The organism is Salegentibacter sp. 24 (genome assembly GCF_004362395.1).
GTDB lineage: Bacteria > Bacteroidota > Bacteroidia > Flavobacteriales > Flavobacteriaceae > Salegentibacter.
Map to the genome: position 1 here is coordinate 1 of NZ_SNWE01000010.1, position 115,343 is coordinate 115,343.

The 115,343-nt window shown below is 36.5% G+C and carries 99 protein-coding genes, 2 tRNA genes and 2 pseudogenes (1 of these 103 running past the window's edge); 52 read left to right on the top strand and 51 right to left on the bottom strand.

Annotated features, from left to right (window positions below):
• Nucleotides 1–85 precede the first annotated feature (85 nt).
• The 4 genes from DET49_RS08635 to DET49_RS08650 form a co-directional block, all read right to left on the bottom strand.
• A complete protein-coding gene (locus DET49_RS08635; protein WP_133547700.1) occupies nt 86–1,549 on the bottom strand; it encodes a polysaccharide biosynthesis C-terminal domain-containing protein in 1,464 nt (487 codons plus the stop codon).
• Nucleotides 1,550–1,558: 9 nt separating this feature from the next.
• Complete coding sequence (locus tag DET49_RS08640) at nt 1,559–2,848, bottom strand: glycosyltransferase family 4 protein (protein WP_133547701.1); 1,290 nt, start codon at nt 2,846–2,848, stop codon at nt 1,559–1,561.
• Nucleotides 2,849–2,855: 7 nt separating this feature from the next.
• On the bottom strand, nt 2,856–5,273 hold the full coding sequence (locus tag DET49_RS08645) for a YfhO family protein (protein ID WP_133547702.1): 2,418 nt from the start codon (nt 5,271–5,273) through the stop codon (nt 2,856–2,858).
• Between the two features lie 78 nt (nt 5,274–5,351).
• The gene (locus DET49_RS08650; RefSeq protein WP_133547703.1) at nt 5,352–5,627 is read right to left on the bottom strand and encodes a DUF4834 domain-containing protein; all 276 of its coding nucleotides are present in this window, start codon (nt 5,625–5,627) and stop codon (nt 5,352–5,354) included.
• A 106-nt stretch (nt 5,628–5,733) separates the two neighbouring features.
• Between DET49_RS08650 and DET49_RS08655 the strand changes: the two genes are divergently transcribed.
• The 3 genes from DET49_RS08655 to ltrA (DET49_RS08665) all read left to right on the top strand — a co-directional run bounded on the left by DET49_RS08655 (nt 5,734) and on the right by ltrA (DET49_RS08665) (nt 10,518).
• Nucleotides 5,734–6,699 (top strand): transporter, encoded by a 966-nt coding sequence (locus DET49_RS08655; protein WP_133547704.1) that lies wholly within the window; start codon nt 5,734–5,736, stop codon nt 6,697–6,699.
• A 508-nt stretch (nt 6,700–7,207) separates the two neighbouring features.
• The gene (gene ltrA / locus DET49_RS08660) at nt 7,208–8,599 is read left to right on the top strand and encodes a group II intron reverse transcriptase/maturase (RefSeq protein ID WP_133547705.1); all 1,392 of its coding nucleotides are present in this window, start codon (nt 7,208–7,210) and stop codon (nt 8,597–8,599) included.
• A gap of 521 nt (nt 8,600–9,120) precedes the next feature.
• A complete protein-coding gene (gene ltrA, locus DET49_RS08665) occupies nt 9,121–10,518 on the top strand; it encodes a group II intron reverse transcriptase/maturase (RefSeq protein ID WP_133547706.1) in 1,398 nt (465 codons plus the stop codon).
• A gap of 118 nt (nt 10,519–10,636) precedes the next feature.
• Here ltrA (DET49_RS08665) and DET49_RS08670 read toward each other — a convergent pair whose 3' ends face one another.
• The 3 genes from DET49_RS08670 to DET49_RS08680 all read right to left on the bottom strand — a co-directional run bounded on the left by DET49_RS08670 (nt 10,637) and on the right by DET49_RS08680 (nt 15,327).
• Entirely contained in the window at nt 10,637–11,902 is a 1,266-nt protein-coding gene (locus tag DET49_RS08670) for an aminotransferase class I/II-fold pyridoxal phosphate-dependent enzyme (RefSeq protein ID WP_133547707.1), read from the bottom strand.
• 145 nt (nt 11,903–12,047) lie between these two features.
• Complete coding sequence (locus tag DET49_RS08675) at nt 12,048–13,088, bottom strand: PLP-dependent cysteine synthase family protein (protein ID WP_133547708.1); 1,041 nt, start codon at nt 13,086–13,088, stop codon at nt 12,048–12,050.
• A 178-nt stretch (nt 13,089–13,266) separates the two neighbouring features.
• Nucleotides 13,267–15,327, bottom strand: coding sequence for a S9 family peptidase (locus tag DET49_RS08680; RefSeq protein WP_133547709.1), 2,061 nt, complete (start codon nt 15,325–15,327; stop codon nt 13,267–13,269).
• Between the two features lie 130 nt (nt 15,328–15,457).
• Here DET49_RS08680 and DET49_RS08685 point away from each other — a divergent pair, with 130 nt between their 5' ends.
• Nucleotides 15,458–15,781 (top strand): YbaB/EbfC family nucleoid-associated protein, encoded by a 324-nt coding sequence (locus tag DET49_RS08685; protein ID WP_133547710.1) that lies wholly within the window; start codon nt 15,458–15,460, stop codon nt 15,779–15,781.
• Nucleotides 15,782–16,105: 324 nt separating this feature from the next.
• On the opposite strand, the gene DET49_RS08690 is transcribed toward DET49_RS08685, so the two are convergent.
• Entirely contained in the window at nt 16,106–17,134 is a 1,029-nt protein-coding gene (locus DET49_RS08690; RefSeq protein WP_133547711.1) for a threonine aldolase family protein, read from the bottom strand.
• A 302-nt stretch (nt 17,135–17,436) separates the two neighbouring features.
• Between DET49_RS08690 and prfB the strand changes: the two genes are divergently transcribed.
• The 4 genes from prfB to DET49_RS08710 all read left to right on the top strand — a co-directional run bounded on the left by prfB (nt 17,437) and on the right by DET49_RS08710 (nt 22,033).
• Nucleotides 17,437–18,535, top strand: a protein-coding gene (gene prfB, locus DET49_RS08695; RefSeq protein WP_133547712.1) for a peptide chain release factor 2 whose coding sequence is annotated in 2 segments (ribosomal slippage) — nt 17,437–17,499 and nt 17,501–18,535 — 1,098 coding nt in all. Because the reading frame shifts where the segments join, the coding sequence is not laid out codon by codon here.
• A gap of 70 nt (nt 18,536–18,605) precedes the next feature.
• Entirely contained in the window at nt 18,606–18,950 is a 345-nt protein-coding gene (arsC, locus tag DET49_RS08700; RefSeq protein WP_133547713.1) for an arsenate reductase (glutaredoxin), read from the top strand.
• A gap of 28 nt (nt 18,951–18,978) precedes the next feature.
• On the top strand, nt 18,979–19,350 hold the full coding sequence (locus DET49_RS08705) for a hypothetical protein (RefSeq protein ID WP_133547714.1): 372 nt from the start codon (nt 18,979–18,981) through the stop codon (nt 19,348–19,350).
• A 118-nt stretch (nt 19,351–19,468) separates the two neighbouring features.
• Nucleotides 19,469–22,033, top strand: a complete 2,565-nt coding sequence (locus DET49_RS08710) for an outer membrane beta-barrel family protein (RefSeq protein WP_133547715.1) — start codon at nt 19,469–19,471, stop codon at nt 22,031–22,033.
• A 92-nt stretch (nt 22,034–22,125) separates the two neighbouring features.
• Here the strand turns inward: DET49_RS08710 and DET49_RS18460 are convergent, their stop codons facing one another.
• On the bottom strand, nt 22,126–22,302 hold the full coding sequence (locus DET49_RS18460; protein ID WP_166636561.1) for a hypothetical protein: 177 nt from the start codon (nt 22,300–22,302) through the stop codon (nt 22,126–22,128).
• Nucleotides 22,303–22,483: 181 nt separating this feature from the next.
• On the opposite strand from DET49_RS18460, the gene fumC reads away from it, so the two are divergent.
• Entirely contained in the window at nt 22,484–23,881 is a 1,398-nt protein-coding gene (fumC, locus tag DET49_RS08715) for a class II fumarate hydratase (RefSeq protein ID WP_133547716.1), read from the top strand.
• Between the two features lie 163 nt (nt 23,882–24,044).
• Here fumC and ccsA read toward each other — a convergent pair whose 3' ends face one another.
• Nucleotides 24,045–27,233: a cytochrome c biogenesis protein CcsA gene (gene ccsA, locus DET49_RS08720; protein WP_133547717.1), complete on the bottom strand. Its 3,189-nt coding sequence runs from the start codon at nt 27,231–27,233 to the stop codon at nt 24,045–24,047.
• 123 nt (nt 27,234–27,356) lie between these two features.
• On the opposite strand from ccsA, the gene DET49_RS08725 reads away from it, so the two are divergent.
• From DET49_RS08725 to DET49_RS08765, 9 genes are all read left to right on the top strand, one after another.
• Nucleotides 27,357–28,118: a Rossmann-like and DUF2520 domain-containing protein gene (locus DET49_RS08725; protein WP_133547718.1), complete on the top strand. Its 762-nt coding sequence runs from the start codon at nt 27,357–27,359 to the stop codon at nt 28,116–28,118.
• Nucleotides 28,102–28,614 (top strand): KdsC family phosphatase, encoded by a 513-nt coding sequence (locus tag DET49_RS08730; RefSeq protein WP_133547719.1) that lies wholly within the window; start codon nt 28,102–28,104, stop codon nt 28,612–28,614. Before DET49_RS08725 ends, DET49_RS08730 begins: the two co-directional genes overlap by 17 nt.
• Entirely contained in the window at nt 28,615–28,941 is a 327-nt protein-coding gene (locus DET49_RS08735) for a DMT family transporter (RefSeq protein ID WP_133547720.1), read from the top strand.
• Between the two features lie 8 nt (nt 28,942–28,949).
• A complete protein-coding gene (locus DET49_RS08740; RefSeq protein WP_133547721.1) occupies nt 28,950–29,867 on the top strand; it encodes a geranylgeranylglycerol-phosphate geranylgeranyltransferase in 918 nt (305 codons plus the stop codon).
• A gap of 53 nt (nt 29,868–29,920) precedes the next feature.
• On the top strand, nt 29,921–30,511 hold the full coding sequence (locus DET49_RS08745; protein WP_133547722.1) for a Maf-like protein: 591 nt from the start codon (nt 29,921–29,923) through the stop codon (nt 30,509–30,511).
• Nucleotides 30,512–30,663: 152 nt separating this feature from the next.
• Nucleotides 30,664–31,203, top strand: coding sequence for a mechanosensitive ion channel domain-containing protein (locus DET49_RS08750; RefSeq protein ID WP_133547723.1), 540 nt, complete (start codon nt 30,664–30,666; stop codon nt 31,201–31,203).
• 79 nt (nt 31,204–31,282) lie between these two features.
• A complete protein-coding gene (locus DET49_RS08755; protein ID WP_133547724.1) occupies nt 31,283–33,769 on the top strand; it encodes a PIG-L family deacetylase in 2,487 nt (828 codons plus the stop codon).
• 108 nt (nt 33,770–33,877) lie between these two features.
• On the top strand, nt 33,878–35,584 hold the full coding sequence (locus tag DET49_RS08760) for a sodium:solute symporter (protein WP_133547725.1): 1,707 nt from the start codon (nt 33,878–33,880) through the stop codon (nt 35,582–35,584).
• 175 nt (nt 35,585–35,759) lie between these two features.
• Nucleotides 35,760–36,728 carry a Gfo/Idh/MocA family protein gene (locus DET49_RS08765; RefSeq protein WP_133547726.1) on the top strand — a complete coding sequence of 323 codons (969 nt, stop codon included), beginning with the start codon at nt 35,760–35,762 and terminating at the stop codon, nt 36,726–36,728.
• A gap of 213 nt (nt 36,729–36,941) precedes the next feature.
• Here the strand turns inward: DET49_RS08765 and trxB are convergent, their stop codons facing one another.
• Nucleotides 36,942–37,934 (bottom strand): thioredoxin-disulfide reductase, encoded by a 993-nt coding sequence (gene trxB, locus DET49_RS08770; protein ID WP_133547727.1) that lies wholly within the window; start codon nt 37,932–37,934, stop codon nt 36,942–36,944.
• A 161-nt stretch (nt 37,935–38,095) separates the two neighbouring features.
• Between trxB and DET49_RS08775 the strand changes: the two genes are divergently transcribed.
• A complete protein-coding gene (locus DET49_RS08775; RefSeq protein WP_133547728.1) occupies nt 38,096–38,725 on the top strand; it encodes a trimeric intracellular cation channel family protein in 630 nt (209 codons plus the stop codon).
• 48 nt (nt 38,726–38,773) lie between these two features.
• On the opposite strand, the gene DET49_RS08780 is transcribed toward DET49_RS08775, so the two are convergent.
• The 7 genes from DET49_RS08780 to DET49_RS08805 all read right to left on the bottom strand — a co-directional run bounded on the left by DET49_RS08780 (nt 38,774) and on the right by DET49_RS08805 (nt 44,523).
• Nucleotides 38,774–39,187, bottom strand: a complete 414-nt coding sequence (locus DET49_RS08780; protein ID WP_133547729.1) for a DUF6691 family protein — start codon at nt 39,185–39,187, stop codon at nt 38,774–38,776.
• Between the two features lie 10 nt (nt 39,188–39,197).
• Nucleotides 39,198–39,755 (bottom strand): YeeE/YedE family protein, encoded by a 558-nt coding sequence (locus DET49_RS08785; protein ID WP_133547730.1) that lies wholly within the window; start codon nt 39,753–39,755, stop codon nt 39,198–39,200.
• 135 nt (nt 39,756–39,890) lie between these two features.
• Entirely contained in the window at nt 39,891–40,763 is an 873-nt protein-coding gene (locus DET49_RS08790) for an NAD(P)-dependent oxidoreductase (protein WP_243729586.1), read from the bottom strand.
• A 20-nt stretch (nt 40,764–40,783) separates the two neighbouring features.
• Nucleotides 40,784–40,924, bottom strand: a complete 141-nt coding sequence (locus DET49_RS18465; protein ID WP_166636562.1) for a hypothetical protein — start codon at nt 40,922–40,924, stop codon at nt 40,784–40,786.
• Between the two features lie 49 nt (nt 40,925–40,973).
• Nucleotides 40,974–42,515, bottom strand: a complete 1,542-nt coding sequence (locus tag DET49_RS08795) for an acyl-CoA carboxylase subunit beta (protein WP_133547732.1) — start codon at nt 42,513–42,515, stop codon at nt 40,974–40,976.
• 29 nt (nt 42,516–42,544) lie between these two features.
• Complete coding sequence (gene accC / locus DET49_RS08800) at nt 42,545–43,987, bottom strand: acetyl-CoA carboxylase biotin carboxylase subunit (RefSeq protein ID WP_133547733.1); 1,443 nt, start codon at nt 43,985–43,987, stop codon at nt 42,545–42,547.
• A 50-nt stretch (nt 43,988–44,037) separates the two neighbouring features.
• Nucleotides 44,038–44,523, bottom strand: coding sequence for an acetyl-CoA carboxylase biotin carboxyl carrier protein subunit (locus DET49_RS08805; protein WP_133547734.1), 486 nt, complete (start codon nt 44,521–44,523; stop codon nt 44,038–44,040).
• Nucleotides 44,524–44,689: 166 nt separating this feature from the next.
• On the opposite strand from DET49_RS08805, the gene DET49_RS08810 reads away from it, so the two are divergent.
• Nucleotides 44,690–45,103 (top strand): PepSY-like domain-containing protein, encoded by a 414-nt coding sequence (locus tag DET49_RS08810; RefSeq protein WP_133547735.1) that lies wholly within the window; start codon nt 44,690–44,692, stop codon nt 45,101–45,103.
• Nucleotides 45,104–45,183: 80 nt separating this feature from the next.
• Here the strand turns inward: DET49_RS08810 and DET49_RS08815 are convergent, their stop codons facing one another.
• Together DET49_RS08815 and DET49_RS08820 are read right to left on the bottom strand one after the other, a co-directional pair.
• A complete protein-coding gene (locus DET49_RS08815) occupies nt 45,184–46,530 on the bottom strand; it encodes an MBL fold metallo-hydrolase (RefSeq protein ID WP_133547736.1) in 1,347 nt (448 codons plus the stop codon).
• Nucleotides 46,511–47,440 carry a sterol desaturase family protein gene (locus DET49_RS08820; RefSeq protein WP_133547737.1) on the bottom strand — a complete coding sequence of 310 codons (930 nt, stop codon included), beginning with the start codon at nt 47,438–47,440 and terminating at the stop codon, nt 46,511–46,513. Before DET49_RS08820 ends, DET49_RS08815 begins: the two co-directional genes overlap by 20 nt.
• A 218-nt stretch (nt 47,441–47,658) precedes the next feature.
• Between DET49_RS08820 and DET49_RS08825 the strand changes: the two genes are divergently transcribed.
• Nucleotides 47,659–48,651, top strand: a complete 993-nt coding sequence (locus DET49_RS08825; protein ID WP_133547738.1) for an aldo/keto reductase — start codon at nt 47,659–47,661, stop codon at nt 48,649–48,651.
• Nucleotides 48,652–49,130: 479 nt separating this feature from the next.
• Here the strand turns inward: DET49_RS08825 and DET49_RS08830 are convergent, their stop codons facing one another.
• The 7 genes from DET49_RS08830 to trhA all read right to left on the bottom strand — a co-directional run bounded on the left by DET49_RS08830 (nt 49,131) and on the right by trhA (nt 56,007).
• Nucleotides 49,131–49,745, bottom strand: a complete 615-nt coding sequence (locus tag DET49_RS08830) for a class I SAM-dependent methyltransferase (RefSeq protein ID WP_133547739.1) — start codon at nt 49,743–49,745, stop codon at nt 49,131–49,133.
• Between the two features lie 2 nt (nt 49,746–49,747).
• Nucleotides 49,748–50,791, bottom strand: a complete 1,044-nt coding sequence (locus tag DET49_RS08835) for an MBL fold metallo-hydrolase (protein ID WP_166636563.1) — start codon at nt 50,789–50,791, stop codon at nt 49,748–49,750.
• Nucleotides 50,792–50,836: 45 nt separating this feature from the next.
• Nucleotides 50,837–51,874 (bottom strand): cytochrome d ubiquinol oxidase subunit II, encoded by a 1,038-nt coding sequence (locus tag DET49_RS08840; protein ID WP_133547740.1) that lies wholly within the window; start codon nt 51,872–51,874, stop codon nt 50,837–50,839.
• 61 nt (nt 51,875–51,935) lie between these two features.
• Nucleotides 51,936–53,249 carry a cytochrome ubiquinol oxidase subunit I gene (locus DET49_RS08845; RefSeq protein ID WP_133547819.1) on the bottom strand — a complete coding sequence of 438 codons (1,314 nt, stop codon included), beginning with the start codon at nt 53,247–53,249 and terminating at the stop codon, nt 51,936–51,938.
• Between the two features lie 506 nt (nt 53,250–53,755).
• Nucleotides 53,756–54,553, bottom strand: coding sequence for a sulfite exporter TauE/SafE family protein (locus DET49_RS08850; RefSeq protein ID WP_133547741.1), 798 nt, complete (start codon nt 54,551–54,553; stop codon nt 53,756–53,758).
• A gap of 70 nt (nt 54,554–54,623) precedes the next feature.
• Nucleotides 54,624–55,256, bottom strand: a complete 633-nt coding sequence (locus tag DET49_RS08855) for a Crp/Fnr family transcriptional regulator (protein ID WP_133547742.1) — start codon at nt 55,254–55,256, stop codon at nt 54,624–54,626.
• Nucleotides 55,257–55,356: 100 nt separating this feature from the next.
• Nucleotides 55,357–56,007, bottom strand: a complete 651-nt coding sequence (trhA, locus tag DET49_RS08860) for a PAQR family membrane homeostasis protein TrhA (protein WP_133547743.1) — start codon at nt 56,005–56,007, stop codon at nt 55,357–55,359.
• Nucleotides 56,008–56,130: 123 nt separating this feature from the next.
• Between trhA and DET49_RS08865 the strand changes: the two genes are divergently transcribed.
• From DET49_RS08865 to DET49_RS08880, 4 genes are all read left to right on the top strand, one after another.
• A complete protein-coding gene (locus DET49_RS08865; protein WP_133547744.1) occupies nt 56,131–57,354 on the top strand; it encodes an exonuclease SbcCD subunit D C-terminal domain-containing protein in 1,224 nt (407 codons plus the stop codon).
• The gene (locus DET49_RS08870; protein WP_133547745.1) at nt 57,351–60,374 is read left to right on the top strand and encodes an SbcC/MukB-like Walker B domain-containing protein; all 3,024 of its coding nucleotides are present in this window, start codon (nt 57,351–57,353) and stop codon (nt 60,372–60,374) included. Before DET49_RS08865 ends, DET49_RS08870 begins: the two co-directional genes overlap by 4 nt.
• 305 nt (nt 60,375–60,679) lie before the next feature.
• A complete protein-coding gene (locus DET49_RS08875; protein WP_133547746.1) occupies nt 60,680–60,973 on the top strand; it encodes a hypothetical protein in 294 nt (97 codons plus the stop codon).
• Nucleotides 60,974–61,113: 140 nt separating this feature from the next.
• Nucleotides 61,114–62,307 (top strand): GAF domain-containing sensor histidine kinase, encoded by a 1,194-nt coding sequence (locus DET49_RS08880; protein WP_133547747.1) that lies wholly within the window; start codon nt 61,114–61,116, stop codon nt 62,305–62,307.
• Between the two features lie 193 nt (nt 62,308–62,500).
• On the opposite strand, the gene DET49_RS08885 is transcribed toward DET49_RS08880, so the two are convergent.
• From DET49_RS08885 to DET49_RS08920, 8 genes and pseudogenes are all read right to left on the bottom strand, one after another.
• A complete protein-coding gene (locus tag DET49_RS08885) occupies nt 62,501–64,312 on the bottom strand; it encodes a hypothetical protein (RefSeq protein ID WP_133547748.1) in 1,812 nt (603 codons plus the stop codon).
• 820 nt (nt 64,313–65,132) lie between these two features.
• On the bottom strand, nt 65,133–65,828 hold the full coding sequence (locus DET49_RS08890; RefSeq protein WP_133547749.1) for a potassium channel family protein: 696 nt from the start codon (nt 65,826–65,828) through the stop codon (nt 65,133–65,135).
• An 11-nt stretch (nt 65,829–65,839) separates the two neighbouring features.
• Nucleotides 65,840–67,627 (bottom strand): TrkH family potassium uptake protein, encoded by a 1,788-nt coding sequence (locus DET49_RS08895; protein WP_133547750.1) that lies wholly within the window; start codon nt 67,625–67,627, stop codon nt 65,840–65,842.
• Nucleotides 67,628–67,867: 240 nt separating this feature from the next.
• Nucleotides 67,868–68,545, bottom strand: a complete 678-nt coding sequence (locus DET49_RS08900; RefSeq protein WP_133547751.1) for a response regulator — start codon at nt 68,543–68,545, stop codon at nt 67,868–67,870.
• A complete protein-coding gene (locus tag DET49_RS08905; RefSeq protein ID WP_243729588.1) occupies nt 68,538–69,620 on the bottom strand; it encodes an ATP-binding protein in 1,083 nt (360 codons plus the stop codon). Before DET49_RS08905 ends, DET49_RS08900 begins: the two co-directional genes overlap by 8 nt.
• Nucleotides 69,621–69,953: 333 nt before the next feature.
• Nucleotides 69,954–70,302 (bottom strand): annotated as a pseudogene (tnpA, locus tag DET49_RS08910) (IS200/IS605 family transposase); the annotation flags it as partial.
• A gap of 171 nt (nt 70,303–70,473) precedes the next feature.
• Nucleotides 70,474–70,550 (bottom strand) — tRNA-Pro (locus DET49_RS08915).
• A 316-nt stretch (nt 70,551–70,866) separates the two neighbouring features.
• Nucleotides 70,867–72,129, bottom strand: a complete 1,263-nt coding sequence (locus DET49_RS08920; RefSeq protein ID WP_133547752.1) for a carboxypeptidase-like regulatory domain-containing protein — start codon at nt 72,127–72,129, stop codon at nt 70,867–70,869.
• 167 nt (nt 72,130–72,296) lie between these two features.
• Between DET49_RS08920 and DET49_RS08925 the strand changes: the two genes are divergently transcribed.
• Together DET49_RS08925 and DET49_RS08930 are read left to right on the top strand one after the other, a co-directional pair.
• Nucleotides 72,297–73,172 carry a cation diffusion facilitator family transporter gene (locus DET49_RS08925; RefSeq protein WP_133547753.1) on the top strand — a complete coding sequence of 292 codons (876 nt, stop codon included), beginning with the start codon at nt 72,297–72,299 and terminating at the stop codon, nt 73,170–73,172.
• 284 nt (nt 73,173–73,456) lie between these two features.
• Entirely contained in the window at nt 73,457–73,930 is a 474-nt protein-coding gene (locus DET49_RS08930; RefSeq protein WP_133547754.1) for a UpxY family transcription antiterminator, read from the top strand.
• Nucleotides 73,931–74,260: 330 nt separating this feature from the next.
• Here the strand turns inward: DET49_RS08930 and DET49_RS08935 are convergent, their stop codons facing one another.
• Both DET49_RS08935 and gyrA read right to left on the bottom strand, forming a co-directional pair.
• Complete coding sequence (locus tag DET49_RS08935) at nt 74,261–75,499, bottom strand: tetratricopeptide repeat protein (protein ID WP_133547755.1); 1,239 nt, start codon at nt 75,497–75,499, stop codon at nt 74,261–74,263.
• 23 nt (nt 75,500–75,522) lie between these two features.
• Complete coding sequence (gene gyrA / locus DET49_RS08940; RefSeq protein ID WP_133547756.1) at nt 75,523–78,054, bottom strand: DNA gyrase subunit A; 2,532 nt, start codon at nt 78,052–78,054, stop codon at nt 75,523–75,525.
• 248 nt (nt 78,055–78,302) lie between these two features.
• On the opposite strand from gyrA, the gene DET49_RS08945 reads away from it, so the two are divergent.
• Both DET49_RS08945 and DET49_RS08950 read left to right on the top strand, forming a co-directional pair.
• Complete coding sequence (locus DET49_RS08945; protein WP_133547757.1) at nt 78,303–80,864, top strand: ATP-dependent Clp protease ATP-binding subunit; 2,562 nt, start codon at nt 78,303–78,305, stop codon at nt 80,862–80,864.
• A gap of 116 nt (nt 80,865–80,980) precedes the next feature.
• Nucleotides 80,981–81,355, top strand: coding sequence for a hypothetical protein (locus DET49_RS08950; RefSeq protein ID WP_133547758.1), 375 nt, complete (start codon nt 80,981–80,983; stop codon nt 81,353–81,355).
• Here DET49_RS08950 and hutH read toward each other — a convergent pair.
• The gene (hutH, locus tag DET49_RS08955; RefSeq protein ID WP_133547759.1) at nt 81,352–82,860 is read right to left on the bottom strand and encodes a histidine ammonia-lyase; all 1,509 of its coding nucleotides are present in this window, start codon (nt 82,858–82,860) and stop codon (nt 81,352–81,354) included. The genes DET49_RS08950 and hutH overlap by 4 nt on opposite strands.
• 252 nt (nt 82,861–83,112) lie before the next feature.
• On the bottom strand, nt 83,113–84,630 hold the full coding sequence (locus DET49_RS08960; protein WP_133547760.1) for an NAD(P)H-hydrate dehydratase: 1,518 nt from the start codon (nt 84,628–84,630) through the stop codon (nt 83,113–83,115).
• A 239-nt stretch (nt 84,631–84,869) separates the two neighbouring features.
• On the opposite strand from DET49_RS08960, the gene gcvT reads away from it, so the two are divergent.
• From gcvT to DET49_RS08980, 4 genes are all read left to right on the top strand, one after another.
• Nucleotides 84,870–85,952 (top strand): glycine cleavage system aminomethyltransferase GcvT, encoded by a 1,083-nt coding sequence (gene gcvT / locus DET49_RS08965; protein ID WP_133547761.1) that lies wholly within the window; start codon nt 84,870–84,872, stop codon nt 85,950–85,952.
• 3 nt (nt 85,953–85,955) lie between these two features.
• On the top strand, nt 85,956–86,771 hold the full coding sequence (locus DET49_RS08970) for a sugar nucleotide-binding protein (protein ID WP_133547762.1): 816 nt from the start codon (nt 85,956–85,958) through the stop codon (nt 86,769–86,771).
• An 89-nt stretch (nt 86,772–86,860) separates the two neighbouring features.
• The gene (locus tag DET49_RS08975) at nt 86,861–87,151 is read left to right on the top strand and encodes a 4a-hydroxytetrahydrobiopterin dehydratase (protein ID WP_133547763.1); all 291 of its coding nucleotides are present in this window, start codon (nt 86,861–86,863) and stop codon (nt 87,149–87,151) included.
• A gap of 95 nt (nt 87,152–87,246) precedes the next feature.
• Entirely contained in the window at nt 87,247–87,966 is a 720-nt protein-coding gene (locus DET49_RS08980; RefSeq protein WP_133547764.1) for a YebC/PmpR family DNA-binding transcriptional regulator, read from the top strand.
• Between the two features lie 107 nt (nt 87,967–88,073).
• Here the strand turns inward: DET49_RS08980 and DET49_RS08985 are convergent, their stop codons facing one another.
• Nucleotides 88,074–89,276: a proline dehydrogenase family protein gene (locus tag DET49_RS08985; RefSeq protein WP_133547765.1), complete on the bottom strand. Its 1,203-nt coding sequence runs from the start codon at nt 89,274–89,276 to the stop codon at nt 88,074–88,076.
• 109 nt (nt 89,277–89,385) lie between these two features.
• On the opposite strand from DET49_RS08985, the gene aroB reads away from it, so the two are divergent.
• Entirely contained in the window at nt 89,386–90,453 is a 1,068-nt protein-coding gene (aroB, locus tag DET49_RS08990; RefSeq protein ID WP_133547766.1) for a 3-dehydroquinate synthase, read from the top strand.
• A gap of 61 nt (nt 90,454–90,514) precedes the next feature.
• Nucleotides 90,515–90,811: a hypothetical protein gene (locus DET49_RS08995; protein WP_133547767.1), complete on the top strand. Its 297-nt coding sequence runs from the start codon at nt 90,515–90,517 to the stop codon at nt 90,809–90,811.
• A 369-nt stretch (nt 90,812–91,180) separates the two neighbouring features.
• Here the strand turns inward: DET49_RS08995 and DET49_RS09000 are convergent, their stop codons facing one another.
• Nucleotides 91,181–91,681: an NADPH-dependent F420 reductase gene (locus DET49_RS09000; protein ID WP_208109629.1), complete on the bottom strand. Its 501-nt coding sequence runs from the start codon at nt 91,679–91,681 to the stop codon at nt 91,181–91,183.
• A 432-nt stretch (nt 91,682–92,113) separates the two neighbouring features.
• Here DET49_RS09000 and DET49_RS18935 point away from each other — a divergent pair, with 432 nt between their 5' ends.
• On the top strand, nt 92,114–92,479 hold the full coding sequence (locus tag DET49_RS18935; RefSeq protein ID WP_166636564.1) for a DoxX family membrane protein: 366 nt from the start codon (nt 92,114–92,116) through the stop codon (nt 92,477–92,479).
• Nucleotides 92,480–92,505: 26 nt separating this feature from the next.
• On the opposite strand, the gene DET49_RS09010 is transcribed toward DET49_RS18935, so the two are convergent.
• From DET49_RS09010 to DET49_RS09020, 3 genes and pseudogenes are all read right to left on the bottom strand, one after another.
• Nucleotides 92,506–93,072: a TMEM175 family protein gene (locus DET49_RS09010; RefSeq protein ID WP_133547769.1), complete on the bottom strand. Its 567-nt coding sequence runs from the start codon at nt 93,070–93,072 to the stop codon at nt 92,506–92,508.
• Between the two features lie 6 nt (nt 93,073–93,078).
• Nucleotides 93,079–93,666, bottom strand: a pseudogene (locus DET49_RS09015) (pirin family protein); the annotation flags it as partial.
• A gap of 286 nt (nt 93,667–93,952) precedes the next feature.
• Nucleotides 93,953–94,027 (bottom strand) — tRNA-Pro (locus DET49_RS09020).
• Between the two features lie 181 nt (nt 94,028–94,208).
• On the opposite strand from DET49_RS09020, the gene DET49_RS09025 reads away from it, so the two are divergent.
• The 12 genes from DET49_RS09025 to DET49_RS09080 all read left to right on the top strand — a co-directional run bounded on the left by DET49_RS09025 (nt 94,209) and on the right by DET49_RS09080 (nt 106,790).
• Nucleotides 94,209–95,408 (top strand): PQQ-dependent sugar dehydrogenase, encoded by a 1,200-nt coding sequence (locus DET49_RS09025; protein WP_133547770.1) that lies wholly within the window; start codon nt 94,209–94,211, stop codon nt 95,406–95,408.
• 98 nt (nt 95,409–95,506) lie between these two features.
• Nucleotides 95,507–96,115, top strand: coding sequence for a uridine kinase (gene udk, locus DET49_RS09030; protein ID WP_133547771.1), 609 nt, complete (start codon nt 95,507–95,509; stop codon nt 96,113–96,115).
• A gap of 90 nt (nt 96,116–96,205) precedes the next feature.
• A complete protein-coding gene (locus tag DET49_RS09035; protein ID WP_133547772.1) occupies nt 96,206–96,523 on the top strand; it encodes an FtsB family cell division protein in 318 nt (105 codons plus the stop codon).
• Between the two features lie 19 nt (nt 96,524–96,542).
• Nucleotides 96,543–97,925: a methylmalonyl-CoA mutase subunit beta gene (locus DET49_RS09040; protein WP_133547773.1), complete on the top strand. Its 1,383-nt coding sequence runs from the start codon at nt 96,543–96,545 to the stop codon at nt 97,923–97,925.
• 15 nt (nt 97,926–97,940) lie between these two features.
• Complete coding sequence (gene scpA / locus DET49_RS09045) at nt 97,941–100,073, top strand: methylmalonyl-CoA mutase (protein WP_133547774.1); 2,133 nt, start codon at nt 97,941–97,943, stop codon at nt 100,071–100,073.
• An 82-nt stretch (nt 100,074–100,155) separates the two neighbouring features.
• Nucleotides 100,156–101,037, top strand: a complete 882-nt coding sequence (locus tag DET49_RS09050) for an SDR family oxidoreductase (RefSeq protein WP_133547775.1) — start codon at nt 100,156–100,158, stop codon at nt 101,035–101,037.
• 423 nt (nt 101,038–101,460) lie between these two features.
• Complete coding sequence (locus DET49_RS09055) at nt 101,461–102,225, top strand: ParA family protein (RefSeq protein ID WP_133547776.1); 765 nt, start codon at nt 101,461–101,463, stop codon at nt 102,223–102,225.
• A 3-nt stretch (nt 102,226–102,228) separates the two neighbouring features.
• Complete coding sequence (locus tag DET49_RS09060) at nt 102,229–103,134, top strand: ParB/RepB/Spo0J family partition protein (protein WP_133547777.1); 906 nt, start codon at nt 102,229–102,231, stop codon at nt 103,132–103,134.
• Nucleotides 103,124–103,720, top strand: a complete 597-nt coding sequence (locus DET49_RS09065; RefSeq protein WP_133547778.1) for a DUF5683 domain-containing protein — start codon at nt 103,124–103,126, stop codon at nt 103,718–103,720. Before DET49_RS09060 ends, DET49_RS09065 begins: the two co-directional genes overlap by 11 nt.
• Nucleotides 103,721–103,795: 75 nt before the next feature.
• Nucleotides 103,796–104,509, top strand: coding sequence for a 4-hydroxy-tetrahydrodipicolinate reductase (gene dapB, locus DET49_RS09070; RefSeq protein ID WP_133547779.1), 714 nt, complete (start codon nt 103,796–103,798; stop codon nt 104,507–104,509).
• Between the two features lie 55 nt (nt 104,510–104,564).
• Nucleotides 104,565–106,139 carry a signal peptidase I gene (gene lepB / locus DET49_RS09075; RefSeq protein ID WP_133547780.1) on the top strand — a complete coding sequence of 525 codons (1,575 nt, stop codon included), beginning with the start codon at nt 104,565–104,567 and terminating at the stop codon, nt 106,137–106,139.
• Nucleotides 106,140–106,790, top strand: coding sequence for a WbqC family protein (locus DET49_RS09080; protein WP_133547781.1), 651 nt, complete (start codon nt 106,140–106,142; stop codon nt 106,788–106,790).
• Here the strand turns inward: DET49_RS09080 and DET49_RS09085 are convergent.
• The 7 genes from DET49_RS09085 to DET49_RS09115 form a co-directional block, all read right to left on the bottom strand.
• A complete protein-coding gene (locus DET49_RS09085) occupies nt 106,780–107,805 on the bottom strand; it encodes an endonuclease/exonuclease/phosphatase family protein (protein WP_133547782.1) in 1,026 nt (341 codons plus the stop codon). The two genes, DET49_RS09080 and DET49_RS09085, sit on opposite strands and share 11 nt — an antisense overlap.
• Nucleotides 107,806–108,726 carry a rhomboid family intramembrane serine protease gene (locus DET49_RS09090; RefSeq protein ID WP_133547783.1) on the bottom strand — a complete coding sequence of 307 codons (921 nt, stop codon included), beginning with the start codon at nt 108,724–108,726 and terminating at the stop codon, nt 107,806–107,808.
• Complete coding sequence (locus DET49_RS09095; RefSeq protein WP_133547784.1) at nt 108,726–109,469, bottom strand: rhomboid family intramembrane serine protease; 744 nt, start codon at nt 109,467–109,469, stop codon at nt 108,726–108,728. Before DET49_RS09095 ends, DET49_RS09090 begins: the two co-directional genes overlap by 1 nt.
• The gene (gene mutL / locus DET49_RS09100) at nt 109,470–111,338 is read right to left on the bottom strand and encodes a DNA mismatch repair endonuclease MutL (RefSeq protein WP_133547785.1); all 1,869 of its coding nucleotides are present in this window, start codon (nt 111,336–111,338) and stop codon (nt 109,470–109,472) included.
• The gene (locus tag DET49_RS09105) at nt 111,339–111,632 is read right to left on the bottom strand and encodes a hypothetical protein (RefSeq protein WP_133547786.1); all 294 of its coding nucleotides are present in this window, start codon (nt 111,630–111,632) and stop codon (nt 111,339–111,341) included.
• A 107-nt stretch (nt 111,633–111,739) separates the two neighbouring features.
• Nucleotides 111,740–112,237, bottom strand: a complete 498-nt coding sequence (gene ribH / locus DET49_RS09110; RefSeq protein WP_133547787.1) for a 6,7-dimethyl-8-ribityllumazine synthase — start codon at nt 112,235–112,237, stop codon at nt 111,740–111,742.
• A gap of 2 nt (nt 112,238–112,239) precedes the next feature.
• Nucleotides 112,240–113,013 (bottom strand): tetratricopeptide repeat protein, encoded by a 774-nt coding sequence (locus tag DET49_RS09115; protein ID WP_133547788.1) that lies wholly within the window; start codon nt 113,011–113,013, stop codon nt 112,240–112,242.
• Between the two features lie 146 nt (nt 113,014–113,159).
• Here DET49_RS09115 and recF point away from each other — a divergent pair, with 146 nt between their 5' ends.
• The 4 genes in view from recF to DET49_RS09135 are tightly spaced (at most 10 nt apart) and all read left to right on the top strand, a layout consistent with a single transcriptional unit that may run on beyond the window.
• The gene (gene recF, locus DET49_RS09120; protein WP_133547789.1) at nt 113,160–114,239 is read left to right on the top strand and encodes a DNA replication/repair protein RecF; all 1,080 of its coding nucleotides are present in this window, start codon (nt 113,160–113,162) and stop codon (nt 114,237–114,239) included.
• Nucleotides 114,236–114,655 carry a lipocalin family protein gene (locus tag DET49_RS09125; RefSeq protein ID WP_133547790.1) on the top strand — a complete coding sequence of 140 codons (420 nt, stop codon included), beginning with the start codon at nt 114,236–114,238 and terminating at the stop codon, nt 114,653–114,655. The genes recF and DET49_RS09125 overlap by 4 nt, the downstream gene beginning before the upstream one ends.
• Before the next feature lies 1 nt (nt 114,656).
• Nucleotides 114,657–114,953 carry a DUF721 domain-containing protein gene (locus tag DET49_RS09130; protein ID WP_133547791.1) on the top strand — a complete coding sequence of 99 codons (297 nt, stop codon included), beginning with the start codon at nt 114,657–114,659 and terminating at the stop codon, nt 114,951–114,953.
• Between the two features lie 10 nt (nt 114,954–114,963).
• Nucleotides 114,964–115,343, top strand: partial view of a pseudouridine synthase gene (locus DET49_RS09135; protein WP_243729590.1) — the 5' portion only. Its footprint extends 196 nt past the window's final position; the window shows 380 of its 576 coding nt (coding positions 1–380); the start codon lies at nt 114,964–114,966; the stop codon falls past the right edge of the window.

Consider the following 115,343-nt stretch of genomic DNA (forward strand, 5'->3'; position numbering starts at 1 on the left):
TAATAAAGAATTCATAATTTAATTTTTTGGTTGGTTAGTTGGAAACCCCTAGAGACACAAAATGTGTTTCGGGGGTTTCCCGTTTTTAGAAAGGTTTTATCTTTATAAGCTTACGAATTATACGAGTTAATTCTTCAGAAAAATTTAAAAAATAAGTCAAACCAATATAAGCTACACCAATTAGAATGGACTTCAGCGAAATATTCAAAATGGGATGAAAATTAAAATCCCAGAAATAAAAACCAAGAGAAAAGATTATACCTGTAAAAAGCACCAACCATGTTTTGGAGGTAAATGGTAAAAAATTAAACTTCCTATAGACTAGCCAAATTTTTGCTGAATTATAGAGAAAAAAGGCTATAAAACTGGCGATGGCTGCTCCTTCTATTCCCAAAATAGGAATAAATATCAGGTTTAATACAAAAGCGACTACCACCAGTAAAACGCCAGTAAATAAAACAAGTCTGTAATAATCGGAATTAAAAAGAATACTGTTGTTATTCCCTAAAAGATTATCATATAATTTCACTAACGAAATCAGTAATACTACCACGATACTTAATTCATATTCATCCGGTATCAGAGCGTATAGTTGTTTAACATTGGTAATTATTAAAATAAAAATTAGTAGACTAATGATCAATAAATTAAGAGAGCTCCTTTTATACAAGTCTTCCAGACTTTTTATGTTTTTGGTATTCAGGAATTCAGCGGTTAATGGGTTGGTAATTTGGTGCATTGCTTTTTGCGGTACCGAGATTACTGTAGCAATATATATTGCAATGCCATAAACGGCTACATTTTCTATCGGCATAAAATATTCGATCATCACTTTATCTAAATCCAATAAAGCGGTCGCTACGGAACCTGCGATAAGAATTAGCGAGGTATATTTTAAGACCGATCCAAAATTATCTGGTAATTTAAAGTCTAAACGAGGTAAATAAAGTGAAAATGCATATATCTTCATGGCTATTAGCCGCAGTATAAAAACACCGGCAATACAATAAATAAATTGATGAACCGTAATCCAGTTAAAATAAACCGCCAGTAATAATATACTTATACAAAATCTATGAAAAACCTCTTTCATAAAATTTCCAAAAACACTCCTATAAAAAAGTTTAGACCAGGCAAAAAATATCTCGAAATAAGAAGTCGCAAAAGCGATTAAAAAAATTAACCATATATAGGGTCTTACTAGCCCGTTTCCTTCTGTAAAGTAGTTTATAAGTAGGGAGTAACTAAAAGCTACAATTACTCCCAGGACAATTGAAACCACTATCGGCAAAAACAGTACTAAGTTTAAAAGCCTGTCCTTTTGCTGTTTTGTTTTGTAAAAAGAAAAAAATTTTATAAGCGTGTTATGGACTCCAAAAGCCATAAATGGCCAAAGCAAGTTTGCTGCTGAAAGCAGGAAGGTAATCAACCCGTAATACTCTTGTTTTAGAAAATAGGTAAAAAGAAATAAAGTGTTGATCGCACCAATCCCAAAACCCAAATAGGTAGTAACCAGGTTTCTTAAAGATTGTTTGATAATCACTCCCATATATCTAATTTAGATCCCCTTTAACAAATTGGCTAATTTTTTAGTTAAGTTTTTGCGGTGATAAGGTTCAATAGCCCCAGTGGTGAAATTGTCTGCTTCATTTTTAAATTTTCTATAGTAAGCTAAAATTGTACTCTTAAGTCGTTCTTTTTCTGAATATAGAAAGCACTCTCCGGCACCGGTTTGATTTAAAATTTTCTGGACATCCCATTTTCCTGGGCCGATTGCCAAAATGGGTCTTCTTACCATTAAATACTCAAATAATTTTCCCGGAATAATCCCTTGGGTCTCTTCTCTGTCTATTTCAATCAATAATAATAACCTGCTTTTTCGTTGCAAAGTGATTGCCTGCTCGTGACTGACATATCCCTGTAAATGAAGCTTCCCTCCTAGTCCTACAGACTTTATTGAAGCGATAACCTCTTCACTTATCGTTCCAGTTAAATTTAGCACCAGATCCTGAGCGAAAGCTGAATTTTCTTTCATGAGTTCTGCTATAGCAGACCATAGATTCTCTGGATTTCGTTCAGAAAGTAAGGAGCCAATATGGGAGATACTAAACATTTTATCTAATTCAATATTTTCCGCCGTATTTTCATCATTATCAAATCCGTTGGTTATGACCATAATAGGGTTTTTAGTTTTTTCAGAAAACTCCGTCTTAGTTGTAAAACTTGTCGTGATAATTTGATCAGCTGAATTTAATACTTCCCGTTCCAGGTTAAGGTGCTTTTGCTCGCTGATTTTAGTTAGTTTTAATTTTTTATGATACCCGATTCGCGTCCAGGGATCCCTGAAATCCGCTATCCATTTTAAATCTAATTCTTGCTTAAGTTTTAAACCGATAAGATGCAAACTATGCGGTGGCCCGGTTGTGATAATTTTTTTAATTCCTTCCTCTTCGAGGTAGTTTTTAAGGAATTTGACAGATGGTTTAACCCAATATTTCCTGGCATCTGGAATAAATAAATTCCCGCGAATAAAAAGAAGACTTTTTTGTAGGAAAGATTGGTTTTCTTCAGCAGCAATAATTCCTTTACTAATCGTATTTGTTTGCCTATGAGAAAATATCCTTGCTAATTGATAGGGCTCGAAAATAGGCTTCTTTAAAATCGTGATTCCCGATGGGATTTCATTCTCAAAAGATGGATCCAACATCGGGTAGCTGGGATTTTCTGGGATATAAATTACAGGTTCAATCTCAAAGTCCTGTAAATACTTCACAAACTTTAACCAACGCTGTACCCCTGGGCCTCCGGCCGGAGGCCAATAATAAGTAATAATGAGTACCTTTTCCATTTAAAACTTATTCCCTTTTTCGGAATTTATAGTAGAATCCACCTAAGATAATCAAGACCAGAATTATAGAACTGGCCAGGGCAATACTACTTCCGGTATTAACGACTTCAGGTTCAAATCTAAAAGTTACCGTATGTTCACCCTCTGGAATATTCATAGCTCTTAGTACATAATTTGCACGCACATGATCTACTTTTTCCCCATCTAAATAAGCCTGCCATCCAGGTTGATAATACATTTCAGAAAATACTGCAAACTGCCGGGCTGAAGCATTAGTTTTATATACGAGTTCATTAGGTTGATAGCTATGCAAACGAATTTCAGCACTCTCCAGTGCCTTAAAATTCTCAGATACCTGGTTTTTAAATTTTGAGTTTACAATTGCTGTTTGTTGAAGATCTACTTCATTTAAATTTAAGATAGCTTCATTGGCAGAATTCACCCATTTAATATTATCAACAAACCATGCGTTTCCGAAAGCATTTGGATTTTGCTGTGCTTGTGGTTGACCATTTTCAGAAGGTACAATAAAGTATTTGGTATTAAGCATATTGAGTACTTCCATATTGTTTCTGGAAATATAGAAATCATATAAATCCTGTATTCTTCCTGGCTTTGCAGCATGATAACCGCCAATAGCATTATGGAAATAAGAAGTTCTACCAGTGTTGAAAGGGCTCCCAGAAACATCAAAAACCCGATAATGACTTTTATCTTTAAGGATTTTTTGATCTGCCATTGTTGGTTGAAAGGGTTGGTCCATTTTGCTTGCATTCACAAAATCCTCGTTATTCACATAGCGTTTATCAACCGGAATAAGATCTGCTAAAATTAAAAGTGCCAAAACAGGTATGAGCCAGTTTTGTTTTATTTTATTTTCTATAAATAACCAAAGAGCGGTGGCTGTTAACGCTGAAAAAATAAGTGAGCGAATAAGGTCTTCGGTATAAAGGGCTTTCCTATCTTGCTTTAAAGCCCTTACAAACTCAGCTCCCATTTGCTGAATTAAAGCTGAATCTCCAGCGCCGCTGAAATCAAACAATACCGAACGAAAAAGCAGTAAGGCAACACCTATTCCTCCAACAATAATTCCGGACCATTTTAAGGCGTGAATTTTTATTTCTTTGGGAATCGTAGTATCAAATAATTTATAAAGTCCGAAAACAGCCAAAATGGGAACACATAATTCTATAAGAACCTGAATAGATGAAACAGCTCTAAACTTATTATAAAGAGGAACATAGTCGATGAAAAATTCCGTAAAAAAACCGAAATTCTTGCCCCAGGACAATAAAAGGGCTAGAATACTTCCTCCCACTATCCACCATTTTAAACGTCCCCGTACTAGGTAAAGTGCAAAAATGAACAAGAAAAGGACTGTAGCTCCAACATATGCAGGGGCTCCCACATAAGGCTGATCCCCCCAATATGTAGGGGCATTTTCAACAAAATTCGCTGCCTGAACCGGAGAAGCACCTATTTGGAGTAGAACTTTATACATTTCTGAATCTTTCCCGATATTTTCAGCATTTGACCCCCCCATAAACCTGGGTATAAAGAGATTTAGAGATTCCAATATTCCATAGCTATATTCCGTAATATAATCGAAAGTTAGACCGGAAGCCGGTTTAGTAGAACCATCGGGTGCTATGGTTAAACCGGTATCGCCACGTGTGCTGTGCGCGGCGTATTCCTGGGTAGCGAGTAAATTAGTAGCGTTAGCACCGATGGCCAGCACAACCGCTACGACCATTACTCCCAGGGCTTTAAAAAATTTTGGCAGAATATTTTTGCGGTAGGCATCAATTAAATAAGAAATCCCCAGTACAATAACCAGCAGTAGTAAATAATAAGTCATCTGGAAGTGGTTTGCACCAATTTGCAGCGCCATTGCCAGAGATAATAACAAAAATCCCCAAAGATATTTTTGCCTAAAAGTAAGAATTATTCCCCCTAAAACCATTGGCATATAAGCAATGGCGTGCGCCTTCGCATTATGACCAACTCCAAGAATGATAATGAGATAAGTGGAAAAACCAAAAGCTAAAGCTCCCAAAAAAGCTAAGCGAAAATCAAGTTTTAAACATAGAAGTAAGATGTAAAAACCGATAAAATATAGAAAAAGGTAGTCTGCAGGCCGTGGTAAAAATCGAAGAACTGAATCTAGTTTCTTGACATAATTATGGGGATAATAGGCACCCAGTTGAAATGTTGGCATTCCGCCAAAAGCAGCGTCGGTCCAGTATGGTTCTTGGCCAGTGCGGTCACGAAAATCGTTTTGTTCTTTGGCCATCCCGATATACTGTACAATATCGCTTTGGAAAATCTTTTTCCCCTGTAAAACAGGACTAAAATAAAATAAGGAAACAATTATGAAGCCTACCAGAACAAGAAGATGCGGTAGAAACTTTTTAAGATTGGCCATCTGAAATTTTTTAGATCACTTCTGTTAAATTGAATGGGCAGCTTCTTCCCGGTTCAATATAAAAAATTGATCCCGAAATTAATCAATTTCCTCGTAATCTATATATTCCCCAACGTTTTTATTAGATGTTCTGCCGCCATTTGGCTTTTTATCAATACTTACTTTACCCTCCTTCTTAGGAGATCCAGAATTTTGTTGTTGGCGAAATTGCTGTTCAAAACGTTTACCTAATTTGCGCAGAAAATATTTCAGAATAAGAGGTCCAAACCATTTAATAAGTAATTTGAAGGCAAAGTATACTAATAAAATGATTAGAATCGTTTGTAATATATCGGAAAAAGAAGCTTCTAGCATTTTCAGGACTTTTTGCAAAAATAAAAATAAGCCTTGAGAATAGCAGCCTTTGGCTCCTAAAAAAATAATAAATCTACTATCTTTGAAAGTAATAAATCAATCCAGTATGCAGCATCTAAAAGTAAGTATAGTCTTTATTTTCTTCGCAATTATTAGCGCAAACGGACAATACACTGAAACCATTAACTCCAATCGCCCCGGAGAATCTCAAGGGGCTTATGCGGTTGGTAAAAATGTATTGCAATTGGAAGCAGGGGCATATATGGGTCACGAAAATCATATTTTATACAATAGTGACACCGATATTCTAGGTGCCAGCTATGGTTTACGATACGGTTTTCTAACAGAGATTCTCGAACTTAATTTCTTTGGTTCTTTTCAGGATCAGGTTACTTCTATCCCTGTAGGTAATAGTACCGATGAGTTTAAAACCAGTAATTTCACTACCAACATTATTGGTGCTAAATTTTTGCTGTTTGATCCTAATGTGAGTATTCAAGAGCGAGAGGTTAATCTTTACAGCTGGGAAGCTAACCAACGTATGGATTTTCGTAGTTTAATTCCCGCGGTTTCGATCTATGCTGGTGCTAATTTTATGTGGTGGGAAAATCCTTATATGTTTGAAGGCGAATCGGAAATAAGCCCAAAGGCTGCTGTAATTACTCAACAAAACTGGGGACGTTGGGTTTTGGTAATGAATTTTATTGCCGATAAATTCACCGAGGAGTTTCCCTCCTATGGTGGAGTTTTCACGCTAACCCATGCTATAACTCCAGAATTCGCGATATTTGGGGAGTTTCAAACCTATATAAGTGATCTCTATGCCGATGAGCTTGTGCGCGGTGGAGCTGCTTATTTGTTATCAAAGGATTTTCAACTAGATATTTCTGGATTGGTTAATTTTAAGGACACACCTTCTCGTTGGCAGGTAGCCGCTGGAGTTTCATTTCGCTTGGATTTTCACGAAGATGATGAATATATTGAAGATACTTACGAAGGGGAAAGAAATAAAAATGGCGAAAAGTTAGAAGAAACCGGTTTTTATAAAGAAGATGAAGAAAGAAAAAAATAAAAGGTTTTAAGAAGACCTGACTCCTGTTAAAAAAAGCCGTTTAAAAATTAAACTTTAAACGGCTTTTTTTGTGGTGCGCCGTGCATGACGTATTACTAGGCGGTGAAAGTCCGCTATGAGGGTTGATAGCTACCTATCATTAGCCAAGGGCAAGGGTGTCCACCGCGAGGTGGAATCTGAAGGAAGCCGGCGGCAAAGTTCCGGTCCGAGGAACACGAACATCATATAAGGCATACCTGATCTGGATGAGTTTGCCACATAAAACGAAGTCCTAAAGCTATACGGATATCAGGGTGTAGATGATGCGGATATATGGAATGAAAGTGATATGTCTTACCGCGGGAGGTCTCACAGACACAGACTGAAACAGCGTATGAAGCTGTGGTTGAAATAAGATTTACTGTGAGAAGTCAGCCGAGCCCATAGTACCGGAGAAAATCGACTACGCCGGGAAGGGGTGAACCTTAAGAAGTAAGTAGTCAATGACTGTTACCTTATGAAGGGAAGAATGCAGAAAATATCGAAAGATACCTGGCTGCAAAAGGATAGGGCGGAACCCGAAAGCTATGCAGGAGGGCAGACCTACATGTGGATAACTGAAAACAACCTTACTGATGTTACTACTTTAAAAGATGGATTATTAGAACAGATCCTGTCTCCTTTCAACCTTAACCGGGCCTTTAAGAGGGTTCGGAGCAATAAAGGAAAAGGAGGAGTGGACAAGATGGAAGTCGATGCCTTAAAGGCCTATCTTGTTGAAAACAGGGATGATCTATTAGCATCCATCCGGGACGGGAAGTACCGTCCCAATCCAGTCAGACGGGTAGAGATACCTAAAGAGAATGGCAAGAAACGACTATTAGGCATACCCACTGTGGTAGACCGGGTAGTCCAACAAGCCATCTCTCAAGTACTCTCTCCTATTTACGAACAGCAGTTCTCACCACACAGTTACGGCTTCAGACCAGGAAGGAACACTCACCAAGCACTAAGTAAATGTAGAGCCTATATCACAGACGGATATATCTATGCCGTCGATATGGATCTGCAACAGTTCTTCGATACTGTTAACCACAGTAAACTTGTGGAAGTACTATCCAGAACTATTAAGGATGGACGATTTATCTCGCTTATCCATAAATATCTTCGTGCCGGAGTGGTCACCGGAAATAAGTTTGAACAAACCAAGCTAGGGGTGCCCCAAGGAGGACCACTAAGTCCGCTTCTGGGCAACATCATGCTCCACGAGTTGGACAAGGAACTACAGAGAAGGGGGCACCGGTTCGTCCGCTACGCGGACGATTGTATTATCCTTTGCAAAAGCAAGCGGAGCGCAGAGAGAACACTACGGAATATCATTCCTTATATCGAGGAAAAGTTATTTCTAAAAGTAAACAAGGAGAAAACCAACGTGTCGTATATCAGAAAGACCAAGTTCCTCGGATACAGCTTTTACCAATATAAGGGAAAAGGCAGACTCCGAGTTCATCCATCAAGTATCCAACAGATGAAACAGCGATTAAAAGAGCTGACATCAAGGAGCAATGGATGGGGAAATGCCAGAAGAAAAGAATTGCTCAATCAGTATGTTAGAGGTTGGGTGAACTATTTCAAAATGGCAGACATGAGAAGTCTTTTGAAGGACATAGATAAGTGGTGCCGTCGACGTTTGCGGATGTGTATCTGGAAACAGTGGAAACGCACCCGAACGAAAGGGAGAATGTTAATTAAACTCGGCCTTAACAGGGAACAAGCGTGGCAATATGCTAACACGAGGAAGAAGTACTGGCGAATAGCTAATACCGATATACTTCGATGGACTATTACCAATCAGCGATTATCCAAGGCCGGATATCCCTCGCTACTGGAGTACTATACTAAAGTAAAACACATACATTAAGGAACCGCCCAGTACGGAACCGTATGCTGGGTGGTGTGGAAGGTCGGAACGGGAAGTAAACCCGTTCCTCCTATCCGATGTGCGCCGTGCATGGTGTATCACTTGACGGTGAAAGTCCGTTATGAGGGTTTATAGCTACCTATCATTAGCCAATTGCAAGGGTGTCCACCGCGAGGTGGAATCTGAAGGAAGCCGGCGGCAAAGTTCTGGTCCGAGGGACACGAACATCATATAAGGCATATCTGGTCTGGATGAACTTACATTGCAAAGCAAAGTCCTAAAGCTATACGGAAGGCCAGAAGGTGTAAATGATGCGGATATATGGAACGAAGGTGATATGTCTTACCGCGGGAGATCTCACAGACATAGCGGAATAATATGCTATGGTTGAAATAAGATTTACTGTGAGAAGTCAGCTGACGTCGTAGTACCCAGAGCTAACGAGGTGCATAAACTGCACAGGTCTCACAACTGGGGAAGGACTGAATCTTAAGAAGTAAGAAGTAAATGACTGTTACCTTATGAAGGGAAGAATGCAGAAAATATCGACAGATACCTGGCTGCAAAAGGATAGGGCGGAACCCGAAAGCTATGCAGCAGGGCAGACCTACATGAGGATAACTGAAAACAACCTTACTGATGTTACTACTTTAGAAGATGGACTATTAGAAAAAATCCTGTCTCCCTCCAATCTGAACCGGGCCTTTAAGAAGGTCCTGAGCAACAAAGGGAAAGGAGGAGTGGACAAGATGGAAATCGATGACTTAAAGAACCATCTTGTGGAAAACAGGGATGAACTATTACGATCTATCAGGGACGGTAGATATCGTCCCAAGCCAGTACGACGGGTAGAAATACCCAAAGAGAATGGTAAGAAACGATTACTTGGTTTGCCCACAGTGGTAGACAAGGTAATCCAACAAGCTATTACTCAGGTACTCTCTCCTATTTACGAGAAGCAATTCTCTGCCTACAGTTACGGCTTTAGACCCGGTAGAAATGCTCATCAGGCACTTAAGAAATGCAGGGATTATATCAGCGACAGTTATATCTATGCTGTTGATATGGACCTGCAGGAATTCTTCGACAAAGTGAGCCACAGTAAACTTGTGGAGATCTTATCAAGAACGATAAAGGATGGACGGGTAATCTCGCTCATTCACAAGTATCTTGGGGCTGGAGTGATGATCGGGAACAAATTTGAAGAAACCGAACTGGGGGTTCCTCAAGGAGGCCCTCTAAGTCCACTGATGAGCAACGTAATGCTGAATGAGTTGGACAAGGAACTCCAAAGAAGGGGGCACCGCTTCGTCCGCTACGCGGACGATCTGATGATCGTCTGCAAAAGTAAGCGAAGCGCGGAGCGGACGCTAAGGAATATTATTCCTTTTATCGAGGATAAGTTATTCCTGAAAGTGAATAAGGGGAAAACCAATGTGTCTAGTATCTTTAAGACTAAATTCCTCGGATACACCTTCTACCGATATAAAGGAAAAGGCAGACTTCGAGCCCACCCTAGCAGTATCCAAAAGATGAAACAGCGGTTAAAACAGCTTACATCAAGGAGCAACGGGTGGGGTGAGGCCAGACGAAAGGAGGCGCTCAACCAATTTATCAGAGGTTGGGTGAACTACTTTAAACTGGCTGATATGAAAAGTTTAATGCAGAAAGTAGACCTATGGTATCGCAGACGGTTACGAATGTGTATCTGGAAAAGATGGAAACTCATACGAACCCGACTAAGGAATCTCCGAAAATTAGGGATATCCAACTCTAAAGCGCTAAAACTTGCTTCAACAAGAAAAGGATACTGGAAAATATCAGGAACTCCTACGCTTAATGTTGCAATAACCAAAGAGCGCCTAAGAGAAGCGGGGTACACTTTCTTACTGGATTCTTTTCTAAAGTGGAATACATAAATTAAGAAACCGCTCAGTACGGACCCGTACGCTGAGTGGTGTGAGAGGACAGATAGGGAACAATAATCTTAATAAGATAATCCCTATCTTCCTACTCGATTCTTATAAAATACTACTTCTACTCTTTACTGGCCATAGCCGCAGAAACTGAAGCAGACAATCTCTTATAAGTTCCATTTTCTAAGCGTTCTCTAATGGCTGAAAAAGCAACCAGAGTTTCCTCAATATCCTCAAGAGTATGTGATGCCGTAGGAATCATTCTAAGTAAAATGAGTCCTTTAGGTATTACCGGGTAAACCACTATGGAACAGAAAACTCCGTGATTTTCTCTTAGATCTTTCACCAAAGCCATCGCTTCAGGTATACTTCCCTTTAAGTAAACAGGAGTCACACAACTTTGGGTGGTGCCTATATCAAATCCGTTTTCCTTTAGTCCATTTTGAAGTGCGTTTACATTTTCCCATAGCTTTTCTTTAAGCTCTGGCATTGTTCTTAGCATTTCTAAACGTTTTAATGCGCCAACTACTAGTTGCATTTGCAATGATTTAGCGAACATTTGTGAACGTAAATTATATTTCAGATAATCTATAATTTCCTTATCTGCTGCGATGAATGCACCCGTGCTAGCCAAAGATTTTGCGAAAGTCGCAAAGTAAACATCAATATCATCCTGAATTCCTTGCTCCTCGCCTGCCCCGGCTCCCGTTTTACCGAGCGTTCCAAAGCCATGGGCGTCATCTACAAAAAGTCTAAAATTATATTTTTTCTTAAGTTCAACAATTTCTTTTAACCTCCCCTGTTCTCCGCGCATTCCAAAAACACCTTCCGAGATCAATAAAATTCCTCCCCCGGTTTGCTCTGCAATTTTAGTAGCCCGTTGCAGGTTTTTCTCTATACTCTCCAGGTCGTTATGTTTGTAGGTAAAACGTTGACCTAAATGTAATCTTACTCCATCAATAATACAGGCATGTGCATCAACATCATATACAATAACATCAGCTTTTGAAACCAAGGCATCAATGGTAGAAACCATTCCTTGATAACCAAAATTAAGCAGGTATGCTGATTGCTTATGAACAAAAGAAGCTAATTCATCCTGTAATTTTTCATGAAGCTGAGTGTGGCCACTCATCATTCGAGCACCCATGGGGTATGCTGAACCATACTCTGCAGCTGCTTCAGCATCTACTTTTCTTACTTCTGGATGATTGGCAAGTCCCAGGTAGTCATTAATACTCCAGGTAATTACTTCTTTTCCTCTAAATTTCATTCGGTTGGAAATTGGTCCTTCTAGCTTAGGAAATACGAAATACCCTTCTGCCTGTTCTGCCCATTTTCCTAATGGTCCTTTATCCTTATATATTTTATCAAATAAATCCCTCATCGATCATTTTTTAGTCGAGCCGCAAAAATACTTAAAATTGGCTCAATTGCACAAAGTTATTTTTCTTCCATAAATTCAAATAAAAGAAAAGCATCCTGAAAAGGATGCTTTATGGATTTATTTTTGAAGAAATTTCAAACTGTTTCTATTTTATAAATTCTATAGGCTGAGCCTCTACTTCATTTTTAGTATCAAAAAAGCCTTGCTCTTCCATCCACTCATCACTAAATACTTTTCCCATATACCTTGAACCGTGGTCTGGGAAAATCACCACAACTTTACTGTTTTGATCAAACTCTCCTTCTTCAGCGAGTTGCTTTAAGCCCTGAGTAGCAGCACCACTGGTGTAACCTACAAACAAGCCTTCTGTTTTAGCCAGTTCTCTTGCTGTATGAGCACTGTCTTCATCACTAACCTTTATAAAACGATCTATAATTTCAAAGTCCGTTGCAGATGGAATTAGGTTTTTACCTAATCCCTCTATTCTATAAGGATAAATTTCACCTGAATCGAATTCTTTGGTTTCGTGATATTTTTTTAAAACAGACCCGTAAGCATCAATTCCTATGACTTTCATTTTTGGGTTCTGTTGTTTTAAATATCTTGCAGTTCCCGATATTGTTCCTCCAGTTCCACTACAAGCGACAAGGTGAGTTATTTCTCCTTCGGTTTGTTTCCAAATTTCCGGACCGGTTGAATTAAAATGAGCGTCGATATTCAAATCATTAAAATACTGATTGATATACACCGAACCTTTAGTTTCTGAATGTAACCTTTTAGCAACCTGGTAATATGATCTTGGATCGTCTGCTGAGACATGTGCCGGACAGACATATACCTTGGCGCCCATGGTTTTTAGCATATCAATCTTATCGCTCGATGCCTTAGAACTAACGGCAAGGATACACTCGTAGCCTTTTATAACACTTACCATAGCTATACTAAAGCCCGTATTTCCTGAAGTGGTTTCTATTATTGTACTTCCTGGTTTAAGAATGCCTTTTCTCTCAGCTTCTTCAATAATATAGAGGGCAATGCGATCTTTAGCGGAGTGCCCTGGATTAAAGGCTTCTACTTTAGCGAAGAATTCACCTTTAAATCCTTGAGTTATTTTGTTGAGTTGAATCAATGGCGTATTGCCAATAAGTTGCAATACGTTATCATATACTTGCAAATCTTCTTTCATAAATCGAAGTTCTTTACAAAATTTGGGTTAAAAGATTTTGCTCATTTAATGGAGCTTAAAATATTTCGGAAACCCGAAACATTCTTTTTATATATCTCGGGCACCTGTCCCGGTCAATTTTCACCTACCAAAAAAAACAAGACTGTAAAAACATTCAAATTTAAGGCAAATTTTTTAATTAGTGGTCAATTCCTTCTAAATCCAGTAAAAATGCATATTCTTCGGCTACTTCTTTTAAAGCTTCAAAACGACCAGAAGCCCCGCCATGCCCTGCATCCATATTGGTATGAAACAACAATAAATTGTTATCAGTTTTTAGTTCCCTTAATTTAGCTACCCATTTTGCCGGTTCCCAATATTGAACCTGAGAATCATGCAAACCCGTTGTTACCAGTATATTGGGGTAATCTTGAGCTGCTACATTATCATAAGGAGAATACTGCAACATATATTCATAGAATTCCCTATTATTGGGGTTTCCCCATTCATCATATTCGCCCGTGGTTAATGGGATGCTATCATCTAGCATCGTAGTTACCACATCTACAAAAGGAACTGCGGCAATAACACCATTATAAAGCTGTGGAGCCATATTGATCACTGCCCCCATAAGCAAACCGCCAGCCGAACCGCCCATAGCGTAAAGATGTTCTGCAGCAGTATATTTTTCCTGAATTAAATACTCTGAAACATCTATATAATCAGTAAAGGTATTCATTTTATTAAAAAGCTTACCGTCTTCATACCAATTACGACCCAGATATTCACCACCTCGAATATGAGCAATAGCATAAATAAACCCGCGATCCAATAAACTGAGCCTTACCGTTGAAAAATAAGGATCAATGGTCGAGCCATAGGAGCCATAAGCATATTGCAACAGCGGACTATTACCATCCAACTTAGTTTCTTTTTTATAGACCAAACTGATCGGAATTCTAGTGCCGTCTTTTGCTCTTGCCCATATTCTTTCTGAACGGTAATTGTTTTTGTCAAATTTTTTGTCTAAAACTTCCTGTTCTTTTAATACCGTTTTTTCCCGGGTTTCCATATTAAAATCAACCACTGATGTCGGGGTAGTCATTGAATTATAAGTAAATCTTAAGATATCGGTATTAAATGAAGGGTTTATAGAAGTATATGCAGTATAGGTTTCATTATCAAATGGAATATAATATTCTTGGGAATCATCCCAATGCATCACTTTTATCTTATTAAGTCCATTATGCCGCTCACTTATAACCAGGTATTTTTTAAAGATATCCACATCTTCCAATAAATAATCTTGGCGGTGTGGAATCACGTCAACCCAGTTCTCCTTGGTTGTTTTGTCAACAGGAGTTTTCATCAGTTTAAAGTTGGTCGCTCCATCTTTATTGGTCATCACATAAAAGTCGCCTTCATAATGTGCTATACTGTATTCTAAACCGCGTTCTCTAGGTTGAAAAACTTTAAAATCCCCGGATGGATCATCCGCCTTTAGAATTCGATATTCTGTTGTTAAAGTACTATGACTACCGATGATAATATATTCCTTGGACTTCGATTTATAAACGTAGGTATTAAAAGTTTCATCTTTTTCTTCAAATACCAATTCATCATCAGTGGAATCAGTTCCCAGAATATGCTTGTAAATTCTATAGGAACGCAGTGTTATTTCGTCTTTTTTAGTGTAGAATAATGTTTTATTATCCGCTGCCCAGGTAGAACCTCCGGTAGCATTTTCAATTTTATCAGAGTAAATTTCTCCGGTCAGCAAATCCTTGACCTGAATAGTATACTTTCTTCTGCTTAAAGTATCTACTGCAAAAGCTATCATGTTATTGTTAGGACTCACATTTAATCCGCCAAGGCTGTAATATTCAAAACCTTCGGCCATGTCATTGACATTAAAAAGTAATTCTTCAGGAGCCTCTAGTTCTCCCTTTTTCCTGGAATAAATAGGGTAATCCTTTCCAGTTTCAAATCGAGTCAAATACCAGTATCCATTAAGTTTATAGGGAACAGATTCATCATCTTCCTTAATTCGACCTTTCATTTCTTTGAATAACCGCTTTTGAAAATTCTTAGTGTGGGCAGTTATTCTATGATAGTAATCATTTTCCTGGTTCAGATAATCAATAACTTCTGGATTATCACGATTATTCATCCAGTAATAATTATCTATTCTCACATCTTGGTGAAATTCCAGGGTTTTTGGTATCTTCTTAGCTTTTGGCGGTATAATATTTTTTTTCAAATCTGCATTAGTTTTAAGCGCTTGCAAAGGTAATGCTTCCCATTTAAATACATAATAGTCTTTCCATATTAACAGGATTAATACTGTAATTTAGTATTTTTGTATTTGTTTAATTTTTAAAAAAAGGACTATGTTTGGAGATATGATGGGTATGATGAATAAAATCAAAGAAACCCAACAAAAGGTTGAAGAAACTAAAGAACGATTAAAGACAGTAACTATAGAGGAAAAATCTAGCGACGGATTATTAAAAGTGACAATTAGCGCTACACGTGAAATTAAAAATATTAGTGTTGCTCAGGAACTTATGGATGACAAAGAACAGCTGGAGGATTACCTGGTATTAACCCTGAACAAAGCCATAAGCAGAGCATCAGAAATTAATGAAACCGAACTTGCTGCAGTTGCAAAAGATGGAATGCCTGATATCCCTGGATTGGACCAGTTTAAATAAAATATTTGTGTACAGGTAACTCAAAAAGGGCTGTTTGATTTCAATACGACAGCTCTTTTTACTGCGTCACCTTTACTACAGACTACCCACCACTTTTAAAAATATTCTTTTTCCTAAAATTGGCTTTTCTGCTGAAAACATTCCATATTTTTATTTAATTTCTGATCTTAACCCATATAAAATTGGCACCCTATCCCTTCTGGTGCCATCTTTTTAGAGCGTAAATTTTTCATAATTACGCTTTTATTTTTTTTTGTAAGTCAAAATATCCCACCAGCTTGTACCAAAGGTTTTATAGGGCATGATTAAATTTGCCTTATCGAATTACAGTTTGATTTGTTTTAGTACTTTCAAAAATTTTTGATGCATAGCTTCAGAATAATCTAAATGGGTGACAATTCTCAGTTTCCCCTGACCCATATTACTTATTCTGATATTTTCCTGCTGAAGATTGTTCATAAAAGCGACTTCATCAGAGGTATTTTTTAGATAAAAAATAATGATATTGGTTTCCACTGGCTCCACTTCACCAACATAACTTGCAGCATCCAGAGTTTCAGCAATATCGGCAGCTCTTTTATGATCTTCAGCCAAACGTTCCACATGGTTATCCAGTGCGTATATTCCGGCTGCGGCCATAAATCCAACCTGTCGCATGCCACCACCAAGAACTTTCCTTACCCGAATGGCATTTTTCATAATTTCCTTATCCCCAATAAGTACCGATCCCATGGGAATTCCAAGACCTTTAGAAAGGCATACCGAAATGGTATCAAACAACTTTCCATAATCCTTCGGGTCTTCATTTTTTGCAACCAATGCATTAAATAAACGTGCCCCGTCTAAATGCAAGCCAAGTTTATAAGTATTGCATACTTTTCTTACTTCTTTGATTTCCTTTAAATCATAACAGGCGCCACCGCCTTTATTAGTAGTGTTTTCCAAACAAACCAATGTGGTTAACGGACTATGGTAAAAGTCGGGAGGATTTATATTTTCTTCTACCTGTGCAGCAGTGATCATACCGCGCTCACCATCTATTAATTTACAGGAAACCCCGCTATTGAATGAAGCGCCACCGCCTTCATAATTAAAAACGTGGGCCCATTTATCACATATTAGTTGATCAGCAGGTTGGGTGTGCAATTTTATAGCAGCCTGATTGGCCATGCTTCCGGTAGGAAAGAACAAGGCTTCTTCTTTCCCGAACATTTTTGCAAGTTTATCTTCTAAAGCGTTTACCGTAGGATCTTCCTTATAAACATCGTCACCAACTTCAGCACTCATAATTGCTTTCAACATACCGCTGGTAGGCCGGGTTACTGTATCACTCCTTAAATCTATTTCTCTCATAAATAAATAATATCATTTTCCGTGAAGACGGAAATTTATCAATTTTAAATTCATTTTTTTTTAATATCACTATAGGATCTCCCCTCTTCTATTTTCTATTGATTCCCCGGTAATATTTACTTTTTTAAATTCTTTTTCTGAATTAAATAATTCTATTTAAAAACAGAGAAACTGAATGCCAGGAAAATAAGTTAGAATCACTTCATACCACAGGTTTTTAGGAAGTCTAAAACTATAAAAATATCGTTAAATACTTTCCTGTCGCAGTCTTAAATTCTATTTTTACCTTAAAATTTAGTTATATGATGACAACTGAGCAGATCAAAGATCTCAGAGAGCGCCTTGGTGCGTTAAGGAGGTATCTTTGACATTGATGCCAAAAAAATAGAAATTTCAAATCAGGAAGAAAAAACCTTCGCTCCGGATTTTTGGGACGATCCAAAAAAAGCCGAGCTTATCATGCGTGATCTCAATGCTGAAAAACAGTGGGTGATCGAATATGAAAAAATACTAACGTTGTTGGAAGATTTAGAAGTTTTATTTGAATTTTATAAAGAAGGAGAAGCCACACAGGAAGATGTAGCGGAAAAAAATAAGCAGGCTTTAGATCTAATTGAAGATTTAGAGTTTAAGAATATGCTTTCTGAGGAAGGTGATAAATTAAGCGCAGTTCTGCAAATTACGGCTGGTGCTGGTGGAACAGAAAGTTGCGATTGGGCAGAGATGTTAATGCGCATGTACCTGATGTGGGCAGAAAAAAGAAATTTCAGAATTAAGGAGTTAAACTACCAGGCTGGAGATGTTGCCGGGATTAAAACCGTTACCCTGGAAATTGAAGGTGAATTTGCTTTTGGTTGGTTAAAAGGTGAAAATGGTGTGCACAGGTTAGTACGAATTTCTCCATTTGACAGTAATGCAAAAAGACATACCTCTTTCGCTTCGGTCTATGTTTATCCCCTAGTGGATGATTCTATTGAGATAGACATAAATCCTTCTGAAATTTCGTGGGAAACTATGCGTTCATCTGGAGCTGGAGGGCAAAACGTAAACAAGGTTGAAACCGCTGTTAGGCTTCGTCACGCTCCAACGGGGATTGTTGTTGAAAATTCAGAAACAAGGTCCCAGTTGGAAAATAAAACAAAAGCGATGCAACTTTTAAAAAGCCAGTTGTATGAAATCGAACTTCAGAAACAACAAGCACAACGCCGGGAAATTGAGGACTCCAAGATGAAAATTGAGTGGGGTTCCCAAATTAGAAATTACGTGATGCATCCATATAAGTTAGTAAAGGATGTGCGAACTGCGGAAGAGACCGGAAATGTAGATGCCGTGATGAATGGGGATATTGATATTTTTTTGAAAGCTTTTTTAATGATGATGGGACAACGGCAGGAAGATTGATAAGTTTACACCCATATGTTTTTAATTTAGAATTTATTGTTTATTTTAAAGTAGCCAAAATCAAGGAATAATGATTACTGTTTACCACAATGCCAGATGCAAAAAATCAAGAGAAGGATTAGAATTGGTTAAAAATTCCGGTAAGGAATATCAAGTTAGAGAATATTTAAAAGAGCCTCTCTCTGAAAGAGAATTAAAGGAAATTCTGGAAAAGCTGGGTTTTTATCCCATGCAGCTTATCCGTACCAATGAAAAGATTTGGAAAGAGGAATACAAAAATAAAGATCTTAATGATAGGGAATTGATTACTGTAATGGTAAAAAACCCAAAATTAATTGAAAGGCCTATTGTCGAGGTTAAAGATACTGCAGTTGTAGGTCGCCCTAGCTCTAAAATTGAAGATTTATTACAGTAAATATTCTGGTAAACCAAACCAATAAAAAATGAAAACTCAACATAAAATAGCCATAATTGGTGCCGCTGGATTTTTGGTGGCGGGCTTTATATATTCCCATTTTTATTTGCATAAAAAAAGCAGGGAAGAGCTTATCGAAATTGCTCGTGAATTAGCCTACACCTGGAAAAAAGAATTAGAATTGGATTTTGCAGAAACCAGTAAACTGGAAGATCTAATTATAGAATATACACTTAAAAAGAATGAAATCTTAAACGCCACGGCATTATCTGAAGATGAAATTATTTTCAAGCTTAAAGACATACAAAAAGCTGAACATAAAAAACTACAAAAAATAATGACTGAGAAGCAATTTCAAAAATATCTTGATTTAAATAAGAAAATTAGTCGTAAGTCTTAACTACTGAGCTTCAGAGACTAAAATCATTTTAACAATTTAAATCTGCATTTAACGCCAATTTAACCGAATTCACATTAAACCATCCGTTAAAACTGGGGTCAAAGGATAAAAATTTTCTATGACCACCAAAATTTTCAATACGCTTAGTCTAGCGTTATTTCTCTTATTGACTTCCAACAGTTATTCACAATCCTCTGGCGGCCCATACGAAGTATCGGGTAAAGTAATGGACAATGAACTTAAAGTTCCCCTGGAGTATGCCACAATCTCTGTAGTAGATGCGAGTAATCCCCAAAATGTTACGGGCGGTGTTACCAATGCCAAGGGAGTTTTCAATATTGAAGTAGAACCTGGAACTTATAATATAATTGTTGAGTTTATTTCCTACGAATCAAAACGATTTACCAATAGGAAAGTTAATTCAGATTTAAACCTTGGAACCGTGGAACTCGGTATTAGTTCTGATAATTTGGATGAAGTTGTAGTCAGAGCAGAAACTACACAGGTTAGCGTCCAACTGGATAAAAAGATTTACAATATAGGAAAGGATCTAACCACTGCTGGAGGAACGGTAAGTGATGCTCTTAATAACGTACCTTCTGTATCTGTAGATTTGCAAGGCGGAATAAGCTTAAGAGGAAATGAGAATGTTAGAATTCTTATTAATGGCAAACCTTCTGCAATGGCCGGATTTGGAGACACAAATGTTTTAAGTAGCTTACCTGCTGAAGCTATTGAGCGTGTCGAAGTAATTACATCGCCCTCTGCTCGGTATGATGCCGAAGGGACGGCAGGTATTATAAATATTATCCTAAGACAAAAGGAAACCCTTGGTTTTAATGGTTCATTTAATTTAACCACCGGCTATCCGGTCAATGCTGGGCTTACTGCAAACCTAAATTACAGAACTGAGGATTATAACTTATTTACTACCACGGGTTATCGTTATTCAGAATCGCCGGGATACGCATATTTTGACACAAAATATTTTGAAAACCAGGAGGATACCTTCCTTGATAATATACCTTACAATAGAAATGTTGAAGATCGCGATATGGATAGGATAAATCGTGGTTTTAATACGAACGTGGGGATGGAATATTTTATAAACGATATGTCTTCTATAACCGGGGCAATTTTTTATAGGTTTGGAAATGATGATGATCTTACTACGAATATTAGCGAATATTATCTTAATAACAGTACTCAATTAGGGACCACCAGATATGAGAGAGAAACAGAAGATGAGGAAAGTTACCAGTTTTCATTGAACTATATCAACAAATTTGATAATGAAGGTCACGAACTAACTGCTGATTTTCAATTCGAAAATGACCAGGAAATGGGAGCCAGTTTTATTAGAGAACCAGTAATTTTCAATAATACTTCGCGCGACAACATTTTTATTCCCAGAGAACAAACAACTACCGAGGAAACGCAGAATGAATATTTAATTCAGGCCGATTATGTCAAACCTTTTGGGGAAGATTCACAGTTTGAAGCCGGTTATCGCGGAAATTTTGAAAATGAAGTGACGGATTATAAGCTTTACCAGGAAAATGGTAATCAGGAGCTTGTACTTAATGTAAATCAGACAAACATTTTTGATTATTCCGAAAACGTTCAGGCTCTTTACACACAATACGGTTCTAAGTTAGGGCAGTTTAGTTTTCTTTTAGGTTTGCGTCTTGAAAATACCCAATTAAAAGGAACCATTGATTCAGAATTAACTGAAGAAGAACTACAGGAAATATATTCCTTTGAAATTGATACTGAATTTGACAATAACTACCTTGGTCTCTTCCCTACTGTAAACCTTATTTATGAAATTGGAGAAGAAGAAAATATTACCCTTGGGTATAACAGAAGAATAAATAGACCTCGTGGCTGGTATATTAATCCTTTTCCCTCCAGAAGTAGTAGGAATAACGTTTTTCAGGGGAACCCTAATTTACAACCGGCATATTCCAATGCTTTTGATTTAGGCTATTTAAAAAGATGGGAGAAAATCACCCTTACATCCTCAGTTTATTACCAACGTGAAACCGACGCTTTTTCAAGGATTCAGGAGAATGTTAACATTACTGTAACCAATCCAGATTATGTGGAAGGTGAAGATCCAGCTTCTGAACAATATGTGCAACAGCGCGTAATAAGAAGTATTCCTTTTAACCTGGCCACTAATGATCGTATGGGAGCCGAGCTTGGTTTTCTTTATAATCCTGCCGATTGGTTGAGGCTAAATGGTAGTTTTAACTATTTCCGCTTTAAGTTGGATGGTGAATTCAACGGGACTGATTATAGTCAGGAAAACACCAGCTATTTTGGTAGGTTTAGCTCCAAGGTAACCTTACCATGGAATGTTGAATGGCAAACCAATGCTTTCTACCGGGGTCCTTCTGATGAAGTGCAGGGTACACAGGAAGGTATACTATCCATAGATCTTGCCTTGAGTAAGGAAATATTAGATGAAAGGGCTACCCTATCAATTAACGCAAGAGATTTACTTAATTCCAGAAAAAGAGAATCCTATACTCTTACAGACAATTACGAGCAAAACAGTGAATTTCAGTGGAGACAGCGACAAATAACACTTTCATTGATTTACCGATTCAACCAGCAGAAAAGAGAACAACGTCGTGCTGAAGAAGACGGTGATGATGAACCAGGCTTTGAGGGATAATTTAAAAATAGAAAAAACCGGCTAAACAAGCCGGTTTTTAACTTATACAATAAATTAAAGCATAAAAAAAGGGACTTAAAATGTCCCCTTTTTTATGCTTTTTCTTCTTTCGCCTTTTTTCGTGCTTCTTTCTTTTCTTTGAGCAATTCGGAAACCGAACCGCCTATCCAATAGGGTAAAATAGCCATTAAGAAAATCATAAGCCAGAATCCCATAGTTAAAATAACTAGGAAAGCTAGAAAACCGAGGTACTGATCGAAATCGAACATAATTTCCAAATTTTTTTGATCTGGTCAAAGATACTAAGCTTTGACGGCTTATCACAATTTAATTTTAAGAAATTGAAGATGCTCTGATTAAAATCAAAAAATTACAACCTAAATTCTTTGCGATTATACCTTTAAAAAAGCTGCTAACTTGTAAATTTGTGACACAACTAATATTATAATTATGGAATATAGAATAGAAAAAGATACCATAGGGGAAGTAAAAGTTCCGGCTAATAAACTCTGGGGAGCGCAAACAGAACGGTCCAGAAATAATTTTAAAATTGGACCTGCCGGAAGTATGCCCCTGGAGATTATTTACGGATTTGCGTATCTGAAGAAAGCTGCGGCTTATACCAACTGTGAGCTTGGGGTTTTGCCAGTAGATAAAAGAGACCATATCGCCAAGGTTTGCGACGAAATTCTTGAAGGAAAACACGATGATCAGTTTCCGCTGGTTATTTGGCAAACAGGGAGTGGAACCCAAAGCAATATGAATGTAAACGAAGTTATTGCCAACCGTGCTCACCAACTTGCTGGAAAAACCTTAGGCGATGGGGAGAAAACATTACAGGCAAACGATGATGTAAATAAGTCACAATCTTCCAATGATACCTTTCCAACTGGAATGCATATCGCGGCTTATAAGAAAATCACAAAAGTTACCCTTCCCGGGGTGAAGCAACTTCGCGATACTTTAAAGAAAAAGTCAGAAGAATTTAAAGAAGTAGTCAAAATTGGACGTACCCATTTTATGGATGCCACACCTCTAACCTTAGGTCAGGAATTTAGTGGTTATGTTGCTCAATTAGATCATGGAATTAAAGCACTGGAAAATACCCTGCCACATTTGTCGGAACTGGCATTAGGTGGAACTGCCGTGGGAACCGGATTGAATACCCCAAAGGGATACTCTAAAAGAGTATCGGAATTCATTGCAAAATTCACAGAACTGCCTTTTGTTTCTGCAGGAAATAAATTTGAGGCGCTTGCGGCACACGATGCTCTTGTGGAAACTCACGGAGCTTTAAAACAACTGGCAGTTTCCCTTAATAAAATAGGAAACGATATTAGAATGCTTTCTTCAGGTCCAAGAAGCGGTATTGGAGAAATCAATATTCCTGCAAACGAACCAGGATCTTCTATTATGCCAGGAAAAGTAAATCCAACGCAATGTGAAGCTTTAACTATGGTATGTGCCCAGGTAATGGGTAATGATGTTGCAATTAGTGTTGGCGGGATGCAGGGACAGTTTGAATTAAATGTATTTAAACCTGTTATGGCAGCAAATTTATTACAGAGTGCGGAACTTATTGGAGATGCTTGTGTTTCTTTCGATATTAACTGTGCCCGGGGAATTGAACCTAATACTCCAAGAATTCAGGAACATTTAAATAATTCTCTGATGCTGGTCACTGCATTGAATACGAAAATTGGTTATTACAAAGCTGCAGAAATTGCCAATAAAGCACACGAGGATGGGACTACACTAAAAGAAGCTGCCGTTAAATTAGGCCATCTTACCGAGGACCAGTTTGATGAGTGGGTTCAACCTAAAGATATGGTGGGAAATATCAAATAGTTTGTTATTTTCAAAAAATTAAAAAAGGGCTGTAGAAAAATTTTATCATGGTCATCCTGAATTTACTTTCAGGATTTAAGTTTTTGGTTCCCCTTGAATTCAAGGGAAACCAAATTCCCTGGCATTTAATAATTTTATTTTACATCCCTTTTTCTCTTAGGGTTTATTTTTCAATTTTCCCCTTGGATTTCTTTGCATAGAACTTCTGAAATCTCCAATAGGAGACAGCACCTAGCACCGCAACTGCAGCTACCGAATAATAGATAAAAGTTGGTGTTATTACTTTATCTCCACTTGCATAAGAATGTAAACCTGCAAGATAAAAATTCACACCAAAATAGGTCATCATAATACTCGCAAAAGCTACAATAGCCATTAGGTTAAAAAACCATCTACTCCTAAGGCCAGGAACCAAACGCATATGGATAACGAAAGCATAAACCATAATGCTAATTAATGCCCAGGTTTCTTTAGGATCCCAACCCCAATAACGTCCCCAACTTTCATTGGCCCATTGGCCACCAAGAAAGTTACCAATGGTTAACATTACCAGTCCAACCGTTAATGCCATTTCGGTAATAATGGTGATCTCCTTTATATTGAGACCCATCTTCTTTTTGTTCTTTTCTGTAGTAAAAATCATTAACAATAATGCTACCGCACCTAGAATCATTCCCAAAGTAAATGGACCGTAACTTCCAACAATAACAGAAACGTGAATCATCAACCAATATGAATCTAGAACTGGTTGTAAATTGGCAATAGATGGATCCATCCAGTTCCAGTGGGCGATCATCAAAATCATGGAAGTTACAAATGCCGTAGATGCAATAGTCAGGCTACTTTTTCTTCCAAAGGCAAGCCCAAAGAACATAGTAGCCCAGCCAACATAAATCATCGACTCGTAAGCATCGCTCCAAGGCGCATGGCCTGAGATATACCATCGGGCAATTAATCCAAGAGTATGTAGGACAAATAGAATTATAATTATACCACCACTAATTTTCACCAACCACTTGGTAATATTATTTTCCTTAAAAATCCTGGAAATAACAAAAACCAACATTAAAAGACCAGCGGTCATATACATCCAAAATAGGTTCCTGAAAATATCGTATTTGTTATAGGTGATCTCTGCGTTAATTCTCTCTTTGGAAGGCATTACTTCCTCCCCGAATTTTTTCTGAAATCCTTTTATACTTTCCAGAAATTGATTGGCTTTGGTATAATCTCCGGATTCCTTAGCTTCCACTAGAGAACTCATATATAAAGGTAAAATTTGTTTGGTATATACTGAATCCATTCCTTTAAATGCACCTGGTGTTTCTTCCAGTTCAGGGTAAGAAACCCATTTATTATTTTCGTGCCCAGGAATTGGGAAAATTCGAAGTATTTTTCCCTGAAGGGCCCGATATAACAAATTCACTTTTTTATCCGTATTGATAAAATCCTTTTGGAATTGATTTGGCACCGCCGCCTTGTATGCATCTTCTAATAATGGAGAAAGTTTATAATTTCCCATCTTATCAAAAAAGTTGCTCAAAGTAAGGTATTGTTTTCCCTCCTCTACCCCCAGAATTTTATGTAAACTATCATTATGCTTTTCAACATAAATTATAGGCACATTGTACCAAATCATGGGGTTCTGTGTTAGTGAGACCAAAACCTGATCTGAGCTTAAACCTTCATACTCATCTGACTTGCTTAATTTGCGGAGTAATTCTGAAGAATAAGTATTTGCAGGTTTCATTCGTCCACCAGCATCCTGAATTACAAGACGACCAAATTTAGCCGCGTGCTTTTCACTAATGGCATTGCTCTTTATAATGGAGTCTATTATCCTTTTGGAAGATTCACTATGTGTGTGATCTTCTTCCGGTGTTTGGGCGAACATAGCGCCTGCTGCCATAAAGAAAACCAGAACAGTAGATAGCTTTTTCTTTTTATCTTTTACTTTCTCCAGCATTTCCTTTAGATTACCAAAACGGGAACCTTTGTCAAATAAAATAAGCATAAGACCTAAATAGAGTAAGAAATATCCGATATAGGTAACCCAGGTTCCCCAAAAATCATGATTTACAGAGAGGATGGTTCCTTTTTCATCGGGCATAAAACTTGCCTGAAAGAACCTGAAACCTTTATAGTCTAATACGTGGTTCATATAAATTTCGTAAGGCACATTTTCTTTCCCCTCTTCCACAATTTCTACTTTACTTTTAAATGAAGAATAACTATTTTCAGTACCGGGATATTTATTAGCGATAAAATCGTTGAGTTTTAAAGCAAATGGCAATTCTATCTCTTTACTGCCATAATTCAGGTAGAATTCCAGACCGGCAAGCTCAACTTTTTGGGGATTACTTGAAATTCCCTGTCCTCCCATTAAGGTTACTATTTCTGATTCTCCCTTAGAAGAAATTTTTAAACGCAGGGCATCAACTTGTCCATCTGTTTTCTCAGGTGTTTTCACTATTTCATATTTCCCTTTCACCACAGGATCCGGAATTACAAATTGCATATTTCCAATATTGTATAAGGAGCGTAACATCAAGGTTTGAGTCGAATCCTTTAGCAACTCTCCCTTTGCCTGATCTGCCATGCGCATATAATCCCCTTTAAAAGGAGAATTTATGGTGTATTTACCAGTCTCTTCATTATACCTTATATTAATAGCACCCTGGGTAGGTTCATTCAAGGCAAATAAAACATTATGAATATTTTGAACTTCCCCTTGTTTTAAATAATGATCATGGCGTTCACCCCCACCGGCTTCAACTATTTTCAGGTGATTTACCCCATCCTGTGCAGGTACCAATTCCTCTTTAGCTCCATAGATAAAATTGGTAGCCTCAATGGTAACTGGCTGTCCGTTATAATCGGTTTTCAGCACATAATCATTTTCGGTTTCAGGAGCAAAAAGAACCGGTTCTTGTAATACCCTTCGACGGGGCTCCCCATTAATCTCTCCGTCGATAAAAGTAGTGAGATAGGTTTGTTGAGAAAGCATAACATTGGTAGTCTCGCCTTCACGAATTGGCATTACACCTTCATAACTGATATAACGGGTGATAAAAGCACCGACCAAAATCAAAACAAAGGATAAATGGATTAAAAGCGAAGACCATTTCTCGCGTTTATGAAGATTATAACGTTTGATATTGCCGGCAAAATTTATAACAAAGAATACCATTATGGCTTCAAACCACCAGGCGTTATAAATCAATACTCTTGCGGTCTCAATACTATACCAACTTTCAATAAAGGTCCCGAAGGCCATGGCCACTGAAAAGACCACAAATAAGACTGCCATTATACGTGTAGAAAATATGACAGAGGCTATTTTATTCTGCATGAAGTAACTCTTTTTACGGCTGCAAATTTAAGGATTTTTAACGGTTTGCGAAGCTTAATTTAATGACAATCTCTTACAGTAATGTTAATTTTATTGCCTCATTATTTTTAATAATTTAGCCCTATGAAAAAAGTGGTGATTTTAGGTGCTGGAAATGTAGCTTTCCATTTGTTAAAAGCCTTTTCTGAAGCGCAAAACACAAAGGTAATTCAGATGTACAATCACCGGAAAGAAAGCCTGAAATATTTTGAGCGTTTTACCCACACCACAAGTAATATCAACAAGTTAAAATCTGCAGACTTTTATATTCTTGCCTTAAAAGATGATGTTATTCCAGAGATTGCTAAAACATTTAGACCTGTAAAGGGTATAGTTTTGCATACCTCTGGGGCGGTTGGTTTAACTGCCTTGCATAATCTTACTGATTACGGAGTATTTTATCCATTGCAAACCTTTTCAAAAAATAAAGCAGTAGATTTTTCGCAGATTCCGGTTTGTATTGAAGCTAATTCCCCTGAAAATTTAGAAAAAATTAAAAATCTAGGCTTAAATATTACCACCGATGTTCGAGAAATTAATTCTGAGCAGCGTAAAGCGCTACATCTTGCGGCGGTTTTTGTGAATAACTTCAGTAATCACTTATTTGCTATTGGAGCGGAGATTTGTGAAGATCACCAGGTCGATTTTAGCATCTTAAAACCACTTATTAAAGAAACGGCTTCCAAGATCGAAAGTTTAAAACCAGAAAAAGCTCAAACCGGTCCAGCATTAAGAAATGACGAAAAAACAATTGCAGTGCATTTAGCGCTATTATCTAATAAACATCAGGATATTTACAGATTACTAACCCAATCTATTCAAGAATTACATGGAAAAAAATTATAAAGAATACTTAAATCAAATTAACACTTTTGTGTTTGATGTTGATGGCGTACTTACCGATGGGAGCATTCAGGTTAGTACTGCTGGAGATTTGCTTCGAACAATGAATATTAAAGATGGATATTCGCTTAAAGCAGCAAAAAATGCAGGTTATACGGTTTGTATAATTTCAGGAGGGAAAAATGAAGGGGTTAGAAAAAGGCTTAGAGATCTGGGAATTTCCGATATTTATCTGGGAGTTAACGATAAAGTAGAACAAATGGATGAATTCTTTGATATTTACCAAATTAAGGCTGAAAATGTTTTGTATATGGGAGACGATATCCCTGATTATTATCCAATGAAACTCGTTGGTTTGCCTTGCTGCCCGCAGGATGCCGTGGCCGAAGTAAAAGAGATCTCTAAATATGTCTCCCATAGAAAAGGCGGGAAAGGTTGTGTTCGAGATGTTATTGAGCAGGTAATGAAAGTCCAGGGAAAATGGATTGAAATAAATTAAATGAACTGGATATTACTTATTCTTGCCGGACTTTTTGAAGTCGGATTTGCTTTCTGTCTGGGAAAAACAAAGATGAGCACCGGGGGCAGTTCCAATCTTTGGTTTATTGGTTTTTTAGTTTCTTTGAGTATAAGTATGCTTTTGCTTTATAAAGCTACTCAAACCTTACCAATAGGTACCGCTTATTCCGTTTGGACAGGAATTGGTGCGGTAGGAACGGTATTGCTTGGAATTTTTATTTTTAAAGAACCTGCAACTTTTTGGCGCATCTTCTTTTTAAGTACGCTTATTATTTCAATTGTCGGTCTAAAATTTGTCTCTGAATAATTCGTAATATGATTGCATACCTGAAGCTTATAAGGTGGTCAAACCTCATTTTTATAGCGCTCACTTTAATCCTGATAAAATTCTCTTTTTTTGAAGTATTTGGTGCCACAGTGATGCTGAGTACATTTGGCTACATCCTACTAATTCTGGCCACACTTTGTATTGCTGCCTCCGGATATGTCATCAATGATATTTATGATGTTCAGGCAGATAAAATTAATAAACCGGAAAATCTGATTATCGGAAATAAAATTTCTGAAAAAAAGGCTAACAATCTATTCATCGTTCTGAATATAATCGGAGTTACTATAGGCTTCTATCTTGCCAATTTACTTAACAGACCGGGTTTTGTGGCCATTTTTATTTTTTCCTCCGCATTGCTTTATTTGTATGCCAGCTATTTGAAGCAAATTCCGGTTTTAGGGAATATCTTAATAAGTTTATTGGTTGCTTTTGTAGTCTTATTACCGGCCATTTTTGAACTATTTCCCGCTATTTCATCTCAGAATAAGCAAATCCAGTCTTTACTTTTTTCCATCTTGCTTGATTATGCAGTCTTTGCATTTTTGGTAAATTTATTACGGGAAATGGTAAAAGATCAGGAAGATATAAAAGGGGATTATAACGTAGGATTAAAAACATTGCCTATTCTATTAGGTCATAATCGCACTAACAAAATTATTTTTCTAATCGGGATTTTACCCATAGCTGCCATTGCTTATTATAGTTATAAATATCTCTTTGCCAATTCTTTTTTGATTATTTATACGCTTCTATTTATTGTTGCACCCCTGCTCTATTTTCAGGTGCGCATTTGGGAAGCTGGTAAGAAAAAACATTATTCCCACCTAAGCCTTATATTGAAATTCATTCTATTTTTTGGACTTATTTCCATCGGGCTTTATCAATTTTTATTCCGTGATTAGAACAAAACCGAACGGCAAAATAAGTTAATATCCAATAGTTTAATAAAATTTTTATGTTAAAGGAACTTCTGAAAAATAAAGAAATTATTCTTGCCTCCGGCTCACCAAGGCGCCAACAATTATTTAAAGATTTAGATATTCCCTTTAGGTCTGATGTTAGGCCGGTCAAGGAAGTCTGCCCTGCTTACCTTAAAAAACAGGAAATAACCGATTTTTTAGCGCAATTAAAAGCTGAAGCCTTTCAAAACGAATTACAATCGAATCAGATATTAATAACAAGTGACACTATTGTGTACAACGATAATTCTGCGATGGGAAAGCCAGAAACCCTGGCCCAGGCCAAAGACATGCTGGAGTCGCTATCAGGGAAAACCCATAGTGTTTTTACTTCGGTTTGTTTTTCTACACACCAAGGTCAATCGACGGTAAATTGCGAAACCAAAGTTACGTTTAAAGAACTTACCTCCGAAGAGATTAATTATTACGTAGAGAATTTCAAACCCTTTGATAAAGCCGGTGGCTATGCTATTCAGGAATGGATTGGACTTATTGGGATCACCAATATAGAAGGTAGTTATTTTAATGTTGTGGGATTGCCAACTCACCTGGTGTACAATGAACTAATTAATTTATGTAATTCATAAGTGTAACATACTGTTTTTATTTACATTGAATTAGTTTATATAAAGTATCACATTAATTATAAATTTCGGGTAAAAATATTGAATTCACTTTAATTTTATAGTTCAATATTACTTTTAAAAAGTACCTTTATACAAAAAAAAAGAGCATCAATATGTATGAAGTTTTTTTCCACTACAGAACTGAAATCACCTATACTATAGTAACGATTTTATTATTGTTAATAGTTCAGTTATTATTGAAGAAAGCAGCTCACAGGGTTGGAAAACGCAGTGAAATAAACTTTACCAGAACCAGACTGATGTTTCAATACATCAATATTCTCATTCTCATTATTGCGGTTTTTCTTTTAGCTATTGCCTGGGGAATGGGACTAACTGAGCTCTCCCTTATTTTTTCCTCTGTTTTTGCAGTAATTGGTGTAGCGCTTTTTGCGGTATGGTCTATTCTTAGTAATATTACATCCGGAGTAATTCTTTTCTTTTCCTTTCCATACAAAATTGGTGATAAAATAAAGATCCACGATAAGGATATGCCTATTGAAGCTATTATTGAAGATATTAAGGCTTTTCATTTACATCTGAGAACCTTAGATGGTGAACTCATCACATATCCTAATAACTTAATTCTACAAAAAGCAGTTTCTCTAGTGGCAAAAGATGTTTACCTGGATGAGGATAAAAGTAACCTTTAAGCGTTAAAGCAATTAAAATCCTATCTTCAGGCGGGGAAAGTTTTTATATTTGGTTTTCTCAATAATCGCCCTGAAATTTATGCGCAAACTAATTAGTTTCCTTTTTTGTTTTTTCCTGTTGAATATACAAGCACAGGAACCCGAAAAATTAAATGCTACTGAAATATTTCAGGAAATTAAAAAGCTTAATTTTTTAGGATCAGTTTTATACATTGGTGCACATCCCGATGACGAGAATACTCGGTTGATCTCTTTTTTTTCGAATAAAAAGAATGCCAGAACAGCTTATTTATCGTTAACCCGAGGGGATGGTGGTCAAAATCTAATTGGCCCAGAATTAAGAGAACAACTAGGAATTATTAGAACGCAGGAATTGTTGGCAGCCAGGCGTATTGATGGAGGAGAACAGTTCTTTACCCGCGCCAATGATTTTGGATACTCCAAAACACCTGAAGAAACTTTAGAAATTTGGGATAAGGAACAAGTGCTAAGTGATGTGGTATGGATAATAAGAAATTTTAAACCAGATGTAATCATAAACCGCTTTGATCATCGTACTCCTGGCTCTACCCACGGACACCATACCGCTTCTGCTCTCCTAAGCCTGGAAGCTTTCGAAGCAGCTGCAAATCCTAGTAAATTTTCGGAGCAATTAAAATTCACCCAACCTCATAAAACCAACAGACTCTTTTTTAATACTTCTCCCTGGTTTTATGACAGCCAAGAAGCATTTAAAGAGGCCAGCAAAGATCAATTTATAGGTTTTGATACTGGAGTTTATTTTCCGCTGCTCGGACTTTCAAACCCTGAAATTTCCGCATTAAGCCGAAGTCAGCATCAATCACAAGGTTTTGGCAGTAGCGGTTCGCGAGGTCGGCAAATGGAATATTTGGAACCTATAAAAGGCGATTCGACTCACACTGGTATTTTTGAAGGTATTAATACTTCCTGGGATAAATTAAATGGTGGTGGAGAAATTGGTAAAATCCTGACTGAAGTCCAAGAAAGTTATAATTTTAAAGACCCTGCCGCAAGTTTACCAAAACTGCTGGAAGCCTATAAGTTGATTCAGGGATTGCCAAATGAGCATTGGCGGGAATTAAAGACCAAAGAAATCAAAGACATTATTTATGCCAGCGCGGGTCTGTTTTTAGAGGCCGTGTCTTCACAGCCTTCAGCTACTCCAAAAGATAGCCTCAAGGTAAATCTGGAGGCAATAAATCGTTCCAGTTACCCTATTGAATTAACTGAGGTAAGCTTAAATCCGAACGATGTTGAAATTCAGCCCAATGTGAGCTTAATTGAAAATCAAGACTGGCATTTGGAAACAAATTTAAAACTTTCTGAAAATATCCCCTACACCACCCCTTACTGGCTGAAGCAAGATTCTGGTAATGGTATGTATAAAGTTGCAGATCAAAAATTAATTGGGTTACCTGAAACACCGAAACTTGCTAAGGCTATTTTCTCTCTGAAATTTGAAGATGATATTAGCATAAATTTTGAAAAACCCATTGTTTATAAATATAATGATCCTGTTCTAGGCGAAACCTATCAGCCTTTTGAGATTATTCCCAAAGTTTCGCTCGTCTTTGAGGATGATGTAATGATATTTGAAAACGAAGATTCAAAAACGATTAAGGTAAAAATCACCTCAGGAAAAGCTAATGTTCAAGGATTGCTTAGCCTTAGCGCAGGAAAGGGATGGAAAATCACTCCGGAAAATCATAAATTTCAGCTTCAGCAAAAAGGAAGTTCTACAACCGTTTTTTTTCATGTTAAGCCGCCGCAAGAACAGGATGAAACTTTTATAATACCCACCGCCACAGTTGATGGAAAGGAATTTTCAGAAAAATCCGTAACTATAGAATACGAACATATTCCAAAGCAAAACCTGGTAGTGCCATCAAAACTAAAAGCGGTCCGCCTGGAGATCGAAAAGAAAGGGAAATTGATCGGCTATATTGATGGCGCCGGTGATGTGGTTTCAGAAAGTCTCGAGCAAATTGGATACAAGGTTAACAAGCTCAATGTCTCTTCCATTTCACAGACTTCACTTGAAAAATATGATGCTGTAGTAATGGGAATTCGTGCTTTAAATACGGTGGAAGCCTTAAAATATAAGTACGAGTTGCTTTTTGATTATGTACATAATGGCGGCAATCTTATAGTGCAGTATAATACAAATCGAGGTTTAGTAACTGAAAATATCTCTCCCTTTACCCTGGAACTCTCGCGTGACCGAGTAACAGATGAAATGGCAGAAGTTGAGTTTTTGGCAGAAACCCACCCTGTTTTAAATTCACCCAATACAATCACTAACAATGATTTTAATAACTGGGTTCAGGAACGAGGACTTTATTTCCCGGAATCCTGGAGTGAAGAATTTACGGCTATCCTGTCGATGAACGATAAAAATGAAACGCCAAAAAATGGTAGTTTATTGGTAGCAAAATATGGGCAAGGCTATTTTATTTATACAGGCCTTAGTTTTTTTAGACAGTTCCCTGAAGGGGTTCCAGGTGCTTACAGGCTATTTGCCAATATGATTTCAATTGGAAAGTAATGAAGAAACTCGAAAAATTTTCCTGGAAAAAATCATATACTTTCGTCCTTTTAGCCAACGCTGCGTACGTAATCATTTTTTATTTTATAATGTCACAATTCACCTAATATGCAATTAATAGATTGGCTGGTTCTTCTTGGTACACTTGCTTTTATAGTTATTTATGGCATATATAAAACCAGAAAAAAACAAGGTGCCGAGGATTATATTCGTGGTGGTAATGATACGCGTTGGTGGACAATTGGTCTTTCTACTATGGCAACTCAAGCCAGTGCCATAACTTTTCTTTCAACCCCGGGCCAGGCCTTTCACGATGGAATGGGTTTTGTGCAATTTTATTTTGGACTGCCTTTGGCCATGGTAGTAGTTTGTATGTTTTTTATCCACATTTATAAAAGATTGAATGTCTATACTGCTTACCAATATTTGGAATCCCGCTTCGATAGAAAAACCAGGACTTTAACGGCTTTTTTATTTTTAGTTCAGCGAGGACTAGCCGCTGGATTAACCATTTTTGCACCTGCAATTATCCTATCGGCGGTTTTGGGCTGGAATCTTTCAGGACTAACGATTCTTATTGGTTCTTTAGTAATTATTTATACTGTTGCCGGTGGAACCAAAGCGGTAAATGTAACTCACAAGCAACAAATGGCCGTGATCCTAACTGGAATGTTTGCTGCGTTTTTTATTATTTTGAGCTATTTGCCTGAAAATATAAGCTTTAATAATGCACTTGAAATTGCGGGTGCCAGTGGTAAAATGGATATTCTGGATTTTTCATTAGATTTTGAAAACCGCTATACAGTCTGGAGCGGAATTATTGGCGGAGGCTTTTTGGCGCTTTCCTATTTCGGGACCGATCAAAGCCAGGTGCAGCGATATTTAGGTGGAAGATCTGTAAGAGAAAGTAGAAAGGGAATGATTATGAATGGTCTACTAAAAGTACCATTACAATTTTTTATTTTACTCGTTGGGGTAATGGTTTTTGTATTTTATCAATTCAACAATGCTCCTCTGAACTTCAATCCTGCTGCCACGCAGACTGTTCTGAATTCTGATTATCAAAATCAATATGAAGATCTGATGCTAAAACACGAAAGACTGCAGCAGAGAAAACAGAATTTGCATCTGGAATTTGCAGAAGCCAATAATTTTTCCTCTGAAAATAACTCAACATATCGCCAAAACCTCTCCTCCCTGAATGCTTCCGAGCAAATACTGAGAAAAAAAGCACGGACCTTAATAGATGCTTCAGATAAGGAAGCTGAAAGTAACGATAAAGATTATATTTTCATTCATTTTATACTGAACAACCTGCCTCGCGGCTTAATAGGTCTGCTACTTGCGGTCATTCTTTCCGCAGCCATGTCTTCTACCGCATCTGAATTAAATGCATTGTCCTCTACCACTACCATAGATTTATATAAAAGAAGTCGAAAAACCGAAAAACCTGATGAGCATTACGTAAAGGCATCAAAGTGGTTTACCTTACTATGGGGAGCTATAGCCATCGCATTTGCAAGTGTGGCTAATTTGTTTGACAACCTTATACAGCTCGTCAATATTATCGGTTCTATTTTTTATGGAAATGTTTTAGGAATATTTTTACTCGCATTTTTTATAAAATTCGTAAATAGTAATTCGGTATTTGTTGCAGCCATAATTACTCAGATTATAATTATAATTCTCTTTGAATTCGACATTATGCCTTATTTATGGCTAAATTTAGTGGGATGTTTGCTGGTTATCACCCTTGCTTTGTTTTTGGAACTATTTTTAAAAACACCCTCACATAAAATTAAAGAAAGTTCATAATTGACAGCTTAGTAAATTTCTATATAGGTCTTTATATTTTTTGCAACGATACAGGTGGAAATACTGGAATAAAAGTCTACTAAGCCATCAAAGGGCAACTTTAAATTAAACTATTTGTTCAGTATTTTTAGGATCATTTATAAATAAACAGCCTTTCGAGGCTAAATATTGAAATATGAAAAAAATAAAATGGGGAATTCTTGGCCTGGGAAAAATAGCAGGAAAATTCGCAACCGGATTAAAGGATGTTGAAGGAGCCGAACTTTATGCCGTAGCTAGCCGTTCTAAAGACAAAGCCGAAGCCTTTGCAAAAGAACATAAGGCTACCAAATTATTCTCTAGCTACCAGGCCATGTTGGAAGATAAGGAATTGGAAGTAGTTTATATCGCCACTCCGCACGTTTTTCATCATCAACAAAGCCTTCTTTGCTTGGACCATAAAAAGGCAGTTTTATGCGAAAAGCCTTTTGCTATGAATAAAAAACAAGTGGAAGAAATGATCGCTAAAGCCAAGAAGGAAAACATATTTCTAATGGAAGCCATGTGGACGCAATTTCTTCCGCATTTTCAGTTTGTATTAGATCAAATTAAATCGAAAAAATACGGTGAAATCAAAAATTTAAAAGCGGATTTCGGATTTCCTGCTCCTGTAGATTTAGATAAGAGACTTTACAATAAAAACCTTGGTGGTGGCAGTTTACTGGATATTGGTATTTATCCAATTTTTATGGCGATGAGTACCCTGGGAATTCCAGAGAAAATTCAGGCAACTGCTAAATTTCATCAGTCGGGCATCGATGAAGAAACCAATATGATTTTTGAATATAAAAATGGAGTGGAGGCTGAATTAAACAGTTCTATTGTAAGACAAACTCCCACTCAGGCGGTTATTCAGTTTGAAAAAGCAACAATTATCCTTAACACAAGATTTCACGAACCCACAAACATAAGGATACAAACTCCTGCAGGGGAAGAAATCAAAGAATTTGAAGTCCATTCCAACGGTTATAATTTTGAAGCACAACACGTACAAAAAATGCTTTTAGAGGGAAAAACTGAAAGTTCCGAAATGACTTTTGAAAAAAGCCTGCAATTAATTGACCTCCTGGATAAAGTTAGGTACAGAATTGGATTGAAATACTAGAATTTATGAACACAAAAATCAACCTCTTTATCCTGAAAATGTTTCAGGATCGAAGTTGATTCGAATCCTTAAAATGAATAAGGTAAGGGTTTTATATACGACCAATACACTATTTGTCCGTATAGATATATCATTGTCTGGAGGCTTCTTGCTTAGTCATTAACCCCACAGGTCAGGAAGATCCGTGGGGAATTGGAGATAAAATTTAAAGATTTAGGCTTCGACCTTCTTTGTGGTTTTCACCTCTTCTCCTTCTTCGCTCTCAATTTCGGCCAAATAACGTTCAGCATCCAAAGCAGCCATACAGCCGGTACCCGCTGCGGTTACCGCCTGGCGATAAATCTTGTCCTGAACATCACCTGAAGCAAAAACTCCCGGGATATTAGTTTTGGTAGATTTGCCCTCAGTAATCAAATAGCCTGTATCGTCCATTGTTAGCTTTCCCTTGAAAATATCTGTATTAGGTTTATGCCCAATTGCAATAAATAATCCGGTAATTTCGATTTGTTCTTTCTCACCGTTTTCCTTATTTAACATTCTAAGGCCTTCTACTACCTGATCGCCAATTACTTCATCAACTTCAGTATTATAACGAACATCTATATTTTTAGTACTATTTACACGGTGTTGCATCGCTTTAGAGGCGCGCATCTGGTCACCTCTTACTAGCATGGTCACTTTTTTACAAATATTGGCCAAATAGGTTGCTTCTTCAGCGGCGGTGTCTCCACCACCAACAATTGCAACATCCTGCCCTTTATAGAAAAATCCGTCGCATACAGCACAAGCTGATACTCCTCCACCGCGTAAACGCTGTTCACTAGGTAATCCCAGGTATTTTGCCGTAGCACCTGTAGAGATGATAATTGTTTCTGCTTCCACCCAGGTGGAATTATCCGCACAAGCTCTATGGATTCCTCCTGGTTTATCACTAAACTCCACTTCGGTGACCATTCCAATTCTTACTTCGGTTCCAAAACGTTCGGCTTGCTTTTGTAGGTCCATCATCATTTTTGGTCCATCAACTCCATCAGCATATCCGGGAAAATTATCCACTTCTGTAGTTGTCGTTAGCTGCCCTCCTGGTTCCATTCCTGTATACATAACCGGTTTAAGGTCGGCCCTGGCAGCATAAATTGCTGCCGTATATCCGGCCGGTCCAGATCCTATAATCAAGGTTTTTATTCTTTCGATTTTATCGCTCATTTTTTCTTGTTTTTCTGTTTTACAAAAGTACTAACTTTCGTTTTAAACTTCCATGAATCTTATTAAGTTTTACTATTTGGAAATAATCTGAAGGTATACATTTCATTGAAATTACAAAAATTGGTAGCTTACCACAATTTAACTATAACTTTGTCCCTTAAATGGAACTTACTTTATTTAACATACTTGATATTCTTGGAACATTAGCCTTCGCTATTTCAGGTGCCTTAGCAGCCATGGACCGACGCCTTGATCTCTTTGGTATTTTTATAATCGGTTTTGTAACAGCTATTGGGGGTGGGACTTTACGTGATACTTTAATTGGAAATACCCCTGTTAGCTGGATGGAAAACACGATCTATATTTACCTGATTGGTAGTGTTACCGTTCTTGCTATTATTTTTAGGAACAAAATCAATTATCTTAAAAAGTCACTCTTTCTTTTTGATACCATCGGGTTAGGGGTTTTTACTATTACGGGGGTCGAAATTGGTATTAGAAATGATCTTGACCCTATAATTTGTATTGCTCTGGGAGCAATGACAGGTACTTTTGGTGGTGTTATTCGTGATATACTCTGTAATGAGATTCCTGTTATTTTTCGAAAAGAGATATATGCTACCGCGTGTATTTTTGGCGGTCTCGTTTTCGTTATCATGCATGATATTGGCATAAACCAGGATATTATTTATCTCACCACCTCTCTAATTGTTATTTCGATCAGGCTTATCGTTGTAAAATACCATATTTCCCTTCCCTATTTCTATATTTCTTCGAAAAAAAAGAATTGAAGATGCCTATTTCTGGCTTTCGATCCTGTACAGATTACCATATTGGGCTTAATGTGGCAATTTATTCCTAATCAATCCATACAGAAATGTACCAAAAATAGATCCAATAAAGACAATTAAAATCGGTAAAAAACCTGCACCAATTAAGGTGAAAATTGGTCCCGGACATGCACCGGCCAGCCCCCAGCCTAACCCGAATATAATTCCACCATACATATATCGGCTAAAGCTTTTTTCCTTTGGCACAAATACAATTCGCTGACCGAAGAAAGATCTCAGTTTTTTTCTTTTTATTAACTGAACACCAATAATCCCTAAAAACAAGGCAGATCCAATAATTCCATACATATGAAAGGAATGAAACTGGAACATTTCATAAATCCTGAACCAAGAAGCTGCTTCAGATTTAAACATAACGATCCCAAAAAATATTCCAATCAGTAAATATCCTATACTTCTCATTATTTCAATTTTAAAAAATTATGGGGAATAATAAATGTACCATGATCAAACCTCCGATAAAAAATCCTATTACTGCGATTAAAGAAGGTAACTGCAAGTTGCTAAGCCCGGAAATTGCGTGTCCTGAGGTACACCCCCCGGCATAACGGGCACCAAAACCAATTAAGACCCCACCAACAAGAAGAATAATAAGAGCTTTAATTTCCCCTAACGCATTCCAACTGAATAGTTCAGCAGGCAGGTAAGCTTCCCCTGCGCTCCTAAAACCTAATTTTTCCAAGCTTACTATAGTTTTAGGATTTATTGCTACTGATAAATCATAGGTCAACAAATTTGCACCAATAAAACCTCCGATTATAGCTCCAGCAACTACAATTAAGTTCCAGCGTTGCGATTTCCAGTCGAAATCGAAAAAATCAGCTTTAGAACCAGCACCACACATTGTGCACATTGTCCTAAGATTTGAAGACATTCCAAAACCTTTTCCGATAAAAATGAGTAAAAACATGATTATTGCGATCAGGGGACCCGATACATACCAGGGCCAGGGCTCAAAAATCCATTCCATATTTCTTATTTTAAATGAAATGCAAATTAAGCAGAATTTACCTGGGTAGAAAGTAACAATTGTTACAAGGAAAAGGCCTCACTATATCGATTTCATCGGAACAGTGAGGCCTTTCAAGTTTATTAAGGTATTTGATTACCTACAATATGATTTTACATGCTGTAGCACTTTTTCCGATAATCGTCTTTGAGTTTCGGCGCTCCATCCTGCACTTTTCTTATGTGCAATTACCCCTTTTAATTTTTTAATTTCTCGGGAAAGAGATGCCCCGCCATCACCGTCAAAAATTCCAAAATTACCTTCCTCTTTTACCCAATTTTCAAAGGCCTTTATATGCATAGGAAGACCAAGGGAAGTATTTATCACAATTTTTCCGGAACCAAAAATTTTAAATTCCTTTTCACCAAAGATTTTAGTATTCTTAGGAAGATGTATTGAAATGATATCAGCGGTTTCTAATAACTTATCAAGGGATAGATATAGCAAGCCTTTAGCTTCCCAATCTTTCTTCCTGTTTCTACTGAAATAATAAATTTCTGCTCCTAATGGTAACAAAGCTTCGGCCAGCATTTTACCGGTGGTTCCCAAACCTATAATTCCTATCTTTTTACCACTAAGCTCTACAGGCATTTTTCGCCATTGATTTTCACCAAAACCGTGCAGTAGCCTAATTAGTTCAGAAAGGATAAATTCTATTACCCCGGGATCTCCATAATCAGAAATTCCTTTTACGGTAATTCCATGATCCTGTGCAAAATCTACAGCTACGTTGGCTGACTCATTATCATAAAGACTGCAGGCCATTCCGATGTATTTAAGATCACGACATTCTTTTAGAACACTTTCTGGAATTTGCGTTTTCCAGGAAACGATTAGGGCTTGGGCATTACCGATTCTTTCTATAAGTTCCTTTTCAGACTTCGGACTTTTATTATAAATCTTAACTTCAGCTTCACAATAGTTATTAAGTTCTTCTAAAGCCCAGTCTTCAAGTTTTGTGTGATCCACACAAACTATTTTATTGAATTTTACTCCCATTCTGGTAGTATCGTCTCATCATAAACCTGATTTAATAAAATACCATCTTCTCGAATACTATGGGATGTTTCAAATTCCAGTTCCAGTCCTTTTCTCTCAAATTTTAGGTTGGCTATAATAGTTTTAGACATATTTAAACTTAGTAAGGGTTAATTTTTATAATTTTAAGAACACATCAAATTACAAAGGTATATTTCCATGCTTTCTCTCAGGCCTAAGCACTTTCTTATTTTCCAGCATACTAAAACCCTTCAATAATTTTCTTCTTGTATCCCGGGGCATAATTACCTCATCAATGAATCCCCGTTGAGCAGCCTCAAAAGGATTTGCAAAAGTTTCAGCATATTCAGCCTCCTTTTCGGCCAGTTTAGCTTGGCTATCTGCAGCTTCCTGTATTTCCCTTCTAAAGATAATTTCACTGGCACCCTTGGCGCCCATTACTGCGATTTCTGCCGTTGGCCACGCAAAATTAAGATCAGCTCCGATGTGCTTGGAATTCATAACATCATACGCCCCACCATAAGCTTTCCGGGTAATCACAGTTACCTTAGGTACCGTAGCTTCACTCAGGGCATAAAGCAATTTAGCTCCGTTTAAAATAATACCATTCCATTCCTGATCTGTTCCTGGTAAAAATCCGGGAACATCAACCAACACCAGTAATGGAATATTAAAACAATCGCAAAACCGGGTAAAACGAGCGGCTTTTTTAGAAGAATTTACATCTAAAACCCCCGCTAGGCTCATTGGTTGATTGGCGACTATTCCAATACTTCTTCCGCCCAGACGTGCGAAACCAACAATTATATTTTCGGCATAATCCTTATGGATTTCATAAAAGGAACCTTCATCTATAATTCCACGGATAACCTCGTGCATATCATAAGGCTTATTAGAACTATCAGGAACTATACTATCGAGCTCCTTCCTCATTTCATCGCCAACTTCATAAGGAAGTTTCTCCGGCGCTTTTTTGTTGTTTTGAGGCATATAGCTTACCAATTTCTTAATATCTTCCAGGCAGGCAATATCATTAAAAGAGGTGATATGGGTTACTCCCGATTTTGTAGCATGGGTTGAAGCGCCTCCAAGTTCCTCTGAAGTGACTTCCTCATTTGTTACTGTTTTAACAACGTTGGGTCCGGTAACGAACATATAACTGGTATCCTGAACCATAAGAGTAAAATCTGTCATAGCGGGAGAATAAACTGCACCACCTGCGCAAGGTCCCATTATCGCCGAAATCTGGGGAATAACGCCAGAAGCTTTTACATTCCTGTGAAAGATATCAGCATAACCTCCCAGTGATTTCACCCCTTCCTGAATCCTGGCTCCACCTGAATCGTTGAGACCGATCATTGGTGCGCCGACTTTTACAGCCAGGTCCATGACCTTGCAAATTTTTTCGGCGTGCGTTTCAGATAAGGAACCTCCAAAGACAGTAAAATCCTGGGCAAATATATAAACCAGCTTTCCGTTTACTGTACCGTAGCCAGTTACCACTCCGTCACCATAGAATTTTTGGTCTTCCATTCCAAAACCGGTTGTTCGGTGGGTCACCAAAATCCCGATTTCTTCAAAAGAGCCTTCGTCCAGTAAATAATCTATACGTTCACGGGCAGTAAGTTTCTTTTGGGAGTGCTGTTTGGCAATACGCTTCTCACCACCGCCAAGTTTGGCCATTTTTATTTTATCCTCTAACTTCTGTATATTCTGACTCATCAATTTTTTTTTACTTAAATGAACTAATTTTAATTTTGAGGAATACGCAATTGATTTTTGTCCTTAAAGTATTTTTTTAAGGCTACTAATGCAGCGAGTTTTGCTTCTTCTTCAATTTCATCCTCAAGCTTTTCTGCGGAATAAAAGTTTTTGACAAAATGGGTGTCAAAATTCCCACTCCTAAATGCTTCATGCTCAAAAACAAACTTTCCGAAAGGAAGCGTGGTCATAACACCTTCAATTTCATATTTGTTTATGGCTTTAAGCATCAATTGAATTGCTTCTTCACGGGTTTTTCCATAAGTAATCAATTTTGCCAGCATCGGGTCATAATAAATTGGCACTTCCATCCCTTCTTCAAATCCATTATCTACCCTTATATTTTCACCCTTAGGAATCCTGTATTTTTTCAGTTTTCCCACACTTGGCATAAAATTATCCATGGGATCCTCAGCATAAACTCTAAGCTCTACCGAATGTCCTTTTATCTTTAAATCCTCCTGAAGAATGCCCAACTTTTCTCCACGAGCAATTCTTATCTGCTGCTCGACTAGGTCTATTCCAGTAATATATTCGGTAACGGGATGTTCAACCTGTAAACGAGTATTCATTTCCAGAAAATAAAAATTTTGATTTTCATCAAAAAGAAACTCTACAGTTCCAGCACCCACATAATCGCAGGCTTTTGCCACTTTTACAGCGGCTTTTCCCATTTGTTTCCGAAGCTTGGAATCCAGCACTACAGATGGTGCTTCTTCTACCACCTTTTGATGTCTACGCTGAATACTGCATTCGCGTTCAAATAGATGAATATAATTCCCGTGCGAATCAGCTAAAACCTGTATTTCTATATGCCGTGGTGAGGATACGTATTTTTCGATAAAAACCGATCCATCTCCGAAAGCCGATTCGGCTTCGCTAATAGCACGTTTCATCTGATCCTCCAAATCTTTTTCTTTTTCAACAATACGCATGCCTTTCCCACCGCCCCCGGCAGAGGCTTTTATTAAAATTGGAAAACCAATCTCCTTAGCAATCTTTTTCGCTTTGTCAGGATCGGTAATCGCCTGGTCAATTCCAGGAACCATAGGTATATCATAATCCTTAACCGCATCTTTGGCAGCCAGTTTGCTTCCCATAATTTTAATAGCTTTGGAACCAGGGCCTATCCAGGTGATCCCGTTTTTCTCCACATTCTGAGCAAACTCGGCATTTTCACTTAAAAAACCGTAGCCGGGATGAATTCCATCTACGCCCAGGTCTTTAGCTACTTCAATAATTCTGTCTCCTTTTAGATAAGATTCATTAGATGGTGCTTCTCCAATACAAAAGGCCTCATCGGCAAATTTTACGTGGGGTGCATTCCTATCGGCCTTAGAGTACACTGCTACGGTTTTGATTCCCAACTTCTGAATGGTTTTCATTATCCGTAGAGCAATCTCACCCCTGTTAGCTACTAATATTTTCTTCATATTCTTTTATAAATTTTTAATTCTATAAAAATTGCTTACTACGCTTTTAATTATTCCATTTCAATTAACAGCTGATTCTTTTCTACGGTTTCACCTTTATTCACTGAAACTGATTTAACCACTCCGTCTCTGGGTGCAGTAAGTGTATTCTCCATCTTCATAGCTTCCAAAACCAACAAATAATCGCCCTCTCTGACCTGGGAGCCTTCTTTTACGTTTACTTCTAGAATAAGACCCGGCATGGGCGCTTTGATGTCATTAATCATTTGGGCAGTTCCCAGGGAAAGCCCCATTTCTTCAATGAGTAAATCCAACTCGTTGGAGATGGCAACTTTATAGGTATTTGAATTGATCTTGATATCGTATTTACGCTTAAGAAAGTTTTCAGTAAAAACCTCCGCTTTAAAGCTGCGGTTTTCCTTAAGTAAGTGGTAATGTCTTTGAGTAATTTCCTGTGTGTCTAAAGCGAGAATCTGGTCTTTCGTAAATTCAAATTCATACTTGTCATTTACTTTAACCTTATATTTTTTTTCCATATTTCGTAGTTTTCAAATCTAATTTGAAGCTTGTTTTGTAAATATAGAAAATCGTTTGAGAATTGTTTTACGATCAATCAATTTAACCAGAGATAAATTCACAAAAAATTAAAATAATACCGAAATACATTCCCTATTTTAGTATTTAAACCAAAATTTAAGAATTATGAAGAAATTATGTATAACAGCTTGTTTGTTAATTTTCGCGATTAGCCTGGGACACGCACAGAAATCTGAATTACCTGAAATGGTCGCTGCTTATGTTTCTCAAATATTCCCGAATGAAAAAATTAAGAATGTAAAAGTGGAAAACGGAGTTGATGGTAAGGATTATAATATAACCATGTCCGGAGGTACCAAACTTATTTTTAATCAACAAAATCAGCCGACTGAAATAGAATGTAAAAACGGAATTCCAATTGCTGGATTGCCCAGGACAATTGCTTCATACGTTGCTGAAAATCATCCTAATACAAAAATTATTGAATACGAAATGGAAAAAGAAGGTTTTGAAGTTGAGCTTGAAAACGGTGATGAGTTAGCCTTTGATCGAAAAGGAAAGTTTTTAAAAATCGAATAATAACTGCTGTTTCTTAGAAATATAAATCCCCGTGGAATATAGAAATACGGGGATTTTTAACTTATAAAAAAAATTAAATCTTAGTTTGGACTAAATTCTTTAATCGCTTCACTTAGATCATAAACTTTAGAATTCTTAAATTTATTCTCAAGAATACTACTTCCTGCAGCTGAACGATAGCCTCCTGCACAATGAACCATAAAAGGTTTACCTTCTGGTAATTCATCTGCACGGTTTCTAAGCTCATTTAATGGAATTGCTTTGGCATCATCAAATATCTTACCCTCTGCTATCTCACTCTGGTTTCTAATATCTACGATAGTATACTTATCTATATTGGCTTTAAAGTCATCCAACTTAAAAATATCTGATGATTTTGAAACTTTTTCAGATAAGGTAAGCACAGCTCGCATTTGTTTTTCATAACCAATTTTTGCCGTTCTATCCAGTAGTTCATCAAGCTGAGCTACGGTTTCCACGACAAGATAAAATTCCTCTTCTGGCTCAATAATAGCACCCAGCCAGGTTTCAAACTTATCTCCCTCCGATCGCGCCATTATATTTATACTATTTGCTAAATGTCCTTTTTTATAAATATCTCCGTCACGCGTATCCACTATTGTTACGCCCTCTTTATCTATAGCGTCTACATTAAGTTGAATCGGAACGCTATATTTAGCTTTTTGAACATTCAAAGCACCTTTACGGTTTATTTCCACATTAAATCCGAAATAAGAGGGAATAAAGGGTTGATCTTTAAGAATTTCTTTTACAAATTCCTCTTCGGTTTGTTCTTTAAATGCCCAGTTTCCCTGCCGTTCATTCCCAAGGGTACTGGAGGAAGCATCACTCATGTTTTTTCCGCAAAGTGAACCTGCTCCGTGAGCCGGATAAATTAGGGTATCATCTGGTAAGTCATTAAATTTTGTCTTTATCGTTTGATACATTTTTTTTGCTAATTCTATCCGTTTTGCCTTCATATTGCCTGCTTTTTCACGTAAATCAGGTCTTCCCACATTTCCAATAAAAAGAGTATCTCCGCTAAACATAACGGTTTCACCATTGTCCTTAGCAATAAAAGTTAAACTATCTGGCGAATGTCCTGGGGTATGTATGGGTTTAATACTGGTGGTCCCTATTAGCACTTCATCTCCTTCATCAAAGGATGTACTGGGATAATCTACACCAACTTTCTCACTAATATAAATTGCGGCTCCTGTCTCCTGCTGAATTTGTAAATGACCACTTACAAAGTCGGCATGGGGATGCGTCTCAAAAACCGCCACGATCTTTGCATTATTTTCTTCAGCAAATTTATAGTATTGCATAGGATTACGACTCGGGTCTACCAATGCCATTTCTCCATTACTAATCAGGGCATAAGAATAATGTGCCAGAGGTTCGTCCTTAAACTGTTTTATTTTCATTTTCTGTCTCTTTTAAATTGTAAACTGATTTCTGTTTCTTATTTTTTCTAAACGGAAACACCATTTGATTTTTAAAGTCTTTTGGAAATTCTTCATCTCCTTTAAAACCTAATTCTAAATTCTTTCCTTCTTGAGGAATATATGCCGTACCGAATAAATAATCCCAAATGCTAAGGCTGATACCGAAATTCATTCCATAAGGCCTGTTTTCCGGTAAGGCTTTTGAATGATGCCATATATGCATTTTAGGATTATTTAGAAGATATCCGAAAACACCATAGTTCCAGCCCAGGTTCGCATGATTTAAATGCCCGATGAATACTGTGAACATATGCACCACAAAGAATTCCTGGATTCCAAAGCCAATCATAGCCAGGGGTATATACTGTACACTCTTATAAATAATGGTTTCCATAAAATGAAACCTGAACTGTGCGCCAAACCCCATTTCTTTTACGCTATGATGCAATTTGTGAAATTCCCAAAGCCATGCCTGTTTGTGCAATTGCCGGTGTACATTCCACTGAATAAAATCTGCTACAATGAACATTATTAGCAGTTGAACCCATACTGGAAAATTCTGTACTTCTATAGCCACGATATTTGTGATTTCTAATAAACCGAGAAAATCATTGAACAATTCTACAGCTACGTTAGAGATCGCATTATAACCAATCAGGGAAAACAGAAAAAAATTAAATAAAATATAGAATGTATCCAGCCAGAAATCCTTTCGGAAAATCTTCTGATCCCTTCTCCAGGGAATTAGTATTTCCAACAACCAAACCAATAGGGACAATCCGATTAGCCAATAAAAATAATTGGTCCACGATGGATTGGTAATTTCGCTAATCAGGTAATTAGAATATCCGTTAAATGAATCAGCAATTATGTTTAAATACTTTTCCAACAGCTCTTTTAAGTTTTACAAGGCAAAAATATAATAATCCTGCACTTTGGGAAGTAACCTTTGTTACAGTAATTAGTTTCAAAATGATTTTACTGAAGTTTTTCTTAACAAAATTGTTTCCTCGAATGTTAGTCTATGTTAAAAGCTTATCAGAACCGCGTTTTCTATTTATTTTTACGATGAAGATTTTATAATGAACTAAGCAAAAATATAATATTATGAGCCAATTTAAATTGCAGCACAAATTTGGTTTAGGAGGAGTGGCTATCGGTAACGGATTTAAGGAAATAAGCGATGCTCAAGCCGAAGAAACACTGAAAGGCGCGTGGGAAGCTGGAGTAAGATATTATGATACTTCCCCCTGGTATGGTTTAGGATTAAGTGAAAGACGATTTGGGCATTTTCTACATACTAAAAAAAGAGATGATTATGTGCTTTCCACTAAAGTCGGCCGGATTTTAACTGCCACTAATAATATTCCCAAAACAATGTGGAAAAATCCTTCCCCCTTCGCTTATAAATACGATTATTCAGCGAAGGCTGTTAGGCGTTCGGTAGAAGATAGCCTGCAGCGATTAGGTATAGAACGTATAGATTATGCATTTATTCACGATCTTTCTCCAGACCATAATGATGAATATGAAGAAGGTACGACCTGGGAAGATCATTTTGAAGTTGCAAAAAATGGTGCAATGCCGGAGCTGGAAAAAATGAAAAAAGAAGGTCTAATAAAAGCCTGGGGGTTAGGAGTTAACACTATAGAACCCATTTTAAAAACTTTAGAAGTCGCTAGGCCCGATGTATTTCTTTCGGCTATTCAGTATTCGCTGGTGAACCACAAAGATTCACTGAAGCGTTTACTACCGGCCATAGCACAAAGTGACGCCACTTTGATAAACGCAGCGCCCTTTAATGCAGGATTACTTGCTGGGCAAAAACGTTATAACTATTCAGGAGAAATGCCTGATGACATATCGGATCGGTATAAGAAAATTCTTAAAATTGCTAAAAAACATAACGTAGATCTAATTGCGGCTTCACTTCAGTTTTCTTTAGCTCCAAAATATGTGGGCACGGTTTTGGCCGGAGCCAGCAAACCAGATCAGGTTCAGGAAAATATGAATGCTTTTGAAAAGAAAATTCCTTCCGAATTTTGGTCAGAATTAAAACAGGAAAACCTCATTGAACAAAAAGCAGAAATTCCTGTATAAAATTAAAGCTACGAGAATGCATTTCGTTCGCATACTCGTAGCTTATTAAAAACCCTAGATTCTTAGTTTAGGTTTTTTTAATATAATCTTCAATGTCTTCCTTATTGAGCCTGACTCCTCGATAAACCTAATTTTGGATGATTTCCCTTATTGACCCCATTAAATGCAGTATAATAATTTTTTAAGATCATTACGCAAAATCATCGCGTGTGGCAACCCTCTAAATTTAAATAAGGTTTATAGCCACATGCACTGTACTACCATTTCTATCAAAAAAAGGTGAATCCAAACTAATTTATCATACAAAAACCATAGACATTTATATAGCATTTAACTCCTACAGGTTTTATTTTGCATAATTCACAAAGTCATCAACTATGCCGGAAAGCTTTTGCGTTTTAAGGGGAACAAATTCGTTCCTGCATTTCGCATACCGGAATTTTAGAAAAAGGCTTTTTAAAAACCCGGTTATAATTTTTTTATTTTTTTCTGAAATAACAAAAGGTGAAATTTTGAATAGTTCCACCTGGGGTTTTATGATCTATATTTTCACATCTTAAAAGTTCAAATTTATCCCGTAACAATTTCTCCAAATCTTCTTTCGAATATTGCTTAATTGTCCTTCCACTACATTTTTCAGGGCCATTGGCAGAAAATGTAGCCAGGATTACAAAGCCTCCTGAAACAATTGAATTCTCAAGGGTTCGGACATAATTTTGAATTTGATCCGCTTTGGTAAGGAAATGAAAAGTAGCTCGATCATGCCAAAGATGATATATTTGTGTGGCCTCGAATTCTGAGGCATCAGCAATAATCCAGTTTATTTTTTCAGCCTCCTCAGCAAGTCGTTTTTGTGCTTTTACCAGCGCTTTTTCAGAAATATCCAAAACAGAAATATCTCGGAAACCTTCTTTTAATAAGTAATCCACTAGGTTTGAATCGCCACCACCAATATCAATGATTTTTGATGTTTTGGGTAACTCCAGCTCTTTAATAAATCTTAAAGAAGTCTCAGGTATCTCCTGGTACCAACTGGCATCTTCATAAGATTTTTTATCATATACATTCTCCCAATGTATTTTTGCTTCTTTCATCCTTATTTTTTTTCATTGAAATTCCACCATTCATCTTGCACAAATTTATTACCAAAAGTATAGGGCTCCCCTATTTTTGGAGCAACTACTTCCTGATCCTGTTTCCGGGCTTGAGCCATTAGTCGCTTAACTGGTTCGTTCCATGGATGGGTGGAGAGCACAAATTTCCCCCAATGCACAGGAAATAAAATTTTGGCATTCAAGTCTTTTGCAGCCTGCACCGTTTCCTCTGGAAACATATGTATTTGGGGCCAGTATTTTCCGTATTGTCCACACTCCAAAAAAGCAATATCGAAAGTTTTAAACTTTTTTCCTATTTCTTTAAACTGCAGACTATACCCAGAATCGCTACCAATATAGATATTGAAATTTTCCCACTCCAAGGCATAGGAGGCCCACAAACTGGTGTTTCTCTTTATACCTCTTCCGGAAAAATGCCTTGAAGGCAGGGCAGTAATCTTGAGATTACTATTAATTATACTGCTTTCATTCCAGTTTAATTCAGTTATCATTTTTGGGCCTATTCCCCAAAGTTCTAAATGTTCTCCTACCCCCAGTGATGTCAATACTGCAGAAATTTTCGGTTTTAATTCTTTTAAAAATTTATAATCTAAATGATCATAATGATCGTGAGTTAGGAGCAACAAATCTATTTTCGGAAAATCTTTAGCTGAATATAAATCGGTCCCCTTAAAAGATTTGCCGAAAAACTTAAAAGGTGACGCAAATCCGCTAAAAACAGGATCTACAAGAATATTATAACCTTTAAAACTTAATAAGTATGAGGAATGTCCAAACCATACAACGACAGGTTTATCTGTTATTATATTAAGTAGATCAGCTTTTGTATGAGGAATTTTCTGGGAAGGCCGAACGGATTTAGGACGGTTCAACATGTGTTTTAAGATCTTAAATGTTGAGACGTCTTTAGGTTGCACTGAAGTTGGCTCTATATTACAAAAATTGCCATTCTCAGTGTTATCAGCTTTTTTAATTCGAGTTAATCTATCGCCCGAGGGTTCTTTTCCAAATCTTTTTAAGATCATTAAAAAATTTTTAGTTTCAATTATACTATTTAATTACAGAAAAATTTATTCATACTCTTTTTCGTTTTTCTCCAGAACCTTAATCATATTAAACGATTTCATTAAATGAAATAGTCCCGGTAAAATTATAAACCCACCAATAAGTAACATTATTGCCAAATTGCTTATAGTAGCCTCAGGTGCTATATTTTTTAAAAGACTTATTTCCTCCTGTGCAGTAATTATAATATAGGGAAAGTGGGCATACAGAGCTGCAAAGAGTATTAACACAACCTGAAAACCGGCAAGATACCTACTGGCAATTCTATATTCTTTTTTAATAAATTTCCAAAGCGGAATTAGAAGTATCCCTGATAAACCTACACAGAACAGGGAAACGGGGTTATGAATAAAATCTATGGCAAATTTAATATCATTGAAATACCCATAACTGATAAGAAGAAAACCCAAGCCTACTAATACAATGGTGAAAAACGCTGAATTTTTAGCATAATGTTTTCTGGCTTTTCCCTCAGCTTCCCCAATTAAAAGTGTGGACGCTAAAAATGCACATAATGCAGCATAAAACAAACCGACTAGCAAACTAAAAAGATTCAGCCAGTGCTGCATAAAAAGGTCGAAGAACCCGTAATTTTCATAATCTTCGGTGATGATTATTTCTCCGCCAATTAAGGCTCCGAAAGACATTCCAAGAAATATAGGAGTTACAAAACTTCCTATTCTAAAAAGCCAGTTATACCAAAATTGAGACTTGTCGAAAACTGCGTCATAATGGCGAAAAACAAAGGCAACACCCCTTAGGGTAATTCCCAGTAATACCAAACTTAGAGGAATATGCAGGTATATAATCAATACGTTAAAATAGCCGGGGAAAGCCACCCACAAAATTACCAACATGATAATAAGCCAAATATGATTTGCCTCCCAAATTGGTCCCATAACGCGATAAATTGTGTCCCGGGTATATTCTTTATTCCTGGTTGAAGAAAACAATTCAACTATTCCAGCACCAAAATCTGCACCACCCAGAAGCACATACAATAAAAGAGAAAATAACAGAAAAAACAGAACGATATAAAGCATAATTAATCTTGGATTTTATATTACAAGCCTTGTGAGGATAAAACTTATTTTTCACTCAAACTTATGTATCCTTGTCCTCAGTAGGTTGATTTAGAGATTTTATTTGACGGTTCATTAACCAGGTTACAGTTATGGCTAAAACCGTATAGAGAAATAAATAATAAAAAAAACTGTACTTCATTCCCGGCATTGGTGTCACAGCATCTTCGGTTCTCATAATCTGATGGATAATCCAGGGTTGTCTTCCAACTTCCGTTACAACCCAGCCAGCTTCTATGGCTACAAAACCAAGTGGAGCGACTACAATAAATAACAGCCAGTAATATTTACTTTTTAGCCAACTTTTCTTCTTTAAACTTATAAAATAAATTAAACCTGCAAACATTAATAAAGTGCCTAAGCCTACCATAATTTGAAATGCATAATGCACAATGGCTACCGGAGGTAATTCATCGTCCGGAAAATCGTTGAGCCCTTTGACCTTTGCATTAAAATCGCCAAAAGCCAAAAAAGATAAGGCTTTAGGGACCTCGAGTTTATAGGAAACGGTCCGGTTTTCTTCATCTACAATTCCACCAATGTAAAGCGGGGCACCTTTTTGAGTTTCGTAATGAGCTTCCATAGCAGCGAGTTTTACCGGTTGGCGCTCCGCCACATCCTTTGCTGAAAGATCACCGCTAATGGGTTGTAAAAAAGCAGTAACGGCTCCAAAAACAATAGCGATTTTAAATGCTTTGGTGTGCAATGCTACATTTCTTCCACGAAAAATTTGGAAAGCGTGAATTCCGGCCACTCCAAAACTAGTTGCAATAAAAGCGGCTAAAGTCATATGTAATGCTTGTGTAAACCAGGCCGGATTTAAAAATGCCGCAACAGGATCTATGTTGGTAAATTCACCATTTATATAATCAAAACCAGAGGGTGCATTCATCCAACCATTGGCCGAAACCACCAGAATTCCGGAAGCTACTCCAGCAATACCAATTATTACGCCGGTGAACCAGTGAAATTTTTCCGGAAGTTTATTCCATCCGTAAAGATAAAAACCAAGAGCGATGGCTTCTACAAAAAATGCTGCACCTTCCAGGGAAAACGGCATCCCAATAATGGGCCCGGCGTGTTTCATAAATTCAGGCCAAAGCATTCCCAGTTCAAAGGAAAGTGCGGTACCTGAAACAGCACCAGTCACAAAAAAAATAGCCACTCCTTTTAACCAGGCCATGGTTAATCTTTTATAGATAGGGTTTCGGGTTTTTAGCCATTTATGGTGGGAGACTACCATAAAAAAAGGCATTACCATTCCTATACAAGCAAAAATGATATGAAAACCTAAGGTAAAGGCCATTTGCAGGCGTGCGTAATCTAAATTCTCCATCATATTCTATTTTACAGATTTCAAATCTCTTAATTAAGAGCAATGACATATATTTTCAGCGACTAAATTTAGGGAAAAATCTACCGGTGGTCTGCCGCTAATCACGATAATTTGAATACTTTCAGCACAATTGTATTTTCTTATGTCCGGGTTTATACCAAGATAAAATTAGCAGGATAAATCCTACCCCATCTTATAGCCTGATGGGAAATCAGTTGAGAGGTAAAACAATACTCCTGGGATTTGGGATGCCTTATTTTTTAATTTCATTGGTAACAAAAACATGGTCTTACCTTGGTTTGAGAAATGATATTAGATCAGGTTTAACTGCAATATGACAAATTCCCTCATCAAAAAATTGAAGTCGCCTAATACAAAAACGCTTAAAACATCTTAAGCCGTTTAAAAATTTGAAGTTTCAAGAACACCCGAGCTAAAAAACTCGATTTTCATCCCAACACAAAATTAGTTTTAAAAGGTATTTCTGTAGGTTTAAAATTTCAGACCTATGAAATTTCAGCATAGACGATGTAGATTCCCATTAAAAGTACGAACCAGCCAAAACCCTTTTTTAGTTTTTTTCCGTCTATAAATTTATTTAGGTAAATCCCTATAAACATACCAATGATGGAAAGACCGGTGAAAATGCATAAAAATACCCAATTGATATCCATATTTTGAATATCGCCTATAAAACCGATCAAGGATTTAAGTGCAATAATCAATAAAGAGGTTGCTACTGCTTTTTTCATAGGGAGCTTTGCCAGTAGCACCAGGGCAGGAATAATTAGAAATCCTCCACCTGCACCTACAATTCCAGTAAGGATACCAACTACAATTCCTTCAACAATAATCAGTGGATAATTATAACGTATCTCTAGGGTTTCAGTATTTTTCTTACCATTCTCCTTTATCATAGAGATCGATGCCAGGATCATTATAATGGCAAAAAAAAGCATAATCCCAATATTCTTGGTGATTTCAAAATTACCAATATTGAAAAGAGACTCGGGGATTGCTGGCACCATCCATTTTCTTGTGGCATACACTGCAATAAAGGCCGGAATTGAAAATACAATTGCCGTTCTAAAATCAACAAGTTTCTTTTGCATATTTTTAGCTGCACCTACCAGAGCTGAAGCACCTACCACAAAAAGAGAATATGCGGTAGCCGTAACAGGATTAATAGCCAGTAAATACACCAATACGGGAACGGTTAATATAGAACCGCCACCACCAATAAGTCCCAGAACAACACCAATTATCAATGCTCCAAAATAACCTAGTAAGTCTAATACTTCCATATCTTAATTCTATTAGGCTGCAAAAATAGAGGCTAAATGAGCATTCTACAGTAACAAGGGTTACACAGACTCAAAGTTCAGTAACTTCAATACTATTTCGCTGAAGTTTTATTTTCCCGTCCAATTCCAGTTTTTTTAATAATCTGGAGATAACCACCCGAGAAGTATGCAAATCATAAGCGATTTGCTGATGGGTAACTGCAATTGTTTCATTCTGATTGACCTTAGCTTTATCTTGAAGATATTTCATTAAACGTTGGTCCATATTCATAAACGCAATGGTATCTATGGTATCGAGCATTTCTGAAAGACGGGTATGATAACTTTCAAAAACAAAATTGCGCCAGGATTTATATTTGGAAGTCCATTCTTCCATCTTTTCAATAGGAATCATAATTATTTTGGTATCGCGTTCAGCTACAGCCCTAATTTCACTCTTAGTCTGGCCTAGACAACAGGAAAGCGTCATGGCACAGGTGTCGCCACGCTCCAAAAAATACAATAAAAGTTCATCCCCATCTTTATCTTCCCGCATAATTTTAATAGCTCCTTCAAGCAACAAAGGCATCATCTTTACGTAATCCCCAATTTCAATTATTGTTTCACCGGCACCGACAAACTGAAGATTGCCCACCTGATTAATTTCACTAAGAAGTTCATCTTCAAATATAAATCCGTAGGCTTCTTCTAACTGCTGTAACATACAATACTAGTTGGGCTATTTTTTAGTAGGAAAATCCATTTTTTTCAGAAACTAAAATTAGTATTTAAATTGTAAAAATGGAAGATTTTTATTTGAAAGTCTATCCCGGGAGCACATAAAAATAAATAGAAAGATAATGACAAAAAGTACCAAATAGCACGAAAACATGAAAGATGGCATGGTTGAACCTTATTTTATCAAAACTAAAAAGCACTGCCCCAATGGTATAAGAAATTCCCCCGGCCAACAGCCACCATAAACCTTCTGAACTCAAATTGTCGTACAAAGGTTTGATTGCAAATACAATAATCCATCCCATTACTACATACATAATGGTAGAAAGTCTTTGGTATCTCCCGGTGTAGAAAAGTTTAAGAATAATTCCGGCTAAGGCAATGCACCAAACCACTGTGAAAATGGTCCACCCTATCCAACCCTCCAGAGTCACAAGAGCAAAGGGAGTGTAACTTCCGGCAATAAGTACGTATATTGACGCATGATCAAGAATATTGAGCTTATAACGCAAATTCTTATTGGTCGCACTATGATAAAAAGTTGAAGCAGCATAGAGCAAGATCATACTGGCTCCAAAAATACTGAAACTAACAAGGTGGATCGTTCGGCCTAATTCATTCGCCCTTAACAGCAGTAAAATAAGTCCTAGGATGCTTAAGGCCAAACCAAAACCATGAGAAACTACATTTAATTTCTCTTCTAAAGCTTCGTATTTCTGTTGTGGTCCTGTTTCCAAGTTTCCTTAAAATTATTATGCAGTATAAAATTAAAAAGTTTCAGGTTTAAATGGAATATTTTATACGCTCAATTTTTACTATTTTCGAACCTTCACACCTACATAAATCCTTAAGCAATTCCAATGAAAATTTTGCATACCGCCGATTGGCATCTTGGTAAAAAATTGCATAAACATAGTCTTCATAGCGATTTTAATCTTTTTATCGATTGGCTTTGTGATTGTATCACAGATAATAAAGTTGAAGTTCTATTAGTTTCGGGCGATGTCTTTGATCTGGCCAATCCTTCTTCAGAAGCCAGGCAACAATATTTTAGAGCTTTAATGAAACTCAAGCGTTTGGATTGTAAGATCATTCTTACCGGTGGTAATCACGATTCACCTCTGATGCTAAATGCTCCCCAAGAGGTGTTACGAGCACTGGATATTCATATTATTGGTGGACTGCCAGAGGATATATCAGATTGTATCATTCCTATAAAAAATAAAGAAAATAAAATCGAACTACTTGTCGCTGCACTCCCCTATCTACGTGATGCGGATTTAAGAACTGCCAGTGAGGCAAACTCTTATGAAGACCGAATCGATGCCCTGCGAAAAGGAATTCAAAGAACCTTCCTGGCTACCGCTGAAATATGTAAAAATCGATATCCCGGCGTGCCTGCTATAGCTATGGGACATCTTTTTGCAGCAGGTGCCGAAACATCAGAAAGTGAACGGGATATTCAAATTGGAAATCAGGCGGCATTTAATGCGCTTCAGTTCGGTGATTATTTCCGTTATATCGCCTTGGGCCATATTCATAAACCTCAAAGGGTAAATGCGGCTACTCCTACCTATTATAGCGGTTCCCCCATTGCGCTTTCCTTTAGTGAACGCACCAATAAAAACAGGATCTTACTACTGGATACTGATATGGGTTGGGAACCCCAAAGTATTGAAATTCCCATTTTTAGAAAATTATTGAAAATCACCGGTGATCTAGAAAAACTTCGTCGGAAATTGTTGGAACTGGAACCTCGCAGCGGTCTGGATTTTTTGATTGAGATTGAACTAAAACAAGAAAATTATGACATCAATAAAATCTATGAACTTGATCAGTTAGTTGATACCTTTCATGTTGAAGGCTATGAGATCGTAAAACATCGCGCCAGTTTTGAAAATAAAATAAGTGGAAGCGGGGAACTTTATGAGCAAAAGCAACAATTGGAGGACCTCCAGCCGTTAGATGTTTTTCAAAAATTAATAGATCGACAGGAAGAAGCTGAAGATACGCGAGAGGAATTAATGAGCGCATTTAATGAAATTCTTGAAGAAGCCTATCAATTAAACAAGTCTAAAAAATGAAGATACTGAGTATTGCTTTTAAAAATATAAACTCCCTAAAAGGTGAAAATTATATAGATTTTGAAGCTCCTCCTTTTTCCGGAAATACGCTTTTTGCCATTACTGGTCCAACAGGAAGCGGTAAAAGCAGTATTCTGGATGTGATCTCCCTGGCACTTTTTAATCAGGTGCCCCGATTGGGTAAAATCACTAAAAAGGAAATCAGGGAAAAAGGTGCCATCCTTACACGAAACCAAAAACAAGCCTACGCAAAGGTCACTTACCAAACTAATGCCGGGCGCTTTACTTCTTCCTGGAGTATTGAAGTAAACAGAAATGGAAACTTAAACGATTATAATATGGAGATTGCCAACCTTCAGGATAATTCGTTATTAGACCTTAAGAAATCTGAAGTCCCATCAAAAAATGAAGATTTGATCGGATTAAATTATGATCAGTTTATCAAATCGGTTTTATTGGCGCAGGGCGATTTTGCCAAATTTCTTTCAGCTAAAAAAGAGGAACGAGGTGAATTGCTCGAAAAGATTACCGGCACTGGAATTTACCGTCAACTAGGCATTTTGGCTTTTGAACGTTTTAGAGCAGAGACTGCAGAAATTGAAACGCAACAGAACGAAATAAAACTTATAAATTCCTATTTGCTTTCCAATGAAGATCAAAAATCCCTTCAGAATGATTTGAAAGAGAAATCAGCACAGGCCGAGAGCCTAAATAATGATTTAAAGCTGATTGAAAAACAACTCGAACAAAAAGAAATTATAAGAAATCAGGAAAAGGAAATTAACAGTTTAGAAGAGAAGAAAATAGCTCTAAATATTCAGCTAAAAGAATTTGAAAATGCATACGGGGATAGCCTTAGAAATCATGAGAAAGTCCAAGCTATTGCTGAAGAATTACAGGCTTGGAAGCGATATCAGCTAGAATTATCAGATTTTAAAGCCGGGATCAATAAAACTTGTGAAAAAATAAAACTGAATAAGGAGAACTCAAAACACTTTATACAGAAGGTGAAAAACTTTATTCATCAAGAATTATCTGCAGAAAACCTTAGAGAAAAACTTCAAACTTTTACTGATGAAATCTTAAAACTCCAAGAAGATAAAAAATCACTTGGTCTGCATTACAAAAGTCAGCTACAATTATTTAAAACCGAAATCCGGCAATTAAATTTAGATTTTCCAGAGAATAATCTAAGAGCAGGAAAAAAAATACTTGAAGATCTCAAAGCTGATAAGGAACATCAAAAGCAACAACTAGAGATTAATTTAAAGGAAATTGATTTAAAAAACTTGGTTAGAGAAAAAAACAGGTTAAAAACCGAATTGGAAAAAAGTCGGCAGGCACAGAAGTTTTCTGATAAAAACCTTAACCATACTGAGAATCGTTTAAGATTGCAAAAAGAAGTAGAAGGGTTTCAAACTGATTTAAAACGCCTGCCGGAAATTATTCAGAAAGAAAAAAATTCTGTTGTTTTCTTAAAAAAAGAATTGGAGATTCTTCAGTTAAAAAAGGAGAACCAACTAATCAGTTCGAAACTTGAGGAACTAAGAAGTTCTTTAAAAGCTGGAGAAGCCTGTCCCCTGTGCGGCTCTACAGAGCATCCTTATTCTAGCCATCTACCCGATTTTGAAAATGATCTTGCGCTTAAAATTTCAGCAAAAACAATTGAAATAGATCAACATACTACTGAGCTCACCCAGGCGCAATCTAAATTAGTGCATTTAGAAGACTCCCTACGAAAAAGTAATAGCGAAATAGGTAAAATAGAAGAAGAGATCACTAGAATTAACGACAATTTCAAAATAAAATTCCCTGAATTTGAGTCCTTGGATTCTGTCAACTGGGAATCCCATATTCTGAGACTTAATTCAAAAATTGAAAATATTGAGAGCTTTGAAACCTTAACTCAGCAATTGAAAGCTATAGCAACAGGATTACCAATTTTAGGAGAATTAGAAGAAATACTAAAGCGGGGGAAATTACTACAGCAAAAACTTGAAAAGCAATACTCAGGAAAAAATATTGGTGAGGAAAGTAGGCAATTAATAGAGGGGTGGAATTCATTAATGCAGGAAAAAAAATACCTACAGCAAGATGAAAAAGACCAGAAACAACTGCTAGAACAGAAATTAAATAATTATAATGAACTATTAGAGCGATTAGAAAAGCAGCTTATAAAATTTGATTTTGAAAGTATTGAAAAAGCATACCAATCACTTTTACCTGGGGATAAATTCTTTCGATTAAAAAAAGAGAAAGATAATTTTCTTAATCAAAAAAATACCATAGAGACGGGAATTTCTACCCTTAAGAAGCAATTAGAACAGTTTAAGGAACATGAAAGTGGAAAATCTATAGAGGACTTAAACTCAGAGCAAAAACAGAAGCTTGAGATTTTTCAAATGAAGCAATCAAAATGCGAAGAAATGAGAAGAAAACTGGCCAATAATAACGAATACCTCTCACGTTTAAAAGACCTTAATAATCAAATTGCAGCAAAGGAAAAGCAATGCAAACGCTGGCGCCTTTTGAATACCCTTATTGGGGATAGTCAGGGAAAAAAATTCAATGATTTTGCTCAGGATCTCACCTTAATTCAGCTCATCTATTTGGCAAATATTCGTTTAAAAGACCTGAGCCGACGTTACAAAATTGACAAAGCTATGGATGGAGAGGATGACGGCTTGGTTGCCATAGATGAAGATATGGGCGGACAAAGACGATCGGTAAAAACACTTTCTGGTGGTGAAACTTTTTTGCTGAGCTTATCCCTTGCTCTTGCCTTATCAGATCTTGCTTCCCGAAATGTGGAAATAAACAGTCTTTTTATCGATGAAGGTTTTGGTACATTAGATCCTGAAACATTGGACCAAACATTAGATACTTTAGAAAAACTTCAGGCTGAATCAGGTAAAACAATTGGAATTATAAGTCACGTAGCTTCGCTAAAAGAGCGTATTACCATTCAAATTCAGCTTAGCCTAAATGGACAAGGATATAGTAGTTTTGTAGTTAAATAGAAGAATTGGATATAATGAAAATTCAATTTTTAAGAAACCTTAATTTTCGTAGGATGATTATAGCCATGATATTAGCAGTCTAATCTGATTCACTTTTAAAATTTTTCTGCAGGAAAGAAAAGAGCAGTATCAAGCTAATATGGAGTCAGCTAATTACTATCAACAAGGCGAGACCTTAACTGAATTAAAGAAGAAGCAAGAAACTATCTGGCTTAAAGAGTTTAATAGTCTAGAGCCCTACAATTTGCATTAAGTTCATTAGATGCTGCACAACTTAACTTCCAGGGAAGGCTAAATTTCACAGATTGAAGTCGAAAAAAAAAAGCTTTACCATCCCGCAATTTGCTCAACTTGAAGAGGGCAAATTTTTCGTTCCGAAGTTTAAAGAAGAAATTAAAGTAAATGTTCACCGTGAAGTAAAGGGCAAAATGGGCCAATGTACCATAAGTAAAACCTCAACGGGTAAACATTTTGTATCCATACTCTCAGAAGAACCCTACCTGCCAAAAGAAAAATCTGATGCTGTTGGTGGTGTGGATTTAGGATTGAAGCTCTCCATATTTATTTTAATTATTATTGGTATAGAATTTAAGTTGTAAAAAAAGTATTGTAAACCACATTTTTAGTATTACTATTACAATGTTATTGCTTATAATCCAACTGCATACTGGGTTGATATTAGTTTCAGATTTTATAGCTATGGTCAATCGCTGCAACTTAATATTTTTATATTTTTAAAATGGAAGAAATTCAGATGGAAGAAATTTCAGATAATGTAGAATACAAAAGAGTTAGACATCTGGCAGAGCTTGATTTGGATTACCAGAAGTTGCATAAGGAGTTCGAAGATCTTACCCGGCTAGCGGCTTCTATAGCAGAAACTGAGATCTCTCTGGTAAACCTCCTGGATTCCCATATACAATGGTCTGTTTCTGGTAATGTTGCATTTAATCCAATGCCAAGAGAGGATTCAGTTTGTACCTATACTTTAAAGGAACCTGAATTTTTGGAAGTATCCCGGTTAGATCAGGATTCTCGTTTCTTAGATAAGCAATATGTGAAAGGGGAAAACGGTTTAAAATATTATTATGGTATTCCATTAAAAATGGAAACCGGAATTCCGGTAGGTGCACTCTGCGTATTAAGCAATAAAACCAAAGAACTAAGCGAGGATCAGATTGAAAAACTACATATAATTGCCGGAGAAATCATTAAAAAACTAGAGTTGAAGCTTAAACTGAGAAGAACAGAGCGAAAAGCAGATAAGGAGCAACAGTTAAAGCAAAGGCTCGCTCATGATATCCGGGGTCCCATCGGCGGGATCGTGCAACTTCTTAATCTTGCTCAAGAAGACAATTATACTACAGCAGAAATGCGAGAAATTCTTAATCTGGTTAAGGAGAGTGGCCAAGATGTGCTTAATCTTACAGAGGATATTTTACAGGAAGCCCTTGAAGCACGTAAACAAGCTATATATACCTTCAACCTTTCCGTTTTTGCAGAAAAACTTCGCTCCCTATATACACCACAGGCGCAAAGTAAAAGAGTAAATTATAAGGTAAGTTTTAGCCAAGGCATATCAACAACATTTCCCAGAAAAGATCTTTTACCAATTTCAGGGAACCTGATTTCAAATGCTATTAAATTTACGCCCCCAAATGGTATGGTTTCTGTTTTTCTGAGCATTGAAGAAAATAATCAGAAAAACGAACTCCTAATTGAGGTAAAGGATACAGGAATGGGAATGTCCCAAGAGAAGTTAAACCAATTTAGCTCTGGAGCGGTAAATTCAGAAAAAGGTACCCAGGGAGAGAAAGGTTTTGGTTTTGGACTGAAATTAGTGACAGACCTAGTCGATGAAATGAATGGTATGCTTAAGGCTTCATCTAGCCCGGAAGGAGGAACAAAAATTACTGTTCGACTTCCCATATAATCCTTCTTTGAGCAGTGTATGGCGGCATCTTTACCTAAGTACATTAAAAACTAGGAATAATTTTCTATTCCGCTCGTTTATTTATTTTAAACAATAGCCTACAACTCTAACTTTCTAAGACCCATAGTAGTTTCTGACTTAGCCGGTTTTTATGAATTATAAAGGAAAGAAGCCCACAAAATAAAGGATAGGTTTAAATAGAAATCTCTGTATTCAAATTAATTTTAATTATTTGGTCCTTAATAAGATGTAGTTCCTGCAACAGTTGCCCGTTTTTAAAGGGTATGTTTTTTTTAATGAATAGTTGCTGGTAATAGGATATACCTTCCAGAATATTGGCTTTAAATTTTTCCAGTTTATTCTTCTGTTTAATAGAAGGGGCCTCCTTAAATTCTTCAATTTCATTCTTGAAATAATCCAGGTATATCTTGAGTTCCTTGATAAACATATTAGGACGGTTAGGCATATTCATCACGGAAATTTTCCCGTAGATGTGTTGTACCATTTTAGAAAGCGATATAACTTTAGAAAAATAGGCCAGATTTGGTCCCGGGCAGATAGCGACTCCCTGGGCCTGCCCTTTTATCACCATATCATTTTCAATAAAAGAAGCGTTTCCTAAGCCTACGCACAAACAAGCTTTTTCGGTTATTTTATTTTTCTCTTTTTCCAAAGCCAACGCTGAGAGGTTTTCCTTCCTGTCTTCCAATTCCTTGAGTTTTAAATCCTGGAACTTCTTAGATGCGGAACAAAGTCCCATTTCAACATATTCTTTATTTAGTGCTAGGTATTTTTTTGGACAGGAACTCCCAGCTTTGTTAGCAGCAATTCGTTTTATTTTCAATTGTTCATTGGTAGTCCCTTTTACGGTATTAAATGGGATTCCCAAAGGAGAAATGTGACTTAAATAAAGATCCTCCTCTTTAGCTTTAACAAGTAGTTGCCGTGTTTTGATATCAACCGAGGTAGCCTCTGGGACAAGTAAAAATGGAGTACCCCATCCTACTGAAGAAACCTGGTAATAATCTAACAAAAAATCATGTTCTTCGGCGGTTCCTACACCTCCCTGCACCGTAATTTTTACATCATAAGGTTTTTCAGGTACAGGCAATTCTTTCTGTCTTAAGGCTTTGCTCATTAACTGATGAGCAGAACCAATAAGTTCTATTTTCTTTTGATTAAATTCCTCCAAAATTGGACCTAAAAGATGTCCATCAGTTGCAAAAGCATGTCCGCCACAGTTCAGTCCGGATTCAATACGATACTCTGACACCCATAATCCTTTCTTTGCCAGGTAATTTCCCTGTATTGAAGCAGATCTATAATCACTTACCTTTAGGATAATTTTCTTTTTTAAAATACCATTAGTATCTGGAAAGAAATCTTTAAAATTTTCAAAATAACTATAAAGCCTGGGATTAAGTCCTGCCGAAAGCACAACTGAAGAAGAAAGTTTGGAATTGGCAAATCCTCGAAGGGCAGCATGTGCATCATTGAATTCTACCGGCAATTGTTCATTCTTTTCGTAATTGTCTTTATCGATCTTGGCCATAATATTAACATCTATACTTCCTGGGCTTAGATGTTTGTCAATATAATCACTCAGTTTCCTTTTGGCACCAGCTCCCTTATTGAGCCAATATTGCAAGCCTTCCTTTATCTCAGAATGATTGGGTAAAATAGCGATGTAATTCTCTAAAGCTGTTTTATTTTCGGCCAATTCTTTCTTGAAATCTTCAAATTTACCTAGAACGATCTGGTTTACATTATTTAAATAAGTAGTAATCCGTTCGGCCCTGGAATCCGGCCTGTTTTTTGAAATTTTCTCATAGGGCAAATCAAACCTTTTACAATAAAAGGAATTCATTTTCTCAATTAGCTCGTCATCAATTATGGAAATCACAGACGATATTCCATATTTAGCAAGCCTAATAGGAGTGTCAATAGTAAAAGCAGTTCCCATCACAGGAATATGAAAACTGTGTATTTGGTTTGTTCTGTTCATCTTATGAATATTTTTTAACTGGACCTGAGTGATATTAAGCACTCTGGCCTTCAAATAATGAAAGTGTAGTTCTTTCTGATGGTAAAGAAAAGGGTTTCAAAAATCCAAAAATATGACACAAATCATATTTAGAAATAATGCTGGAGATGGAAAATCTGAGTTTTAAATCCTTGCAGCCTTTGTCAATTAAGCTAAAATCTAATCTTTATAAAAAAGGGCGAATTTAAATTTGAATTAAAAATAAATATCAGCACTCAAATCTATTCAGACCTCAGGTTAGCTAAAAATGGAATTGATGAAGAACATACGATTACTCATAAAATTTAAACGGAGCCTTTATGTTGTAAAGAATACTGAAATCTAGAAAAGCAGATCTTACTCTTAAAAAAATGGTTGGCCCTTTTAAAACTGTAATAGAAAATTAAGAGAAACCTTGTTAGTATGACTGATAAAATAAGTTCCAATGCTTGCTACGAAACTATTATTTCAAGGGAGAGAAATTTTATTGAAAATATTGTCGAATCCAGCCTTAAGGAGGACCTGGTTTTTTTGGTATAAAAAGAGAACGTTCACCATTATGTTATTACTATCGACCGAACCGGTTAAATAATTTCGGCCTTAAGCATATATTTTACCTGGAAAGATATTTATTTTGAAGAAGGACTTTTTTAAATATTAACTTCAATTTTTTGACAAGGAAGCTTCCAATCAAATTTTTGAGGCATTTTGATATATGATTTAACCAAAGATTCCTTTAAATCCTTAAGATTCATAAAAAATAACTTTGATTGAATTTATGAAATTTTGAAAACGGTAAAAATCACGATTTTCTAACTTCTTTTAAAAGCTTTTTAATATCACGATTATTTCCATATAATACCATAACATCCCCAAATTTTAATTTAGTCTTTCCAGAAGCCACTCCCTGTACATTGGATAACTGCTTAGCCGATCCTATTTCATTTTTACCCTCGGTATATTTAATAGTCGTAAGAACAATGATGTTATACTTCTTCTTTAAACTAATTTCTTCCAAGGTCTTACCGTCATATTCTTCAGGAATTTCTGTTTCAACAATGCTATACTCACCGGTCACCTCAAAAGAATCAACTACCCCTTCCAGGTTAAGCTTTTTTGCCCAACGTTCTGCTGTTTCCTCTTCAGGATGGATTATCTCTTCAACGCCCATCGCCTCTAGAACCATTTCCTGTAATGGTGCTACTGCCCGGCTTATCAACCGCTTAACCCGTAGCTGCCTCATAAGGGCAGTAGCCATAATGTTTGCACCTTTATCCTCCCCTATTCCAACGATTACAATATCTGTATCGTCAAGAGGTAAATTAGTTACTGCATTAAAATCTGTGGCATCAAGACTTATAGCATGAGTTATTTTTTCCTTTATGGCTTCTACTTTATCCAGATTGTTATCAACCCCAATAACTTCATTTCCCATGGAAGTAAGTTTCTCGGCTAGGGAAGCTCCAAAATTACCTAATCCTATAATTATATATTTCATCTCTATATTCTTTAGTTAATTAAAATCTCTTCAGATGGGTAACGATAATTTAGATGCTTCATATTTCTAAATACAGCTATTAGCAAAGTTAACATACTAACTCTACCAATAAACATCGTAGCAATAAGCACCAATTTAGATCCAGTACTTAAACCGGCCGTAATTCCCATACTTAATCCAACGGTACTATAGGCCGAAAATGCTTCGAATGCAATAGCAACAATATCTTTATCATTTTCATAAAATGCGATTAAAAAAATAGAAAAACCAATTACCAGTAGTGATAAGGAAATGATGGAAAAAGCCCTTCTAAGAGACATATCGGAGACCTCTCGTTTATATACCTCTATTCTGTCTTTTCCTTTGGCCAAACTGAAAAAATTGAGTGTGGCCAGGGCAAAGGTACTAGTTTTTATTCCTCCACCGGTAGAAGCAGGTGAAGCTCCGATCCACATTAAAAGAAACACCAACATTAAGGTTGAAAAATTTAATGCTGAGGTATCTACAGAATTAAATCCTGCTGTTCTTGGAGTGGCCGCACCAAAAAAGGCAGTTACTATTTTTCCAAATCCGTTATGTTCACTAAGGGTATTATTGTACTCAAAAACATAGAACGCACCGGTACCGAAAAATAACAAGAAGAAAGTGGTAGATAAGACAATTCTTGAATTAAGATTTAAAACCCAGGGAAGGTACCTCTCACTTTTAGGATTCTTGATCTTTTGTAAGTTTCTAAGTAGATAATACCGCAGATATTTAAAAAGGTTTAATAAAATTGGAAAACCAATTCCTCCAAGAATAAACAGCCCGGCAATAATTAAGTGCAAAGAATAATTAAAACGAAAACCCGATTCAAACAAACTATTTCCTAATGTGGAGAACCCTGCATTGCAGAAGCCTGAAATACTATGAAAGACGGAAAAGAAAATACGCTCCGGAACTGATTGAATTACCGCCTTATCCAGGTTTAAATAAATAAATAAAGCCCCTACTGCTTCAATACTGAAGGTTAAGAGTAATATTTTTTTTAGAACAACAAAAACCTCCCCTATTTTTTCAGAATTGCTTATATCCTTTAGCATAAGTTGATTAGCATAAGAAGTGTTACCTCTAAAAAAATAGCTAAAATAACTAGCAAAAGTCATAATTCCCAGACCACCTAATTGAATTAAGATCATAATCACACTCTGACCAAAAGTAGTAAAGTAGCTCCCGGTATCCACAACAATTAATCCTGTTACACAAACTGCACTGGTGGCAGTAAATAATGCATCTATCAGGCCGATTCCAGAGTAAGTGGCCTTAGGAAGAAGAAGTAATAAAGTACCTATAAAAATAATAAGTAAAAAGCTGGTCACAAATAATTGAGCGGGATTCAAATAATCTTTCTTAAAATTTACCTTAAAGGAAGAAATTTCACGTATAAAAAAGAGAAAGAGCATTAAATATACCCATCCCATTTGATTAAAAACTTGAAAGAATTCAAAATTTTCTAGAAAAAATTCTGTTCTGATCAGAAGTAAAATTCCGAATGAAACTGTAAGGGTCCAGTCGAATAGTATTACTTTGGCTGGAGTATCCTTGCTGGTCACAAGGCTTCTTATTAATACAATTACAAAACCTAAGCTTATAATAAGATAATACAGGTTCTTTAGTAAATCTTTTTCGCTTTCAATATGAGTAAAACCCAAATCAAAAATGAGAAGGCAGATTCCAGTGATGCTTAAAATTGCAGCGACCTTATTTAGGCTGTATTCATGATATATTTTTGGTAGAATATTTTTAAAAAATGCAGACATTTAATTGTATTAAATTTGACCCTGGCGTGTATAGTAATCAAAAACAATTACCAAAATTACAATTAAAATACCGATTATAATAGCAGGCCATTTAAGATGGGAATAGGATTGTTCTTTCTCTTGATCGGATGTTCTCTCAGGTTTAGCCAAACTATATTGATTGATTATCTTGCAAATTTAGGCTTAAGGCTATAAGCAGAATATAAAATAAAAGCCTGGAGTATAAAGATTTTATAAAGATCAAACAAAGCGGTAACCTACCCCACTTTCAGTCATTAAATGAACAGGACAATTTGGATTTTTTTCCAGCTTTTTTCGTAGCTGCGCGACAAATACGCGCAGGTATTGGGTTTCATTTTGAGAGCCTAAGCCCCACACCTCTTTTAACAAAAACTGATGCGTTAACACCCTACCCTGATTTTTAGCTAGAAGAGAAATCAAATTATATTCCGTTGCAGTTAGTTTTATGGGGAGATTATTCTTCTTTACTGTCCGGGAACTTAGATCGATCTCCAATTCTCCTGAAGTTAATATCGGATGAGAACCTGTTTCTTGTCTTACTCGTAACGAAGCTCTTATTCTGGCTAAGAGTTCTCCAGTTCTAAAGGGTTTGGTTAGATAATCTGTAGCTCCATTATCCAAAGCTTTAATAATATCAGCTTCTTCGTCCTGTACCGAGAGTATAATAATTGATTTATCATACCATTCTCTTAGATCCTTTAATATTAAGTGGCCACTTTTATCAGGTAAACCTAAATCCAGAATAACCAGATCAGGGGTATGATTAGCCACCAAATTAACACCTTCCGTTCCGGTTGAGGCCAGCACAACTTTATAATCGTTACTTTCTAGAGCAATTTTAAGCAACTTTCTAATCTGCGGCTCATCATCTATAACAAGAATTTCTATATTATTCATTTTGGTAATGTTTAGGGTCAGTTATTTTCGCAGGAATTGTTACCGTAAATTCCGCTCCTCCACTGATCTTATTTCGTAGATCAATTTTACCTTTCTGAGCCTGAGCAAAACCCTGTGCTATAGAAAGACCAAGTCCGGTTCCTCCGGAAGCAGAATTAGGCAATCGATAAAACTTATCAAAGACCTGGTTTATATTTTCTTCCGGAAATCCATGGCCATTATCTGAAATTTTGAAAACACAGCCCTCCGAGCGTGGGATAACTTCAATTTCAATTATTGATCCTTTGGGAGTATATTGAATGGCGTTATGAACAATATTATGCAAGATCTGTTCAACCAGGGTAGCATCAAATTGAAAAAGTGGTAAATCATCCTGTGGAAGGTAAATAATCTCATGTTCCTTACATTCCGCCCTATTACTTTCTATCACATTATAAACAACCTCATTGACATCAAACCAGTTTTGCTGTAAATGAATGGAATCACTTTCTAAACGACTCATATTAAGTAGATTCTTAACTTGCCTGTTAAGTCTTTTTCCAGCAATTTCAATTTCATTATAAAGTTCTCTTTTATTCTCATTACTCAATTTTTCTGAACTTTCTTTCAGTGTATCTACCGATCCTATAATGGCAGCAATTGGTGTCTTTAATTCATGAGAAAGTGAATTGAACAAGGTATTATATAGTTGAATGGTTTTTTCTTTTTCTTTCCTTTTTCTAGTAGTAGCTTTGACTTTTCTGATTTTTATTGTAAACACTGCATTCATAACAGCTATTACGAAATACATTAAAAATAGAAGAGCATCCTCAGGAGTATTGATTTTAAAAGTTAATTGCGGCTGGATAAATAAAAAATTCCACATCAAGGCACTTAGTATAGCGACAGTAACAATGGGAAGAATTCGAAAGAACATTGCTAAAATCGAAACAAGGAGAAGTAAAATTAGAGCCACCACGTGATAACCAATAAGGTTTATAAAAAGGTAGCAGATAAATGATATAAAAAGGACAGACCCTATTCCAATTAGCAATTGCAATATCCGATTTTCATTTATCTTTTTGAAAAATTCCACTTTAAATTAGTTTGAGTTTTCAAATATACAAGTAGAAATCTATTCAGGCTTTAAGAAATCCAAAGAAAGGAAATAACAGAAATAAAAAAAGAAAGCTCCGGCAAATATTGATAACTTATCAGTGTTTATTATAGAAGAAAGGACTATCTCTCGAATAAATCAAATGATTTTCAACTTCATCACGTTGTTTAAAACCAATTTTTTTAATTTTATTTATCAATTTGCATCATAAAAGGCGGCCTGACAGGATTATTATTTAAATTTTAATCTTCTTAAAACCAACTCTTTAATGTTTGTTTTTTATATTCACTATATTAATCGAACACTAGAATATTAGAGCAAGCAATTTAAACCGGAAAATTCATTAACCATCTCAGACGTAATATTACCAGCACTCCAACATCCATATCCGATAACCCAAAAGTGCCGACCCTAATACCGCTTTTTTAATTCAGGGAATACTTGTTGAAACTTCCTAGAAATTCTACCCTTAAATTTTTTGACTAAAGCGCTAATGTTTTGAGAAGGTCGATAAGCTATATGAACGCGATCTTTGGAGATGACTTAATATTTCCACATTCTCAGCTTCGCAAATCTATATTAGTAGCTGACGGCAACGCTGCTTAATATCACGCTTTAAAACAGGATTTCTGTATTTGGTGCTCCAAACTAAACTAGATGTACGGTAACGCTATGTACATTGGATCTAGGTTCTGACATAAAACAAAGGTCAATTATAGTTCCCCAAAAATTATAGGCTTTGGCATAAAAAGAAAGATTAAAAAATATTGTACATATTTTGTACGGATATAAAATAAAAAGGCTTCCGATTCTTCGGAAGCCCTGTATTAAATGGTCGGGATGACAGGATTTGAACCTGCGACCCCACGCCCCCCAGGCGTATACGCTACCAGACTGCGCCACATCCCGATTATTAATTCTTTCAAAATACTTATTGTGTATTCTGCCAAGTGATTTGCCTTGAGTAAAACAAATCCTGCTAGAATTTCGAGTACAAATTAAAGTGCTTAATTATTATTATCAAAACTAAAAGTATAATTTTTAACAACTATATAATCTTACCAAAGGTATATAGTTGAAAATCAACTTTCGGAGATCATAAATTAAGCTGTTTTAAATGGATTATTCTTTTACTAATATCTTATTGTTCCATTTCTAGACAAAAAAAGCTGTTTAAAAAGCAATAATACTTTTCGAACAGCTATTTATAAATATCAGAAAATTTTTACTGAATGTTCCGCTGAATTTTTTCTATAGCATTTTGTATAGATTTATCAGGTTCTATTATATTATTACTACCCCAGAATTGCATATCTGTGAAGCCTGCTATGTCATCAGCCATTACAACTCTTTTACTCAGAAAATTTGCATCTTTTTTTATCCTATCTTCGGTTAGGGGTTGCCAGTTGGTAACTGCCATTTCGGAATCTACCTGATACCTTGAATTAAATAATTTTTTCTTCCAGTTTACTACAAAAAGGAGTCTGGCATTGGAGTATCCAAAATACCATTTCCCATCTTGTTGATGATAATCAATATCATAACTAACTTCTATGGGGTAAACCTTTGTACCTCCTGGCTTTTTATTGACAAACATATTACTAGCTGCCCGCCTGTTATCCACATTTCTATGTAATTTAGCTCGCACTAAGCTTTGAGTTTCTGCATCAATAAAAAGGGTTCCGTAAAACCAAGGCATTTCTCTATTTTTATCTTTAAAACTCACAACATACAAATACCGGTTATCAATTCTTGTTGGCTCTTCAAATTTGAACTCGTAATTATCCAACTCCTGGTCATAAAATAAATAATCAGGATATTTCATTACATCTATAAAGAGCGTATTAAAAGGACCTCCACGTAATTTTAGAGCTAATGTATCCAAACGGTCATAGTCCGCAGTTTTTCTTGCTTTTATAAGTACTATATCTTCTTCTCCATAATGGGTATAAGGTTTTTTATGTATTTTGACCACGGCTTCACTTAAGGATACATTTCTGTTCCCCTTGCTTATGCTTTCGCGGTAGAAAGCAGTCATTTGCGTAGGATTATCTATATAGTTATCCCCTCGATTGTTTAGCATCGTTTGAACCAGTCCTTGTGCGTCTCCGGCTCTATATACTTTTACCTCTGTTAGTTCCTCGACCACAGGGTCTAAATATATAATGGTCCCATGTGATTTAAAATAACTCAGTGGAAGATTTTTACTTTGATAACCCAGGTATGAAATATTTACCGTACCCGGAGATACACTCTTTGGTACTTTCAGAGAAAATTTACCTTCTGAATTAGTGACGGTAGAGATATTTGTTTCGTTTACAGACAGATGAGCATTCATAATTGGGTCATCATTATTAGAGTTGATTACCTCACCTTTGTATTCTACATAATCCTGAGAGGATTCCTGTAAGATTGGAGCAGCATTTAGAGGAGCATAGCTAACAAGCATACCCACTAAAAAAAGAGAAAGGGCTTTTAAATTTATCATAGCTATAAGGTTTTGATTTTCATCATAATATACGAATATTTAATGACAAAAAATAGTGATTTCGCCTTCAGTAAATATATTTTATTTGGTATATCGCCATATTTTACGAAGAAGATAAAAATTGCCTAATTTCGACAGAAAAATAGAGGTATTAAATTAGATTAAATATGAGCCACGATCATCATCATACTTCATCCGGAAAAAACCTTAAACTTGCATTTTTTCTTAACCTGGCATTTACCATTCTTGAATTCATTGGTGGGATTTATGTAAATAGTATCGCCATTGTCTCAGATGCCGTTCACGATCTTGGGGATAGTCTTTCTCTTGGTACTTCTTGGTATCTTGATAATAAATCGAAACAAAAAAGCGATTCGAAGTTTTCTTTTGGGTATAGAAGATTTTCACTTTTAGGTGCTTTAATTAATAGTTTAGTTCTTATTGGTGGTTCCGTGTACGTGATTTATGAAGCGGTGAGAAGACTAATGGCTCCTGAACATTCTGATGCTCAGGGAATGATGATCTTTGCTATTATCGGCGTTGCTGTTAACGGTTTCGCTGCATGGAAATTGAGTAGTGGTAAGACTCTGAACGAAAAAGTTGTCTCCTGGCATTTATTGGAAGATGTTTTAGGTTGGGTCGCCGTTCTTGTGGTTTCCATTATCCTACAGTTTAGAGACATACATTACCTAGATCCGGCCTTATCTTTGGCCATTACTTTATATATTTTATGGAACGTATTTAAAAGATTAAAAAAGACTTTATATATTTTTCTACAGGGTACACCCAGTGAAATCAATATAAAAGAAGTAAAATATAAGATTGAAAGAATCCAAGGGGTAGCCTCTACCCACCATGTACATATCTGGTCACAGGAAGGAGAGCATCATGTGTTTACAGCTCATGTGAAACTACAGCATATTAATTGTTTTAAAGAATATCTAAAATTAAAAACTGAAGTGCTAAATTCGCTGGAACCTTATAATTTTGAACATTTTACAGTTCAATTTGAACTGGATTCTGAAACCTGTAGTTTGACCTAATTCCAATTTGGATTTCTAAGTTTATTTTCTAGAATATAATTTATTGAATAGCCGTAATATTTATTAAAATCAATCAATTCGAATCCAATTTATCTAACAAATTAGGAGTCAGTCCTTCATGTTTTTATTCCTCTTTAGAGGCTTAACAAACTTCACAATTATTGAAAATCTTTGTATGTTTGGAGTCACTAACAAGCAAATCAATCTGAATTTCTTCAATATTACCCTACTGCGAAGAGATTAAGGAGTAGCTCCTGTATTTTGCAGGCAGATAAATCTTAAATATGTCGTGGTACGTTTTATATACAAAACCCAGAACTGAAAGAAAAGTTGCTGAAAGTTTGGAACAAATGGGCCTAGAGGTTTACTGTCCTTTGATCACAGAAATCAGGCAGTGGAAAGACCGCAAGAAAAAACTTAAAACACCACTTTTTAAGTCGTATGTTTTCATTAAGCTAGAAGAAAAGAAGCGCAACCAGGTTTTTGATGTACCCGGGGTGGTACGATATTTATTCTGGCTGGGAAAACCTGCCATTGTAAGAAATGAAGAAATTGAGGTTATTCAAAAGTGGTTAAACCATGAAAAGGTAAACGAGGCTAAAGTAGAGCACCTTAATGAAGGAGATAGAATAATTATTAAAAATGGAGCCTTTAAGGACCACGAAGCCATTATTCGTGAGGTTGGAAAAAGAAAAATGCGTTTGATTATGCCTAAACTTGGATTTACGGTGGAGGTTAAAACAAAAGAGCTTGTTTAGAAATATTCAATTACTTTTCCTTTTTAAATAATTGGAAGGCTCCCAGTTCCCTTGTACAATTCTTCTTCCGCATTCTAGTTATAGTCCTAATCTGAATACTGTGCAGTGCTCAATCTTTCTGTAACTTTTAAGATTTAAATAGGAGATCAATTACCCCAGTATCTTATGGCTATCTATTCAAACTTTGTGTTCATAGAAAAAAAAACGAATTTTTAATTTCCATCTTCCATTATTATCGAAATAATTCGCAATAATAAGAATGCCATAAAAGTTTAAAGCATAAAAAACCACCAGAATTCTGGTGGTTTTTTATTATAGTTTCAATTTTATTTACTCTAAACGAGCTTTAAGCGCTGCTGCTTTTTCCGTTTCACCTAATTGATTATAGATATTAATAGCAGTTCTAATAACATTTACATTTTCCGGATCAGCTTCAATTACTTTTTCAAGGTATGGTACTGCTTGCTGGTAAATCTCATTACGTTCCTTTTCAAGCTCTTCATAACGCTTGTTATCTTCTTTACTCATACCAAGCTGATTCATTTCATCAATGATGCCTCGTTCCTTCGCTAAAATGGCAACAACAATATTCATTCTTGCATTGGTCATTTCAGGATCAATTTCCAGAGCCTTCTTATAATAATCAATGGCTTTTTCATTGTTACCTAATTCAGCCGCAGTTACCCCAAGATTATAATAAACATTAGGATCATTCGGATTTTTCTTTACAATCTCCTGCATTAACTCATTATATTTCTCCTTATTACCCATTCTGTAATAAACATCAGCTTCAGCCTGGATTAATGCAATATTGTCAGGATTCTCTGCTTTTGCATCTTGAATAGCCTGAATAGCTTTTTCATCCTGGCCTTCCTGAATATAAATCAAAGCGATATTCTTTGCTATTTCACCCTTTTTGGAAGGGATTTTACGCTCTTGAGGATTTTCGTATTCACCTGTTTTAAGCAAGATATCTCTTTGTCCCTTTGGCATTACTTCTTCTTCACCTGTTTCTACATTTGTGGCTAAATATTCCACACCGGAACCATCATATCCTAATTCCTTTAGGTCTTTATAATATTCAAGAGCAGTAGTGTAATCCTGTGCATTTAAAGAATTTGCTGCAGCATAGTATAAATACAGAGTATCTTCTTTATTTAACTGATAGCTATAATACAATTTATCAGCTGCAGATTTGTATTCCTCCGTATTTTGGTCATTTATAGCACTCTGTACTAAAGCATTTCTTACCTGCTCAGTTCCTTGGACCGCTTCTTCTTCATTGCCTAACTCCTTGGCTTTTTCAAAAGCTTCCACAGCTATTTTCAAATCCTCCAAAGAAGTATTTTCGCCGTTCCCAAGGTAAGCTTGACCTTTATATAAATAGAATCTCTCTGTCCATTTTTCATTGGCTTCAGAAAGCATAGATTCAGCGGTTTGTAATTGAGTTTTGGCCTCTGCATAATTACCATCTTCAACTGCGTCCCCTGCATCTCTAATTTCACTTTTTTGTGCAACGGCAGCCATCGATAATAGTGACAAGGCTACAGTAAAAATATTAGTTTTCATCTTGTTTTGGTTTTAATTTTTAGTTATTCTTCACTATCGTCTGCAATAGTTGTGCCATTTGGATTTTCATCAGTCTCTTCAGTCTTTTCCGGATCTTCCATCAGCTCTACATCATCTTCATCGTGCAAGACTTTTGCAACAGCAGCGATTGCATCATTGCCTTTAAGATTGATTAACCTAACTCCTTGAGTTGCTCGTCCCATTACCCTAAGATTTGAAACTTCCATCCTTATTACGATTCCCGATTTATTGATAATCATAATGTCTTCTTCATCTGAAACGTTCTTAATAGCAACAAGGCTACCCGTTTTCTCTGTAATGGAAATAGTTTTGACCCCTTTTCCACCTCGGTTAGTAATTCTGTAATCCTCAAGACTGGATCTTTTCCCGTAACCATTCTCAGAAACTACAAGGATATCAGAATTAAAATCTTCTACAGAAATCATTCCTACTACTTCGTCCTTATCATCTGCAAGGGTAATGCCTCTTACTCCAGAAGCGTTTCGTCCCATTGGTCGAGTTTTCCCTTCTTCAAATCGAATAGCTTTACCACTTCTAACAGCAAGCATTACCTGGCTATCCCCATTGGTTAATTTTGCTTCCAGCAATTCATCGTCTTCTCGAATAGTAATAGCATTAATACCATTTGTCCTAGGTCTTGAATATTGTTCAAGAGAAGTTTTTTTAACCTGGCCTTTTTTGGTAGCCATAATTACGTAATGTTTATTTACATACTCTTCATCCTTTAGATCTTGAGTACATATAAAAGCTTTTACGCGATCATCTGGATCAATGTTAATAAGATTTTGGATAGCTCTTCCTTTTGAAGCTTTACTACCTTCGGGAATCTCATAGACACGCATCCAGAAACATTTCCCTTTTTGTGTAAAGAACAACATATACTGGTGGTTGGTTCCAGAAAATAAATATTCAAGGAAATCTTCATTTCTTGTATTAGAACCTTTTTGGCCTACTCCACCCCTATTTTGAGTTTTGTATTCGTTTAGGGAAGTCCTTTTAATATAACCAGCGTGAGAAATGGTAATTACAACCCGCTCATCAGGGATCATATCTTCAATACTCAAATCACCACCGGCATATTCTATAGTGGATCTTCTTTCGTCTCCGTACTTTTCTTTTATTTCAAGAAGTTCATCCTTAATTACCTGCATTCTGCGTTCTTTTCGCGCCAAAATGTCTTTAAGGTCTTCTATGGTATTCATTATTTCCTCGTACTCTGCACGAAGTTTATCCTGCTCCAAACCAGTAAGCTGACGTAAGCGCATTTCTACAATGGCCTTTGCCTGAAGTTCGCTTAATTCAAAACGTTCAATTAATTTATTTCTGGCTTCTTCCGCATTACTAGAACCACGGATTAAAGCAATAACCTCGTCTATATTATCGGAAGCTATAATTAAGCCTTCCAGGATATGCGCGCGATCTTCGGCCTTTCTAAGTTCAAACTCTGTTCTTCTAACAACAACTTCGTGCCTGTGCTCAATAAAATGATAAATAATATCTTTTAAATTTAGCATCTCAGGTCTTCCTTTAACTAGCGCTATATTATTTACACTGAAGGATGTTTGTAAAGCGGTATGTTTATAAAGGGTATTAAGAACTATATTAGGAATAGCGTCTCTTTTCAATTGATAGACGATACGCATTCCATTTCTGTCAGATTCGTCTCTAATAAGACTAATTCCTTCAATCTTCTTTTCGTTAACAAGATCAGCAGTTTTCTTTATCATATCTGCCTTGTTCACCTGATATGGAATTTCAGTAATTACTAAAAATTCTTTTCCATTTATCTCTTCTAACTGAGATTTGGCCCGCATCATAATACGACCTCTTCCTGTTTTAAAAGCTTCGCGCACCCCATCGTAACCATAGATAATTCCACCGGTAGGAAAATCTGGAGCTTTAATATGCTCCATAAGCTCTTCGATCTCAATATCATTGTTTTCTATGTATGCAACGGTTCCGTCTATTACTTCAGAAATATTGTGAGGTGCCATATTAGTGGCCATACCTACGGCAATACCACTTGCTCCATTTACAAGAAGATTAGGAATACGCGTTGGCATAACCACAGGTTCGTTCAAGGAATCGTCAAAATTCAGTTGGGTATCTACCGTTTCCTTATCGATATCAGCAAGCATATCCTCACTAATTTTGCGCATCCTTGCTTCAGTATAACGCATAGCTGCAGGACTATCGCCATCTACGGAACCAAAGTTACCCTGTCCATCTACAAGCATATACCGCATACTCCAGTGCTGAGCCATTCTTACCATGGTATCATAAACCGATGAATCACCGTGAGGGTGATATTTACCTAGAACTTCCCCAACGATTCTCGCCGATTTTTTATAGGCTCGATTAGAGAGTACCCCAAGTTCATACATACCGTATAATACCCGGCGATGGACCGGTTTTAAGCCATCACGAACATCTGGTAAAGCACGTGACACAATGACCGACATTGAATAATCAATGTAAGCCGATTTCATTTCATCTTCAATATTTATAGGAATAAGCTTTTCTCCTTCAGCCATACTGTAAAGTTTATTTTAGTTCTCAAATCTAACGTGCCAATTTACATATTTTATAGATGTTGAAGCCTTATTTGGCCTATTGTTTAATCAAATTTTATTAACAAATATTTAGTGTGCTATCGTTAATAAGTTCCTTATTTTAAGCTTTGAATATTGAAAGTAATTTTGTCAATTAGCTAATATCATAGGATTAGGTACAATTTTTGAAAGTTTGGTACTGAATAAATAAGAGAGAAAGGAAGATAAAGATGGATGATAATTTTTCCCCAAGAGTAAAAGATGTAATCGCATATAGCAAAGAAGAAGCATTGCGTTTAGGCCACGATTTTATTGGAACTGAACACCTTATGCTTGGTTTGCTCCGAGACGGAGATGGCAAAGCTATAGATATTTTAAATGCTTTAGATATAGATTTAAGCCATTTAAGACGTAAAGTAGAAATACTTAGCCCTGCTAACCCCGAATCTGCGACGGTTTCTAACGAGAAAAGAAACTTGCATCTAACACGTCAGGCAGAGCGTGCTTTAAAAACAACATTTTTAGAAGCTAAGCTTTTCCAAAGTTCCAATATAAATACGGCTCATTTACTGCTTTGTATTTTAAGAAATGAAAACGACCCTACCACTAAACTACTTAATAAGCTTAAGATAGATTATGATGGGGTAAAAGATCAGTTTAAATATATGATAGCCAGCGATGAAAATGATTTTCAAGACAGCCCAACGGCCGAGTCATTTTCTGACGACGACAGTGGTACAGACGATGCAACAAAAGACAACCCGTTTAGCGGAAGTGGTAGCGGACCTGGGAAAACTTCTAAAAAATCTAAAACACCTGTTTTAGATAATTTTGGAAGGGATCTTACTGCCATGGCGGAAACCGATAAGTTAGACCCGGTAGTCGGTCGGGAGAAGGAAATCGAAAGAGTTTCACAAATATTAAGTCGACGAAAGAAAAATAATCCCTTATTAATAGGGGAACCAGGGGTTGGAAAATCGGCAATTGCGGAAGGCCTTGCCCTTAGGATTATTCAACGTAAAGTATCAAGAATACTTTTCGATAAACGCGTTGTTACTCTAGATCTTGCCAGTTTAGTTGCAGGCACAAAATACCGAGGTCAGTTTGAGGAACGTATGAAGGCCGTGATGAACGAGCTTGAAAAGAATGACGATATTATTCTTTTTATAGATGAGATTCACACTATTGTGGGCGCAGGAGGAGCCACCGGAAGCCTAGATGCCAGCAATATGTTTAAACCTGCGCTAGCCAGAGGGGAAATTCAGTGTATTGGTGCTACAACTTTAGATGAATATCGACAGTACATAGAAAAAGATGGTGCCCTGGAAAGAAGGTTTCAAAAGGTAATTGTTGAACCTACAACAGTAGAAGAAACTATTGAGATTCTTAATAATATTAAAGATAAATACGAAGATCACCATAATGTATCTTATACAGATGAAGCCATTGAGGCTTGTGTAAAATTAACCAACCGATATTTAACGGATCGCTTTTTACCTGATAAAGCAATTGACGCGTTGGATGAAGCGGGGTCTCGTGTTCACATCACCAATATTGATGTGCCTAAGCAAATTTTAGACCTTGAGCGCAAACTTGAAGAAGTTCGGGAAAAGAAAAATTCCGTGGTTAAAAAACAGAAATATGAAGAAGCTGCGAAGCTTAGAGATGATGAGAAAAATCTTGAAAAGGAATTACAAATAGCCCAGGAAAAATGGGAAGAGGAATCTAAAAAACACAAGGAAACCGTTGATGAAGACAGTGTTGCAGATGTCGTTTCTATGATGACCGGTGTTCCTGTAAACCGTATCGCTCAAACCGAAAGTAATAAATTGGTTGAACTACCTAAAAAAATAAAAGGAAAGGTGATTGGCCAGGACGACGCGGTTGGAAAAGTGGTGAAAGCTATACAAAGAAATCGTGCAGGACTAAAAGATCCTAATAAACCTATTGGGTCGTTTATATTTTTAGGCCAAACCGGGGTAGGTAAAACTCAGTTAGCAAAAGTCCTTGCTCGTGAGCTATTTGATAATGATGATTCACTTATTCGTATTGATATGAGTGAATATATGGAAAAGTTCGCAATCTCAAGATTGATTGGAGCACCTCCTGGATATGTTGGATATGAAGAAGGTGGTCAGCTAACAGAAAAAGTACGAAGAAAACCTTACGCGGTGATTCTGCTCGATGAGGTTGAAAAAGCGCATCCGGATGTTTTCAATATGTTACTTCAGGTTCTGGATGATGGATATTTAACCGATAGTTTAGGTAGAAAGATCGATTTTAGAAACACCATTATCATTATGACTTCCAATATTGGAGCAAGAAAACTGAAGGATTTTGGACAGGGAGTTGGATTTGGTACTGCTTCCCAGCGTTCTCAGGTTGATGAAAACGCCAGAAGCGTTATTGAGAATGCTCTTAAAAAAGCATTTGCCCCGGAATTCTTAAACAGAATTGATGATGTGGTTATTTTCAATAGTCTTGAACGTGAGGACATTCATAAAATCATTGATATCGAATTGGTAAAATTATTTAGCAGAATTGGAAGCCTTGGGTATAATTTAACTTTAAGTGATAAAGCCAAAGATTTTATTGCAGAAAAAGGTTTCGATAAACAATATGGAGCCAGACCTCTAAACAGAGCTATTCAGAAATATATTGAAGATGCACTGGCTGAAGAGATTATAACTTCAAAATTATCGGAAGGCGATAAGATTTTTATGGATCTGGATGAAAAGAAAAATGAATTAACTATCAAAATCGATAAAGCAATTAAAGAAACGGAATCGTAAGTTTTTAAAGAATAATTAATTTTATAAAAGGCTATTTGAAATTTAATTTTCAATTAGCCTTTTTTCATATTGTTCCTGAAATATATTAAATTTACAAAGAATTAAGCCCTACATTAATGACTACTGATATAATGGAATTGGAATTTGGGCAGGTGCGCATCTTTCGAAATATCCTGATTGCCGAATTGAATGAAGGCGTTCTCTTCACAACAGAAAATAATCGAGTATTATTGACTATTGGAAAAGAGGCGTTTGAAGGTGGAGACTATGGTTATATTTCTTTCCGTAAGAATTCTTATGCAGTAGATCCTTTGGTTTACCGGGAATCGGCCAATGCCGGAAATTTAAAAGCTATTGCCGTAGTAAGTGAAAGCGAACTTATTCGCCTGAATGCTCATAAAGTAGAACGTCAGTTTTATAAACCTCCAAATTCTTTTGAGGTTTTTGATAATTTAGATCAGGCAATAAACTGGATTCAATATAGAATTTAATCGAAGATATTATCTTTAAATTCGAAATTATTCAAATAAATTTTAGCCGCTTTTATATGTGGGGCCATGGTTACATCGTTATGCAATACAGGGACCACACCTCTAAATTCTTCTAAAACATTGCTTAACATGGTGGAAGTCTTGGCCGGTTCTCTAAAGTGCATTGCTTGCGAAGCATTAAACAACTCGATGGCTAAAACACTATTTACGTTTTCTACTACTTTTAAAAGTTTTGTAGCTCCATTGGCACCCATACTAACATGGTCTTCCTGCCCATTGGAAGAAACAATGGAATCTACAGAAGCCGGTACCGCAAGCTGTTTGTTTTGACTTACAATACTGGCCGCAGTATACTGAGGAATCATAAACCCACTGTTTAAACCAGGATTCTCAACCAAAAAAGCCGGCAGCCCACGAAGGCCAGAAACCAATTGGTAGGTTCTCCGTTCTGAAATATTAGCAAGTTCAGCCATTGCAATTGCTAAATAATCTAGTGCCAAAGCTAAAGGCTGACCATGAAAATTTCCACCGGAAATAATCTTATCTTCTTCAATAAAAATATTAGGATTATCGGTAACCGAATTTATTTCGGTTTTAACGGTTCTTCTTACAAAGCTCAAAGTGTCCTTACTTGCCCCATGCACCTGTGGAATACACCTAAAACTATATGGATCCTGTACATTTTCCTTTTCACTTTTTGCAATTAAGCTGTCATTCAAAAACCTGCGTATACGCTCAGCAGTCTTCACCTGCCCTCTGTGTGGTCTGGCTAAATGAACCAGTTCATCAAAGGGAGATAAATTACAATCGAAAGCATCAATGGAAACCGACGCGATAAGATCCGACAGGTACGACAATTTATAGGATTTCAGTAAGGCGTAAACTGCGTGGGCACTCATAAACTGGGTTCCATTCAGTAGTGCTAAACCTTCCTTAGACTGTAATTTTAAAGCTTTCCAGCCTTGGCGTTCCAAAAGATCTTTTCCACTAATTATTTCATTTTCAAAATAAACCTCCCCTTCTCCAATTAATGGTAAAGCTAAATGTGCCAAAGGAGCAAGATCTCCGGATGCTCCCAGAGAGCCCTGTTCATAAACTACCGGAAAAATTTTAAGGTTATACAATTCAACAAGCCTTAAAACGGTGTCGAGGGAGATACCAGAATTCCCATAACTCAAAGACTGAATTTTAAGTAAAAGCATTAATTTGACAATCGCTTTATCAACTGTTTCACCAGTACCGCAAGCATGAGATTTCACCAGGTTCTCTTGAAGTTCTGTTAATTTACCCGGACTTATTTTTACATTACATAAAGCACCAAAACCGGTATTGATTCCATATATAGGAATAGCGCTTTCTGTAATTTTTTTGTTTAAGTATTTTCTTGATTTTTGAATATTTGATTCCGCTTCTTCACTAAGCGCTAATTTTTTATCATTTACCAATATATCTTCAATGGTTTCTAAATCCAAAATCGCTGAACTGATATAATGATAAGATTGCATAAATTATGTATTAGGTGAGAAGATAATTTCTAAAACTACTGCAATTACAATAATGGCAGGTATTAAATTTAAAAAAATGACAATATTTCTAAATCAAAAAAAAATCAAAAATCATCTATTTAACCTAGCATGATTTTCTTTTATTTTCTGCGTCAAAAATCATGTTTCTATCGATGTAATCCAAATATAAATTCGGATTTTTAAGAAATTTTCAAAATCCTTGATTAAACAATTCAAAAAGAACTACTATTTCTAATTGTCATCTTTCTTAAGGGCTAAGAATGCTTTCCCTAGATTATCACTAATTTCACCTGAAAGTATTGCTTCGTACCCCATCTCTTCCGCGCAAATATCCCCTGAAAGTCCGTGTAAATAGACACCTAGAATCGCTGCAACCAGAGGTTCGTACTTTTGCGAGATTAAACCGGCAATAATTCCTGAAAGCACATCGCCACTTCCCGCAGTTGCCATCCCAGGATTCCCTGAATTGTTTATATAAATATGCTTACCACTAAAAATAAAGGTATGTGCTCCTTTTAAAACCAGTATTATTTTAAACCTTTTAGTGAATTTTTCAATCTTCTCAATTTTTTCAAAATCGTCTTCCCACTCCCCTATCAGGCGGTTCAATTCTTTTGGGTGAGGTGTGAGAACAGAATCCTTTGGAAGCAATTCAAAAAGATCCTTGTTCTCGGATAATATATTTAATCCGTCTGCATCAATTAGTAATGGATTTTCATTTTTTTCCAGTAGTAGTTTAAAAGCTTCTACAGTCTTAGCTGATTTGCCGGCGCCCATTCCAAAACAAACCACATCTGGTTTAATATCGGTCTCAATATTAGTGAGTTCATGGTTATCCTTATCGGTAATTACCATCGCTTCAGGGACCTGGGTCTGTAATATTTCATAACCACATTTTGGAACAAAAACACTACATAAACCTGCACCGGCCCTAAGGGTGGATTTAGCTGAAAGCACAATACTTCCAATTTTTCCATAACTTCCCCCTACCACAAGAGTATGTCCGTAATCACCTTTATGGGTGTTTTTATTTCGGGGTTTATAAAGTTGTCTGGCTTCACGCTTTCCTATAAGTTGTGCCACAGCTTTAGCTTCCTTTAAAAAAGATCGATCTAAACCAATATCTAAAACCTGTACTTCTCCCGAAAATTTCATGGTTTGAGGGAGAAAAAATACAATTTTGGGAGTTTGGAAGGTCAGGGTATAATTTGCTTTAATGACAGGGGTGCCCTGGGCTGGAACTTTATCAGGGAATAAGCCTGAAGGCATATCTACAGCAAGACAAAATGCCCCCGAATGGTTAATATGATTTAATAATTTTCCTAACCAACCTGATGCCGGACGGTTTAATCCAATTCCAAAAATTGAATCTACCACGAAATCACCTGGGGAAATTTCAGGGAAATCTTCTTCTCCATCTATTGATTGAGGACTACAATGACTCTCTTTTGTATATCGATCATAGTTTATCAAGAAATCATCAGAACGTTTATCACTATAGTTCACGACATATACTTTAACTTTATAGCCATATTTATGAAGTAAGCGCGCCACGACCAGTCCGTCACCACCGTTATTTCCAATCCCGCAAAAAATTTTAATGCAGATATCGGCGCCTTCCAACCTGGTATGAATTTCGTTAAAAACCAAACTTGCTGCACGTTCCATTAATCTCGTACTCGAAATTCCTTCAGTTTTAAGTGTTACTTTATCGGCTTCTTGTAATTGTTCGGCAGATAATATTTTCATATTGGGTTTGGTTGAAAAATTATGTTCATAAAATTACAAATTAAAGCCTAAAACCATTGATCAATAAGTTTAATCAAAACTTAAATTTCGGAGAATTTTGCCAATAAAAGTTTAATATTGAAACTTTAATAACTAAGGAATCGTTTTTTATCATACAGTCTTAAAGATTCTTCATAAAATGCCTTATTTAATATTGTATTCAAAGTGAAATCGATAAATTTGCGGAAATTTTAGACAAAATGAAAGAAATTGCCCTGGCTACCAGACATAAAGAATTAAATGCCAAAATGGTGCCCTTTGCAGGTTATAATATGCCTGTCTCTTACGAAGGTGTGAACTTAGAACACCAAAACGTTCGTGAAAAATTAGGTGTTTTTGATGTTTCCCATATGGGTGAATTCCTCATTACAGGGGACAAAGCTTTAGAACTTATACAAAAAATCACTACCAATGACGCTTCAAAACTGGTGGACGGAAAAGCACAATACACCGTTATGCCTAATGAAACAGGAGGAATTGTAGACGATTTAATTATTTACAGAATTAATTCTGAAAAATATTTATTGGTAGTAAATGCTTCTAATATAGACAAAGACTGGAATTGGATCGCACAACATAATTCAATGGATGCTACGATGCGCGATATGTCCGACGAATTTTCACTGTTGGCAATTCAGGGACCAAAAGCCGCCCAGGCAATGCAATCTTTAACCGATGTAGATTTGTCTAGCATGAAATTTTACACTTTTGAAGTAGCCGAGTTTGCTGGCATTGATAAGGTGATTATATCAGCTACTGGTTATACAGGAAGCGGTGGATTTGAAATCTATTTTAAGAATGAAGATGCCGAGCAAATTTGGGATCGCGTGATGGAAGCAGGAAAAGAATACGGAATCAAACCTATTGGTCTGGCGGCCCGAGACACTTTAAGGCTGGAAATGGGGTTTTGTCTTTACGGGAATGATATTGATGAGACCACTTCGCCAATTGAAGCAAAATTGGGATGGATTACCAAATTCAATAAAGAATTTATAAATTCTGAAGCATTAAAAAAAGAAAAAGAGCAAGGGCCTAAACGAAAACTTATCGCTTTTGAACTCGAAGAGCGAGGGATTCCCCGTCAGGGTTACGAAATCGAGGATGAAAATGGCAAGGTTATTGGCAAAGTAACTTCAGGGACAATGTCACCATCACTGGAAAAAGGAATTGGCTTAGGTTATGTGCCGGCTGAAGTTGCTAAATTTGGCAACAAGATTTTTATAAGGGTTAGAAAAAAATCCATTCCGGCCATACAGGTGAAATTGCCTTTTTATAAAGGATAATTTTTGGAAAGAATTTTAATTTTAGGAGCAAGTGGCTTTATAGGCAATGCCTTATATAAAGAACTATGCTCCTTTTTTGATACCCATGGTACCTACCACACTCCAAACCGCTTTTTTGAAGAAAACCAGCAGTTTCACCATTTTGATATGGAAACTGAAAATATTGAAATCCTGCTTCAGAATGTAAGGCCGACCATAATTATATCGACAGTTCGTGGGAATTTTAATGCACAAATTATCGCACATTTTGAAATAATTAATTATATCCTTACTCATAATTGTAAATTGCTTTTTATTTCTTCGGCTAATGTATTTGATGCTTTTACAAATTTCCCATCTTATGAGTATGACAAAACTCTATCACAAAGTATTTATGGCCGTTTTAAAATTAAGATTGAGAACGCATTACTAAGACTACCAAACGACAAATATAATATCATACGTTTACCAATGGTTTTTGGCCATAATTCTCCAAGACTAAAACAAATTATAACGCTTATTGACTTAGGAGAAGCCATAGAAGTTTTTCCTAATGTAGTAATTAATGTTACTGAAATTGAGAAAGTAACCCAGCAAATCCATTACCTTATAAATAGGAAAAAACAAGGAGTTTTTCATCTCGGCAGCACTGATCTAATTCATCAAAAAGATTTTATTGAAGAGATCTGTGAAGTTCTGGGCCATAAAAACATAGTTTTTAAAAATATTTACGATTCTAATTTCGATCGCTTTCTTGCAGTTTTACCCAAAGATAATATTTTACCAAAGAACCTACAGGTATCAGTACATCAGGTTACCCAGTCTTCCATAAAGAGGTAGGTGTTAATCTTGTACTAAAAGACATTTAAATTCCAGATTCAGATTTTAGTTCCTTAAATTTAAAAGACTAATCACAAATAGGTAATACAATGAAAAAGTTAAGCGAAGAAGATATCAAAAAAAAGCTGGATCATCTTGAAGGCTGGGTTTATAAAGACAATGCTATTCATACTTCTTTTCAATTTGCGAATTTTAAAGATGCCTTTACCGTTATGACCCGAATTGCTTTTGAAGCAGAAGCTCAGGAACACCATCCTAGTTGGGGAAATGTTTATAATGAACTAGAAATTTCTTTATCAACCCACGATGCTGACGGGGTCACTGAAAAAGACTTCAAACTTGCAAAGGCTATTGAAGAAATTGTTGAAGCTTCAGCTTAAAATAAGAATTAAAAACTTCAGAATTTAAAGCTTTCAATTTCAAATCGAATTGGAAGCTTTTTTATATTTTTGCTTCAATTTTTATTTAATGATTAATGGGAAGAGCATTTGAATTTAGAAAGGCGCGTAAGATGAAACGTTGGTCCGCAATGGCCAAGGCCTTTACTCGCATTGGAAAAGATATCGTAATGGCTGTGAAAGAAGGCGGTCCAGATCCAGATACCAATTCCAAATTAAGAGCAATTATACAAAACGCTAAGAGCGTAAATATGCCTAAGGACAACATCGAACGAGCCATTAAAAGGGCAAGTGATAAAAGTCAGGGTGATTATAAGATTGTTTTATTTGAAGGCTATGCTCCTCACGGAATTGCTGTATTGGTCGAAACGGCAACTGATAATAACAACCGTACCGTGGCCAATGTTCGTTCTCATTTTAATAAATGTGATGGAAACCTGGGGACTTCAGGTTCTGTGGAATTTATGTTTGACCATACCTGTAATTTCAGATTGAATTCGGAAGGTCTGGATGTGGAAGAATTAGAACTTGAGTTTATAGATTTTGGAGCCGAAGAGGTTTTTGAAGATGAAGATGGTATTCATATTTATGCTCCCTTCGAATATTTTGGAGCCATTCAAAAAGAATTAGAACACAGAAATATTGAAATACTTTCTTCGGGATTTGAAAGAATTCCTCAAGTCACAAAGTCACTTTCAGGTGAAGAAGTCGCGGATGTTGAGAAATTGCTGGAAAGACTGGAAGAAGATGATGATGTACAGAATGTCTATCACACTATGGAAGAAAATGAAGATTAACTAGGCTCATTTTCTATTACCTCTAATATTTCAACTAAGAGCAAATATGATTGACCTAAAGAAGCTGTTTTGAATAGTTACTTATTCAAAACAGCTTTTTTAAATGCTTAATGCTCTCCCCTATCGTGTTTGGTAGGTTGTCCTTTCCGACGTTTCTTTTCTTCTTCTAGTAGGGAAAGTTCACGTCCGGTTTGACCCTTTACTGAGGTATTTTCCTGAGCCCTTCTTAATAAATAGGGAACTACTTCTCTTACAGGTCCAAAAGGTAATAATTTAGCTGAATTATAACCTTTTTTAGCAAGATTATAACTAATGTGATCACTCATTCCATATAACTGGCTAAACCAAATACGATTATCATCCAAAGCCAAACCTTTATCTTCCATACTTTGAAGGGCAAGATAGTTACTCACCTCATTATGAGTACCAATAAATAAGTGAATATCATTTAAGTTTGCCAAACAATACGACATCACACTGTTGAAGTTAACATCAGTTGCTTCTTTGTTTTCACAAATTGGGGTAGTATAATTATATTTTTTCGCTCTTGCATTTTCTTTCTCCATATAAGCTCCTCGCACAATTTTTGCTCCAATCTTAAAGCCTTCCTTCTTAGCCCTTTCGTGAAGATTTTTGACATATTCCAGTCTGTCCCATCTGTAGCATTGAAAAGTATTATAGATAAGGATTTTCTCCCTATTATATTTCTTCATCATCTCTTCCATTAGTTCGTCGGCTGCAAGTTGCATCCAGCTTTCCTCCGCATCGGCATATAGCCTTACATTATTATCATAGGCACATTTACAAAGGCTATTTACTCTTTCCTTAACACGTTCCCATTCATTTTTTTCATCGTCACTAAGATTTATACGCTCTGTAATTTTTTCCCATATAGCAAATCTCCCAATACCGGTAGGTTTAAAAAGAGAAAAAGGTAATTCATCACTTTCTGCAGCGAATTTAATCAGTTTCATTTTTTTATCAAGAGCAGCATCAAATTGTTCTTCTGTCTCTTTTCCTTCCACCGAATAATCAAGGATACCATGAAGCTTTTCAGCATACATCTCTTTGGTTAGTGGTTTGCAATCATCTTCGGTAACACCCCCACAAAACTGCTCAAATATGGTTTTTTTTATCAGTCCCTCGACTGGCAGGTGAAGTTTTAAAGAAATTTTGGTTAACCAGGAACCAGCGTCAACTAATTGTTTATTCTTCATCATGCTGAATAAAAAGATAGCACGATCCAGTTCTAAATCAGATTTTAATTTAAAAGCTGTCTTTGTATCATTAAAAATTTTTCTATTAATCATGGAGGTATTTCTTAATTTGGACAAATATAATTATTGAAGTTTGATTTCATTATGAATATTTCTGCTTATTTTCGAAGCCGAATTACAAATACTAAAAACGTCAATAACTATGTCCAATACGGCAACTAAAGGACCGGTTTATTATCAGGAAGAAGGTTTTCTTAAGATAAATTCTTTTCTACAACAATCAAAACCTTCTAAAGTTTTTATTCTAACAGACTCGAATACACATCGTGACTGTTTAGCGATTTTACTTCAAAAAATTAATTCTTCTGAAAATTTTGAGATACTAGAAATTGAAGCAGGTGAAATTCATAAAAACTTAGAAACCTGTACCGGTTTATGGAATGCCCTTTCGGAATTAGATGCCGATCGTAAAAGCTTGATGATAAACCTGGGAGGCGGTGTTGTGACTGACCTTGGTGGTTTTGTAGCGTCGACTTTTAAACGAGGAATCAGTTACATTAACGTTCCCACAAGCTTACTGGCTATGGTTGACGCATCGGTTGGTGGAAAAACAGGCGTTGATCTTGGAAATTTAAAAAACCAGATCGGCGTAATTAATCACGCCGAAATGGTAATCATTGAACCTGCCTTTCTTCCAACTTTGCCTCAAATTGAAATGAGAAGCGGGCTGGCTGAGATTCTAAAACATGCCCTAATTGATAACCAAATTTACTGGAGTAAAGTGACTAATTTTAAGGAGCTAGCTTTGGAGGACCTGGATGAAATCATCAAAGAATCAGTCGAGATAAAATCTAAGGTAGTTACAGAAGATCCGGAAGAAAACGGATTGCGCAAAACTTTAAATTACGGTCACACTCTTGGACATGCCATAGAATCCTATTTTCTAACACATTCTGAAAGAACTACTTTACTTCACGGGGAAGCTATTGCAATAGGATTAGTTTTAGCCACTTACCTATCAGAAAAGCTCCAGGGTTTTCCCGAAGAGAAGTTACAAGACATTACGGTTAAGATTCTTGATATTTATGATCGCGTTGAATTTTCGAAAGAAGATATTGCGCAAATCATAGATTTAATGAAATACGACAAGAAAAACTCCCACGGAAATATAAATTTTGTCTTGCTAAAAGATATAGGTGAACCAGTGATAGATTGCCGTGTGCCAAATGAATTAATTTGGAATGCTTTTGAATATTACAAGAAAGCTTGATTTATAATTTAAAAACAGTATTTTTAAAACCTACTAACTACATACTCATAAACTTTTATTTATGAAAAGAATTATTGTTGATTACAAAAAATTAACTCCGGAAATCCTAGGATTGCTAGTGGAAAAATATCCTGATGGATATGACGACGACCAGATTATTTCTTTTAAAAACGCCAAAAACGAAACAATTGAAGCCGTAGAGGTAAAAACCGAAGACACCATTTATTTGGTAAAAGTAAGCACACGTCTGGAAAATACGATGGCCAACTTTGATGAAGATGATTATGATGATTCCGATTATAACGAGCCAATTGTAGAAATTCCAGAGAAGGATGAAGATGAAGATGACAAGCAATAAAAAATTGCTCATAAGTTCATAAGTCTTTGAAATTTATTTCTAAGACATATTATCAAATCTGAAGAATAATAAAAGGGTGATTTTTTGAAATTCAAACAATCACCCTTTTATTATTTTTAAATATAACTTGTTAAAGTCAGGGTATCAGCCTTGGTTTTTTCATCTCTTAATCCCTATAAATACAGTCTTTTTCTTAATTTTTTCAACTTCAGATAACTGAATAAGTAATCTTTAGAGTGATAAAATTCAACTCCTAGAGATAAGAAATTTTATTTGAAAACATTTCTTGAATTTTTTCTCTGAAATAATCTTTCTTCATCGGTTACAAGGATGCCGACTTCTGATTTAGTGGTTTTCCCAGAATTATATCTACAAATATGGACGTGCCATCTCGTCTGCCTGTGAAAGATTTTCCTTACGTTTGTTTTTATCTGCCTTTTTTAATGCTGCTTTCAACTTTTCTTTACCTAAATCCTGACAATAGGCAGGTTCACCTGGCTGTTGTCTCCACGAATCAGAAAGCAAACCTCCATCTATAGCGTCAAAGCCGATTTCATCAATAAGTTTCATCACGACCCGTTTTTGTTCTTCTTCATTACCGGCAACCGATAATGCAATTCGATTTGGTGCTCCAGCCGGAACAACCTTGGAAGCTAAACTTGGCACAGTGATATTGTTAAAAGCCTTGATCACCGAATGACCAATTATTTTTGCTACCCATTCACTGTCAGTTAAACCTTCTTCAATATCAGCAATTTTACCATCGCGAGATGGGTAATAATTTCCTGCATCTACAATGATAGCTTTAGAAGTTGAGAGTATCTCTATTGGGAGATTTACGATTGCTTTAGTAGGAATGGCGATTATCACAAGGTCTTTTACTCCGGCAGCTTCCTCAGGAGTTACCGGTTTTGCACCGGTTTCCTGTTTACTTTAGTTATCTTTAGTATTTTCCTTTTGGGAAAGAATGAAAAATCATTTTAAATCAGGAAGAAGAAGATATTGTGCCAGTTTCATTTACTTTTTTCCGGGTCCTCACATAATCTTTTGATGCCCTACATCTGTGATCTTTGGAATTATTAAGGTCTTATAAATAGACCAATATTGGTTTATGCAATCCGTTTAATTTCCAAGCTTATTTATTAGCAGTAAAAATGTGATCTAGGTAGGATCACATCCTGATTGGTAAATTTTAGTTAGCACCTGATGGATTTGGGTTAAAAAGAACGTTTTAAAATGATAAACATTTTTTGTTATAAACTTAAAATATTTAGAAATTCCCATCTAAAATCTAAGCCATCCATGTTAAAACAAATATTACTGATTTTACTAGGTGTTTTCTTTCTATTAAATGGACTAAATCATTTTTTTAACTCAAAAATTTTAGAAGAATATGCCGAGAAAAGAAGTCTCTTAGCTTCTAATTTAATGATCAAATTAAGTGGTATACTCCTATGTTTTGGCGGGATAACCTTAATTTCCGGTTTTTACCTTTTATATGGAATTATCGGTTTATGTTTATTTTTAATGATTGCCTCTGTAACCATACATAAATTTTGGGCGGTAAAAAATAGGGAGGTTATGATGTTGGAGTCCATGCATTTTGCAAAAAATTGGGCCATAATTTTTGAGCTACTTTATATAGGTGATTCCCTTTTAGAAGTATAGAACTTTTAAATACAATGTATTAATCATCAGCTCCTTTCCAATCTTCTATCCGGGATAATCCATATAATAGCTACAAATATAAAACAGGCTATGGAAATCCAGGAATTAATAAACGCCGTGGGAATCGCTAAAATATAAATGATAATAGATAAATGTTCTTTAGCTCCTCGCTGAGTGATTCTCTTTAAAGGAAAATTTTCGTCATGGAAATTAATTAGTTGAATTTCCAAAATCCAGTAAGCTATTGCCGCCATAAGTAATATAACTCCATATAAGGCAATAGGTAACGGGGCAGCATAATTCTCACCTACCCAGCTTGTCGCGAAAGGAATTAATGATAACCAGAACAATAAATGTAAATTGCCCCATAAAATCTTTCCGTTTACTTTAGGAGTAACCTGAAGCAAGTGATGGTGATTGTTCCAGTAAATTCCCAGGTATATAAAGCTTAACAAATAACTTAGAAATATGGGAAATATTTCCAGCAGGCTTTTTAAATCAGTATTTTCAGGAGCTTTCATTTCCAGGACCATTATGGTGATTACAATGGCCAGTACCCCGTCACTAAAAGCTTCAAGTCTTCCGGTTTTCATGAATGATTAATTTGGTAGCGGAACAAACCCTGTTTCTCCAGGTACTATAGGAAAGTTCTGATTTTTCCAATTGTTCCTGGCTTGTTTCATAAAATTTTTATCAGAAGCTACAAAATTCCATTGGATATGCCTCTCTTCTTTGAAAGGTTCTCCTCCAAGAATATAAATTGTTGTATTCTTATCCATTTCAAATTCACATAGCTTATGATCCTTGGCTATCAAAATTTGTTTAGATCCATACGTATTCCCATCACTAAAAATTTTGCCTTCCAGAATGTAGAGACCTGATTCTCCAAAAAGATCTTTACCCAAATTCAGTTTTCTTTTTTCACTGCTTTTCAATTCCACAAGGAATAATTTACTATGTACAGGTAAAGGAGATTTGCGTCCAAAACATGCTCCGGCAATTAGTTTATTGGAAATTTCATTTTCATTCCACTGTGGGATTTCCTTCTTTTCGATATGACTAAAGGAAGGATCTATGTTTTATAGTTCTTTGGGAAGACCAACCCATATTTGTAATCCATGTAAGGATTTTTCTTTATTACGTAATGGCTCTGGAGTTCTTTCCGAATGTACCACTCCTTTACCTGCAAATCTATGATCATCGCCATTTTGGCTTAAAGAATATGACATAATTTCTAATATTTAATACAAAGTTAGAAGCTAAGATCCAGCTATTGACCTTTGATAAGAAGCAAAATTAAGTTCTATTGGATAGATCCCTGCGTAGCCTGTTTAAACTTTCAGGGGAAAAATAGGTAACCGAATAGGTTCCATTTAATTGATACCAAACAAAAAAAAATGATTTCCAGTTTTGCTAAAAGCACTGAAAATCATTTATTTAGGTGTTTCTTGATGTATTTTGATACTCAAAAAGTCGGGGTGGCAGGATTCGAACCTGCGGCCTCCTGCTCCCAAAGCAGGCGCGATAACCGGGCTACGCTACACCCCGTAACTTGATAACTTACGTTATCATCAATTCCAATATTTCAACTTACAGTCCTTAAATTATCCTTCAAAGCGGGTGCAAATATAAGAAAACTTATCACTCTACAAGAAAAACTTTAGAATTTTTATATCTTAGTTGAATCTTGCCAATAATGCAGGATAAGCTAATCAAAAAAAAAAATATTATGAAGCGTATTTTATTATTAATAGGCATAGTTTTTATATTCTCGGCCTGTGGAGAAAACGAAAAATCAGAAGAAAAAGCAGAAATTGAAGTAAAAACAGAAAAGACTAATCAGGATAGCGAAAATCCGGTACCTGAGAAACAGCCCGAAATAGTTTCTCCAGAACGGGAGTATCAACACGAGGTAGTGGCAGGAGATATGTCAATTCCATGGGGTTTTGATTTTCTTCCTGATGGAAGCATTTTAATCACTGAGAAAGGTGGTGATATTTTTCATTATAAGAATGGTGTAAAAACTGCTATATCCGGTGCTCCCGAAATTTACAATCAAGGCCAGGGTGGTTTGCTGGATATTGCTCTTCATCCTGATTATGAAAATAATAATTGGGTTTATATCACCTACTCCTCTACAAAAGGTGAAGCCGAAGGTGGAAATACAGCTTTGATGCGAGCAAAATTGGAAAATAATCAGCTTACCAACAGTGAAGTCCTTTACAAAGCCGAACCTAATTCAACCCGAGGTCAGCATTTCGGTTCAAGGATTGCCTTTGATGATAAGGGACATGTATTCTTCAGCATAGGAGATAGAGGGAATAGAGATGTCAATCCACAGGATATCACAAGAGATGGCGGGAAGATCTATCGATTAAATTTAGATGGAAGTATTCCCTCGGATAATCCGTTTGTAGGCGTGGAAAATGCAAAGGAAGCTATTTATTCCTATGGTCATAGAAATCCCCAGGGCATGTTTTTTAATCAAGAAACCGGAGAAATTTGGGTTAACGAGCATGGACCAAAAGGTGGTGATGAAATCAACGTTATTAAACCGGGAAAAAATTACGGCTGGCCGGTGGTTACCTATGGTGAAAATTATGATGGAACAACCATCACCGAAGATCGAACCGGACCTAAGTTTCAAAACCCACTCACCTATTGGGTTCCTTCTATCGCCCCTAGTGGTTTTGAAAAAGTAACTTCCGATAAATACCCTGAATTAAAAGGTAATCTTTTGGTTGGGTCACTTAAATTTCAATACCTAGAACATTTAGCATTGGAAAATGGCGATGTAACCAAAAGAGAAAAATTATTAGAAGGAATGGGAAGGTTGAGAGATGTACAACAAGGTCCTGACGGTTTCATTTATGCCGCAATAGAAGGCACTGGAATTGTGAGGGTGTTACCTATTGAAGAAACAGAATAATTTTAATGATTTATTTGAAAATTACTTTTTGAGTAATAAAACATCATATTTATTTCTAATTTGGGGCAAATGTTTAAATTTGCCTCAAATTTTTTTAGATGCTCATTATAGGAATTACAGGTGGCACCGGTAGTGGAAAAACTACGGTAGTAAGACAGATTATAGATGAATTAAAAAATGAAGAGGTAGATGTTATATCACAAGATTCTTACTATAAAGATCTAAGCCATTTATCTAAGGAAGAACGGATAAAAACCAATTTTGACCATCCAAAATCTATTGATTTTGATCTTCTTGTAGAACACCTAAAAGAATTAAAGGCAGGCAATACTATTCAGCAACCTGTTTACTCTTTCACTGAACATAACCGAACCAAACAAACCCTTGAAACACAGCCCAGGAAGGTAGTTATTGTTGAAGGTATTTTAATTTTTGCACATCCGGACATCAGAGAAATGTTTGATATCAAAATCTATGTGCACGCTGATAGTGATGAGCGATTAATTCGCCGACTTAAAAGGGATATTTCTGAACGAGGGCGCGATCTGGACGAGGTTCTTTGGCGATACCAAACCACGCTTAAGCCTATGCATCAACAATTTATAGAACCGACAAAAGAATTTGCTGATTTGATTATCCCCACCAACCGCTATAATACCGTAGCTGTTGATATTGTACAAACCATAATAAAAGACCGCTTGGCCTAATTTTGTATCTTTAAGCCAAATAGTTGACAAAATTCTAAATTTTATCAACTTGACCAAAATAATCTTAATTAGTTACTGAAGTTAGAAGGTGTGAAATTAAAAGAATTAAGAAATAAAAAATGGTTTAAAATTATCAGCAATAAATACGTGCTGTTAATACTTATTTTTGGAGGTTGGATGTTTTTCCTTGATAGCAATTCCTGGTTAATTCACAACGAACTCAATCAGGAAATAGAAGAACTTGAGGAAAACAGGCAATACTACAGGAATGAAATTTCTAAAGATAAAGCCATTATTAAGCAGCTTCAGGATTCAGTAGAAATGGAGAAATTTGCTCGCCAGCAGTATTACATGAAGCGACCTAATGAAGAAATATTCATTATAGAATACGACACCATTCAGGACTAATTTTCAGAAAAACCACGCAATGAAAAACTCATTATTTCAGGAATTTGAAGAGGTTTCTGCAAAGCAATGGAAACAAAAAATTCAATTCGACCTCAAGGGGGCCGACTATAATAAAGAACTCGTATATAAATCTCTAGATGGAATAAACATAAAACCTTTTTATAATTCTGAAGATATTGAAAATCACATTCGAACACCTTCTCCTAAAAACTGGAACATATGTGAGCGATTATATGTTATTTCTGAGCAAAAAGTTAATAAACGGGCCCTGGATGTGTTGCAGAAGGGAGCTGAAAGCCTTTGGTTTATTATTCCTAATGAAGACATTTCAGTAAAAGAACTGTTCAAAGGTTTACCACTGGAAAAAACTATTATATATTTAAGCTTTAGTTTTTTTTCTAAAAATTATTTCAAACGTTTTCGGGAGTTCTTTAAAGAAAAAGATCACCAAATTTTCTTTCAGTTTGATATCGTAGGAAATCTTGCCAGGTCGGGAAACTGGTTTCACAATCTTAACAAAGACCATGAAATTTTTGATTTTATTTTTGATCAATCCAAAGAATTTGAATCAGTCGTAAGCATAGACGCTACTCTGTACCAAAATGCCGGAGCAACTATTCCACAACAACTGGCCTATTCCATGGCCCATGTAAATGAATATCTTAATCATTTTCAGGGCACAACAAATTTTGAAAAATTTCATCCTCAATTTTTAATTGCTTCCGGATCAAATTATTTCTTCGAAATCGCAAAAATCAGAGCCTTAAGATGGCTTTACGGCATTTTAGCTGCTGAATATAAAACCCTGGAAACCTGTCATATCCTTGCCCAACCTACCAAAAGAAATAAAACGCTTTACGATTTTAATGTGAATCTTCTTAGAACTACCACGGAAAGCATGAGTGCGGTTTTGGGCGGAGCCGATACGGTTTACAATATGCCTTATGATGCGATTTACCATAAAAACAACATTTTTGGAGATAGAATAGCCCGCAATCAGTTGTTGGTGCTGAAGCATGAGGCCCATTTGGATAAGGTGTCCAATGCAGCCGAAGGTGCATATTATATTGAAAGCCTTACAAAACAATTTGCAGAAAGTGCTCTAGAAATTTTTAAGGAAATTGAAAAAGGTGGTGGATTTTTAAAGCAATTAAAAGAAGGCATAATTCAGCGAAAAATAAAGGAAAGCGCACAAAAGGAACAGGAACATTTTGACAATGGCAAGATCGTATTAATCGGGACTAATAAATTTGAGAACCCTCAAGATAAAATGAAGGAGGAATTGGAATTATATCCGTTTTTAAAACAAAACCCTCGAAAAACTTTAATTGAACCGATCCTGGAAAAACGTTTAAGCGAGCAGCTGGAACAAATACGCCTGAAACAGGAGAAAGCTGATTAATTTTAAAACCTAGTCATGGCCAGAAAACAACTTCAACATATTAAATTACAGCAACCGAAACTTGAACAAGGACTAAAAGAAAAAGAAAATAACTTTTTTGAAACCCCGGAGGAAATAGATTTAAAACCGCTTTATGCCCCCAATGATACAAATGAATTAAAGCATTTAAATTTCGCAGCTGGAATTCCACCATACCTGCGCGGACCTTATAGCACCATGTATGTTCGGCGTCCCTGGACAATTCGACAGTATGCCGGTTTTTCGACTGCGGAAGAAAGCAATGCTTTTTACCGAAGGAACCTGGCTGCCGGTCAAAAAGGACTATCGGTAGCTTTTGATCTTCCAACCCATCGCGGATACGACAGTGACCATGAACGCGTGGTTGGCGATGTAGGAAAAGCTGGAGTAGCTATAGATACGGTGGAGGATATGAAGATCCTTTTTGACCAAATTCCACTTGATAAAATGTCGGTGTCTATGACAATGAATGGCGCTGTATTACCAGTTTTAGCATTTTATATTGTAGCCGCAGAAGAACAGGGTGTGAAACCCGAACAACTTTCAGGAACCATTCAAAATGATATTTTAAAGGAGTTTATGGTGAGAAATACCTACATCTACCCTCCTACCCCTTCGATGAAGATCATTTCTGATATTTTTGAATATTCTTCTCAGCATATGCCCAAATTCAATAGTATAAGTATTTCCGGGTATCATATGCAGGAAGCAGGTGCTACCTGCGACATTGAACTTGCTTATACCTTAGCTGATGGACTGGAATATATCCGCAAAGGTTTGGATGCCGGGATGGATATAGATAGTTTTGCGCCCCGACTTTCGTTCTTCTGGGGAATTGGGATGAATCATTTTATGGAAATAGCCAAAATGAGAGCAGCTCGTATGCTTTGGGCTAAACTCGTAAAAAAATTCAATCCTAAAAATCCAAAATCGCTTTCACTTAGAACCCATTCACAAACTAGTGGCTGGAGTTTAACTGAGCAGGATCCTTTTAATAATGTAGCGCGTACCTGTATTGAGGCTGCAGCAGCTGCTTTTGGTGGCACCCAAAGTTTGCATACCAATGCTTTAGATGAAGCCATTGCGCTACCGACGGATTTTTCCGCAAGAATTGCTCGTAATACGCAGTTGCATCTTCAGCAAGAAACAAAAATCACTAAAACAGTAGATCCTTGGGCAGGAAGTTATTATGTTGAAAAACTTACTGATGAAATTGCAGAAAAAGCCTGGAATTTGATTCAGGAAGTTGAAGAACTTGGAGGAATGACCAAGGCTATCGAGGAAGGAATTCCCAAGATGCGTATTGAAGAAGCGGCAGCGAAAAAGCAAGCCAGAATTGATAGTGGAACTGATATTATTGTAGGTACTAACAAATACCGACTTGAAAAAGAAGACGAATTGGTTACTTTAGAGGTCGATAACCAGACAGTAAGAAAACAACAGGTGGAACGTCTGGAAAAAATTAAAGCTGAACGAAATACTGGAAAGGTAAAAACAGCCTTAAAGAATCTTACTGAATGCGCCAGAAAAGAAACCGGTAATTTACTTAGCTTAGCAATAGAAGCAGCAAGAAATCGTGCGACTCTTGGTGAAATCAGCGATGCTTTGGAAGACGTTTATGGTAGGCATAAAGCTAAAGTACAAACCTTTAGCGGTGTATATTCTAAAGAAATGAAAGACAATACTTCTTTTAAAAAGGCCAGGGAACTGGCTGATAAATTTGCAGAACAGGATGGCCGAAGGCCTCGAATTATGATCGCAAAAATGGGTCAGGATGGTCATGATCGTGGCGCAAAAGTAGTGGCTACCGGGTATGCCGACCTAGGTTTTGATGTAGATATTGGTCCGTTATTTCAGACGCCAAAAGAGGCAGCCAAACAAGCCGTAGAAAACGATGTTCACATCCTGGGAGTTTCTTCCCTTGCGGCAGGACATAAAACCTTAGTACCCCAGGTTCTGGAAGAATTAAAGAATTTAGGCCGTGAAGATATTATGGTAATTGTGGGAGGGGTAATTCCATCACAAGATTATCAATATTTATTTGATGCCGGTGCAGTGGCTGTTTTTGGGCCTGGAACTAAAATTAGTGAAGCCGCAATTCAGCTTTTAGAGATTTTGATCGATAATTAAGAGAAGACAACCTGCGGGAATGCATCGAACTATTTAAGGCTCACCCAGGATTAGATTTTAAACCAATGAATTAATATATATTATGGACTTTACTAAAAAAATGCTGCGGGACGATGCTTTAAAAGGCAAAACAATTATCGTAACAGGCGGCGGTAGCGGGCTTGGAAAAGCGATGACCAAATACTTTATGGAACTTGGCGCCAATGTTGCCATTACTTCAAGAAATATTGAGAAACTTCAAAACACTGTTAAAGAACTTGAAGATGAAACCGGCGGAAAATGTTTTGCTGTGCAATGTGATGTTCGGCATTATGATCAGGTAGAACATATGAGAGATGAAGTTTTAAAGAAATTTGGAACTGTTGATATTTTACTGAACAATGCCGCCGGGAATTTTATCTCTCCTACCGAAAGATTAAGTGCCAATGCATTTGATACGATTATTGATATTGTATTAAAGGGAAGTAAGAACTGCACAATGGCACTTGGAAAACATTGGATTGACGAAAAACAAAAGGATAAAACTGTATTAAATATCGTAACTACTTATGCTTGGACAGGTTCGGCTTATGTGGTACCGAGTGCTACAGCCAAAGCAGGGGTTCTGGCCATGACACGTTCTCTGGCCGTAGAATGGGCCAAATACGGAATTCGATTCAACGCAATTGCACCTGGGCCATTTCCTACTAAAGGTGCCTGGGATAGATTATTGCCTGGTGATCTAAAAGACAAATTCGATCTTGCCAAAAAGGTACCTTTAAAAAGGCTTGGCCAACACCAGGAGTTAGCAAACCTTGCTGCTTACTTAGTTTCAGATTTTTCAGCTTATATAAATGGCGAAGTAATTACCATAGATGGTGGCGAATGGCTTAAGGGTGCAGGACAGTTCAATCTACTGGAAGCTATTCCAGAGGAAATGTGGGATCAATTGGAAGCGATGATTAAATCAAAAAAGGGCAGCTAGGTTTTTTACCATCCCATTACTATATCCTATCATTAAAGAAAAGCTGAATCTATATTCTATTTACCAGTTTGCCATCCAATATCTAATTTGAAACATTCCATAGGAGGCATTAATGTTTTAATCCAAGACATACTGCCATTCTATCTAAAAGATTCCTTGAATTTTTAGATAGAAAGTTGAGAGGAAGTAGAAAACAAGTATGTACACGAACATTATTTGTGGGTAACACCAAGATCTAAAAAAGTAAAACTGAAGGATTAGGTGCCAAATTTTAATCCCGAATTCTTAAAAACCCACTTTTTAAAAAACCGTTTGTTAAGCTTTTAGGTCACCATTCCTTTTTTATGTATAAGCTGTTAACAAAATCATTTTATAAACCTGTAATAAATTGTATTTTTACCCTTCAAAAATCATAGAGACTTAATGGGTAAAATCATTGCTATTGCAAACCAAAAGGGAGGAGTGGGAAAAACCACTACCTCGGTAAACCTGGCCGCTTCGCTTGGAGTACTTGAAAAAAAAGTATTGTTAATAGATGCAGACCCACAGGCAAATGCCACTTCCGGACTCGGAATTGACGTTGAAGAGGTTGAGTTAGGTACTTATCAGCTTTTTGAAGACTCAATAACTCCAGGCGATTGCATTCAAAAAACCAGTTCTCCCAACCTAGATATAATTCCAGCGCATATAGACCTTGTGGCCATAGAAATCGAGCTAGTTGACCAGGATCAAAGGGAATCAATGTTAAAAAAGGCCATTACCCCCTTAAAAGACCAATATGATTTTATTTTAATTGACTGTGCCCCTTCCCTTGGTTTATTAACATTGAATGCTTTAACGGCATCCGATTCCGTGGTGATACCCATTCAGTGCGAGTATTTTGCCTTGGAAGGCCTGGGAAAATTACTAAATACCATAAAGAGCGTTCAGAAAATTCATAACAATAAATTAGACATTGAAGGCTTATTGCTTACTATGTACGATTCACGCCTTAGACTCTCTAACCAGGTTGTAGAGGAAGTCCAGAAGCATTTTGGTGAGATGGTTTTCGACACAATCATTCAAAGAAATGTGCGTTTAAGTGAAGCGCCAAGTTATGGTGAAAGTATTATTAACTATGACGCAGGTAGTAAAGGAGCCAGTAACTATTTAAGCCTGGCCAATGAAATTATTAAGAAAAATCCATAGAAGATGGCGAAGGCGACCAAAAAACAAGCTTTAGGCCGAGGCCTTTCAGCTTTATTAAAAGATCCACAAAATGATATACAATCAGCAGAAGATAAAAATGCAGATAAACTGGTTGGACATATTGTAGAACTGGATTTGGAATCTGTAGAAGTAAATCCTTTTCAGCCAAGGACTAGTTTTAATGAGGATAGTTTAAAAGAACTAGCCTCTTCAATTAAGGAACTTGGTGTAATCCAACCTATTACTGTTAGGAAACTGGATTTTGATAAGTACCAATTGGTTTCCGGAGAACGACGGTATCGCGCTTCAAAACTGGTGGGCTTGGCGACAATTCCGGCGTATATAAGGATCGCTAATGACCAGGAATCTCTTGAAATGGCGCTGGTAGAAAATATTCAACGTCAGGATCTGGATCCAATAGAAATTTCACTTTCCTATCAGCGGCTTATTGATGAGATTAACCTTACTCAGGAACAGCTTAGTGAGCGTATTGGTAAAAACAGATCTACCATAGCCAATTATTTACGCCTTTTAAAACTCGATCCCATTATTCAGACGGGAATGCGCGACGGCTTTATGAGCATGGGCCATGGCAGGGCGATTATCAACGTAAACGATCCACAAAAGCAACTGGAGATTTATGAAAAAATACTTCAAAAATCTTTGTCAGTTAGAGAAACCGAGCAATTGGTTCGCGAGATAAACGAAGGTTTGAAAAGTTCCAAGTCCACGAAAAAACCAGCTGCTATTCCTGCATCATACAAAAAGGAAATTAAGGAGTTTTCAGAATATCTTGGAGCAAAAATAGACATAAAGATCACTAAAAAGGGTGGTGGAAAACTCAGTATACCTTTTTCTTCCCAAGAAGATTTTAATCGGTTAAAAAAACTTATTCAAGGTGAAAACTAATTGGATTTTATCATTTTTTAGTTTTCTGTTGTTCGTCTGCTCACTTACGGCCCAGGAAGATTCTTTAATAATTGAAGAACCTGTGGTAGAAGAGAAGGTTGTTGAGCAAGAAAAAGATTACAAACCCTATAATGCGCTTGCCCCTGCTAAAGCGGCATTTTACTCAGCTGTCTTACCAGGTTTAGGGCAGGCATACAACGGGCGTTACTGGAAAATTCCTATTATTTATACAGGGCTTGGAATAGGCGTTTATTTTTATCTTGATAACGATAAAGAATACGACAGATACCGCTCAATCTATAAAAGAAGAATCGCAGGATACCGGGATGATGAATTTATTGTGGATGGTAAAGAAAGAATTACAGCGGAAGGTTTGATAAGGGCGCAGGAATTTTATCGCCGTAATAAAGAAATTTCGATTTTAGTCACTGCCGGAATTTATATTCTGAACATAATTGATGCAAATGTTGACGCCCATTTACAGCAATTTAATGTAAGTGAAGACCTAACGGTAAAACCTAGTTTAAATCTTGATAATTACACAGGGAAATCCCGCTATGGCTTATCGTTAAATTATACTTTTTAATAAACCAAAAAATAATATTGTTTACATTTTTAGTTGTAGAATCTGCTTTTAAAAAATAACATTAAAATATAAATAATGAAAATAGCACTTTTAGGATACGGAAAAATGGGTAAAGCGATTGAAGAAATTGCCAAGAACCGTGGCCACGAAATTGTTTTGAAGCTCGAGGAAGATATTGAGAGTTTCGAGCTTGAAAAAATGAAAATTGACGTAGCTATTGATTTTAGTGTACCAAAAGCGGCATTTAAAAACATTACCACCTGCTTTAAAAATAAAATCCCGGTGGTCTGTGGTACGACTGGATGGTTGGATGACTATGAAAAGGCAGTGAAAATATGCAAAAAGGAAGACAGTGCTTTTATTTATGCTTCAAATTTTAGTGTGGGTGTAAATCTCTTTTTTGAGCTTAATAAGAAATTAGCTGAGATCATGAATGGCATGACCGATTATGAGGTGGAAATTGAAGAAATTCATCATACACAAAAGCAAGACGCCCCAAGTGGAACTGCAATAAGCCTGGCCCAACAGATCATCGCTGAAAACGACAAAAAAAATGCATGGCAACTCGACCATGCAGAAGCAGATGAGATCCCGGTCAGAGCAAAAAGAATTGAGGATGTTCCAGGTACACATACTGTTTCTTACAGCTCTAAAATAGATTCTATAGAGATTATGCATACCGCCAAGTCGCGTGAAGGATTTGCTCTTGGAGCAGTAATTGCCGCCGAATATATTAAAGATAGGAAAGGTATTTTCACGATGAAGGATGTACTTTCCAATGAATTTTAAATAAAATATAGTAACAAACACTCCATTTTGTTACTAATAAGCAAAGCATAAGATTATGACGTTTACACAATGGTTTCTATTTTTTCTGGTAGTTCAGGTTATTCATTTCGCGGGCACCTGGAAACTTTATAAAAAAGCCGGAAGAAAAGCCTGGGAAGCCGCAATTCCTGTATACAATGCAGTAATTTTAATGAAGATAATAAATAGGCCCTGGTGGTGGGTAATACTTCTATTTATTCCCATTGTAAACCTGATAATGTTTCCGGTAATATGGGTGGAAACCATTAGAAGTTTTGGTCGGCATAGCAGAACAGATACTTTTTTAGCCATTCTTAGCCTTGGCTTTTATATTTATTATATAAACTACGCTACCGATGTAAAATATATTGAAGATCGTAGCCTAAAACCAAGAACTGCCGCCGGGGAATGGGTGAGTTCCATCTTATTTGCCGTAATTGCGGCTACTATAGTGCACACTTATGTGATGCAGCCCTTTACCATACCTACATCCTCTTTAGAAAAAACACTTTTGGTTGGAGATTTTCTTTTTGTAAGTAAATTTCATTACGGTGCAAGATTACCTCGAACAGCGGTCGCATTTCCTATGGTGCACGATACTATACCTGTTTTGGGAATCAAATCTTATCTTAGTTACCCTCAAATACCCTACTTGAGACTACCTGGTTTTGAAGACATTGAACGTAACGATATCGTGGTGTTCAACTGGCCAGTAGACACGGTGAATGCTTTTCAGCAATATGGTGATGGGAAGTATTACTACAAGCCTATAGATAAAAAATCAAATTATGTAAAACGTGCTGTGGGACTTCCCGGAGATTCACTGGAAGTTAGAGCTGGGAAAGTGATTATAAATAATCAGCCACTCGATCTTCCGGGTCGTGCAAAGACACAGTTCACTTATATAGGTACTACCAATGGTCAGGGTTTTAGTCCCCGATATTTATACGAGGAATATGATATTACCGACGGGTATTATCACAATCCAAATACCAATCAGTTTTATATAAAAGCATTAACAGAAGCTGCATATAACCGCATTAAAAATCATCCTAATGTTACCAGTATCCAACGATATTCTGATTCCTTAGGAGCGAAAGATCCTCGTATTTTTCCTAACAACGGAAAACTTAACTGGAACAATGACTTTATGGGCCCGGTTTACATTCCCAAGGAAGGTGCAACCGTATCACTAACTCCTGAATCTTTACCATTCTATAAACGGATTATTGAAACCTATGAAGGAAGTGAAATTGGTATTGATAACGAATTGAGCGTTAACGGCACCCAAGTTTTACTAAATGGACAACCCGCAGATTCCTATACTTTCAAACAGAATTATTACTGGATGATGGGTGATAACCGTCATAATAGCGAGGATAGTCGAACCTGGGGATTTGTTCCCGAAAATCATGTAGTGGGCAAACCAGTATTTATTTGGATGAGTTGGGACACCAATGCGGAAGGTTTTTTTAATAAGATAAGGTGGGATAGGGTTTTCACAACGGTTAAAGGTGAATCCAAACCTATCTCTTATCTACCCTATTTTTTAATAATAGTCGTAATCATTATTGCCTTCAATTATTTTAAAAAACGCCGGAAAAACCAATAGATGGAAAGCATATTAATACATCCATCCTATTTTGGGCCTATTGCTCAATATGTTGCCCTGGCAAAGGCTGATCATGTTTTTTTTGAAAACGAAGATAATTATCAGAAGCAAACCTACCGTAACCGGATGTATATCTATGATTCCAATGGAGCATTATTGCTAAACATTCCTATAAAGCATCGCTCAACCGTTACGGGAGAACCAAAGCAAGCCGGAAAGCATCAGCTTTACAAGGAAGTTAAAATTGAAAACGACTTCCAATGGCAAAAACAACATTGGCGAGCCTTAAAAGCTTCTTATCAAACTTCTCCATTTTTTGAATTTTATGAAGACGACATTTACCCGCTCTACCATTCGAAATTCGAAAATTTACTGGACTTTAATTATGCCTGCTTAGCATTTATTACCGACTCGCTTCAATTAGATTTAAATTTCAAAAAAACCTCAGAATATATACTTCATCCTAAGCAGAAGAAAGACCTGAGATTTTTGATTGATGCTAAATCAAAAATCAGTTTTAAACACGATCAATATGCTCAGGTTTTTAAGGACAAGCACGGATTTTTGTCGAATTTAAGTATCCTTGATCTCCTTTTCTGTGAAGGTCCTAACACCCTAAATTTTCTGGAAGTTCAAGAGTTTAAATTTTAATTCGAGTAAGAATGGGATAGTGATCTGAGAATGAATTTTTATATCGCTCAAAGGAGTTTATCTGGATACCTGATTCTACCAGCATAAAATCTATACGCAAAGGAAAATAGTTCAATTTAAAAGTTTGACCGAAACCCTGCCCTGAATTTAAAAAGGCATCTGTAAATCTACCTTCAGCGGTTATCATCTCATAAATATAAGAAAAAGCGGTGTTGTTGAAATCTCCAGCTATAATGGTTTTATATCCGTCTTCATTTACTTTATCCATCATCATTTCTGCCTGTTCCTGTTGCATACTAAAGCCCTGCCCTATTCTACCCAATAATTTTTTTGAATCTTCCTTTCGTAGTGCATCAATCTCGGGTTTAATATTTAGTGATTGAAAATGAACATTAAAAATGCGCAGGGTATCTTCCTTTACTACCACATCTGCATAAATCGCATTGTTGTTGCCATCGTGGGGAAAACCTACTGAATATTTTCCAATAATTGGATACTTAGAAAAAATAGCGGAACCGAACTCTGAATTCTTTCCTTTTCTGTGCACATAATGATACGGATAGATCCTTTGTAATTTTACTTCATCCACCGTATGTTCCTGGGTTAATAAAATGTCAGGATCTTTCTCCTTTATGAAATCGGTTATTTTTGTAGGGATGTTCTTTTCCCGGGTCCAGTTATAAGCATTAAACAATCTTACATTATAGCTCATGATACTCAACTCTTCTTTAGAAGTTCGGGTATCCCCACTAAATTGATAAAGACTTGTTACATAATTGAAACCGATAAGCAGAATAAGAAAAGACAGCAAAAACTGTCTTTTAAACCTTACAAGCCAGAAAATCAAAAATACCAGGTTGATAAGAATTAAAATAGGAACCCCAAGACTTAAGACTGAAAGCAGCGGAAATGATTTCGGGGGAATAAAAGCAAGCAGATAAGAGAGTAAAAGCCCAGTAGCTGCCAGGGAATTAAAGATAAAAATGATCTTATCCAAAAGGCCAAGGTTTTTCATTTAATCTTCTTTACCAGCTTTAAAAAGGAAATCTTTTTCAGTTTTACTCAAACTATCGTATCCACTTGTACTTATTTTATCTAAAATTGTATCAATTTTCCGCTGCTTTTCATCCTTTTCCATTTTCCGGGAGAAGGAAGATCCAGATTGTGTGGTGGTCTTGGCAGATGCCTTACTGGCTGTTTTTCGGTAAACGGTTTTCATTTTCGCCTTTCGTTCACTCGGTTTGAATAAGCTCGCCAAACTATCCATTATTTTCTCAAACCATAAACCGATATCATTTCCTTTTTGTAATTGCTTGGTATAAACATAACCCAAGGCCGCACCCCCAAGATGTGCAAGATGTCCACCAGCATTACTGATCGGAATTTGAATAACATCCAATGCTACCAGAAAAGCGGCGATCCACCAGAATTTTATGCTCCCTATTAAAAGAAGTCTAACGCGCATATTTGGAATATAGGCCGCAATACCAACTAAAACTGCCATCACCCCTGCTGAAGCTCCAATTAAATAGGAACGGCCAGTTGACTGGAACGCGGGGAAAAGATTATAGCTTAACATATACACCAAAGCACCCATGATCACTCCTAAAAAAAAGTAATTAAGTAATCGTTTTGGAGAAAAATAGTTCAGAAAATAGATTCCCGAGAAATATAAGATCAGCATATTAGAAAGGATATGCCAAATGTCACCGTGTAAAAAGGCATAGGTAATTATAGTCCAGGGTTTATAGATAAACTCCCCCAATTCCTTTGGAAAAACAAACCACTCCAGTAAAAATTCTGAAGGTAACTGAAACAAATAAGTTAAGGTTCTAAGCAAAAAGAACAAGAGAAATATCACCACATTTATGGCGATCAGTTTTTCCACAACCGTAGCGGTTTGGAGTTTATATCTTAATTTTTCAGATCCTTTCATCAATCCCAACGATTTTGATTAAACTGGTTTTTCTTCCAGTACCACATCATAATAAAGCCAAATAAGGCTCCACCAACGTGTGCAAAATGTGCCACACCTCCACCAAATAACGAATATCCTGTTAATCCTGAAAACAAATCGATTAGAATAAGTACTGGAATAAAGAATTTTGCTTTTATAGGTACCGGCACAAAGAGCAAGAATAATTCCACATTTGGAAACATCATTCCAAAAGCAACCAGAATTCCATATATTGCTCCAGAGGCTCCAACAGCCGGGGTATTTACACTCTGATACAAATCCTGCAGGGTTTCCTTGGGGATCGAATCTAATATTGCAGTGGCGTATTCCCCTGTCCTGAGCAATTGTTCTATACTTCCCATGCTCATTCCGGCATCCAGCAAAGCATTGTAACCGGTTTTAAATTCTATAAAATTCACCAAGGTATGCAACAAAGCTGCTCCAAGTCCAGCTGAAAAATAGAAGAAGATAAAGCGTTTTTGTCCAAGCATTTGTTCAATGGGCCCTCCAAAAGCCCAAAGTGCATACATATTAAAAATAATATGCATCAAGCTGCCATGCATAAACATATGGCTAACAAACTGCCAGGGCATAAAATTCTCATTCTCAAAGAACCAAAGTGCAAATAATTGATATGCATAATCACCCAGAAACTGGCTACCAACAAAAAAGATGATATTGATGATTAAAAGTACTTTTACTGTGTCGGTAATTCTTCCCATTTACATAAATTTTTTATCCAGCTCGTCTACCGTTAAAGTAACGAAAACCGATCTGTTAGACGGGCTTAACCCGGGTTCTTTACAAGCGAACAAACGATTAACGATATGTTGCTGCTCGGTATTGTTTAATAATGTTCCGGATTTTACCGCCATTCCCTTTGCAAGGGATTTAGCTAATAAGTCGGTTTGCGAAAACCCATTATCAGGTACATCGTTTTCAAAATCTGCTATGAGTTGTTCTAACAATATTTCTACTTCACTTTCTGAAATAAGCGTCGGTATTCCAACTATTTCCACGAAATCGCTTTTTACTTCTGAAAAAACAAATCCCGTTTGTTCAAGTGAATCCTGTAATTGTTTGAGTATTTCTATTTCGTGCGTATTGAATTGAAGGTTCAACGGAAACAATAACTGTTGACTCACTGCAGCTGAAACCGTTATATTCTTTAGCATTTCCTCATACAAGATCCTGGTGTGAGCACGATGTTGATCGATCACCAAAATTCCACTTTTCAACGTGCTAACAATATACTTTTTATGAAGCTGAAAGGTAGATTTTTCTTGTGAATCTTCTGAGGGTGCAAATAAATTTCCTGTTACCTGCTCACTTTCAAATTCAATTTCATTAAAATCATTCCCGTTTTGTAAAGAATCTTCGGTTTGTAAACCTGAATATAAACTTTCCCAACTTTCTCCCCGCTCTCTTATAAGATTTAAAGAAAAAGAATTAGAGGTTCCTCTATGGGTTCTTGAATTTTCCTCTCGAAAGGGATTAAAATTTTTATCTACTTCAACCTGCGGTACTGCTGCTGATTTATTTTTGTATTCGTAGGGCGTATCCAGGTTAGCATCCCTGTCAAAATCTAAAACCGGAGCAACATTGAATTGTCCCAAACTATGTTTTATCGCACTTCTTAGGATTGCATAGAGTGCATGTTCATCGTCAAACTTAATTTCAGTCTTAGTAGGATGAATGTTGATATCAATACTTTTGGGATTAACTTTTAAGAATAGGAAATAGCTTGGATAGGATTTTTCCTTTAGCAAACCTTCAAAAGCGGCTACTACCGAATGATTTAAATAAGGGCTTTTTATAAACCGGTTATTCACAAAAAAAAACTGCTCTCCCCTAGATTTCTTAGCAAATTCGGGTTTTCCAACAAATCCTGAGATTTCAACGATCTCGGTTTCCTCTGTTACCGGCACCAGTTTTTCATTGGTTTTTCCACCAAAAATATTGGTGATTCGTTGGCGGTGATTGCATTGGGGAAGCTGAAACAGCTCGTTTCCATTATGAAATAACGAGAAGGAGATTTGCGGATGTGCCAATGCCACTCTTTGAAATTCATCAATTATATGACGAGTCTCGACCACATCAGATTTTAAAAAATTTCTTCTTGCCGGAATATTATAAAAAAGATTTTTAACACTTATCGAAGTTCCTTTTGGACAAACACAAACATCTTGATTTGAAACCTTACTGCCTTCTACCTTTATCTGTGTGCCTACCTCCTCATCTTCTGGTTTTGTTTTTAATTCCACGTGTGCAATAGCAGCGATCGAAGCCAGTGCTTCTCCACGAAAACCTTTGGTCTGCAAACTAAAAAGATCTTCAGCAGATTTTATTTTGGAAGTGGCATGGCGTTCAAAACACATTCGGGCGTCGCTTTGGCTCATTCCCCTGCCATCGTCTATAACCTGGATAAGGGTTTTACCCGCCTCCTTGATTACCACCTGAATATTTTCTGATTCTGCATCAATAGCATTTTCCACCAGTTCCTTAACCACCGAAGCAGGGCGTTGCACTACTTCCCCGGCAGCAATCTGGTTGGCTACATGGTCTGGTAAAAGTTGAATTATATCACTCATTTATGGCTGGTTGGAAAAGATGGACAGATCAAAATCAATTATCCATAAAAAAATAAATACCAGCACCATAATAATTATAAGCAAGCGCTTATTCATCTCCCGGTTGCCCCTGTTCCTGCTGGATTTACGTACTTCGGCCCATTGAGAACCGAAATCTATATCGTTTGTAGTTTCCCTATATTTATTGAATTTAGAATCAAAACTATAAATATTACCCGCATCTTTCCCCTTATAATATCTTGGGGTATAATTATAACGGGCATTCTTTCTGGGTTTATAAATTTTGATTTTCAAAATATGCTGATTTTTGGTAGTAGTTCAAATTTACTGAAATTGCTTCACAAAACCGAAGCCAGGAAGCTAAAAAAATCAACAAGAATAGTGCCGTTATACCAACAGATTTAATATCTGGCGTCCTGGCGTAGTTTTGCCATTTTAATTGCAGCTATGGCAGCTTCAGTACCTTTATTACCGTGTTTACCACCACTTCTATCAATGGCTTGTTGCATGTTCTGATCCGTTAATACGCAAAAGATTACTGGTATTTCATTGTTGACATTTAGATCTTTTATCCCCTGAGAAACTCCCTGGCACACAAAATCAAAATGCTTGGTTTCTCCCTCTATCACACTTCCTATGGCAATAATAGCATCCAGCATATCAAAACTTTCCTGCATTTTTTTGCACCCATAGACCAGTTCAAAACTTCCGGGAACATTCCAGCGTACAATTCTTTTAGGCTGTACTTTATTTTCTACCAGGGCATTATATGCACCATTATAAAGGCCTTCGGTAATCTCATCGTTCCATTCAGAAACAACAATCCCGATACGAAAATCACTCGCATCGGGAAGTTTGTTTTTATCGTAATTTGAAAGATTATTTCCTTCTGTTGCCATAATTATTGTTTTGCAGCACTAGCCTGCCCCATATAAACTGGTACTTTCTCAGCTTCAGGAGTTTCAGGATATTCCTCTTCGATCTGTTGTAGGTGTTCCTTGGCCACTGCTGGTTGCCCTAACTCTAATGCCGTGATTGCAGATTTAAGTAAAAATTTTGGGGTAGTAAATTCATTTGACCGCATAGAAGCTGCTTTTTCATAATACCCTAAAGCCTCTTCTGGTTGTTCTAACTGCATAAAAGCATCACCAATTCCTCCGGTAGCAAGAGCTGCCAGAATTTCGTCCTCACTTTCAAAATCCTCAAGGTAATTAATTGCCTCCTGGTAATTGCCCGTATTCAAATAAGCAAAACCTGCGTTGTATGTTGCTAAATTAGCGGCATCTGTACTTCCGTAATTTTCTACAATATCGATAAAACCATATTTTCCTTCACCTCCATTTAAAGCCATCATAAAAAGGGAATCACGCTCAGCACCTGAAGCATCTAATGCAGCAGCAAAATAATTTTGTGCCTGTGCCATTTCGTTAGCTGCTTCCTCCTGTTTTGGTTCACTTACAAAACGATCATAACCAAGGTAACCCAAAACGGCTACAATTGCTACTCCTACAATGATATATATGTACTTTTGATTCTCTGCTACCCAGGTTTCGGTCCTGCCAGCGCCCTGGTCAAGGGTATTAAATACTTCAGCAGTCGTAGATTCGTCTTCTACTTGTTTCTGCTGTTCTTCCTTATTAGATGGTTTATATCCTTTTTTCTTGTAAGTTGCCATAAAAACTGTTTAATGCGTGGCAAAAATATGATTTTTATTCAAAATTAAAAGGGAAATTATTTGTATTTTTTTAATATTTTAGGGTCATTCGCTTTACTTTGATAATTCCTTTTGATAAAATTTACAAAGCTGAATAACAGAACTTTATGTTTTTAAAACATCTCTCTTTAGTTAATTATAAAAACCTGGATTCGGCTTCTTTCGAGTTTGATACTAAAATAAATTGCTTTGTAGGTAATAATGGTGTTGGTAAAACGAATGTTTTAGACAGTATTTATCTTTTAGCTTTTGGAAAAAGTTATTTCAATCCAATTACCACTCAGAACATAAACCATGATGCCGATTTCTTTGTGGTTGAAGGTTATTTTGAAAAGTCAGAAAAGGAAGAACATCTATTGGTAAGTGCCAAACGCGGGCAAAAAAAGGTGATTAAAAGAAATAATAAGGCTTATGAAAAGTTCAGTGAGCATATTGGTTTTATCCCTACCGTAATTATTTCACCGGCTGATCGTGATCTTATTATCGAAGGCAGTGAAACTCGACGTAAATTTATGGATGGGGTAATTTCCCAAAGCGATAATGTTTACCTAAATAAATTAATACAATATGGAAAAATAAACGCACAGAGGAATTCCCTGCTGAAATATTTCGCTGCCAACCATAGTTTTGACCGTGACACACTTGAAGTGTATAATCACCAGCTAAGTGAGCTGGGTCAGTATATCTTTGAAAAACGAAAATTGTTTTTAGAAGAGTTCATTCCGATTTTCAATAAACGATACGCAGATATCACTAACAACAAGGAAGAGGTACATATCAGTTATAAAAGCCAGCTTTTTAAGAGTGACTTAGCATCTTTGCTCGAACAGAATCTTCAAAAAGATCTGGCGCTACAATACACCAGTGTAGGCACACATAAAGATGACTTGAGTTTTGAAATTGCAAGCCACCCCATAAAGAGATTTGGGTCCCAGGGACAACAAAAATCTTTTTTGGTCGCACTAAAACTTGCGCAGTTTGATTTTATTAAGGCCATTAGCAAAGTAAATCCGATTTTACTGCTGGATGATATTTTCGACAAATTAGACGAACAGCGCGTGGCACACATCGTAGCTTTGGTAGCTACAGATCAGCTTGGGCAAATTTTTATTAGTGATACCCATGCCGACCGTACGGAGGCTGTGGTTAAAAGCAGTAATCAATCTTATAAACTTTTTAAATTGTGAACAAAAAAATTCTTTTTTTCCTTCTTGGTACCGTACTTTTAGGATGTCAGCAAAGAAGTCCAGAACAACAACTCAAGTATCTTACTGGCTACTGGGAAATTGACCGGGTAGAGGTCTCCAAGGACTCCGTAATTAATTATAAGATAAACGCCGTAGTTGATTATATGGAATTTGATGGGAATAAAGGATTTAGAAAGAAGCTAAAACCACAATTTGATGGGAGCTTTAAAACGAGTGATAATAAAGAAGAAATTATTGCAAAAATAGAGGACGATAGTTTACGACTATATTATAAAACTCCCTTTGACCAGTGGAGAGAAACCGTGATTTCTGCTGAAGAAGAAAAGTTCAGCGTGATCAATCAGGACGGAAAAATATATTATTACACCAAATTCACCTCCTTGTTAAATGAATAAAATGAAGAAAAGAAATAGCGAAAACCAGAGCTTAAGTGAAGTTTTAAAAGAATTTGTAGATCACAATAAATTACAGGGCGGTTTAGATAAAATTAGTGTAAAAGACGTTTGGTTCCGTGAAATGGGTCCTGCAATTAAAAAATATACCACAGCCATAAAGCTTCAAAACGACACTCTTTTTGTACAGTTGAGTTCTTCTGTTTTAAGGGAAGAACTTAGTTATGGCAAAGAAAAGATCATTAGGATGTTAAACAGGGAATTAGGAAAAGACCTGATTAAAAAACTGGTTTTACGTTAAAATTAATCAAGTGCACCACCGCCATTTCAAGATTTATAAACCCTACGGCTATATAAGCCAGTTTATCACCAATGAACGTCCTCGAAAGAAAAAAAAGCTCCTGGGTGACTTAGGTGATTTCCCAATTGAAACTATGGCTGTGGGACGCCTGGATCAGGATTCTGAAGGCTTACTTTTTCTTACTACCAACGGAAAGCTCAGCGCAAAGGTCAATGGGAATAAGATTGAAAAAGAATACTATGTTCAGGTAGATGGACAAATCACTCCCGGAGCTTTAGATAAATTGAAACAGGGTTTGGAAATAAGTATCCACGGGGAAACCTATACCACTCTGCCTTGCCAGGCTTTTATTTTAAAGGAAAAACCAAATTTCCCAAAGAGAGCAAAAAA

What these genes read in the sequence shown, in the direction of transcription:
- DET49_RS08805 (WP_133547734.1), bottom strand. Translation starts at nt 44,523, where the DNA reads ATGGAAAAAAAATATAAGGTTAAAGTAAATGACAAGTATGAATTTGAA.
- DET49_RS08785 (WP_133547730.1), bottom strand. Translation starts at nt 39,755, where the DNA reads ATGGAATGGATTTTTGAGCCCTGGCCCTGGTATGTATCGGGTCCCCTG.
- accC (WP_133547733.1), bottom strand. Translation starts at nt 43,987, where the DNA reads ATGAAGAAAATATTAGTAGCTAACAGGGGTGAGATTGCTCTACGGATA.
- DET49_RS09040 (WP_133547773.1), top strand. Translation starts at nt 96,543, where the DNA reads ATGAAAAACTCATTATTTCAGGAATTTGAAGAGGTTTCTGCAAAGCAA.
- ribH (WP_133547787.1), bottom strand. Translation starts at nt 112,237, where the DNA reads ATGGCAACAGAAGGAAATAATCTTTCAAATTACGATAAAAACAAACTT.
- DET49_RS09050 (WP_133547775.1), top strand. Translation starts at nt 100,156, where the DNA reads ATGGACTTTACTAAAAAAATGCTGCGGGACGATGCTTTAAAAGGCAAA.
- DET49_RS08725 (WP_133547718.1), top strand. Translation starts at nt 27,357, where the DNA reads ATGAAAAAAGTGGTGATTTTAGGTGCTGGAAATGTAGCTTTCCATTTG.
- aroB (WP_133547766.1), top strand. Translation starts at nt 89,386, where the DNA reads ATGTCCAATACGGCAACTAAAGGACCGGTTTATTATCAGGAAGAAGGT.
- DET49_RS08950 (WP_133547758.1), top strand. Translation starts at nt 80,981, where the DNA reads ATGACTACTGATATAATGGAATTGGAATTTGGGCAGGTGCGCATCTTT.
- DET49_RS08755 (WP_133547724.1), top strand. Translation starts at nt 31,283, where the DNA reads ATGCGCAAACTAATTAGTTTCCTTTTTTGTTTTTTCCTGTTGAATATA.
- DET49_RS08845 (WP_133547819.1), bottom strand. Translation starts at nt 53,249, where the DNA reads ATGGAGAATTTAGATTACGCACGCCTGCAAATGGCCTTTACCTTAGGT.
- DET49_RS08960 (WP_133547760.1), bottom strand. Translation starts at nt 84,630, where the DNA reads ATGAAAATATTATCTGCCGAACAATTACAAGAAGCCGATAAAGTAACA.
- DET49_RS08925 (WP_133547753.1), top strand. Translation starts at nt 72,297, where the DNA reads ATGAGCCACGATCATCATCATACTTCATCCGGAAAAAACCTTAAACTT.
- DET49_RS08815 (WP_133547736.1), bottom strand. Translation starts at nt 46,530, where the DNA reads ATGAAAATAAAACAGTTTAAGGACGAACCTCTGGCACATTATTCTTAT.
- hutH (WP_133547759.1), bottom strand. Translation starts at nt 82,860, where the DNA reads ATGCAATCTTATCATTATATCAGTTCAGCGATTTTGGATTTAGAAACC.
- DET49_RS08825 (WP_133547738.1), top strand. Translation starts at nt 47,659, where the DNA reads ATGAGCCAATTTAAATTGCAGCACAAATTTGGTTTAGGAGGAGTGGCT.
- gcvT (WP_133547761.1), top strand. Translation starts at nt 84,870, where the DNA reads ATGAAAGAAATTGCCCTGGCTACCAGACATAAAGAATTAAATGCCAAA.
- DET49_RS08750 (WP_133547723.1), top strand. Translation starts at nt 30,664, where the DNA reads ATGTATGAAGTTTTTTTCCACTACAGAACTGAAATCACCTATACTATA.
- DET49_RS09080 (WP_133547781.1), top strand. Translation starts at nt 106,140, where the DNA reads ATGGAAAGCATATTAATACATCCATCCTATTTTGGGCCTATTGCTCAA.
- DET49_RS08730 (WP_133547719.1), top strand. Translation starts at nt 28,102, where the DNA reads ATGGAAAAAAATTATAAAGAATACTTAAATCAAATTAACACTTTTGTG.
- DET49_RS08890 (WP_133547749.1), bottom strand. Translation starts at nt 65,828, where the DNA reads ATGAAATATATAATTATAGGATTAGGTAATTTTGGAGCTTCCCTAGCC.
- DET49_RS08740 (WP_133547721.1), top strand. Translation starts at nt 28,950, where the DNA reads ATGATTGCATACCTGAAGCTTATAAGGTGGTCAAACCTCATTTTTATA.
- DET49_RS08760 (WP_133547725.1), top strand. Translation starts at nt 33,878, where the DNA reads ATGCAATTAATAGATTGGCTGGTTCTTCTTGGTACACTTGCTTTTATA.
- DET49_RS08780 (WP_133547729.1), bottom strand. Translation starts at nt 39,187, where the DNA reads ATGAGAAGTATAGGATATTTACTGATTGGAATATTTTTTGGGATCGTT.
- mutL (WP_133547785.1), bottom strand. Translation starts at nt 111,338, where the DNA reads ATGAGTGATATAATTCAACTTTTACCAGACCATGTAGCCAACCAGATT.
- DET49_RS09025 (WP_133547770.1), top strand. Translation starts at nt 94,209, where the DNA reads ATGAAGCGTATTTTATTATTAATAGGCATAGTTTTTATATTCTCGGCC.
- DET49_RS08880 (WP_133547747.1), top strand. Translation starts at nt 61,114, where the DNA reads ATGGAAGAAATTCAGATGGAAGAAATTTCAGATAATGTAGAATACAAA.
- DET49_RS08850 (WP_133547741.1), bottom strand. Translation starts at nt 54,553, where the DNA reads ATGGAAGTATTAGACTTACTAGGTTATTTTGGAGCATTGATAATTGGT.
- DET49_RS08895 (WP_133547750.1), bottom strand. Translation starts at nt 67,627, where the DNA reads ATGTCTGCATTTTTTAAAAATATTCTACCAAAAATATATCATGAATAC.
- DET49_RS08935 (WP_133547755.1), bottom strand. Translation starts at nt 75,499, where the DNA reads ATGAAAACTAATATTTTTACTGTAGCCTTGTCACTATTATCGATGGCT.
- DET49_RS08640 (WP_133547701.1), bottom strand. Translation starts at nt 2,848, where the DNA reads ATGGAAAAGGTACTCATTATTACTTATTATTGGCCTCCGGCCGGAGGC.
- DET49_RS08670 (WP_133547707.1), bottom strand. Translation starts at nt 11,902, where the DNA reads ATGAGGGATTTATTTGATAAAATATATAAGGATAAAGGACCATTAGGA.
- fumC (WP_133547716.1), top strand. Translation starts at nt 22,484, where the DNA reads ATGGAATATAGAATAGAAAAAGATACCATAGGGGAAGTAAAAGTTCCG.
- DET49_RS08655 (WP_133547704.1), top strand. Translation starts at nt 5,734, where the DNA reads ATGCAGCATCTAAAAGTAAGTATAGTCTTTATTTTCTTCGCAATTATT.
- DET49_RS08835 (WP_166636563.1), bottom strand. Translation starts at nt 50,791, where the DNA reads ATGATCTTAAAAAGATTTGGAAAAGAACCCTCGGGCGATAGATTAACT.
- dapB (WP_133547779.1), top strand. Translation starts at nt 103,796, where the DNA reads ATGAAAATAGCACTTTTAGGATACGGAAAAATGGGTAAAGCGATTGAA.
- recF (WP_133547789.1), top strand. Translation starts at nt 113,160, where the DNA reads ATGTTTTTAAAACATCTCTCTTTAGTTAATTATAAAAACCTGGATTCG.
- DET49_RS18465 (WP_166636562.1), bottom strand. Translation starts at nt 40,924, where the DNA reads ATGTCTAAAACTATTATAGCCAACCTAAAATTTGAGAGAAAAGGACTG.
- DET49_RS18935 (WP_166636564.1), top strand. Translation starts at nt 92,114, where the DNA reads ATGTTAAAACAAATATTACTGATTTTACTAGGTGTTTTCTTTCTATTA.
- gyrA (WP_133547756.1), bottom strand. Translation starts at nt 78,054, where the DNA reads ATGGCTGAAGGAGAAAAGCTTATTCCTATAAATATTGAAGATGAAATG.
- DET49_RS08900 (WP_133547751.1), bottom strand. Translation starts at nt 68,545, where the DNA reads ATGAATAATATAGAAATTCTTGTTATAGATGATGAGCCGCAGATTAGA.
- DET49_RS09115 (WP_133547788.1), bottom strand. Translation starts at nt 113,013, where the DNA reads ATGGCAACTTACAAGAAAAAAGGATATAAACCATCTAATAAGGAAGAA.
- scpA (WP_133547774.1), top strand. Translation starts at nt 97,941, where the DNA reads ATGGCCAGAAAACAACTTCAACATATTAAATTACAGCAACCGAAACTT.
- DET49_RS08710 (WP_133547715.1), top strand. Translation starts at nt 19,469, where the DNA reads ATGACCACCAAAATTTTCAATACGCTTAGTCTAGCGTTATTTCTCTTA.
- DET49_RS08870 (WP_133547745.1), top strand. Translation starts at nt 57,351, where the DNA reads ATGAAGATACTGAGTATTGCTTTTAAAAATATAAACTCCCTAAAAGGT.
- arsC (WP_133547713.1), top strand. Translation starts at nt 18,606, where the DNA reads ATGATTACTGTTTACCACAATGCCAGATGCAAAAAATCAAGAGAAGGA.
- DET49_RS08745 (WP_133547722.1), top strand. Translation starts at nt 29,921, where the DNA reads ATGTTAAAGGAACTTCTGAAAAATAAAGAAATTATTCTTGCCTCCGGC.
- DET49_RS18460 (WP_166636561.1), bottom strand. Translation starts at nt 22,302, where the DNA reads ATGTTCGATTTCGATCAGTACCTCGGTTTTCTAGCTTTCCTAGTTATT.
- DET49_RS08650 (WP_133547703.1), bottom strand. Translation starts at nt 5,627, where the DNA reads ATGCTAGAAGCTTCTTTTTCCGATATATTACAAACGATTCTAATCATT.
- DET49_RS09085 (WP_133547782.1), bottom strand. Translation starts at nt 107,805, where the DNA reads ATGAAAAACCTTGGCCTTTTGGATAAGATCATTTTTATCTTTAATTCC.
- ccsA (WP_133547717.1), bottom strand. Translation starts at nt 27,233, where the DNA reads ATGCAGAATAAAATAGCCTCTGTCATATTTTCTACACGTATAATGGCA.
- trxB (WP_133547727.1), bottom strand. Translation starts at nt 37,934, where the DNA reads ATGAGCGATAAAATCGAAAGAATAAAAACCTTGATTATAGGATCTGGA.
- DET49_RS08855 (WP_133547742.1), bottom strand. Translation starts at nt 55,256, where the DNA reads ATGTTACAGCAGTTAGAAGAAGCCTACGGATTTATATTTGAAGATGAA.
- DET49_RS09090 (WP_133547783.1), bottom strand. Translation starts at nt 108,726, where the DNA reads ATGAAAGGATCTGAAAAATTAAGATATAAACTCCAAACCGCTACGGTT.
- DET49_RS09055 (WP_133547776.1), top strand. Translation starts at nt 101,461, where the DNA reads ATGGGTAAAATCATTGCTATTGCAAACCAAAAGGGAGGAGTGGGAAAA.
- DET49_RS08830 (WP_133547739.1), bottom strand. Translation starts at nt 49,745, where the DNA reads ATGAAAGAAGCAAAAATACATTGGGAGAATGTATATGATAAAAAATCT.
- DET49_RS09060 (WP_133547777.1), top strand. Translation starts at nt 102,229, where the DNA reads ATGGCGAAGGCGACCAAAAAACAAGCTTTAGGCCGAGGCCTTTCAGCT.
- DET49_RS08690 (WP_133547711.1), bottom strand. Translation starts at nt 17,134, where the DNA reads ATGAGAGAAATAGATTTAAGGAGTGATACAGTAACCCGGCCTACCAGC.
- DET49_RS08975 (WP_133547763.1), top strand. Translation starts at nt 86,861, where the DNA reads ATGAAAAAGTTAAGCGAAGAAGATATCAAAAAAAAGCTGGATCATCTT.
- DET49_RS09010 (WP_133547769.1), bottom strand. Translation starts at nt 93,072, where the DNA reads ATGAAAACCGGAAGACTTGAAGCTTTTAGTGACGGGGTACTGGCCATT.
- DET49_RS08675 (WP_133547708.1), bottom strand. Translation starts at nt 13,088, where the DNA reads ATGAAAGAAGATTTGCAAGTATATGATAACGTATTGCAACTTATTGGC.
- DET49_RS08885 (WP_133547748.1), bottom strand. Translation starts at nt 64,312, where the DNA reads ATGAACAGAACAAACCAAATACACAGTTTTCATATTCCTGTGATGGGA.
- DET49_RS09130 (WP_133547791.1), top strand. Translation starts at nt 114,657, where the DNA reads ATGAAGAAAAGAAATAGCGAAAACCAGAGCTTAAGTGAAGTTTTAAAA.
- DET49_RS08980 (WP_133547764.1), top strand. Translation starts at nt 87,247, where the DNA reads ATGGGAAGAGCATTTGAATTTAGAAAGGCGCGTAAGATGAAACGTTGG.
- DET49_RS08645 (WP_133547702.1), bottom strand. Translation starts at nt 5,273, where the DNA reads ATGGCCAATCTTAAAAAGTTTCTACCGCATCTTCTTGTTCTGGTAGGC.
- DET49_RS08685 (WP_133547710.1), top strand. Translation starts at nt 15,458, where the DNA reads ATGTTTGGAGATATGATGGGTATGATGAATAAAATCAAAGAAACCCAA.
- DET49_RS08705 (WP_133547714.1), top strand. Translation starts at nt 18,979, where the DNA reads ATGAAAACTCAACATAAAATAGCCATAATTGGTGCCGCTGGATTTTTG.
- DET49_RS08945 (WP_133547757.1), top strand. Translation starts at nt 78,303, where the DNA reads ATGGATGATAATTTTTCCCCAAGAGTAAAAGATGTAATCGCATATAGC.
- ltrA (WP_133547706.1), top strand. Translation starts at nt 9,121, where the DNA reads ATGAAGGGAAGAATGCAGAAAATATCGACAGATACCTGGCTGCAAAAG.
- DET49_RS08930 (WP_133547754.1), top strand. Translation starts at nt 73,457, where the DNA reads ATGTCGTGGTACGTTTTATATACAAAACCCAGAACTGAAAGAAAAGTT.
- lepB (WP_133547780.1), top strand. Translation starts at nt 104,565, where the DNA reads ATGACGTTTACACAATGGTTTCTATTTTTTCTGGTAGTTCAGGTTATT.
- DET49_RS08985 (WP_133547765.1), bottom strand. Translation starts at nt 89,276, where the DNA reads ATGATTAATAGAAAAATTTTTAATGATACAAAGACAGCTTTTAAATTA.
- udk (WP_133547771.1), top strand. Translation starts at nt 95,507, where the DNA reads ATGCTCATTATAGGAATTACAGGTGGCACCGGTAGTGGAAAAACTACG.
- DET49_RS08775 (WP_133547728.1), top strand. Translation starts at nt 38,096, where the DNA reads ATGGAACTTACTTTATTTAACATACTTGATATTCTTGGAACATTAGCC.
- ltrA (WP_133547705.1), top strand. Translation starts at nt 7,208, where the DNA reads ATGCAGAAAATATCGAAAGATACCTGGCTGCAAAAGGATAGGGCGGAA.
- DET49_RS08995 (WP_133547767.1), top strand. Translation starts at nt 90,515, where the DNA reads ATGAAAAGAATTATTGTTGATTACAAAAAATTAACTCCGGAAATCCTA.
- DET49_RS08865 (WP_133547744.1), top strand. Translation starts at nt 56,131, where the DNA reads ATGAAAATTTTGCATACCGCCGATTGGCATCTTGGTAAAAAATTGCAT.
- DET49_RS08840 (WP_133547740.1), bottom strand. Translation starts at nt 51,874, where the DNA reads ATGCTTTATATCGTTCTGTTTTTTCTGTTATTTTCTCTTTTATTGTAT.
- DET49_RS09095 (WP_133547784.1), bottom strand. Translation starts at nt 109,469, where the DNA reads ATGGGAAGAATTACCGACACAGTAAAAGTACTTTTAATCATCAATATC.
- DET49_RS08810 (WP_133547735.1), top strand. Translation starts at nt 44,690, where the DNA reads ATGAAGAAATTATGTATAACAGCTTGTTTGTTAATTTTCGCGATTAGC.
- DET49_RS08795 (WP_133547732.1), bottom strand. Translation starts at nt 42,515, where the DNA reads ATGAGTCAGAATATACAGAAGTTAGAGGATAAAATAAAAATGGCCAAA.
- DET49_RS08920 (WP_133547752.1), bottom strand. Translation starts at nt 72,129, where the DNA reads ATGATAAATTTAAAAGCCCTTTCTCTTTTTTTAGTGGGTATGCTTGTT.
- DET49_RS08735 (WP_133547720.1), top strand. Translation starts at nt 28,615, where the DNA reads ATGAACTGGATATTACTTATTCTTGCCGGACTTTTTGAAGTCGGATTT.
- DET49_RS08765 (WP_133547726.1), top strand. Translation starts at nt 35,760, where the DNA reads ATGAAAAAAATAAAATGGGGAATTCTTGGCCTGGGAAAAATAGCAGGA.
- DET49_RS08635 (WP_133547700.1), bottom strand. Translation starts at nt 1,549, where the DNA reads ATGGGAGTGATTATCAAACAATCTTTAAGAAACCTGGTTACTACCTAT.